Genomic DNA, 114,293 nt, shown 5'->3' on the forward strand with positions numbered 1-114,293 from the left:
TCAAAGGAATCCGTCACCAACACCGAAGTGCTGTCATGACGGGGTCATGCATGATTTCATGCACTGGCTTTTAGCACACTGTTGAGTTCTCAAGAAACGGACGCGACCACCATCACCCAGAACCCGTTACCAGGCCCTGCACTCCGGGGCGTTTCGCTTCGTTCTGCCTCTATTCTGGCGAGTCCGGTTATTCGTGTCAAATCAACTCGATTTGCTTCGAATTCCGTTTTTCGCCAAGAATTTCGGCTACCCCGTTTCCGGGGCAACCCCTCGAACTTACCTGATCCCCGACACCTCGTCGAATCGAGACGAGACATCCGAGATCGGATCAGAGGGAGGGAGTGACCGAGAGCCTAACAACCGGAACCCCTTGGGGTGTTCCGACTCGCCGGACCCTCAGCGCGAGAGAAAGACTAGCACCGGTTGGGAGGTGCTGGAGACAACTTAGGCAACTTCACTGTCCTGCCCCGTCTCCAGCACTCCCAAACCTCATCTGGCACACCTATGCCGGCAGGGCGGCGAGCTGGGCCTCGAGACGAGAGATGTCCTCGGCGGCCTGCTCGGCACGCCGGCGTACCTTCGCCACGACGTCCTCGGGGGCCTTGGCCATGAACTGCTCGTTGCCGAGCTTCGCCGTGACCTGCGCCTGCTCCTTGCGCGCCACGGCCAGGTCCTTCTCCAGCCGCTTCCGCTCGGCGACGACGTCGATGGCGCCGGCCGTGTCGATCTCCACGAGCACCGTGCCGACGGTGAGCCGGGCTGTCGGATCGAAGGTGTCCGCCGGCTCGTCCAGGCGCAGCAGGACCCGGATCGCGTCCTCATGGGCCGCGAGAGCCGTACCGGACAGGGACAGTCGCGCGGCAACGCGCTGGCCGGGCTTCAGCCCCTGGTCGGATCGGAACCTGCGCACCTCCGTCACGAGGTTCTGCAGCGACACGATCTCCTGCTCGGCCGCGGAGTCGAGCAGGTCTGGCGACACCGATGGCCAGGGAGCGACGACGATCGACTCCCTGCCGGTCAGGGCACGCCACAGTTCTTCGGTCACGAACGGCACGAGCGGGTGAAGCAGCCGCAGCAGCGCGTCGAGGACGTGCCCCAGCACGCGCTTGGTGTTCTCGGCCACCGCACCGCCCTCGGCGAACTGCACCTTGGCCAGTTCGACGTACCAGTCGAAGACCTCGTCCCAGGCGAAGTGGTAGAGGGCGTCCGAGGCCTTCGCGAACTCGAACTCCTCGAAGGCCGCGTCGACACTCGCGACGACCTCCTGCAGCCGGGACAGGATCCACCGGTCGGCCGCGGTGAGGTCATCGGGCAGGCCGTCGGAGACGGCCCCGTTCATCAAGGCGAACCGGGTGGCGTTCCAGATCTTGTTGCAGAAGTTGCGGGATCCGGCCGCCCAGTCCTCGCTGATCGCCACGTCGGAGCCGGGGTTGGCACCGCGGAGCAGCGTGAAGCGTGTGGCGTCCGCGCCGTATCGCTCGATCCAGTCGAGCGGGTCGACGACGTTGCCGAACGACTTCGACATCTTCTTGCCGAACTGGTCGCGCACCATGCCGTGCAGCGCCACAGTACGGAACGGCGGCTGGCCGTCCATCGCGTACAACCCGAACATCATCATCCGGGCCACCCAGAAGAACAGGATGTCGTAGCCGGTGACCAGGACGGTCGTCGGATAGAAGCGGGCCAGCTCGGGCGTGGCGTCGGGCCAGCCCAGCGTGGAGAACGGCCACAGTCCCGAGGAGAACCACGTGTCGAGGACGTCCTGGTCCTGCTCGTAACCGGCCGGCGGCTCCTCGTCGGGACCCACGCAGACCATGTCGCCGTCCGGGCCGTACCAGACGGGGATCCGGTGGCCCCACCACAGCTGGCGGGAGATGCACCAGTCGTGCATGTCGTCGACCCAGTCGAAGTAGCGCTTGGCCAGCTCCGGCGGATGGATGCGGGTGCGGCCGTCGCGCACCGCGTCGCCGGCGGCCTTGGCCAGCGGTGTGACGTTCACGAACCACTGCAGCGAGAGCCGCGGCTCGACCACGGTCTTGCATCGGGAGCAGTGGCCGACCGAGTGCACGTACGGGCGCTTCTCGGCGACGATGCGACCCTGCTCGCGCAGCGCGGCCACGACGGCGGGCCGTGCCTCGAACCTGTCGAGGCCCTGGAAGGGCCCATGGGCGGTGATGATGCCGCGCTCGTCCATGATGACGAGCGACTCCAGCGAGTGGCGACGCCCGATCTCGAAGTCGTTCGGGTCGTGCGCGGGGGTGACCTTGACCGCGCCGGTGCCGAACGAGGGATCCACGTGCTCGTCCGCGACGATCGGGATGCGCCGCCCGGTGAGCGGGACCTCGACGTACTTGCCGACCAGGTGCGCGTAGCGCTCGTCGGCGGGGTGAACGGCGACCGCGGTGTCGCCGAGCATGGTCTCCGCACGGGTCGTGGCGACGACGATCTCCTCGTCATCCGAGCCGTATCGGATCGAGACGAGCTCGCCGTCGTCGTCGCTGTGCTCGACCTCGATGTCGGACAGAGCGGTCAGGCAGCGGGGGCACCAGTTGATGATCCGCTCGGCGCGGTAGATGAGCCCGTCGTCGAACAGCTTCTTGAAGATCGTCTGGACGGCCCGGGAGAGCCCCTCGTCCATCGTGAAGCGCTCGCGGGACCAGTCCACGCCGTCGCCGAGCTTCTTCATCTGGCCGAGGATCCGGCCGCCGGACTCCTCCTTCCACTGCCAGACGCGCTCGACGAACGCCTCGCGACCGAAGTCGTGGCGGGACAGGCCGTCCTTGGCGATCTCGCGCTCCACGACGTTCTGGGTGGCGATGCCGGCGTGGTCCATGCCGGGCAGCCACAGCGTCTCCATCCCCCGCATCCGGGCCCGCCGGGTGAGCGCGTCCTGGATCGAGTGGTCGAGCGCGTGGCCCACGTGGAGCGACCCGGTCACGTTGGGCGGAGGAAGCACGATGCTGTACGGCTCGCGCCCGCTGCCCGGGTCCGCGGTGAAGTAGCCCGCCGATACCCAGCGCTCGTAGCTCCGGGTCTCGACATCGGCGGGGGCGTACTGGGTGGGCAGCTCAGACGTAGTCACGCTGCCCAATTCTAGGGACGTCCGGACGCCACCCGAGCCGTCGCCGCACACCCTGTGGACAACAACACGGCCGGAGAGTGGCCTGTCAGGCCGACTTCTCCCTCGGAGTCCGCTGCTGCTTGGCCTGCAGCTGGTCGCGCGGCACGAGGGTCGGGTTCACGTGCTCCAGCACGGCCTCGCGGGTGATGACGACGCGGGCCACGTCCTGGCGGGAGGGCACCTCGTACATCACGGACTGGAGGACTTCCTCCATGATGGCGCGCAGGCCGCGGGCGCCGGTGCCGCGCAGGATGGCCTGGTCGGCGATGGCCTCCAGCGCGTCGTCGGTGAACTCCAGCTCGACGTTGTCCAGCTCGAGCAGGCGCCGGTACTGCTTGACGAGCGCGTTGCGCGGCTCGGTGAGGATCTGGATCAGCGCACTCCTGTCGAGGTTGTGCACCGACGTGATCACCGGCAGCCGGCCGACGAACTCGGGGATCATGCCGAACTTGAGCAGGTCTTCCGGCATGACGTCCGAGAAGATGTCGGAGGAGTCCATCTCCTCCTTGGAGTGGATGATCGCGTTGAAACCGATGCCCTTCCTACCGACCCGGGATTCGATGATCTTCTCGAGGCCGGCGAAGGCGCCGCCGCAGATGAACAGCACGTTCGTGGTGTCGATCTGGATGAACTCCTGATGGGGGTGCTTGCGCCCGCCCTGCGGCGGCACGCTCGCCGTGGTCCCTTCCAGGATCTTGAGCAGGGCCTGCTGCACACCCTCGCCCGACACGTCCCGCGTGATCGACGGGTTCTCGCTCTTGCGGGCGATCTTGTCGACCTCGTCGATGTAGATGATGCCGGTCTCGGCCTTCTTGACGTCGTAGTCGGCGGCCTGGATCAGCTTGAGGAGGATGTTCTCCACGTCCTCGCCGACGTAGCCCGCCTCGGTCAGCGCGGTCGCGTCCGCGATGGCGAACGGCACGTTGAGCATCTTGGCGAGCGTCTGCGCGAGCAGGGTCTTGCCCGACCCGGTGGGGCCGAGCAGCAGAATGTTGGACTTGGCCAGCTCCAGGCCGTCGTCGCGGCCCCGTTCACCGGACTGGACGCGCTTGTAGTGGTTGTAGACAGCCACCGACAAGGCCTTCTTCGCCTTGTCCTGCCCGATGACGTACGCGTCCAGGAACTCGTAGATCTCACGGGGCTTGGGAAGGTTGTCCCACTTGAGCTCGGAGGACTCGGACAGCTCCTCCTCGATGATCTCGTTGCAGAGATCGATGCACTCATCGCAGATGTAGACGCCTGGTCCGGCGATGAGCTTCTTGACCTGCTTTTGGCTCTTGCCGCAGAACGAGCACTTCAGCAGGTCTCCCCCGTCGCCGATGCGTGCCACCCCAGATACTCCTTTGCGTGGGACCGCCTGCCGCCGCGGTCGCTTCCGTCCGCACCCTCTGCGCGATCCGCTGATCGCGATCCGGTGCGAAAACGTCATCCCGCTCAGGTTTCGACGTTACCGTCTCTCGGGCCCTCAGTGAGCCCCCTGGCGGTGAGTCGCACCGGAACGTGCCCAAATGGGCACCGTTCCGGTGCGGCAACCTCATCAGGAAGCGGCGACCGCCGCCGCACGCTTCTTCCGCGACGGGATGATGTCGTCCACCAACCCGTACGCCTTCGCCTCCTCGGCGCTGAGGATCTTGTCGCGCTCGATGTCCTTGCGAACTTCGTCGGGCGACTTGCCCGAGTGCTTCGCCACGAGGTCCTCCAGGAGCGACCTCATCCGCAGGATCTCACGAGCCTGGATCTCGATGTCGCTGCCCTGTCCGCCGCCCTCGGTGTAGGGCTGGTGGATCAGCACGCGGGCGTTCGGCAGCGCGAACCGCTTGCCCGGCGTGCCGCCGGCCAGCAGGATCGCGGCGGCCGAGGCCGCCTGCCCCAGGCAGACCGTCTGGATCTCGGGCCGGACGAACTGCATGGTGTCGTAGATCGCGGTCATCGCGGTGAACGAGCCGCCCGGCGAGTTGATGTACATGCTGATGTCGCGGTCCGGGTCGAGCGACTCCAACGTGAGCAGCTGCGCCATCACGTCGTTCGCCGAAGCGTCGTCGATCTGGACGCCGAGGAAGATGATGCGGTCCTCGAACAGCTTGTTGTAGGGGTTCATCTCCTTGACGCCGTACGACGTGCGCTCGACGAAGGAGGGAAGGACGTAGCGGCCGTTGATGTCACCCGGCCGGATCAGCTCACTCATCTGGGAAGCTCCAGTCACGAGACGGCGCCCTCGGAGGGCACCTGGCGGGCGCTGCGCACCACGTGGTCGATGAAGCCGTAGTCCTTGGCCTCCTCGGCCGTGAACCAGCGGTCCCGGTCGGAGTCGCGCTCGATCTGCTCGAGCGGCTGGCCGGTGTGGTAGGCGATCCGCTCCGCGAGCGTCTTCTTCACGTAGAGCATCTGCTCGGCCTGGATCGCGATGTCGGCCGCGGTGCCGCCGATGCCGCCGGACGGCTGGTGCATCATGATCCGGGCGTGCGGAAGCGCGTACCGCTTGCCGCGGGCGCCGGCGCAGAGCAGGAACTGCCCCATGGAGGCGGCCAGACCCATGGCGACCGTGCAGACGTTGTTCGGCACGTACTCCATCATGTCGTAAATCGCCATGCCGGCGGTTACCGAGCCACCAGGGGAGTTGATGTACATCCAGATGTCACGGTCGGGGTCATCGGCGGCGAGGAGCAGGAGCTCAGCGCACAGCCGGTTGGCCACCTCGTCGTTCACCTGGGTGCCGAGCACCACGATCCGCTCACGCAGCAGGCGCTGGTAGAGCTGGTCCTCGAGGCGGGAGGGGCCACCCTCCGGGCTCCGGGCCTCGAAGCCGGAACCACCGGTCGGGAAGAAGGTCGGCGGGCTGGTCACAGCGTCACCTTCCGATGCTCGTAATCGATTGGCTTTGCTTGTGACCTTAACGCGCGGCGCAGACAGGTCATGCCCGTGCGCCGTACTGTTCGCTGTCGGCGCATGCCCGGCCCGCGACGGGCATCCACGCCGCTTCGCTCGTGTTTCCCGCCAGTGGCCGGACCGCCGAGACACATGTGTCACGGCCGTACGCTTGCTCCCCGACCACGGTAATAAACAAATTTTCAGGGATTTGCCCGCATATAACCGGAAACCCCCGGCGCACCCGAGTGCGACGGGGGTTCCATCGTTGCCGCCACACCGGCCCGCCCTATGGCAGGCCGGCGGCGGATGTCAGGCGAGAGCCTCGGAGATCAGCTTTCCTTGGTCTCGTCGGCGGGCTCCTCGCCCGCCTCGTCCACGCCCACGGCCTCCTGCTCGGGGTTGAGCTCGGCGTAGATGGCCTGGATGTCCACCTCGTTGCCCGCGGTGTCGGTCACCTTGGCCGCGTCCCCGATGACGGTCTTGGCCTTCTCGCGCACGATCTCCATCATCGCCAGCGGGAGCTGGTTGTTGTCGGCGAGGTGCTGGGCCAGCGTGTTCGGCGCGACACCCATCTGCATGGCGCGGCGCACCACGAAGTCGGTCAGCTCCTGCTCGCTGACGCCGATCTCCTCCGCCTTGACGATCTTGTCGAGCACGAAGCCCGACTTCAGCGCCTTGGCCGCGTTCGCCTCGTACTCGGCGAACAGCTCCTCCTCGGTGGTCTGCTGGAGACGGAGGTACGCCTCACGGCTCAGCCCGCTCTCGGCGACCTGGTGCTCGAGGTTGTGCTTGCGCGCGTCGATCTCCGTCTGGAGCGCGCTCTCGGGCAGCGGAATGTCGATCCTGTCCAGCAGCGCGTCGAGGGCCTTCTCGCGGCTCTGCACGACCTGGTCCACCAGCTTGTTGCGGCGAACCTGCTCACGGATGCTGTCCTTGAGCTCGTCGAGCGTGTCGAACTCGCTGGCGAGCTGCGCGAACTCGTCGTCCAGCTCGGGCAGCACCTTCTCCTTGACCGACTTGACGTTGATGATCACGTCGGCCTCCTCGCCGGCGTTCTCACCACCGACGAGCGTGGTGCGGAAGGTCTTCTCGTCGCCCGCGGCCATGCCCTGCAGCGCCTCGTCCAGGCCCTGCAGGACCGAGCCCGCGCCGACCTCGTAGGACACGTCGGCGGCCTGCTGCTCCTCGAGGTTGCGGCCGTCGATCTCGGCGCGCAGGTCCATCACGACGAAGTCGCCGTTCTGAGCCGGCCGCTCGACACCGGTCAGCGTCGCGAAGCGCTGGCGCAGGGCCTCGAGCTGGGCGGTGATGTCCTCGTCGGTCACCTCGGCGGCGTCGACCACGATCTCGGCGCCCTGATAGTCCGGGACGTCGAAGGCGGGGCGGATGTCCACCTCGGCGGTGAACTCGACCTGCTCGCCGTCCTCGATCTTGGTGACCTCGATCTCCGGCTGACTGACCGGGAAGACCTCGGTCTCGTCAACGGCCTGGCCGTACAGCTTGGGCAGGGCGTCGTTCAGGGTCTCCTCGAGAACCACCGCGCGGCCGAAGCGCTGCTCGATGATCCGGGCCGGCACCTTGCCAGGACGGAAGCCGGGCACGCGCACCTGCTGCGCGACCTTCTTGTACGCGGCCTGCAGGCTCGGCTCGAGCTCCTTGAACGGCACCTCGACGGTGAGCTTGACCCGGGTAGGGCTGAGCTCCTCGACAGCGGTCTTCACGGGGTGGTCTCCTTGATCCAGCATCTGGTGATCGCGGGCACGTCGTGCACGGCAACCGCGGCACAGTAACGCGCGCCGCGCCCACGTGAAAGGCGCAGGATCACCGTCTCGCCTGCACGCGACCTGTCCGGGCATGCTCGACTGTGGCGGGTGTCCAACGCCAAGGGCAGTCTAGAGCAGATGAGGCCCGGTAGCGACTGATCAGAGGTCGGCCATGATCTGCCGTAGCAGGTCCACCGTCTCCGTGGGGGTGGTGCTGACCGCGCAGAGGCGTTCCATGACCTCGCTGTAGCGGTCGACCTCTTCCCGTTTGTCCAGGTAAAGCGCGCTGGCGAGCTGCTCGACGTACACGATGTCGGGCAGGTCCGGGTCGGCGAACCGCAGGATGCTGAAGGCGCCGCCTTCGGCGGCGTGTCCTCCGTAGCTGAACGGGATGACCTGAATCGTCACGTTGGGCTGGTTCATCAGGTCGATGAGGTGCTGGATCTGGCCCCGCATGACGTCGACACCGCCGATCGGGCGGCGCAGCGCGGCCTCGTCGATCACGGCCCAGAACTTGGGGCTGTTCCCGCCGTCGAGGATGCGCTGACGTTCCAGCCGCAGGTCCACCCGCCTGGCGATCTCCTCCGGCGCCGCGCCGACCGCGCCGGCCATGATGACGGCGCGCGCGTACTCCTTGGTCTGCAGCAGACCGGGAACGAACTGCACCTCGTAGGTGCGGATGCGCTCGGCCGCCTCCTCCAGGCCGACGTACGCCTGGAACCACGAGGGCAGGAGGTCGTTGAACCTGTGCCACCAGCCGGGCTCGTTGGCCCTTTCGACCAGGTTCATCACGACATCGCGCGTCTCCTCGTCCTCCACTCCGTAGAGGGCGAGAAGGTCGGCGACATCGCGTTCCTTGAACCCGACCCGGCCCAGCTCCATCCGGCTGATCTTCGACTCGGACGCCCGGATGCACTGGCCGGCCTCGTCACGGCTGATGCCCTTGCTCTCACGAAGCTTGCGGAGCTGGGAACCGAGAAGGATGCGCAGAGCCGTCGGACCCGATCCAGCCTGGATCTGTATCACGGCGCCTCCCTCTCACCTCGGCCCTGTGTGCCGCCAAGGGACGACCCGTACGACACCCCCAGCCCACACAGTGTCACCACTCCGGGCTCCGATGACAAGGTCTGATCTACGTGTCCCTGACAGTCAGCACTTCCGCCATGTGCGTCTGCACATGACAACTGCACGTGCATTTGGGTCTTGCAGCAGCAGGAGCCGCTGATCCATCATGTCTTAGGTGCATATTGGGCTAAATGTGCACCAGTCATCGATTCAGGCCAGCGGGAGGTACGGGCAACCATGTCGGACGAGCCCAAATCCGGCGGCCAGCTGACCCGCGACGTGGGATTCGGCTGGTTCCGGAGGGCGGCAGGTCCGTCCGATACCACGATGTGCCCCCTGGCCCCGCAGGCCGATTCGGTCAAGACCGCACGTGACGTCACCCGGACGACCCTACGAGAGTGGGGGCTGTCGGAACTGAGCGACGACGCGGCACTCGTGGTGAGCGAACTGGTGACGAACGCTGTTCGTTACGCTCTGTGTCCGGCGGACCGCAGCGGTGACCCGCCGATAACGCTGACGCTCGTGCGCATCGCGCCGCACGTGCTGCTCGCCGTCTCGGACCCGAGTGACCAGGCACCGTCGCCGGCGCAGCCCGACTTCGTCTCGGAGCACGGACGAGGCCTGTACATCGTCGAGACCTACAGCCAGGCCTGGGGCTGGGACGCGCTGGACGAGGGCGGCAAGGCCGTCTGGGCCCTCTTCCGCACCGGGGACTGACGTTCTCCAGCGGCCCCGCAGCCGCCGGGCGCCATGTTTTTGTGATGTCCGTGCCAGACACAGGACAACCGGGGAGATTCTCCCGCCGTGACCGGGTATGCCGGATTTCGACCCCCCTCTCACCTGGCTCTACTCATGGTCGCGAGGACATGCCCGTCGGGGGGTCGCATGGGAACCTCAGGTCTCGGCTGGTGCAAAGCCGGTCTCACTGCTGCCGGCACCGTCACGCTTCTCGCCTTGGGAGCCGCGAGCGCCTCGGCGGCGCCCGCTCCGCACGGGGACGACGTCGATCAGTCGACACGTACCAACGTCACGAACGCGATGAAGGGCGAGGCACTGGCGCACGTCACATACCGCGCGTACGCGAAGCAGGCGGACAGGGAGAATCTGCCGGAAGCGGCGGCGCTGTACCGGCGCACCGCGCACACGGAATTACGCGAGCACCTCACCGAGCAGGCGAAACTCATCGGCCTGGTCGGCGACAACGCCACGAACCTCGGCGACAGCATGAGTGGCGAGTCCTACGAGGCGACGAAGATGTACAAGAACTTCGCCAAGCAGGCAAGGGCCGACGGCGACCGGCAGGCGGCCCGACTCTTCTCCGAGATAGCCAAGGACGAGGCCGCGCACCATGCGAAGTTCGTCAAGGCGGCGAAGGCCATCACCGATCCGTCGTCCGGCACGGTCATCCCAACGGACGTACGAGCCAAGCCGGTCGAGATACGGGCGGGCAAGCCCAGGGTCTCGTCGGACCGGACGCTGGAGAACCTGCGTACGGCGATGAAGGGCGAAGCCTTCGCCTACGCGAAGTACACCCTCTATGGGGACAAGGCCCGGGAGACCGGTCAGCCGAGGCTCGCCAAGCTGTTCCACCGCACCGCCGCCGTCGAGCGCACCGAGCACTTCGCCGAGGAGGCGAATCTGGCCGGCGCGGTCCGGGACACCGCGGCCAACCTGTGCGCGACGATCAAGGGGGAGACGCACGAAGGCACGCAGATGTACCCCGATTACGCGCGCCAGGCCTCGGCCGCCGGAGACACCGCGGCGGCGCGCGTGTTGAAGGACACGGCGAAAGACGAACTCAAGCACGCGAAGGCCTTCTCCGGTCAGCTGTCCAAGCTCGGCGGCCGATGCCCCACGTCGAGCTGACCGATCCGGCACGGTCGTGCCGGGGGCACGCGACGGGAACGGCGAGAAATCGGAGGCCGTGAAAGACCGAGGCCCAGAGCCGGGACTCACTCCCCCGGACCTGGGCCTTTGTGGTCAGAGCGGACGACGGGAATCGAACCCGCGTAGCCAGTTTGGAAGACTGGGGCTCTACCATTGAGCTACGTCCGCGCGCGCCCGGTGTCCATCTGGTCTAGACTTCATCCGGTCGTCAGGGCGTAAGCGTACCGGAGTCTCGGAGCGCACGCGTACCCGACGAGACGGGGCGTGGCGCAGCTTGGTAGCGCGCTTGCTTTGGGAGCAAGAAGTCGCAGGTTCAAATCCTGTCGCCCCGACCATGTGATGTCGCAAGACATCGGAAACCCTCGAACCTACGGGTTCGGGGGTTTCTTTGTGTACTGGGGTTGGTAGTCGCGGGTGGGGTCGGTGATCAGCTCGCGGAGGAGCTCTCCGGTGGTGGCGTTGACCACGCGGATGTGGAGATCGTCGACGAGCAGGATGACGTGGGTTCGGGCGTGGGTTCGTCCGATGCCGATGTGGTGGAGCCGGTCGCCGATCCGCAGGGTGACGACGCCGGTGTGGTCGACGCGGTCGTGTCGGACCCGGGTGTGGGTGTCGCCGTCGCGGCTGCCGGCCGGTTGGGCCTTGGGCCGGGTGTTGTAGGCCGCGGCGGGCGTGGCGCGGTGGGGCAACGACCGGTGGGGGCGGTGGTGGTTGTAGGCGTCGACGAAGCGGTCGAGGAGAGTCTGTAAGTCGCTGATGGTGGCGGGCTGGTCGGGCTGGGCGCGCAGCCACCTCTTCATCGTCTGCTGGAAGCGTTCGACTTTTCCGCAGGTGGTGGGGTGGTTGGGGGTGGAGTTCTTCTGGGTGACGTGCAGGCGGCGCAGTTCGTGTTCGAAGGCGTTGCGGCCGCTGCGGCCGCCGGCCAGGCGGGTGGTGAACACCATGCCGTTGTCGGTGAGGGTGGAGGCGGGCACGCCGTGGGCGGCCACCGCGTGCCGGAAGGTGTCGCGCACGATCGGGCCGGTGACACGGGGGTGGGCGGTCACCGACAGGGCGTAGCGGGAGTGGTCGTCCAGCCAGGTGAGGATCTCGGCGTCGGTGCCGTCGGCCAGGCGGTAGTGGGTGAAGTCGGCCTGCCAGGTCTCGTTCGGCTGCTCGGCTTGGAAGCGGATGTAGGACGATCGTGGTCGCTTGTTCGGCTCGGGGGTGACCAGCCCGGCGCGGGTCAGGTAGCGGCTGATCGTCGCCCGGGACACGGTGACCTGGTGATGCTGGTGCAGGTGCCAGGCGATCGTGTCCGGCCCGGCGTCCAGGCCCTGGCCGGACAGGTCCTTGCGCAGGCGGACGATCAGTTCGACGGTGGCGGCGTCGATCGCCGTCGGTGAGGTCTTGGGTCGTCTGGATCGGGGCTCGAAGGCGTCCTCGCCCTGCTGCCGGTAGCGGGCAACGAGCTTGGACACCCAGCCTTTGGAGACGCCGTAGGAGCGGGCGACCTCTGCCTGTGAGCGGCCCTCGACGACGACCGCCGTGATGATGAGTCTGGCCTTCGACACGGGCCGACTGTCGACCGCCCGCAGGTCCTAGCTCTCCGTGTTTCCTATCTCCGGAGACACGCTCCGCCGGAGTTTCCTATGTCTCGAGACACCCGTTTCCTATGTCCTGAACCAGAACACTGTCGCCCCGACCAGCTCTCACGCATTTCTCACGCCGCTTCCGGCAGGCGGGAGCGGCCTCGTCCGCTCCCGCGCACCCGCAGGATCGAGGCGACGACACCCCGCCGCCGACCGCACCAGCCGGGCTCCGGGCCTCCTGCGCGTTTCTATAACCTGTTCTCGCCGTACCCCCGGGACCCTGAGGAGCACCATGGGCGACCTGGTCCTCGTCGACCGGCCTGCCGAGGCCGTCGCGGTCGTGACGCTGAACCGTCCGCGCAAGTACAACGCGCTCTCCAAGGCGCTGCTGGAGGAGTTCCGCGACACGCTGGAGCGGCTCGCGGCCGAGCCTGACCTGCGCGCGATGGTCCTCACCGGGGCCGGCCCCGCTTTCTGCGCCGGCCTGGACCTCGGTGAGCTGGAAGCGGGGGTGAGGATCGGCCGTCCCGACTCGATCCTCCCGCTGCGGAACTTCCCCGTGCCCGTGATCGGGGCGGTCAACGGCGTCGCGGTGACCGGCGGCCTGGAGTTCGCGCTCGCGTGCGACTTCAGGATCGCCAGCGAACGGGCGCGGTTCGCCGACACCCACACCCGCGTCGGAATCGTGCCCTCCTGGGGCATGACCGCCCGGCTGAGCCAGGCGGTCGGGCAGGCGTGGGCCCGGCAGATGACGTTCACCGGGGACTTCGTCGACGCTCCCCTCGCGCTGCGCATCGGACTGGTGAACGAGGTCGTCGCGCACGACCGGCTGCTGCCCCGGGCCGTGGAGCTCGCGCGGAGCATCGCGACGACGACGCCGCAGACGCTGGGCAGGATCCGGGAGATCTACGACCTCCTGCGGGACGGCACCGGCGCCGACGGCCTGCGGGCCGAACTGGAGACCGGCCGGGACGGGCTCACCATCGCCGCCCCCGAGGACTTCGCCGCCCGCAGGCGCGCCGTGCTCGACCGGGGCCGGACCCAGAGCCGGTGAGAGTCACTCCTCCTCCACGTACGGGTGGGTGAGGAACTCGATGGCATGGCCGTCGGGGTCGTCCACGTACACCCCGCGGCCGTGATGGCGGTGGTTGACCTGCTGCGGCTCCTGGTGGTGCGGCCCGCCCCAGTACGGCAGGCCCCGCTCGGCGATGCGGGCGCAGATCTCGTCGAACTCGTCCTCGGAGACGAGGAACGCCAGGTGCTGCATGACGATCCGGTCCCGGCCGACGATCGAGTCGGCGTAGTCGATCGTCACGCCGTTGGCGACCCGGACCGTGGCGAACGGCCCGAACGCGCCGGGCTCCGGCTCGCCGAGCAACCCGGTCAGGAACCGGGCGGACTCGAAGCGGTCACTGCTGTGCACGATCGTGTGGTCCAGTTGAGCGGTCACGGCGCCCTCCAGGTTTTCCGCGGTCCTCATCAACCCAATACCGTGGACAGGTGATCGACAAGCACATCTCCCGCGTGCTCGGGCTGCTCGGACAGGACGACACGCTTCGCGTCCTCGCCGGACTGGTCCTGCGTCCCGGCGAGCCGCTCGACAAGGTCACCGGGCTGACCCCGGAGGCGGCGGCCAAGGCTCTGGACCGGCTGGCCAGGGGCGGCCTCGCCGTACGGGAGGAGGACGGCTGGCGGGCGCGACCCGAGACCTTCCGCGACCTGCTGCGCACGGTCCCCTCCACGCCGGCCGACCCGATGGACGCGTTCCTGGTCGACGGGCGGCTCGTCTCCATACCGGTGAAGCGGGCCAAACGGCTGATGGTGCTCGACTACATCGCGCAGGTGTTCGAGGTGGGCGTGCGCTACCAGGAGAAGGAGATCGACGTGGCGCTGCGGGCGTTCCACGACGACCACGCCGCGCTGCGCCGCTACCTGGTGGACGAGGGGTTCCTCACCCGGGAGGCGGGCGTCTACTGGCGCTCGGGGGGAACGGTCTGACGCAGCCGTCTGACCGGGTCCGGCCACATGGGCCGACGCCCTTTCCCGATGGCCCCGGGGCGCGGACACTGGAAGACATGGGCGAGCCGACCAGGGTCCTTCTCGACGAGTCCCGGATCCCCCGGAACTGGTACAACCTCATCCCAGACCTGCCCACGCCGCCCCCGCCGGTGCTCCATCCGGCGACGCTGCAGCCGGTCGGCCCCGACGACCTCGCCCCGCTCTTCCCGGAGGCACTGATCGGGCAGGAGGTGTCGGGCGAGCGGTTCGTCCCGATCCCTGACGGCGTCCTCGACGTCTACCGCCTCTGGCGGCCGACGCCGCTCATCCGCGCACGCCGCCTGGAGCGCGCCCTCGGCACGCCCGCGCGTATCTACTACAAGTACGAGGGCGGCAGCCCGTCGGGCTCGCACAAGCCCAACACGGCGGTTCCTCAGGCGTACTACAACGCGCGGGAGGGCGTGCGCAGGCTGACCACCGAGACCGGCGCGGGCCAGTGGGGCTCCGCGCTGGCGTTCGCCTCCGCCCAGTACGGCCTGGCCTGCGAGATCTGGATGGTCCGGGCGTCGTACGACCAGAAGCCGTACCGGCGCACGCTGATGAAGGTCTACGGCGCCACCCTGCACGCCAGCCCGTCGGCGGTGACCACGGCGGGCAGCAGGATCCTGGCGGAGGACCCGCACTGCACGGGGTCGCTGGGCATCGCGATCAGCGAGGCCGTCGAGGTGGCCGGGCAGCACGACGACACGCGGTACGCCCTGGGCTCGGTGCTCAACCACGTCCTGCTGCACCAGACCGTCATCGGCGAGGAGGCGCTGGAGCAGCTCGCCACCCTCGGCGAGACCCCCGACCTGGTGATCGGCTGCACCGGCGGCGGCTCCAACTTCGCCGGGCTGGCCTTCCCCTTCCTGCGCGAGAAGCTGGCGGGACGGATGAACCCGGTGCTGCGCGCCGTGGAGCCCGCCGCCTGCCCGTCGCTGACCCGGGGCACGTACACCTACGACTTCGGCGACGCCGCGGGGTTCACGCCGCTGATGAAGATGCACACGCTGGGGCACACGTTCGTGCCCGACCCGATCCACGCCGGCGGGCTGCGCTACCACGGCATGTCGCCGCTGCTCTCACACGTGTACGCGCAGGGCCTGGTGGAGGCCGTGGCCGTCACGCAGACCGAGTGCTTCGACGCGGGGATCCGCTTCGCCAGGGCCGAGGGGGTCGTGCCTGCCCCCGAACCCGCCCACGCGGTGGCCGCGACGATCGCGGAGGCGCTGCGGTGCGCGGAGTCGGGCGAGGAGAAGGTCATCGTGATGTCCCTGTGCGGACACGGCCATTTCGACCTGCCCGCCTACGAGAGCCGTCTCGCCGGTCGGCTGGAGGATTTCACGCTCCCGCAGGAGCGGATCGACGAGGCCCTCGCGCACCTGCCCGCCGTCTGATGTGACGCATGCTCACCGATATCCCGTTTCGTCCCTTGAGCGGCGGGTACGGCTGCGCCATCGTGCCGTAATACCTGTCGGAGCACTCATGTCAAACGGCTGAAATGCGCGGTATCAGCTCCATACGATTCTGGAACACCATCCGCTCTCTCCGGAGAATTCGTTGAACCGGAACTGCGTTATCAAGGACCCCGCCCCGGGGAACCGGGCGCAGTGGCGCCGCAGCAGCGCCGCGTCCGCCAACGAGCGGCTGGCTTTCCTGAACGAGGCGAGCCGGCGCATCGGCAGCACGCTCGATCTGGCCGAAACGAGCCGGGAGCTCGTGGACGTGTCGGTCCCCCGCTTCGCCGACGCGGCGGCCGTGATGGTGCAGGACCGCCTCATGTCGGAAGGCGAATTATCGCCCCGGCCGGTGGACGGGACGACCCTCGTACGCCGGGTGGCCCTGGGTGTGGCCGGCGCCGATCCGGAGGCCTGGATGAAGGCCTTCCCGGTCGACGAGGCGACGGTCTACCCGGCGATCCTCCCGCAGGCCCAGTGCATGGCGGGCGGGAAGCCGCTGATGTACCCGTCGCTGGACAAGGAGAGCGCCCGGCTGATCGGCGCCAGCCTGGACCGGGAGGAGGCGGTCGCCTCGCTCCTGACCGACTGCTCGTTCCTCGCGGTGCCCCTGCGTGCGCGGGGACGGGTCCTCGGCTGCGTGGTCTTCACCCGGCGCCCCGGCAGCCTGCCGTTCGAGGAGCAGGACGTGGTGGTGGCCGAGGACCTGGCCGCCCGCGCCGCCCTGTGCATCGACAACGCGCGGCTGTACACCACGGAGCGCAAAACCGCGCTGACCCTGCAGAGCAGCCTGCTGCCCGTCGAACTTCCACAGGCGCTCGGGATGGACATCGCCTCGCGTTATCTGCCGGCCAGCGACCTGATGGGCGTCGGTGGCGACTGGTATGACGTGATCGCCCTGCCCGGCTGCCGTACGGCCCTGGTGGTGGGCGACGTCATGGGGCACGGGACCAGGGCCGCGGCGACCATGGGCCAGCTGCGCACGGCCGCGCGTACGCTGGCGAGCCTCGACCTGCCGCCCGACGAGGTGCTGTTCCGGCTCAACCTCATGAGCCAGGACCTCGACCCGAGCCAGATCGCGACGTGCATCTACGCCGTCTACGACCCGGTGACGCGCAATTGCGCGCTCGCCCGTGCGGGGCACGTGCCCCCGATCCTGCTGCACCCCGACCGCTCGACCGAGATCATCGAGCTGCCGTCGGGCCTGCCGCTGGGCATCGGCAGCGACCCACTGGAGTCGTGCGAGCTGGTCCTGCCGTCCGGGAGCGTGCTCGCCTTCTACACCGACGGCCTGGTGGAGAGCCGCGAGCGGGACCTGGACGCCGGGATCATGGGGCTGCGGCGCCTGCTCGCCGGTCCGGTCGACGACCTGGAGGACATGTGCGATGTGATCATCAGCAGCCAACGGTCGAGCCACGAGCGTGACGACATCGCCCTGCTGGTGGCCGAAGTGCGCGATCTCGATCCGGACGAGATCGCGACCTGCCCGCTGCCGGCCGACCCGCGGTTCGTCTCGCACGCGCGCCGCTTCGTCCGCGGCACCCTGCAGAGGTGGGGCCTGGGCGGCCTGGTGGACGCCACCCAGCTCATCGTGAGCGAGCTGGTCACCAACGCGCTCAAGCACGGCTGGCCGCCGATAGAGCTGCGGCTGCTGCGCGGGCGGACGCTGGTGGTCGAGGTCGCCGACGGCTCGCCCGCCGCTCCCGCCCCGCGCACGGCCACCCCTGACGAGGACACCGGCCGCGGTCTCCAGCTGATCAAGCGGTTCGCCTACCGCTGGGGCACCCGGCCCACTCCGTACGGGAAGATCGTCTGGGTCGAGCAGCACCTCCCTTGACCCGGGTGTTCCTCCCCGGCGAGCGTGTATTACTGATCGTTGAGAAGAGTTACGTTCGAACGGGGAGTTCGTGGCGAGGAGGGGACATGATCGATATCCGTGACGCGTACCGCAGGGCGCTGGACGGTTTCGGGGACCGCCTCCATCTCGTCCGCCGCGGACAGTGGGAGTTGCCCACTCCCTGCGTCGACTGGGACGTCCGCGGGCTGGTCAACCACGTCGTGTCCGAGAACCTGTGGGCCCCCGAGCTGCTGTCCGGCCGCAGGGTCGCGGAGGTGGGAGACGCCTTCGAGGGCGACGTGCTCGGCGACGACCCGGTCAAGGCGTTCGAGGCGTCCGCGCAGGGCGCCGTGCAGGCCGTGTACGCCGAGGGCGCCCTGACCACCGTCGCCCACCTGTCCTTCGGCGACGTGCCGGGCGAGGAGTACATCACCGAACTGTTCGCGGACGCGCTGATCCACACCTGGGATCTGGCACGTGCCATCGGGGGGCCGGAAAGGCTCGACCCCGAGCTCGTCGCCTCCTGCTCGGAATGGTTCGAGAAGGCGCGGGAGGACTACCGCGAGGCGGGAGTGATCGGGGACGAGCGAGACGTCCCGGCCGGCGCCGACCAGCAGACTCACCTGCTCGCCGCCTGGGGCAGGAACCCCTAGGCCGGGCCTCTACCGGCCCGTGGGCCGCCTGCCGTGGTTGGCCTTCTTCTTCTTGCGTGCCTTCGACTTGCGCGCGCGTCTGCCCATGAAGACCGCCTTCCGTCGAGTACGGCTTTCGCTCACTGTCCTCCCCTGCACCGCGACCGGCAAGTACCCGGACCCCAACTCAACATGTCCCCACGTGCGTGGGGCATAATTTGTTTGAATCTGTTGACAGGAGTGGTGGATGCTGGCCCAGCAACGGCAGCAGGCGATCCTGGAGAGGGTACGCAGAACCGGCGGGGTGCGCGTCGCGCAGCTCGTACGCGACCTCGGGGTCTCGGACATGACGATCCGCCGCGACCTGGAGGTCCTCGCGGAACGCGGCCTGATCGTCAAAGTGCACGGCGGGGCGACCGCCACCGGCACCGGCTCGACGGAGGAGCCGGGCTTCGCCGCCAAGTCGGTGCGGCAGCAGGCCGAGAAGGAGGCCATCGCCCGCCGGGCGGCCATGCTCGTACGGCCGGGCAGCTCCGTCGCCCTGTCGGCCGGGACCACGACCTGGACGCTCGCCCACCACCTGGTGGACGTGCCCGAGCTGACAGTGATCACCAACTCGGTGCAGGTGGCCGACGTCTTCCACCGGGCGGGGCGGCCCGACCAGACCGTGGTGCTGGTGGGAGGTGTGCGCACGCCCTCCGACGCCCTGGTCGGCCCGGTGGCCGTGGCGGCCGTCCGCTCCCTGAACGTCGACACCCTCATGCTCGGCGTCCACGGTATGAGCGTCAGGGCGGGATACACCACGCCCAACCTGCTGGAGGCGGAGACCGACCGCGCCCTCATCACGGCCGCCCAGCAGCTCGTGGTCCTGGCCGACCACACCAAGTGGGGGACGATCGGCATCAGCACGATCGCCGCCCTCGGCGAGGCCGACGTGGTCGTGAGCGACGTCGGCCTGCCGGAGGAGGCGCGCGCCGCGCTGTCGGAGCACGCCGGCGAACTTCTCCTCGCCGATCCGTCCGGGGAATCCGCGCTGGAGACCGCACTGTGACGCCGAACACCGCACGCTGAAAGTTGGAGACCGCTCTGTGAAGCGCACCATCACCCATCTCGCCGACGGCCGCGAACTGATCTACTTCGACCGGCGCGACGACGCCGACCACGGCGCCACCGACCCCAGGGACCTGCCGCCGCGCCCGCTCGCCTCCGAGCTGCGCTACGACCCCCTGATGGACGAGTGGGTGGCCGTCGCCAGGCATCGTCAGACGCGCACCCACCTGCCGTCCGCCGAGGAGTGCCCGCTCTGCCCGGCCCATCCCGGCTCGGAGATCCCCTCGCTGTACGAGGTGGCGGTGTTCGAGAACCGGTTCCCGTCGTTCAGCTTCAACACCGGGGCGTACGAGCAGGTGGGCGGCCTGAGCGAGGTGCGGCCGGGGATCGGGCGCTGTGAGGTCGTCTGCTTCACCTCCGACCACGACGCGTCGTTCAGCTCCCTCAGCGACGAGCAGGCCGAGCTGGTCGTCGAGGCGTGGGCCGACCGTACGGCCGAGCTGTCCGCACTGCCCGGAGTGGAGCAGGTCTTCTGCTTCGAGAACCGCGGCGCCGAGATCGGCATCACGCTGCCGCACCCCCATGGGCAGATCTACGCCTATCCGTACGTCACGCCGCGTACGCGCCAGATGCTGGACGCCGCCGCCCGTCACCGGGGCGGCAACCTGTTCGCGGAAGTCCTGGCCACCGAGCGGAGGGGCCCCCGGGTGGTGGCCGCCAACGAGCACTGGACGGCCTTCGTCCCGGCCGCCGCGCGGTACCCGTTCGAGGTGCACGTCTACCCGCACCGCCGGGTGCCCGACATCCCCGCGTTGTCGCCCGAGGAACGGGCCGCCTTCGCGCCGCTCTACATCGAGGTGCTGCGCCGCCTCGACGGGCTGTTCGGCGTCGTCATGCCGTACGTCGCGGCCTGGCACCAGGCCCCGGTCACCTACCGGCGCGACCTGGCCCATCTCCACCTCCAGCTCTTCACGATCCGGCGTGCGCCGAACAAGCTGAAGTACCTCGCCGGCTCGGAGTCGGCGATGGGCGCGTTCGTCAACGACGTGCTCCCGGAGGAGGCCGCCCGGATGCTCCGCGAGGTGGTCACGGCTTGATCACCGAACGGTTGCGACTTGGGTGGCACCTGGAGTTTCTTTACCAGTAGTATCCCTCGCACCGGTTGTCACAGCCGGTACGCCTAATCCCGGGCGCCTCGCCCGGGAGCCGGGGACCCAACCACGCATCTGGGGTCAAGGCAGCCGCCTGCCCGGGCTCCTCCAGCCCGCACCCGTCAGCTAACCCGGCAGGCACGTGGAGAGGAGTGGGCTCTGCCCCGCGCGTTCCCCCTGGCCGTCGGTGTGCTCGCCTCCGCCGCCCTCCTGTTCGGCGCGGCCGCCCCGGGCGCCGCCGACCCCAAGCCGACGGAGAAGCAGCTCAAGCAGGAGCTGTCGGACCTGCGGAAGAGGATCGACCGGCTGATCGCCGACTACAACGCCAAACGGGTCGCGCTCGCCGACGCCCGGGTCGAGGAGAAGGCCGCGCGCGGGCGGCTGGCCAAGGCGGAGGCCGATTACGAGGCCGCCAGGGACGCCGTACGGCAGATGGCCGGGCTGCGCTACCAGACCGACAGCTCGATGGCGCTGCCCGACATGAACACCGCCGCGCTGAACTACCAGCTCAAGGAGGAGCAGGCCGCCAGGCTCGAGCACTTCGAGCAGGTCCGCGCCGAACGGCAACGCGCCGCGGACGCCGCCAAGACGCTCACCGGACAGCTCAAGACGCAGGCCGCCGAGGTCGCCGCACAGCGCGAGGACGCCGAGGACCTCATCGACGAGATCAAGGACAAGCTCGACGCCCTCATCCCGATCGCCCCGGGCAGACGGGCCGGCGGTTCGTGGGCGCCGGAGCTGCCCGCCGGCTCCGACAACATCACCCCCCGCATGCGGCTCATGCGCACCGAGGTCGGCAAGACCTTCGACCTGCGGTTTCCAGTGGGCTGCTACCGCGCGGAGAACAGCGGCGAGCACCCCCTCGGGCGTGCCTGCGACTTCATGATGAGCTCGGGCGGCGCCATGCCCTCCCCCGAGATGAAGGCGCTCGGCGACAGCCTGGCCGCCTGGGCCATCAAGAACGGGCCGAAGCTGGGCGTGATGTACGTGATCTGGCAGCAGCGCATCTACAACCTCGGCCACCCTGGCTGGCGGACGATGTCCGACCGCGGCGGAGTCACCGCCAACCACTACGACCACGTCCACATCTCGATGTACTAGAGGCCCGCAAGCCGTCTACCTGCATGTTCGATCCCGGCAGGACGGGTCAGGGCACATCGAGGGCACTGGAGCCGTCTGCCGCCCCACGATCCCTTCTTGGTCGTCGCGTGTGCACCGCTGATGACCACCCTGACGCTGGCGGGGCAGTCGATGACCGTCGCGCAGGCGGCCGGGCGTCCCGACGAACAACCCCCGGCCGACCCCGGCGTGATCCCGTTGACCGTTTCGGCGATCAAGACACTGTTCAACGCCGTCACCGCCCGGCCCGTGTCGCTGGAACACACCGTGCACTGGTTGGCCTGGCGCCGCCGTCATCAAGCCCGCGCCCGCTGGTTCCACCATCGAGCCCGCCTATCCACCGCATACACCCAGCTCAGCTAGCAAATGGCGGCTGCCGCACTAGGGAAAATCATCATCATAAATCCATGAATGTCCTAAAAGTGAGTATTAGTCAATGGATGAGTTGACTCATGGTTGATGAGAACTGAACCACATGGTTCGAGGGTGACTGTCTGTTCTTGGTCGTAGGCATGGTGCTACGGTGTCTGCCTGTTCACGCCCTGCTGTGAAACGGCACCGCATGGCCGTCCCGCCTACCAGGGAGAACAGCAGGTTCGACGCGGCCTTGTCATGCTCTGCCGCCACCCCGAGGACGCCGATGTCAGTAGATGTACCCCACCGGGCGCGGAGAAGGTTTTCACCGAGGGAACTGGCGACCCTCGCCTCTCTCGGCGCCATGATCATTACGGCCTGCGCGTGGTTGTGGGCGATATCCGCCGCCCCTTATGAGGCCAGAGAGCTGATGGCGCTCGTCGGCGGGGTCTCGGCCGCACTCCTGTCCGGCGCCGTCGCGGCCATTGTCCACTACTCCGGCACCGGTCGCCGGCTGCGTGAGCAGGCCGAGTGGGCCGGCGCGCGGTTCACCTGGCTGGAGCGGGAAACACTGCGAATGGCCGAGGAGTCGCTGCCCTCGCTGGGACGTCAGGTGCGGGACGGCGCCTCGGTCGCCGACGCGCTCTCCCAGATACCGCAGCCTCCGGACGGCCCGCTGCGGCACCTGCTCAGAGCGGCCGGGCACGAGCTCGAACTGCTCGAACGCGAGCGCGCCGTCACCCAGGCGTCCCGCGATGCGACCGAGGGCGAGATCTCCCGGCTGATCGGCGACACGCTGCCGGAGTTGTTCCGGCGGATCCAGACGGACCGGATGTCGGTGAGCGCCGCGTTGGCCGAGATACGCCAGCCGGAGCAGGACCCGCTACGCGACCTGCTGCGCGAGACGGCGCGGCAGCTCTCCGAGAGCGAGCGCAGGGGCACCGCCGTGATGGCGGCGTGCGCCGGGGCCGCGGCCCGGGTGCAGGCACAGGCCACCAGCCTGCTCGCCCGGCTGCGCGAACTGGAGGAGCAGTACGGCGAGCACGAGGTGTTCGCCGACCTGCTGGACCTGGACCACCGCGTCTCCCAGATGAGCCGGCTGGCGGACAACATCGCGCTGCTGAGCGGCGGCCGTTCCGGGCGGCGATGGACCCGGCCGATCGTCATGGAGAGCGTCCTGCGCGGCGCGATGGGCCGCATCAGCGCCTACCGGCGCATCCGGCTGCACTCCACCAGCACCGTCGCCGTCGCGGGGTACGCGGCCGAGGGCGTGATGCACGCGCTGGCCGAGTTGATGGACAACGCCGCCACGTTCTCGGCGCACGGCACCGAGGTCCACGTGTACGTGGACGAGGAGGACGCCGGCGTCGTGATCACGATCGAGGACAGTGGCCTGGGGATGCGCCCGCGCGAGCGGCAGCACGCCACCAATCTCGTGTCCGAGCCGCTCGACCTGCGGACGCTGTCCGGTACCCGGCTGGGCCTGGCGGTCGTGGGACGCCTGGTCGACAAGTACGGCCTGACCGTCAGCTTCCGGTCGTCCGCCCGCGGTGGCACGGGTGTCGTGATGCTGATCCCGCGCCTGCTGATCACGCAGCCCCTCTCGGCCACCGTGCCGCCCGACGCCGAGGCGTCGGTCCGCCGCCCCGTGCAGGCCGCCGTGCGGGCACCGGCCGTACCCGCGCAGGAGGGGCCGGCCGACGAGTCCGAAGATCTGCTGCCAAGGCGGCGCCGGGGGCAGACGCTGGCCGAGGCGACCAGGGCGCGGCAGGCATCGCCGGTCAAGCCCGCGCGCGAGGGGCCTGACTCGGCTGCGAGGTTCGCCGCGTTCCGCCAAGCCGGCGGCCGCGGGCGTACTTCCTCTTCAGCCCCTCCCCCGGCCCCGGGCGACTCTTGACACGCGTCCGCCGACCACCGGACATTTTTGGATTCACAGATGAGGAGGCAGGGGGCGTCCCTCCCGCGCCGCAGGGGCACCCCGTCGTTTCTATGAGCACAACCGACGCTTCGCACACCACCGATCGTGACTTCGACTGGCTACTGGAGAACCTCAAGGAGAAGACCCCGGGGATCAGGCATGTGCTGGTGCTGACCAGGGACGGCCTGAAGATGTGCTTCACCGCCGGCCTCGGCCTGGACGGGGCCGACCAGCTCTCCGCTCTGGCCGCCGGGATCCAGAGCCTCTCGCTGAGCGCCTCCGCCGAGTTCGGGGACGGCATCGGAGCGGGGCAGGCGATGGTGGAGTTCGCCGGCGGACTGCTGCTCATCGTGCCGGCCGGGGACGGCGCCCACCTGGCCGTGGTGGCCGAGGAGGACGGCGAGGTGGGGCTTATCGCGCACAACATGAACGAACTGGTGGAGCAGATCGGGGTGTACCTCACCGCGGCACCGCGGCAAACGGAGAACAGCGACGACCGCGGATGACACGGCGAGCCATCGACCAAGAAGACCCTGACCGGCTCTACACCGTCACCGGTGGGCGTACCAGCGCCGATGAGAAAACCTTCGACTCGGTCTCCCTCATCGTCAGCGAGTGCGCCCCCACCCCCGGTATGCAGTCCGAGCACATCAAGATCCTGCGGATGGCCCAGCGGCCGACGGCGGTGGTGGAGATCTCAGCGGAACTGCGACTGCCGGTCAGCGTGGTGAAGATCCTGCTGTGCGACCTGCTGGACACCGGTCGCATCACCGTCCGTCATCCGTCGATCGCCGCACAGGCCGGACGACCGGATCCCGAAATCCTGAGGCAGGTGCTCGTTGCGCTCCACAACCTCTGACCAGATGGCGGCCACCATGCGAACGCCGCTACGCACGACCGCCGCGGACGCCCTGAAAATCGTGATCGTCGGCGGGTTCGGGGCGGGAAAGACGACCATGGTCGGCTCGGTGAGCGAGATCCGCCCGCTGAGCACCGAGGAGGTCATGACCCAGGCGAGCGTGGGCATCGACGACGCCAGCCGGGTACGGACCAAGTCGACCACCACGGTGGCCTTCGACTTCGGCCGGATCACGCTGAACGCGAGCAAGGTGCTTTACCTGTTCGGCGCGCCCGGTCAGCAGCGGTTCTGGTTCGTGTGGGACCAGTTGTTCGCCGGCAGCCTGGGCGCGGTCGTCCTGGTGGACGCCCGCCGCCTGGAGGATTCCTGGTACTCCATCGACCGGCTGGAGCACCACCGGACCCCGTTCGTCGTCGCGGTCAACCGCTTCACCGACGGGCCCACCCTGGATTCGGTGCGCGAGGCGCTGGCGCTGTCGCCCGAGGTCCCGCTCGTCGACTGCGACGCGAGAGAGCGGTCCTCGTCCAAGCACGTGCTGATCACGCTCATCGAGCACCTCACCCGCACCCACGACCAGTTGCCCGCCCGAGAGAGCATGCCGTGACGAACTCCCCTCCCCTGCCCGACTCCACAGACCCGTCCGCCGCCTCGCCCGCATCGCAGAATCCCGAGCGGAGACGGGAGCCGCTGGAGGGATACGCCGACCACGCCGATGCCGTACCGCTGTCGGGGTCACTGATCGGCGACGACCCGACCGCGATGTTCCAGGAGATGCGCCGCGAGCACGGACCCGTCGTCCCCGTTCTCCTCGACGGCATCCCCGTCTGGTACGTGATCGGTTATCGCGAGCTGCACCATGTCACCAGCCAGCCGCAGTTGTTCGGCCGCGACCCCAGGCGCTGGAACATGCGGGATCACCTCCCCCCGGACTGGCCGTCGCTCCCGTACGTGACATGGCAGCCGTCCGTGATGCACTGCGAGGGGGCCGAGCACCAGCGGCGGATCGGCGCCGTCAGCGACGCGCTGGACACCGCCGACCGCACCGAGCTGGCCCTGATCTGCGAGCAGATCGCCGACCTCGCGATCGACGAGTTCTCCGGAGACGGCCAGACCGACCTGATCTCCCAGTACGCCTACCGGATTCCGGCTCAGGTCATCACCCGGCTGTTCGGGCTGGCGGAGGCCGACCTGCCGGAGCTGGTCGAGGACGTCAACTACGTGTTGGGCGGGGGTGAGGAGGCCCCCTCGGCGATTACCCGAATTCTGGACAAGATAAGCCGGCTCATCGCCGACAAGCGCACCCAGCCGGGCCACGACATCACCTCGCACATGCTGGCACACCTAGCGCGACTCTCCGACGAGGAGATCGTCATGGACCTGATCGTGGTGATAATCGCCTCCCACGACAGCAGCGCCAACTGGATCGGCAGCGCCCTGCGGCTGATGCTGGTGGACGACCACTTCTCGATGAGCCTGCAGGGCGGCCGCAGCAGCGTCGGCGAGGCGCTGAACGATGTGCTGTGGAAGGACCCGCCCTCGCCGAGCCTGCACCCACGCTGGGCCGTGCAGGACTGCGAGCTGGCCGGGCGGCGCATCCGCCGGGGCGACATGCTGGTGCTCGGCGTCGCCGCGGCCAACGCCGATCCGCAGGTGCAACCGGCCGCCCATGCCGACTCCGGCGCCAACCGGGCGCACATGTCCTTCGGCCACGGCGAGTACGGTTGTCCCTTCCCCGCGCCCGAGCTCGCCGAGATCATCGCCAAGACGGCCGTGGAGGTCCTCCTCGACCGGCTGCCCGACGTCTACCTCGCCGTGAAACCTGACGCGCTGCGTTGGCGCCCTTCGCTGTGGGTTCGCACCCTGGAGGCCCTGCCCGTACGGTTCAGCCCGACCGTGCCGACCGGCCAGGGCCCGTCGAACACCTGGAGCGCCTCCAGGTGAGGTCAGGCCGGAACGGAGTCCGGCGACGCGCCGTATGCGGCTCACGACCAGCGGGCCGAATTCTCAGGCGTAGCCTTCCAGCCCGTCCACCGAGGTCAAAGTGTCCGACGTGAAGCTCACCGGCTTCCTCGTCGACGCGGGTCCCCATCCGACGTGCTCACCGAAGTCGGCCCTCAGGGGGCGAGCGCGGCCGGACGATCTTCCTCCAGCCCATCGGGGACCCAGAGTTGCCCCAGGTCACGATCAAGGGCTGATCAGATCTCGATGTACTGAGCTGCCAGGCTTGTGACCGGTTCATCCGCCGCCCGGCCCGCCTGCTCCGGAACGGCCGCGGTTCTCATCGGTGCGCCCGATCAACGCGGCCTCCCGGCCTCCTGCCGAACCTGAGACGGAGAGAGTGGTGGGGCCCCTTGAGCGGGCGGGGCCGGCCACCTCGCCGAGCGGGGCGGCCGGCCCCTTCCGGGTCAGGCCGTGATCTGCTTCTCGTTCCAGGTGTAGTAGAGGTAGGTGCTGCCGGGCCCGGTCATCGTGCCGTAGACCTGCCAGAAGGTGTTGGCGCCGGGCGAGAAGCGGAAGATCTTGTCCCCGGGCCGGTCGTCCACGATCACGCGCTGTGACCCGGTGGCCCCGATCCGGACCTCGACCGTGAGTGTCGAGGTGTCCGGGATGTCGAGGCAGATCTCGTACGTGTACGCCGTCGGACCGCTGATGTTGTAGATGCGACCGTCCAACGCCGACCACTCCATGTTGGTGAGGATGTAGCTGTTCAGAGCCCGCGTGTACCCGCCTGCGGAGCAGTCGACCGCGGGCGCGTCCGCGGATGCGGGGCCGATGCCGGTGAGCGTGGTGCCGAGGGCGCCGGCGACGACGGCGAGAACGGAGATGGTGCGCTTCATGCCTCTCCTCATCCGTGCAGTTACCCCTCCAACCCCAAATAGTTGAAGGCTTAACCGATTTTGACTTGCTTGCCATTTTTGGACAAGGTCGTACAGAAAAGTGTCTAATTTTGAGTCAAGCGTCACGTTCAGCCACCCCTCCCGCCCCAAGCTAACTTCGTCCTCGACGTTGACGATGTTTCATCGATGGCATAACTTTGTCCACGATAGAGACGGTGTTGGCGCGCTCGCCACGCGTACCGGAAAAGCCGCCACGACGGCCCGGGTGGCGCCTGGCTCATCGGCACCTGCGACGCCGGCTCCTCCCCGCACACCACGATCGTTCGGAAGGCGATGACGCATGCCCGCAATCGGCGGCGAGACCGCACCTGGATTCGAAGCAGTACGTGAGGCGTTCGCGGCGAATCTGTCCGGCGGGCAGGAGGTGGGGGCCGCGGTCGCCGTCTACCTGCACGGCCGGAAGGTCGTCGACCTGTGGGGCGGGATCGCCGACCCCGGGACGGGCCGCCCCTGGGAACGCGACACCCTGGCGGTCGTGTTCTCCACCACCAAGGGCGTCACCGCCGCCTGCGCGCACCTGCTGGCCCAGCGGGGCGAACTGGACCTGGACGCACCGGTCGCCCGCTACTGGCCGGAGTTCGCGGCGAACGGCAAGGACCGGATCCCGGTGCGCTGGCTGCTCACCCACCAGGCCGGGCTGCCCGCGATCGACAACCCGATCACCCCGGCGCAGGCGATCGCCTGGGACCCGATGGTGACCGCGCTGGCCGCCCAGCGGCCGTTCTGGGAGCCGGGCACCGAGCACGGCTACCACGCGCACACGTACGGCTGGCTGGTCGGCGAGGTGATCCGCCGGGTGACCGGCCGCAGCCTCGGCGCCTTCCTCGCCGAAGAGATCGCCGCACCGCTCGGCCTCGACCTGTGGATCGGGCTGCCGGAGTCCGAGCAGCACCGGGTCAGCCGGATCGTCACCACCCCGATCGACCTCGGCGCGCTGACCGGGATCGACCTGGACGCCCTTCCCGAGTCCGCGCGCGAGGTGATGCGCGCCTACGCCGATCCCACGTCGCTGACCATGCGGGCGATGACCGTCGTCACGCCCCTGCTGAACCACGACGACCCCGCCGAGCAGTTCGCCGAGATGCCCTCGACCAACGGCATCTGCACCGCCCGCGCGCTGGCCCGCTTCTACGCCGCGCTGATCGGCGAGGTCGACGGGCATCGCATCCTGTCGCCCGGCACTTTGGCGGCGGCGATCGCGCAACAGGCCGGCGGCGTGGACCGCGTCCTGCGCGTGCCCGTCCGGATCGCCACCGGTTTCGGCCTGCCCACCCCCGACGCCTTCTGGTACGGCCCGGCCGCCTTCGGGTTCCCCGGCTACGGCGGATCGCTCGGCTTCGCCGACCCGGCGTCCGGCCTGGCCTTCGGCTACGTCATGAACCGCATTCAGGAGGGCGTGCCGGACAGCAGAGCCGCCACGCTCCTCGACGCGGTCCGCGGCGCGACCTGAGGCGGCGTCGACGGAGTACCGCCGCGCCGGGCGGCGATTGGAGTGACTCCCCCGCACGAAGCCGGGCAGGATGCTGGGATGACTGACACACGTATCGATCCCCCTGTCGCCGCGGACGAGCGCACGATGCTGCGCGCCTGGCTGGACTGGCACCGTGAGACCCTCGCGGTGAAGTGCGAGGGCCTCACGGAAGAGCAGCTGCGGCTGCGCTCGGTGCAGCCCTCCAGCATGTCGCTGCTCGGCCTCGTACGGCACATGGCCGACGTCGAGCGATCCTGGTTCCGGCGGCGGCTGAACGGCGAGGACCTGAACGGCATCTACTACGGCGATGACGACCCGGACGGCGAGTTCGACAACGTGGACACCGCGTCCGCCGAGGAGGCCTTCGCGACGTGGCGCGCGGAGATCGAGCACGCGCGGGCGGCCGAGGAGGCCTGCGCCGACCTGGACGCCATGACGAAGACGGCCCGTGACGGCGTCCACTACTCGCTGCGCTGGATCATGTGCCACATGATCGAGGAGTACGCCCGCCACAACGGCCACGCCGATCTGCTGCGCGAGCGCATCGACGGCGTGACGGGCGAGTAGCCCGCCCGGCGGGCTCAGCCGGACAGGCGGACCGGGTTGACGAGGTCGGCGTAGATGAGAAGGCCGCCCATGACGACCAGCAGGGCCGCCATGACGTACGTCAGCGGGAGCGCCTTGGCCACGTCCACGTAACCGGGGGCGGGCCGGCGGCGCACCCGCGCGAGGGCCCGCTTGAGGCCCTCCCAGAGCCCGCCGGCGATGTGCCCGCCGTCGAGCGGCAGCAGCGGGATCAGGTTGAACATGCCCACCGCGAGGTTCAGCGCGGCCAGCAGGTTGATGAAGATTTCGATCTTGCTTTCGACCGAGAGGTCCGAGGCGGCGATCTCACCGCCGATCCGGCCCGCCCCCACGATGCCGATCGGCCCGTTCGGGTCGCGCTTGTCTCCGGAGAACGCGGCGTTCCACACGCCGACCATCTTCTTGGGGATGTTGACCATCGCGACGGCGGTGCGCTCGGTCAGGTCCCACATCTGCCCGACGACGTAGCCGGGGCCCTTCTTCTCGACGACGGTGGTCGGGCTCACGCCCAGGAAGCCGACGTTCTTCTCGACCTTGTCGGGGTCGGTCAGCGAGGGCATGTCCTGCGCGATCAGGTCGACCCGCACGTCGGTCCGTTGCCCGCCCCGCTCGATGCCGAGCGTCGTCACCCCCGCGCCGTGCTCCCGGATCAGCCGCTGCGCCGTCGACCAGTCGGTGACCGCCGTGCCGCCGATGGCGACGATGTGGTCGCCGGGCCGCAGGCCGGCCTTGGCGGCGGGCGTCAGCGGATCGCTGTCCCGGCAGTCGCGGTGCTGCGCCTCGGCGGCCGGGATGGCGCACTTGGACACCGAGGACACGACCGGGGTCTGCTCGCGCACGCCGAACCCCATGATCACGACCGCGAACAGCACGAACGCCAGCACGAAGTTCATCGCCGGGCCGCCGGCCATGATGATGACCTTCTGCCACCAGGGCTTGCGGTAGAAGACCCGGTTCTCGTCCCCCGGCCGGATCTCCTCCGAGGCGACGGCCCGCGCGTTCTCGATGAGCCCCTGCCAGGGGCCCGTGGAGACGCTGCGCAGCTTGCCCGGCTCGTCCGAGGGGCGCGGCGGGAGCATGCCGATCATGCGGATGTAGCCGCCGAGCGGGATCCACTTCACGCCGTACTCGGTCTCGCCCCGCCTGCGCGACCACATCGTGGGCCCGAAACCTACCATGTATTGGGTCACGCGGACACCGAAGAGCTTGGCGGGCACGAGGTGCCCGATCTCATGAAGCGCGATCGAGAGCAGCAGGCCCACGAAGACGATCACGAATCCGGCCACGATGAGCCAGCTCATCAGCGCGTACCCCCGAGGTGGAGAAGGTGCCCTGGCAGACGAAGCACCTTTCGAGCGTAGCCCACCGGCGCGAGAGCGAAGACTTTTCCGGCCCGGGTTCGGCTTGCCCACCCGTGACCGATTAGGGACACTTCGTTGACAGTACGCAATTGGTCGATCACCCTTTGAGAGACGTGCAGAGGGGAGCATCTTGATCCGGATCCTGGTGGCCGAGCATCTTCCGTTGGTACGGCGTGGCCTGGTCGCGTCCCTCGACGGGGAGGACGACCTGCGGGTGGTCGCGGACGTCGGGTCGGGCGAGGACATCGTGCCCGCGGCGCTGGACGTGCGACCGGACGCCGCCGTCATCGACGCGGACCTGCCCGGCGTGGACGGGCTCAGCGCGGCGGCACGGCTCGGCGAGAAGGTGCCGCGCTGCCGGGTGATGCTGCTGTCGGCGCAGCCGAGCCCGGGTCACGTGAAGCGGGCCTTCGCGACGGGCGTCCTGGGCTACCTGAGCATCGAGGTGGGCCCTGAGCAGCTCGCCGACGGCATCCGCCGGATCACCGCCGGGCGCCGGGTCGTCGACTCCGAGCTGGCGGTCGCCGCGCTGGAGGCCGCCGACTGCCCGCTGACGCCGCGGGAGCACGAGGTGCTGCGGCTCGCGGCAGGGGGCGCGCGCCCGAAGGAGATCGCCGCGGAGCTGGCCCTGTCCGTCGGCACCGTGCGCAATCACCTGTCGCGCATCCTCGTCAAGACCGGGGCGCGCAGCCGCGTCGACGCCGTCCGCATCGCCACCGACTCCGGCTGGCTGTGAGCTAAGGGCGCCAGATCAGGACGAGCGCGCAGTCGTCGTTGTGGCCGGAGGACATCGACTGGACGAGCTGCCGGGCCTTGTCCCGGAATCCGGACGGCAGCAGCCGCTCCGCCTCTCCCAGCAACCGGTCGAGCCCGGCGTCGATGTCCCGGCCGGGCTGCTCGATCAGCCCGTCGGTGAACAGCATGAGCGCGTCGCCTCTGCGCAGCACCCCGCTGTCGGTCTCGCACGCCAGGTCCGGAACCACGCCGAGCACGACGCCCTTCGCCGTGGACACCCGCCACGTGCCCGACCCGGCGTCGAACCGCACCACCGGCGGGTGTCCGGCCGAGGTGATGGTGTACGCCCCCGTGGACAGGTCGAGGTCGAGGTGGACGGCGGTGACGAACCCCTCGTCGCCGAGCTGGCGGTGCAGGTAGGAGTTGCACGCGACGAGGAAGTCGTCCACCGAGCCGAGCAGCCCGCCGAAGGTGCCCGACAGCATGAGTGCGCGGGTGCCCGCGTCCACGCCCTTGCCGGACACGTCGACGACCGCGACCTGGACCCGGTCGCCCTCCCGCATCGAGACGACGAAGTCGCCGCCGAACGACGATCCCCCGGCCTGCTTGAGCACCACCTTGCCACCCCAGTCCTTGGGCAGCGACGGCAGCTCGCTCTGCCGCTTGAGCCGGTCGCGCAGCTCCAGCAGCATCGCGTCGCCGCGCAGGCCCTGGACGCCGAGCTTGCCCCGGGTCCGGGCCATCGTCCACGCCAGCGCGGCGGTGAAGCCCATCGTGATCAGAAGGCCGGGCCCGACGCTGGGCACCCCCGTGATCGGTCCCATGTATGTCAGGGACGCCACGACCACGCACAGCAGGATCGCGAGGCTGCGCAGCCGGAGCTGGAGGCCGCCGATCAGGGTGAAGAGGATCAGCAGCGAGGGCGAGAACCAGTACGCCGACACCTCCGCGTCGAGCACGCCGACCACGATGGTGAGCACGGCGAGAGCGATGAGCAGGTACCGGTCCCTCGACCAGACTTTCCTGACGAAACGAACCAACGGCACCAGGAGCGGTACGCGCGCCAGGAGCGCGCGCAGCCGAGGAGGGATCAGCGGCGCCGGACGGGAAGTCATGATGGCCTCGACTGTATCCGGACATCCCAGCTGGCGGCACCTGCTTGACCAAGGTCTAGATCATCCGGCACGGATATTGGCTCGCCCCGCACGGCGGTCCGCTTCTACGGTGATTCGATGAGCATCGCCGTCCGCCCCATCGAGGAAGCCGAGTGGCCGGCTTTCGTGGCCGTCGCCTACGAGGCGTTCAGCTCCACCTATCCCCTGGAGATCGCCGACCGCTGGCGCGAGATCATGGAGATCGACCGCCTGGTGTCCGCCTTCGACGGCGACCTGCCGGTCGGCTGCGCCGGCGCGCTGTCCTTCCGGATGACGGTCCCCGGCGGGTCCATCCCCGTCGCCGGGGTCACGTCGGTGGGCGTGCTCCCCTCACACCGCCGGCGGGGCGTGCTGACCGCGCTGATGACCCATCAGCTGCACGACCTGCACGACAGCGGGGGTGAGGCCGTCGCCGCGCTCTACGCCAGCGAGGCCGGCATCTACGGCCGCTTCGGGTACGGCAGGGCCGCCGACGCCCTCAACTTCCGCATCCCCACCCACGGCTCGGCCTTCACCCGCTCGGCCCCCGCCGATCCCGCGCTACGCCTCCGGGGGGCGTGGCCGGCCGACGAGCTCGCCGGGCTCCGCCGGGTCTACGACGCCGTACAGCCCGGCCGTCCCGGCCTGTACGGGCGCTCGGAGGCGTACTGGCGGGCCGAGATCCTCCCGGACACCGACCACGACCGGGGCGGGATGGGCCCGCTGCGCTGCCTGATCGCGGAGGACCCGGCGGGGCCCCGCGGCTACGCGCTGTTCCGGGCGAAGTCCGGCTGGAACGAGCACAACGTGCCGGACGGGGAGGTCCGGCTCCTGGAGTTGCATGCCTCCGACCCCGCGGCGTACGCGCTGGTCTGGCGCGGCGTCCTCGACCGCGACCTGTGCGCGGTCGTCCACGCCGAGCGGCGCCCGATGGACGACCCGATCACGCACCTGCTGGCCGAGCCCCGCCAGCTCAACGCGGTCTGGGTCGACGACCTGTGGGTCCGTCTCGTGGACGTGGACCGGGCCCTGGCCGCCCGCGCCTACGCCGCCCCCGCCGACCTTGTCGTCGAGGTGGAGGACGAGGTCTGCCCGTGGAACGCCGGACGCCGGCGGCTGAAGGCGGCCGGCGGGGAGGGGTCGTGCGAGCGGAGCGAGGCGCCCGCGGACCTCACGCTGCCGGTCGGCGTGCTGGGCGCGGCGTACCTCGGCGGGCGGCCTCTGATCGCGGCGGCGGAGGCCGGACTGGTGCGGGAGCACCGGGCGGGCGCCCTGCGCGAGCTGTCGGCCGCGATGGCGTGGGACCCCGCACCGTGGGGCTGCCGGGTGTTCTGAGCCGCGCCGCGGACAGCCGGGGCGTAGGCTTCGGGCATGGCGCTGCAGAGTTTGCAGATCACCGCGATCACGGCCATGCGGGCCCGCGACGTGTCCCGGCCGACGCCGGAGCAGCTGGAGGCCGCCGACCAGCGGCCGCTGCGCGACGAGACGCCCCGGCGGGAGCCCCGCCGGGGCCGGGACAGGGACGCGCGCTAGAGCTACTCAGGCGGGCAGCGGCGGCAGTTCGCCGGTGGTCTCGTAGTCGGCGAGCTGGCGGATCCGCCGGGCGTGCCGCTCGGCCCCGGAGAACGGCGTGGCCAGGAAGAGCCCGACGAACCGGACGGCCTCCTCCGGCGTGTGCTGCCGGGCGCCCAGGCTGATCACGTTGGCGTCGTTGTGCTCGCGGGCCAGCTTCGCCGTGTCCTCGTTCCAGGCGAGGGCCGCGCGCACCCCCCGCACCTTGTTGGCGGCGATCTGCTCGCCGTTCCCCGAGCCGCCGATCACCACCCCGAGACTGCCCGCGTCGCCGGCCACGCCCTGGGCGGCGCGCAGCACGAACGGCGGATAGTCGTCCTCGGCGTCGTAGACGTGGGGCCCGCAGTCCTCCACGTCGTGGCCCTGCTCCTTCAGCCAGGAGACCAGGTGATTCTTCAGCTCGTAGCCGGCATGGTCGGCACCGATGTAGACACGCACGACACAAGTTTCCCAGAAGGCCTCTGGCGGAGACGACCCCGGGCTCCACTAAAGTAATAGCCAAGACGGCATCCGTCCCTTACACCTCCGGCCTGACAGGAGTGTCATGCGCGAGCTGCGTTACGTCGGCGACCCGGTCCTCCGCACCCCCGCAGAACCGGTGACGGACTTCGACCGCGAGCTGCGCCGGCTGATCGAGGAGATGTTCGCCGTCATGTACCAGGCCGACGGCGTGGGGCTGGCCGGGCCGCAGATCGGCGTGGGCCGCCGGCTGTTCGTCTACGACATCAGCAACCGCAAGGGCCACGTGATCAACCCGGAGCTCACGATCGACGACCCCGAGCAGGTCGTCGAGGAGGAGGGCTGCCTGTCGGTGCCCGGCAAGGAGACCGGCAAGCCGTTGTACGCCCCGACCGCCCGCGCCGCCGGGGTCACCCTGCGCGGGGTCGACAAGCTCGGCAGGCCCGTCGCCGTCAAGGCCCGGGGCATGCTCGCCCGGTGCTTCCAGCACGAGTTCGACCACCTCGAAGGCACGCTGTACGTCGACCGGCTGGGCAAGGACGAGCGCCGCAAGATCCTCCTGCAGACGCCCTGACTCAGAGCTGGATGGCCTTGACCTCCAGGAACTCCTCCAGGCCGAACTCGCCGAGCTCGCGGCCGATCCCGGAGTGCTTGTAGCCGCCGAACGGCGCCATCGTGTTGAACCGGCCGCCGTTGACGGCCACCTGCCCGGTGCGCAGGCGGCGCGCGACCGCGAGCGCCCTGTCCTCGGTGCCCGCCCACACCGCCCCCGACAGCCCGTACGGCGTGCCGTTGGCGATCTCGACGGCCTCGTTCTCCGACGAGAACGGGATGATCGACAGCACCGGGCCGAAGATCTCCTCCTGCTCGACGGACATGCCGGGCGAGACGCCCGCGAAGATCGTGGGCTCGACGTAGTAGCCGCGTTCCATGGGGTTGTCGGTCCCGCCGAGCACGAGGCGGGCGCCCTCCTCCTGGCCGCGGTTGATGTACCTGACGACCCGGTCGCGCTGGGCGGCGGACACCAGCGGTCCCAGACGCGTGCCCTCGGCGAACGGATCTCCGGGAGCGTAGGCGCCGGCCGCCTCGACGGCGAGCCGTACCGCGTCGTCGTACTGGTCCCAGTGGACCAGCATCCGGCTCAGCGCCGAGCAGGTCTGGCCGGAGTTGAGGTACGCCCCGGCGACCCCGTTCTTCACCGCCTTCTCCAGGTCGGCGTCGGGCAGGATGATGTTCGCCGACTTGCCGCCGAGCTCCAGGGCCACCCGCTTGACCGTCTCGGCCGCGAGGGCCGCGACCCGGCGGCCGGCCCTGGTGGAACCGGTGAACGACACCATGTCGACGTCCGGATGGGCCGCGATGGCCTCGCCGACCACCGGCCCGTGACCGCTGACCATGTTGAACACGCCGGGCGGCAGGCCGACCTCGTGGAGGATGTCGGCCAGCGCGTACGCGGCGAGCGGCGCGACCTCGCTCGGCTTGAGCACCACCGTGCAGCCTGCGGCCAAAGCCGGGGCCACCTTGCACACGACCTGGTGGAGCGGGTAGTTCCACGGCGTGATCGCGCCCACCACGCCGACGGGCTCGCGCACGATCAGCGAGTTGCCCACACGGCCGGCGTCGAACTCGTACCTCTTGGCGAGGTCGGCGTAGAAGGCCAGCACCTCGGCGGGCATCAGCGTCTGCACCTTCAGCGCGAGCGTGAGCGGAGCCCCCATATCGGTGGCGATCGTCGCCGCGATCTCCTGGGCGCGTTCCTTGAGCAGCCCGGCCGCCGCCCCCAGGAACGCGGCGCGTTCGGCCGGATCCAGGGCCGACCAGGAGGGGAAGGCGGCACGGGCGGCGGCGACGGCGGACTCGACGTCGGCGGGCGACCCCGCGGGCACCCGGTCCACGACCTCCTCGGTCGCGGGGTTGACGACGTCGACGGCCTCGCGGGAGGAGGACGGGACCCAGGCTCCGTTCACGTAGAGGTGACGCATGTCACTCATCCTTGCGCCTCGACTGTCAGATGGCGAGTCTTCCGGCCGAAACCTTTCCGATCGATTCGCGCGCCGGTGAAGGAGCCTGTAAGTCTCAGGTGAAGATCGGGTCTCGGGTCCGGGACCGCTTCAGCTCGAAGAAGCCGTCGGTGCCGGCGACGAGCAGGACGCCGTCCCACAGCCGGGCGGCGGCCTCGCCCCTCGGGATCGGCGACACGACGGGGCCGAAGAACGCCGTGCCCTGGACGGCGACGACGGGCGTGCCGACCTCCTGACCGACCAGGTCGATGCCCTCGCCGTGCGAGCGCCGGATCGCCTCGTCGTACTCGTCCGAGTCGTGCGCGGCGACCAGCGCGGAGTCGAGCCCGGCGGCGGTGAGGGCCTCGGCGAGCGTGGCCCGGTCGCGCTCGCGCCCCTCGTCGTGGAAGCGCCTTCCGATCTCGGTGTAGAGGTCGCCGAGGACCTCCTCGCCGTACTTGTCCGCCGCGGCGGCGAGCACCCGTACGGCGCCGAGCGTCTGCTCGACCCGCTCGCGGTAGTCGGCGGGGATGTCCTTGTCCTCGTTGAGCACCGCCAGGCTCATGATGTGCCAGCGCACATCGATGGGCCGCAGCGCGGCCACCTCGTGGATCCAGCGCGAGGTGATCCACGCCCAGGGGCAGGCGGGGTCGAACCAGAAATCGACAAGCTTTCGGTCGGACACTGTGACACCCTCTCGAACGGACTATGGTTCCCTCGGTCGTCAACCCGGGCAGGAAATCTCCTATTCCAGGTAGGAGCGATCTCGAATCCGCGATGTCCCCCGCGGCGTGGCAGGATTCATGCATTCCCTGACGCGACGGGGCGGCGGGGATCCGGGGGCTCGATCATGTGATGAGGAGCGGGTGTGGCAGGGAATCTGACACGGGACGAGGCTCGGGAGCGCGCTCGGCTGCTCTCCGTCCAGTCCTACCAGGTCGAACTCGACCTGACGGAGGGCGAGGAGCGGTACGAGAGCATCACGACGGTCCACTTCACCTCGGACCGCGAGGGGGCGGACACCTTCATCGACCTGCACGGCGCGCACGTGCGGAAGGTCGTACTCAACGGCAGGGAGCTGGACGTCAGCACCTACGACGCCGAGAAGGGGCGCATTCCGCTGCCGGGGCTGGCCGGGCACAACGAGCTGCGTGTGGACGCCGACTGCTCCTACATGCGCACCGGTGAGGGCCTGCACCGCTTCGTCGACCCCGTGGACCAGCAGGTCTACCTGCACAGCCAGTTCGAGACGGCCGACGCCCACCGGATGTACGCCTGCTTCGACCAGCCGGACCTCAAGGCGACCTTCGAGCTGACCGTCCTCGCCCCCGCCGACTGGGAGGTGGTGTCCAACGCCGCCCCCGACGCGGTCGACCAGCTGGAGGAGCACCACGGGCGGCACGGCACGCTGCAGGCCGCCAAGCGTTGGCACTTCCCGCCGACCCCTGTCATGTCGACGTACATCACGGCCCTCATCGCCGGGCCGTACGCCGTCGTGCGGGACGAGCACGACGGCATCCCGCTCGGCGTCTACGTGCGGCGCTCGCTCGCGCAGTACCTCGACGCCGGGAACATCTTCGAGGTCACCAAGCAGGGCTTCGACTTCTTCCACCGCGTCTTCGGCCTGCGCTACCCCTTCGGCAAGTACGACCAGCTGTTCGTGCCCGAGTTCAACGCCGGCGCCATGGAGAACGCCGGGGCGGTGACGTTCCTGGAGGACTACGTCTTCCGCTCGCGCGTGACCGACGCGGTCATCGAGCGCCGCGCCGAGACGATCCTGCACGAGATGGCGCACATGTGGTTCGGCGACCTCGTCACCATGCGCTGGTGGGACGACCTGTGGCTGAACGAGTCGTTCGCCACCTACATGTCCGTGCTGTGCCAGGCCGAGGCCACCCGGTGGGGCCAGGGCGCGTGGACGACGTTCGCCAACGTCGAGAAGGCCTGGGCCTACCGGCAGGACCAGCTGCCCTCCACCCACCCCATCGCCGCCGACATCCCGGACATGCAGGCCGTCGAGGTCAACTTCGACGGCATCACGTACGCCAAGGGCGCCTCGGTGCTCAAGCAGCTCGTCGCGTACGTGGGGCTCGACAACTTCCTCGCCGGGGTGCGCGACTACTTCAACGAGCACGCCTGGAAGAACACCACCCTGCAGGACCTGCTGTCGGCGCTGGAGCGTACCTCCGGGCGCGACCTGTCGTCCTGGTCCAAGGAGTGGCTGGAGACCTCGGGCGTCAACACGCTGCGGCCGTCGTTCACCACGGACGACGAGGGCCGGTTCCTGAGCTTCGACGTGCTGCAGGAGGCCACGCAGGAGCACCCGACGCTGCGCTCGCACCGGGTGGCCATCGGCCTGTACTCCCTGCGGGACGGCGTGCTGACCAGGACCAAGCGGGTCGAGCTCGACGTGGTCGGGGCGCGGACGGCCGTGCCCGAGCTGGTCGGCGAGGCCCGGCCCGACCTCGTGCTGGTGAACGACGACGACCTCACCTACGCCAAGATCCGGCTCGACGAGCGGTCGCTGCAGACTCTCGTGAACGGCGGGATCACCGCGTTCAACGAGTCGCTGCCCCGCGCGCTGTGCTGGTCGGCCGCCTGGGACATGACGCGGGACGCCGAGATGGCCACCCGCGACTACGTCAAGCTGGTCGTCTCCGGCATCGACTCGGTGCGCGACATGACCGTCCTGCAGACCGTGCTGCGCCAGGCCCGCCAGGCCGTGCAGCAGTACGCCGACCCGGCGTGGCGGGACACCGGCCTCGCCGAGCTGGCCGGCGCGCTGCGCCGCCTGATCGCGGCGGCGGAGCCGGGCTCGGACCACCAGCTCGCCTACGTCAACGCCTTCGCCGCGACCGCCACCTCGCCCGACGACCTGGCGTTCCTCAAGGGCGTCCTCGACGGCACCGAGGTGCCCGGGGGCCTGGCCGTCGACACCGACCTGCGCTGGACGCTCATCCACGCGCTCGTGTCCGGCGGCGTGCTCGGCGCCGGGGACATCGACGCGGAGCTGGCGCGGGACGCCACCGCGACCGGCGAGCGCTCGGCCGCCACCAGCCGGGCGGCGATCCCGACCCCGGAGGCCAAGGCCGAGACCTGGGCGGCGCTCGTGGGAGGCGAGCTCAGCGGCGCGCTGCTGCGCTCCACGATCCTCGGCTTCGTGGACCCGCACCACCCCGAGCTGCTGGAGCCGTACGGCGACCGGTACTTCGAGGAGGTCGGGCGGATCTGGAGCGAGTGGACCTCCGACATGGCGCAGAACTTCGCCGTCGGCTGCTACCCCGCGCTGCTGATCCGTCCGGAGACCGTGGCCCGCACGCAGGACCACATCAGCGCGAAGCAGCCGCCGCACGCGCTGCGGCGCCTGCTGCTCGAGGGCGCCGACGGCGTCAGCCGGGCGCTGCGCGCCCGTGCCCGCGACGCCTCAGCCTGACGCGTCTCACCTGATTCCGCGAACCCCCGAGGGCCCCGGCGAAGCACCGCCGGGGCCCTCGGGCGTGCCGGGGGCCTTCAGCGGGGCTGATGAAAGCGCGGCGCAAGCCCCGTGCAAGGCACCGGCGGTGCCATGGGCGCACCGGGCCGTCCGCCAGGCCGTTTACAGGGGGGACGGACCGGGACTACCGTCCGTGCAGGAGGCCTCCATGATCCCCTTGATCGTCGCCCTCGCCGTCGTGGCCGTCCTCGTCGCGGCGTTCGTCTCCGTCTACAACCGTCTCGTACGCGCCCGCAACAACGCCGACAACGCCTGGGCGCAGATCGACGTGCAGCTCAAGCGCCGCTACGACCTGATCCCCAACCTCGTGGAGACCGTCAAGGGCTACGCCGCCCACGAGCGGGCCACGCTGGAGGCCGTCGTCGCGGCGCGCTCCCGGGCGATCGGCGCCCGGGGCCCGGCCGAGCAGGCGGCCGCCGAGAACATGCTGTCGGACGCGCTGAAGAGCCTGATCGCGGTGGCCGAGGCCCACCCCGATCTCAAGGCGAGCACCAACTTCGCCGAGCTCCAGGAGGAGCTGGCCGCCACCGAGAACCGGATCGCCTACTCCCGGCAGTACTACAACGACGCCGTCCTGACCTACAACAACGCCGTCCAGGCGGTTCCCGCGAACATCGTGGCCGGGATGACCGGTTTCGCACCCCGCGAGTACTTCCAGGCGCCCGGCGAGGAGCGCGGCCCCGTGCGGGTCAGGTTCTGACCATGCCCGCCTGGGTGGCCGCCGCGGCGGCGACCGGCCTGTGGCTGCTGCTCCTGCTCGCGCTCGCCGTGGCGACGAGGAACCCGGACGTCGAGCCGGGACCGGCCACCGGGGAGCTCGCCGGGCACTCCCCCGCGGTGGTCGACCTGATCACCGGAAACTGGCGGCTGTGCGACGAGGCGGTCTCGGCCACCCTGCTCGACCTGGCCGCCAGGGGAGTCCTGGCCGTCGAGGAGATCGGCCCCGAGCTGTCCCTCGTACGGCTGCGCAAGGAGCCGGGCGGCCTGCGGCCGTACGAGCGGCTCGTCTACGACCACGTGCGCTCGCTGGCGGTCGACGGCGTGGTCGCGACGGGTGCGCTGGCCGAGGGGTCGCGCGACCTCGGCCGGTGGTGGAAGAGCTTCCGCAAGAAGGTGATCGTCGAAGCGCGGGAGCAGGGCCTGTCCCGGCCGCGCTGGAGCCGGGCGCACGCGCTGCTCCTCAGCCTGGCCGCGAGCGTCCCCGCCGTGGCGATCGGCATCGCGGTCTCCATTGACGACACCCGTACGCACCGCGACGGCGGAGTCGGTGCGGCGATCGTGTCCTTCGCCCTACTCCTGGCGTTGATGGGCAGGCTGAACGGGGAGCGCGGCACGGCCGAGGGGGCCGGGGCCGCCGCGCACTGGCTCGGCGTCCGCGAGCACCTGCGGGCGACCGGGCGGTTCGCCGAGCAGCCCGCCGCCTCGGTCACGATCTGGGGCCGCCACCTCGCGTACGCCGCCGCGCTCGGGCTCGCGCCGCGGGCCGTCAGGAGCCTTCCGGTCAGCACCCCGGCCGACGACAACCGGGCCTGGTCCGACTACGGCGGGATGTGGCACGTCGTGGACGTCCGCTACCCCTCGCGCCTGCTGTGGGGCCGGCCGCCGGGACGGACGATCGGCCGGGGTTTCATAGCCGGCTGGTTCGCCGGGTTCTTCAGCTGGATCCTCCTGGTGCTCGCCGCCGCCTTCGGCGTGTGGCCGGACGGGCTCGTCCTGCCCGCCGCCCTCGCCGTCGGGCTGGCGGTCGCCGGTTTGCCGATCATGTACGCGATCTCCGACCTCGGCGGCGCCGCGACGGTCGAGGGCCAGATCGTCCGGCTGCGCCGCTTCCAGGACGGCGGAAAGGCGAACGACGACCCCAAGTGGACGTACTGGTGCGCGATCGACGAAGGAGCCTCGCGCGAGGTCAGGGCCATGTGCCTGAGCGAGGAGATGTGGCACCCGCTGCGGGAGGGCGACAAGGTGCGCGCCGTGGTGGGGCGCAGGCTCGGCTGGATCAGGCGGATCGACGTGATCGAGGACTCGCGTCCACGAGACGCCCCCTCCTACGACGACACCGGTGAGCACCTGGTGGACGCGCCGGAGAACCTGGGCGAGGTGCGGATACTGCCCGAGCCCCTGGCCCGTGGGACGACGGCGAACGGCGTGCACCCGGCCGACCTCGTCACCCCCGCCGACCTCAAGCGCGCCCTCGGGATCGACGTCGGGGCCCCTGTGGCGTGCGACGGCCCGCCCGCGCCGTCCTGGCTCCACGTCGACTCCTGCCGGTACGAGACCGGCACGGGCGTGACGGTGGACGTCCACGCCGCCACCGGCCTGCGCTCCCGCTACCTCATGGTGGTCGGGCACACGCTGACCCGGGTTCAGGGCCGGCCGGTCGAGGGGGTCGGGGACGGCGCCATGCTCTACCCCGGCCTGGTGTCGGCGGCCACCCGCCGGGGCACGTTCGCGATCGCCGTGTCGTCCCCGCAGGGCCCGCCGCCGCCCGGCCCGCTGATCGAGCTCGCCCGTACGGCCGCCGCCCGCCTCAGTCAGTAAGGTCGTCGGGTGCACTCAGCCCGAGACCTGTTGATCGCCCTGGCTCGTAGGCATTCGTTCGGCGACGTCGGCGCGCTGGCGCCCGACGTGCTCGGAGAGGGCGGGCAGGCGGCCCTGGTGGCGTCGGTCTGCGAGTTCGGCCAGCGGCTGCTCACCCTCGACGCGGAGGACTTCGCCACCGAGATCGACGCTCAGACGGTGCCCGCCGACCTGCGCAGGCGCGCCCGCGCGTGCCACATGCCGCAGACGCCGAGGGAGCAGCCGCGCGGCGCGCTCGACTCGCTGCGACCGGCCTACGCACTGCTCCTGGAGGTGATCGAGGCCCGCTGGCGGCGGCGCGAGCTCAGCGCGATGATCGCGGCCGTCCACATCTGCAGCGAGTATCTGCCCCTGCTCGCCTTCGAGCCCGCGCTCGGCCACGCGGGCGACCCGGTCCGCTGGCCGGAGGGCCTGCGCGCCCCCGGCAGCCGGTTCGGGACCATGCCCGTCAGGGAGTGCGACCACACCAGGGCCGAGCGGTCGGCGGCCGAGCGGACGCTGCGCGTGGCCGTGGAGCCGCCGCCGGGCTGGCGGGCCTACTTCGACCGGCAGCACAGTCAGGTGGCGGGGGCCCTGGCCACCTGCGCCGGCCGGTGCCGCACCCCCTGCCGGGCACTCGCCTGGGTGCCGGACCTCGACGACCTGTCCGCCCGCTGCCGGATCGCGCTGGCGTTCGCCGACACCCCGCTCGTACGGCTGCGCCACGCGGCCCCGGTGGGCCACGGCTTCGGCGTGCCGTCGCCGGAGGAGGTGCTGGAGGCGTGGGAGCGCAGCCGGGCCGCGCTGGCCAAGCACGACGCGGCCCGCGAGGTCACCGAGGACGACGACTTCCCGCTGCCGGGTCTGCCCGCCCTGTTCTCCGCCGTGGCGGCGGCGCCGGTGCGACCGGCCACGCTGCTCGCCGACGTCGCCGCCCACGTGGTGGGACTGCTCCGGTAGCCGTTACCAGACCGGCGGCCTGCGGTCACCCCAGAAGCCGCCGACCGACGCCTCCACCTGGGACGACAGCGAGATGAGCGTTCCCTCGTCGCCGTACCTGCCCGCCAGCATGACGCCGATCGGCAGGCCCTCGGGCGTCCAGTGGATCGGGAGGTTCACCGCGGGCTGCCCGCTCACGTTGTAGACGGCGGCGAAGGGCGCGAAGCGCATCATCCGCTCGAACGTCTCCTCGGGCGAGTCGACGTCCTCGAACCAGCCCACCGGCACGGGCGGCTGGGTGACGGTCGGCGAGAGCACCGCGTCGTAGGTGTCGGTCACCAGCAGCGCGAACCGCGTGGCGAGCTGGAGCGTCCCCTGCGCCTGGAGGAACTCGGGGGCCGAGACGGCGCGGCCGCGCTCGCGCAGCCACGCGGTGAGCGGGCGCAGCTTCGGCTCCAGTTCCTCGGCGACCGGGTGCATGCAGGAGAAGGCGAACCACATCTTGACGAACTCGGGCACCACGTCCGGCCCGAACGGCGGGGCGATCTCCTCCACCTCGTGGCCGAGCGACTCCAGCACCGCCGAGGCGCTCTCGTACGCCGCGAGCACCTCGGGGTGGACCTCCGCGCCGGGCACGGCGGGCGTGGCGAACCGGGCGATCCGCAGCCGGCCCGGCTCGCGTCCCACGTACGCCGAGAACGACCCGAGCGCGGGCGGCGGGGCGTGGTAGAGGTCCCCGGGGTTGTTGTGGGCCATGACGTCCAGCAGCGCCGCGGCGTCGGCGACGTCGCGGGCCAGCGGCCCGTTGGTCGACAGCCCCGCGAGGTCGGGCACGATGGGGGCCGCGGAGATGCGGCCGCGGCTGGGCTTGATGCCGTACAGGCCGCAGACGGAGGAGGGGATGCGGATCGAGCCGGCGCCGTCGCTGCCCTGCGCCACGGGCGCGAGACCGGCCGCGACCGCGGCCCCCGCTCCCCCGCTCGACCCTCCGGCCGACCGCGTGGTGTCCCAGGGTGTGCGGGCCGGCTCGCCCAGGTAGGTCTCCGTGTAGCAGGGCATGCCGAACTCGGGAGTGCTCGTCTTGCCCAGCATGATCGTGCCCGCGTCCCGCAGGCGCTCGACCACGCTGTCGTCCGCGGGCGCGACGAACCCCTCATACGTGGCCGAGCCGAAGTAGACCGGGACGTCCTTGACGAAGTTGAGGTCCTTGATCGGAACGGGTACGCCGAGCAGCGGGGGCAGGTCCTCCGAGTCGCCCGCGGCGATCCGGGCCTCCTGCTCGCGCGCCTGGCCGAGGGCTCGCTCGGCGGTCACCGTGACGAACGCCCCCAGGCCGGGGTCGAGCCGCTCGATGCGCTCCAGGTAGTGCTCGGTGATTTCCACGGGGGAAAGTTCACCCGTACGTACAGCTGCCGCCTGCTCGAGGGCGGTAAGATCGTGAATGTGCGCCACGCTACCGAACGGTAGGCCTCCGGGCCGCGGATATCTAGAGAAGATACCCGCACTTCCGCGCAACGAATCGGCTCAAGCAGGCCACAAAAGTATGAACCATCCAACACTAGGCAAGCCGCTGACGGCTCAACTACCGTGAGTGATGTGGATACCGGTCTAGCGCCAGAAGACGGTCACGATACGTCACCCATCTGGGTCGGTGACCAAACGTCGGAGCAGGCGGAACGCCCTCCGGCGCCACCCGAGGCGCCGGCGTCCCCCACGTACGCTCCGGTCCAGCGCACGTCGCTGAGCAGCCTGTGGCAGGACACGCGATATCGCCATCTTCGCCGCCGTGCCCTGATCGCGGTCGCGGCGGCCGTGGTGTTCGGCGTGCTCTTCGGCAGCTGGCGGCTCGGGCTCACCGCGGCCATCCTCGCGTGTGTCGCCGACGCCGTCTTCCATGCGAGGACCGTCTCCACCATCCCCGCGTGGCGGCGCGCCTCCGCGGCCGAGCGCCAGACGGAGGCCCAGCTCAAGAAGCTGGAGCGGAACGGCTACAAGACGCTGCACGCCAGGGCCATCCCCGGCAGCGAGGCCCAGATCGACCACCTGGTGGTCGGGCCCACCGGGGTGTACGCGGTGGACTCGGAGAAGTGGGACAAGCGGCTGCCCGTACGGGTCCAGTCGCACCGCAAGCTCTTCCACGGCCCGTTCAACCAGAAGCCGCGGCTCGACGAGGCCCGGTGGGAGGCGGCGCAGGCCAGCGACCTGATCAGCAAGGCGCTCGGCCGGGAGATCACCGTGGTGCCGTCCCTGGCCATCTACGGCCCGCCGATCCCCTGGCGCATCCTCAACATCCGCGAGGTCGACGTCTTCTCCGGCGGGCTCGTACGCAAGTGGATCACCAAGCGGGAGAGATCGCTCACCACGGCCGAGATCGAGGCGATCTACCGGGCCGCCGAGCGCGTGCTGCCCGCGCGGTACCCCGAATAGAGGACGACGCGTCGTCCCGAGACGTGGACAGCAGGTCTCGGCAGCCGGGCACTGGTCGTACCATTTGAAGACTCAGTAGTCTCCGGATTGGGGTCCCTCGATGCCCGCTCTCAGGTCCCGCACTGTCACCCACGGCAGGAACATGGCCGGCGCCCGCGCGCTGCTTCGGGCCACGGGCGTAGCGGGCAGCGACCTCGGCAAGCCGATCGTCGCGATCGCCAACAGCTTCACCCAGTTCGTGCCCGGCCACGTGCACCTGCGCGAGGTCGCCGAGGTGGTGGCCGGTGCGGTCAGCGAGGCGGGGGCCGTCCCGCGCGAGTTCAACACGATCGCCGTGGACGACGGCATCGCGATGGGCCACGGCGGCATGCTCTACTCGCTGCCGTCCCGCGAGCTGATCGCCGACGCGGTCGAGTACATGGTCAACGCCCACTGCGCCGACGCGCTGGTCTGCGTGTCCAACTGCGACAAGATCACGCCGGGGATGCTGCTCGCCGCCTTCCGGCTCAACATCCCCACGATCTTCGTGTCGGGCGGTCCGATGGAGGCCGGCAAGATCCCCGGCCGCAAGCTCGACCTGATCGACCCGATGATCGCCTCCGCCGACACGAGCGTGTCGGACGCCGACCTCCTGGCGATGGAGGAGAACGCCTGCCCGACCTGCGGGTCCTGCAGCGGCATGTTCACCGCCAACTCCATGAACTGCCTCGCCGAGGCGATCGGCCTGGCCCTGCCCGGCAACGGCACCACGCTGGCGACCCACAAGGCCCGCAAGGCCCTGTTCGAGAACGCGGGACGGCAGATCGTCGGCCTCGCCCGGCGCTACTACGAGGAGGACGACGAGTCGGTCCTGCCGCGGAGCATCGCCACCCGCGAGGCGTTCGAGAACGCGATGGCGCTCGACGTCGCCATGGGCGGATCGACCAACACGATCCTCCACATCCTGGCCGCCGCGCGTGAGGCGGGCGTCGACTTCGGGCTCAAGGAGATCAACGAGCTGTCGCTGCGGGTGCCGTGCCTGTGCAAGGTCGCCCCCGCGACGGCCAAGTACCACGTCGAGGACGTGCACCGGGCGGGCGGCATCCCCGGCATCCTCGGCGAGCTGGACCGGGCCGGCCTGCTCCACCGCGACCTGCCGACCGTGTCCTCCTCCTCCATGGCCGAGTACATCGCCAAGTGGGACCCGAAGTCTCCGGAGGTCACCGAGGAGGCCATGGAGCTGTGGCACGCGGCGCCCGGCAACGTGCGGACGGTCAAGGCCTACTCGCAGGACGCCCGCTGGGACTCCCTCGACCTCGACCGCGCCGAGGGCTGCATCCGCGACCTCGACCACGCCTACACCCGGGACGGCGGCCTCGCCGTGCTGTACGGCAACCTCGCCCAGGACGGCTGCGTGGTCAAGACGGCCGGCGTGGACGAGTCCATCTGGCGATTCTCCGGCCCCGCCGTCGTGTTCGAGTCGCAGGAGGACGCCGTCGAGGGCATCCTCGGCAACCGGGTCAAGCCCGGCGACGTCGTGGTCATCCGCTACGAAGGCCCCAAGGGCGGCCCCGGGATGCAGGAGATGCTCTACCCGACGAGCTTCCTCAAGGGCCGCGGCCTGGGCAAGGCGTGCGCGCTGGTCACCGACGGCCGCTTCTCCGGCGGCACCTCGGGCCTGTCCATCGGCCACGCCTCCCCCGAGGCGGCCGAGGGCGGCACGATGGCCCTGGTCGAGGACGGCGACATCATCGAGATCGACATCCCGGGCCGTTCGATCGAGCTCAAGGTGGCCGAGGACGTGCTGGCCGCCCGCCGCGAGCGGCTGCTGGCCGACCTCGGCGGCTACCGGCCGCGCGACCGGCACCGCCCGGTGTCGGCCGCCCTGCAGGCGTACGCCGCGCTGACCACCTCCGCCTCGACCGGCGCCTCGCGGGACCTGTCCCAGCTTTCGCGTTGATCGGCGCGTGACGGCTGCTCCCCCATACCGGGGTGGCAGCCGTCAGGCGTTGTCCTTCGGGAGACGCGCGGCGCGGGTCACCGCCCGTTCGCGGCGCCCGCGAAGCCGTCCAGCGCCGCCAGGATCTCCCGGCTCATGGCGTCGCCGCCGGTGTGGCCCGCGTCGTCCACGACGACCAGGCGCGCGTCCGGCCACGCCTGGGCGAGCTGCCAGGCGGTCTCCAGCGGTCCGCCCAGGTCGAGGCGGCCGTGGACGAGCACGCCGGGGATGCCCGCCAGCCGGTACGCGTCGCGGAGCAGCACGCCCTCCTCCAGCCACGCGGCGTTCGAGAAGTAGTGCGTGCAGATGCGGACGAACGCCTGCAGCGCCGGGGTGGGCCGGTCGCTGTAGGCGTCCGGTTTGCCGTTGACCTCGTGGGAGATCACCGCGTCCTCCCACGTCACCCAGTCGTGAACCGCCCTGGCCCTTACGCCGGGGTCGGGGTCGGACATCAGCCGCGCGTAGGCGGCGACCAGGTCGCCGTCGCGCCGGTCTTCGGGGACTCCCGAGCGGAAGCGCTGCCATTGCTCCGGGAGGAACCGGCGGACTCCCCGGTAGAGCCAGTCGATCTCGGAGCGGCGGGTCATCGTGACGCCCGCGATGACGATCTCCGACACCCGCTCGGGGTGGGCTTCGGCGTAGGCGAGGATGAGCGTGGATCCCCAGGACCCGCCGTGGAGCAGCCACCGCTCGACCCCGAGACGCTCACGCAGCCGTTCCATGTCCGCGACCAGGTGATGGGTGGTGTTGGTCGTCAGGTCGGCCGCCGGGTCGCTCGCGTGGGGCAGGCTCCGGCCGCAGTTGCGCTGGTCGAACAGGATGACGCGGTAGCGTGCGGGGTCGAAGGCCCGGCGCCGGCCCGGTGTGCAGCCCGAGCCGGGGCCGCCGTGGACGACGAGTGCGGGCTTGCCCTCGGGGTTTCCGCAGACCTCCCAGTAGACGAGATGGCCGTCGCCGGTGTCCAGATAGCCGTGGTCGTACGGCTCTATGGGGGGATGCACGCCGGAGAAACTACAGTGATCGCCATGGGCGGGGAAGCGGTTTTCCCCGGCGGCGGACGGGCCGTCGCCCGCTCACCCCGGTGCCGGCGTCCCCGCCCCGCACGGCCCGCCGGAGCGGCCCGCGTTCACGCGCTCGGTGCCCCGGGAGCGATCAGCTGTACGAGACCGACTGCACGCTGCAGTTGGTCATCCACGGGCCGGGATAGACCGGAGCAGTGCTGCAGCTCCAGGTGGCCGTCACCGTGGTGACGCCCGCGGGGATGCTGATACTGGCGGTCGAGCCCAAGAAGTCGTACTGGTGGCCTTCGCTGCACCTGCCGGAGGCGCCGACGGACGTCGTCCCGCTGGGCAGTGTGTGCGTGATCTGCCACGCGTGCGTGGCCGGGACCGCGACCACGGTGCCGGCCCCTCCTGTCCCGTACGGCGAGGCGCTGACGCTGGGGCCGATGGGATACCAGTCCCTGGTGTCCCCGAAACTGTTGTAGTTGGAGCAGTCGATCGTCGCCTGTAGCGTGATGGTGGACGCCATGGCCGGGGTGGGCGCGAGCGCCACGCTCAGCACGCCGGTCGTCACGAGCGCCGCACCGAGCGCGAGCACCCTCCTGGCCGAATTCACCGCGAACATCAAATGCCCTCTCCCGTCTCCGACAACAGCCACAGCGAATGCACCACCTCCCCTGGGCGCCGTCAATGACCGGCGTTTTCGGCGGGGCCGGAAGGCCTGGTCGTCCCGAACGCGAAAACCGCACGTCGCCGAGGACCGGAAAAGCGGTACCGGTCAGGTCCGGCCGTCATGACTCGGTATGCAGCGGGAATCGGGGAATTCGTGCCGGTGGCCCGCCGGAATTCCGCGACCGCGGAGATCGATGGGATTTCTGAACAGAGCCGGTTCGGTGAAAGATTCACAGCCGCGGACGGTCCGCGGGCGTGAGTGGCACACCCGCGGACCCGCCCGCCGGAGCGGACCGTGTCTAGCGGCCCTTGTGCTCCGCCTTCCGTGCCTCGGCGAGGAGCGCGATGAGCGCCTCGGTCACACGCAGCACTCCGGCCCTCGCCGCGTCGTCCTCGACATGCCTGTCCGCACGCTCGGCGAGTTGCCGCAGGTGGGCGATGGCAGGGGGCGCGTCACCGGCGAGACCGGCCCGCTCGGCGTGCCGGAGACGGTCCTCCAGGGAGGACGCGACAGGCCCGGCGATACGACCGGCGGCGGCGTACTCGCCGATCAGGTCGCGGATGTCGGAGTACCACGCGGGATCGCGGGTGAACGACCGGGGGATGTACCCGGCCTCGACGTCGGCGAGCGTCGTCCCGACGACCTCGTCGGCGTACGACCGCACGGTCGGGTAGAGCTCCGCGAGGCGCGCGTCGGCCAGTGGCACCGAGCTGCCGTCGAGGAAGCAGAAGCCCGGGCCGGTGTTGCTGCCGCTGTTGACGCGCAGCGGCGCCTCCTGCTGGGCCAGCCGGATGCCGCCGAGCGCGACGCCGAGGCCGTCACGCGCGACCGCCGGCGGAGTCGTGTTCGTCATCTGGATCTTGGGAGCCGCCGGGGGCCGCACGCCGTGGGCGACCCAGGCGACGGTGTGGTCGTAGACCGCGTTCTGCACCATGTGCTGCGGAATGCGGGACAACGAGGGCAGCGTGCACGTCTGCGGCTCGCCCGGGTAACCGCCGGGGTACGTGCCGATGTCACGCTTGCGCAGCGGTCCGTAGTCTCTGATGAGTTTCCAGTCGCCGTGCGACGCGCCGGCCACCTCCCAGCTGGTCAGGACCGCCGAGTCGGCCTGAGCGCGGGCCGCCGCCGACAGGATGCCGCTGCTCACGTCGCCCTCGGAGTTGATCCGGAACACCGGCGTCGCGAGGTCGGTGCGCAGCGGGCCACCGCCGCCGTGCAGGACGACCGCGTCGAGGACGTTCGCGAGCGGCTGGACGCCGTTGTAGTAGTTCGCGAGGCGACCGGCCGACTGCGAGTGGCCGGTGGCGATCACGTACCGGGGCGGGGGCAGCTCGCCGAGCGGGTCGGCGCCCGCCGGACTGCGGACGGCCTTCACCGCCTGACTGAAGATGTCGTAGGAGAGGCTGTCGTCGTTGATCGTCCCGCCCGCGGTCACGTCGAGGGCTCCGTAGCGGGCCGGGCTCCACGCCTTGAGTCCGGTCGCGGAGTGCACTCCGGCGCGCTGGGCGGAGACGCCGACCCAGGCGTACCCCTCCCGGAGTAGATGCTCGTGCGACTGGAACCAGTCGACCTCCTGGTCCCACTGATTGCTGACGTTGTACCACTCGGCGATCACGACCCCGTTGAACGTCCGGGCCTTGACCGGGCGGCGTACGACGATGCGCGTGCTGTACGGGTTGCCCATGCTGACGGCGGTCGCGGTGCCCGTGCCGGGGGTCGCGTAGCCCGTCGCCGTGCCGGAGACGAAGAACTCCTGCTCGACGTAGCCCGCCGCCTTCAGGTCGACGTCGGTGGCGAGGAACGGGTAGCCGTGCGCGGGATCCCCGACGGGGGTGGTGCGGGCGATCGGTCCCGTGAGCACGGGGTTCGCGACGCTGTCGCCGGTCGCGGTGGACGGGCGGGGCGCGGCCTCGCTCCGGGCGGGCCCGGACGCGCTCGCGGGAGCGGCGAGTCCGAGGGGAACGGTCAGCGCGCCGGCGAGGCCGAGCGCGGCGAGTCGTCGGTGAACGGTCCGGAGATTGGGAAGAAGAGCAGGCAAAACTTCACCTCGCTGCGAGAGGCCGGGTGGGGGGATCGTCCGGATCAGCGCGCTGTCTCTGGCGCAGAGACTAACTGTCAGATCGGACGAAAGATAGTCTTGCAGCTATCAAACTTTTTGCGAAAACAACGAAAGACGGTGGCGCTGCTTGCCAAACGCGCCAAACCCCGGCTCGGGCGCGGGCGACCAACCCCGACCGCCGTACAGGGAAGTAATGGCTGGCACGGCGGCGACATGATGCTGACCATCCGATAAGACGTTCGGAAAAATGTCAGTCCTCGTCGTTATTGTCGAGATATGGCCAACGTCATTCGGCACTCGCTGACCGCCGAGGAACTCGCCGCCCTCGCCCTGTCGCTCGCTCACCTCGGTGCCGGCCCCCAGTCGGTCACCGCCCGGCGCGGCCTGCGCCACGTCTTCGAGCACCTCGATCTGGACGACGACGTCATCGCCACGACCCTGACCACTCTGACCACCCCGCTGCCCACCGACGTCGCCCGCCGGGCACGGGCGGTGGCCAACGCGATCACCGCGCGCCTGGTGATCCGCATCCAGTATCACGACGCCGCCGGCCGGATGACCGTCCGCGACGTCGAGCCGGTGACCTGCCTGGTCCACGGAGAGTTCTGGTACCTGGTCGGCTGGTGCCGCATGCGCCGCTCGATCAGGGCCTTCCGCTTCGACCGGATCCTGGCGGTCGAGCCGACCGACCTGCCGGCCCGTCCCCACCTGCCGCAGCGCTACCTGCCGTTCCAGCGACGCGCGCGGGTCAGGCGCCCGTCCGCGGCCTGACCCCTGCCCTCACACGGCATGCCTCGGCCGGCAGGACCGGCCGAGGCATGCCGTGCGGCCCGGGGCGTGACGCCCCGGGCCGCACTGCCGTACGCGCGTCAGCCGCAGCAGCCACCGCCGCAGCAGCCGCCACCGCCTCCCGCCGGCCGGGCGGCGGAGGTCCCGGACGCCCTGCCCGTGACGGCCACGGTGGACAGCAGCTTCACGGTGTCGTCGTGGCCGGAGGGGCACACCGCCCGGTCACCGGCCTCGGCCATGGGACGGTTGAGCTCGAACGTCGATCCGCACGCGCGGCAACGGTAGTCATAGCGAGGCATGCGTCCAGATTACGACCCGCGACCGCCGTACGGCATCGGGCGGCGCCCGAATCACCCGAACTGGATGCTCGCGAAGTCCGTGACGGGCCGGAAACCGAGCCGCTGGTAGATGGAGTTCGACGTCGGGTTGCTCAGATCGGTGAACAGCAGCACCTCGGTCGCGCCGTCGTCGAGCGCCTTCCTGCTGGCCGCGTGGGTGACGGCGCTGCCGTATCCGCGCCCGCGCAGATCGGGCGGCGTGTAGACGGGCCCGATCCGGGACATCCCGGCGATCGGCGCGGAGGCCCCCGCGATGGACACTGGCCGGTCGTCGTCCTCCCACCAGACCAGTTCCTCGCGGTTGATACGCGCGGCGACGACCGGGCTGGGATCGGCCGTACTGTCCACGTGCGCCTCCCCCTGGAATTCCCGGAAGAAGCGCACGGCCATCGCCAGGTCGTCGGGGCCGGCGACACGGGGCTTCCCCGCCGCGGAGGGTGCCCGGAGCGCGCCGAGCCGGTAGAGGCGCTCGGACCGCCGGTGCGTCTCCGGCCGCCACCAGGCATCCGCGAACGCCTCCGCGGCGGCCACCGGACCGCCGACCTCGGACACGTCCTCATCCATCTCGATCAGCTCGCGCGCCAGCAGGGGAAGCGCCGTGAGCGGGACGTCGCCGAGCGCGAGCGGGTACGGCGGCGTCCGGCAGGCCGCCCCCGCCACCGTGCCGTCGTCCTCCTCCAGCCAGGCCAGCAGGCAGTCGCCGGCGAACTGGCCGCTGCGGATTCCGCGCAACGCGGTCAGCATGACCGTGTTGCGGACGGGATCGCGCAGCAGCCAGGGCTCGGCCGCCGCGGCATACTCCTCCACCTCATCGGTGATCGTCCAGCGCATGCCCGTCAGGCCGCCGTCTCCGACAGGTAGGGCGCCCACTGCGGATCGCCGTCGAGTTGCGCGCCGATGAGCCGCCAGTGCGCGCCGTGCGGCACCACGGGGGCGACGGGCAACGCCCACCCCAGCTCCTCCAGCAGCCTGTCGGCCTTCCGGTGGTTGCACGGCGTGCACGAAGCGACGCAGTTCTCCCAGGTGTGGGGGCCTCCCCGGGAACGCGGGATGACGTGGTCGATGGTCTCGGCCCGCTGGCCGCAGTAGGCGCAGCGGAAGTTGTCCCGGCGCATGAGCGCCGCGCGGGTGAGCGGGATCCGCGTCCGGTAGGGAATGCGGACGTAGCGCCGGAGCCGGATCACCGACGGGACGTCGAGCGTGCGGGTGGCCGAGCGCAGAACCGCGCCCCGGCCGTCGCGGTGCACGACGTCCGCCTTCTCTCTGAGCACCAGGATGACGGCCCGGTGCAGGGAGAGCGTGGTCAGCGGCTCGTATGTGGCATTGAGGAGCAGGACTTGGCGCATCAGCCGGCCTCCACAGCGATCTCGGCTGTGCGCCTGGGTTGTGGCCCCGCCTGTTGGGACCCGGGTGCTTCCGTCACAGGGACCTCCGCCGGACGGCCCAGCGGATCGTCACCACGGCACCGCCCTTCACCAAAGTGTGGCCTTTTCGGCGACCCCTTCGCCACCCATAAAAGGGTCTGCGAGGTGAACGACTGGGACGCCTGCTGCTTCTATGCCCAGCCGATCACCCCTTTATTCCCGTCTTGGCCGGGTACGGACGATGTACCGTCGCAGTCGCCCGGCTGATTTAAAGTGCCAGCATGAGCCGACCGCCGTACCCGCCAGCCCACCGTGACGACATCGTCGACGATCTCCACGGAACGCCCGTCCCCGACCCGTACCGGTGGCTGGAGGATCCGGACGATCCGGCGACGAAGGAGTGGCTCGACGCGCAGGAGATCCTGTTCCGGTCCGCCGAACTGGAAGGGCGCGACCACTTCCGCGAGCGCGTCGCCGAACTGCTGCGCTCCGGGTCGGTGGGGACGCCGTCCTGGCGCGGGGAGCGCCGCTTCTTCACCCGCCGGGCTCCCGACCAGGAGCACCCGGTCCTGTACGTCGGGGAGGGAGACGGCGAGCGCGTGCTGCTCGACCCCACCGCCCTCGATCCCTCGGGCCTGACCACGCTCGACTCCTACCAGCCGGACAAGGAGGGCAACCGGCTGGCGTACCAGATCTCCGTCGGCGGCGACGAGGAGTCGCGCCTGTACGTCGTCGACGTGGCGACGGGAGAGGTCGTCGAGGGACCGATCGACCGCTGCCGCTACTCCCCCGTGGCCTGGCTGCCCGGCGGCGAGGCGTTCTACTACGTACGCAGGCTGGCGCCATCGCTGGTCCCGGCCGGCGAGGAGCAGTACCACCGCCGCGTCTACCTGCACCGCGTCGGCACCTCCCCCGACGACGACGTGCTGGTCTTCGGAGAGGGCCTGGAGAAGACCAACTACTACGGGGTGTCGGTCTCCCTCGACGGCAGGTGGCTGTCGATCTCCGCCTCGCGGGGGACGGCCCCGCGCAACGACCTGTGGGTGGCCGACCTGGTCGCCTCGTCGCCCGAGGCGCCGGAACTGGTCACCGTGCAGCAGGACGTCGACGCCCAGACCGGGCTCCACTTCGGCCGCGACGGGCGGCTCTACGTCTTCACCGACCGGGACGCCCCGCGCGGGCGCGTCTGCGTCACCTCGCCCCAGACCCCCGGTCCGGAGCACTGGCGCGACCTGATCCCCGAGGACGCCGAGGCGGTGCTGTCCGACTTCGCGATCCTCGACGGCATGGCCGAGCCGGTCCTGCTCGTCGGCTGGACCCGGCACGCGATCGGCGAGATCTCCGTGCACGCGCTGGAGAGCGGCGAGCGGACCGGCGAGGTCCCGCTGCCGGGGCTCGGCTCGATCGGCGGGATCGTCGAGCGGCCGGAGGGCGGGCACGAGGCCTGGTTCAGCTACACCGACGAGATCACCCCGACCGCGGTGTACCGCTACGACGCGCTGACCGGCGAGACCACGCTCTGGGAGGCGCCGCCCGGCGCGGTGGAGGTGCCCGAGGCGACCACCGAGCAGGTGGTCTACCGGTCGAAGGACGGCACCGAGGTGCGCATGCTGGTCACCTCGCGCCCCGGCTCGGGGCCCCGCCCCACCATCCTGTACGGCTACGGCGGCTTCGGGATCTCAATGAACCCGGGCTTCTCCGCCACCACGCTGGCGTGGGTCGAGGCGGGCGGCGTCTACGCCGTCGCCCAGCTCCGCGGCGGCGGCGAGGAGGGCGAGCAGTGGCACCGGGCCGGCATGCTCGGCAACAAGCAGAACGTCTTCGACGACCTGCACGCCGCGGCCGAGCACCTCGTCGCCACCGGTGTCACCAGCCCCGACCGGCTGGCCATCTCCGGCGGCTCCAACGGCGGCCTGCTCGTCGGCGCGGCGCTCACGCAGCGCCCCGACCTGTACGCGGCCGTCGTCTGCTCTGCCCCGCTGCTCGACATGGTGCGCTACGAGAAGTTCGGTCTCGGGGCGACCTGGAACGTCGAGTACGGCTCCGCCGAGGCGCCGGAGGAGTTCGCCTGGCTGTGGGGCTACTCGCCGTACCACCATGTCCGCGAGGGGGTGTCCTACCCGGCCACGCTGTTCGCCGTGTTCGCCTCGGACACCCGCGTCCATCCCCTGCACGCGTGGAAGATGGCGGCGGCCCTGCAGCACGCGCAGGAGGGCGACCGCCCGATCCTGCTGCGCAACGAGACCGAGGTGGGTCACGGCGCCCGGGCCGTGAGCCGGTCGGTCGAGCTCTCGGCCGACCAGCTCGCCTTCCTGGCCCGGCACACCGGCCTGAAGGTGGGCTGATCTCAGCGGGGGAAGATGACGGTCTTGTGGCCGTCCAGCAGCACGCGGTGCTCCGCGTGCCAGCGGACGGCCCGGCCCAGCGCCTGGCATTCGAGGTCGCGGCCGATCGCGGCGAGGTCCTCCGCCGAGTGGGTGTGGTTCACCCGCGCGACCTCCTGCTCGATGATCGGCCCTTCGTCCAGGTCGGGCGTCACGTAGTGCGCCGTGGCGCCGATCAGCTTCACACCCCGGGAGTACGCCTGGTGGTACGGCTTGGCGCCCTTGAACGACGGCAGGAACGAGTGGTGGATGTTGATCATGCGCCCGGCGAGCTTGGCGCACATGTCCTCCGACAGGACCTGCATGTAGCGGGCCAGCACCACCAGGTCGGCCTGGTAGTGGTCGACCAGGGTGAGGATCTCCGCCTCCTGCCGCGGCTTGGTCTCCGGGGTGACCGGCAGGTGGTGGTAGTCCACGCCGGACGACTGGGTGAGCGGGCGCAGGTCGGGATGGTTGGACGCCACACCCACGATCTCGATCGGCAGCAGCCCCGAGCGCACGCGGTAGAGCAGGTCGTTGAGGCAGTGGTCGAACCGGCTGACGAGCACCAGCACCCGGGTCCGCACCGCGAGATCGAAGAGCTGGAACTCCATGGCGAACTCCGGCGCGAGCGAGGCGAACTCGGCCCGCAGCTCGTCGACGGCGAACCCGCTGGAGAACTGCACCCGCATGAAGAACCGCTCCTCGACCGGGTCGCCGAACTGCTGGCTCTCGATGATGTTGCAGCCCTTCCGGGCCAGCAGCCCGGAGACGGCCGCGACCACTCCGGGCCGGTCCGGGCAGGACAGGGTCAGCACGTATTCAGCGCTCATGCTCAGATCCTCGACAGGGGTGACGTATCGGGTTCAAGGGTAGGGCCAGCGACCCGGGAGGTGCGGGCAGGCGGGGACGGGACGACCGGCCGGCCTCGCGGATGCCGTCGAGCGGCTCCTCGGCACCTCGGCGTGACCGTCGTCCCCGGCCCCGTCACCCCTCCTTCTCGTGCCGCTCCAGCGCCGCGCGTACGTCGGGGTCGTCGGGGGCCAGGGCCAGCGCCCGGCGCAGGTCGGCCAGTGCCTCCCTGCCCCGGCCGAGCGCGTCGAGGGCGGTGGACCGGTTGAAGTACAGTGCCGCGTCCTCGCCCAGCTCGATCGCCCGGGTCAGGTCGTCGACCGCGCCCGGCGCGTCGCCGGTCTCGAACCGCAGGGTCGCGCGGTTCGCCCAGGCCGAGGCCAGCCGGGTGTCGGCGGCCAGCGCCGCGTCGAAGGCCAGGGCGGCCTCCGCGTAGCGACCTGCCTCGGTCTCCAGCTGCCCCAGCACCCCGTGCAGGTGCGCGTTGCCGGGGTCGAGGGCGAGCCCCGCCTCGACGTCGCGCCTGGCGGCCTCGTGCTCGCCGAGCATCTCCAGCACGCCGGCCCGGTTGACGTAGGCGTCGAGGTAGCCCGGATCGAGTTCGAGCACGTGGTCGAGGTCGGCCCGGGCGCCGTCCAGATCCCCGCCGGCCAGGCGCAGCTCGGCCCGGTTGTAGTACGCCTCGGGCAGCGGCGGGCTCACCCGGATCGCGGTCTCGTAGTCGGCCAGCGCCTCGCCGGTACGTCCCATCTCGAACAACAGGTTGCCCCGGTCGAGATAGTGGTCGGGGAAGCCCGGATCGATCGCGACGGCCCGGTCGAAGTCGGCCAGCGCCTCCCGCGTGCGGCCCAGGCGCGCGAGAAGCTGCGCACGGTTGGCGAACAGCACCATCCGGTGCACGGGATGGGCGCCCGGCGGCAGATCGCGCTCGGCCAGGTCGATGGCCGACTGCACCAGGCCGAGCGCATCGTCGGCCCGCCCCTCCCGCAGCTCGATCAGCGCGCGGGCGTTCTGGTCGAACCCGAGCTTGAAGGCCCGCGTCCGCCGGTCGGGCAGCAGCGTGGAGATCGCTATCGCCTCGTTGATCCAGGCCCTGGCCCTGACCAGGTCCCGCCGTGCCGGATCGCGTTCGCGCGCGTCGAGCATCGCCGTGCCGTACGCGGCGGCCGCGTGCACGGCGGGATCGACGCTGACCCGCCGGGCGTGGTCGTACAACTCCTGCGCGTGCGCGCGCCGGCCCAGCCCCGCCAGGGCGGTCGCGGTGCGCTGGGTGAAGCGCCACCACAGGTCCGAACCCGGCTCCACCAGCCGCAGGCCGCGCGAGCCCAACTCCGCGACCGCGTGCAGGAACCCCTCGGTGACGCAGTGGTCCACCGCCGCCCACAGCGCCTGCGCCGCGGCGTCCGTGTCGCCGCCGTGCTCCAGGTGGTACGGCACCGCGCCCAGGGCGTACTCCGCCGCGGCGGCGCCGGCCCTCAGCTCGGCGGCGCGCCGGTCGTGCCGGCGCGCGCGTTCCTCCGGCGGCAGCGACAGGTACGCCCGGTAGGCCCGGGGGTCGTCGGAGGTGCCGTCCGAGGCGACGTAGTCGTCGGGCGGCCCGCCCTGGGCCCGCGCCTCCACCGGCCGCATGCCCTCCCACGGCGGCTCGGCCGAGCCCACGGCCAGCGTCAGGCCGGGCACCCGGCGCGCGAGGACGCGCAGCAGTTCGCGGTCGGCCGGATCCGCCTCGTGCAGGTTGTCCACCAGCAGCGTCCGCGGTTCCTCCAGGCAGTCGCGGACGAACTCGGCGACGCCGTTGGCGATCCGCAGCGTGCGACGTGGCGCGGGCACGAGGATCCGCTCGTCTTCGGTCAGGCCGTCCTCGATGAGCCGGCGTCGCGCCGGCACCAGAGGGCGCAGGCCGGGTGCGACGGCGCGGATCTCGATGTCGTGTTCCGCCACCAGGCCCGGGGAACGCTCCAAGGCGACCGGGACGAGGGCGCGCAGCAGCGCGCCACCGATCGTGTACGGACCGCGTAGCCGACGGTGCCCGTTGACGACGGGCACCACTGGGGGCGGCACCTCCAAGGCGTGATTCCCCAGCGCTCGGAGGGCCGCTACGCGGTCGCGGGAGAGGTCTCCCCGGACCCAGATGTGGCTCGGGAGGTCCCTCACCCCTTGTGGATCACACTCGAGGTGCCGCTCAGCTTGGTCGTCCCCGGCTTACGGATAATGATCTTCTTCATCACGCCTCTTTCCCCACTCTTGCGGACAAGGCACAAGTATTCGCAGGGATCAGCTATCCGCCAAGGGATGGAAGCATTATCTATCGGGAGAAAAGCGGGGAGACCACGCCATTCAGCTGCTTCTCGATATAAATCACCACGTTGTCACCGCATACCTCGCGCCGCAACTCCCGCCAGCCGGATTTGCGGTAGAGCTCCAGCGCGGCGACCTGACGCAGGGTGGTGTCACCACGCAACGTCGAGTATCCGAGCCGCCGTGCCCGCTCCTCGAGCTCCTGCGTGATCCGCGCGCCGTAGCCGCGCCGCTGGTGTTCGGGGTGGACGCGCAGCCGGCACATCTCGGCCGTGTCGGCGTCGATGCGCCGCAGGCCGCCCATCGCGACGAGCCCCGCCCCGGGCACCTCTCCGACGAGGAAGTCACCCCCGGCCGCCAGGTAGATCTCGGTGATCCGGGGGAAGTCGTCGTCGTAGTAGACGCCGTCACCCGGCACCACACCCACCTGGGCCAGGCCGATCTGATGGAGGGACCACACCGCGTCGAGATCCGACCAGCGGTACCGCCGGATCCTCAGCGGCGCGATCCCGCTCTCCCCGCCTCTCACGGGATCTCCCGGCTCGAGATCACCCGCCAGCGCGTCTCCTGCCACACGTCCTCCTTGCTATCCACGTCACCCGACGTCCCGGATCAGCTCCGGCGGGATCGTGACGCGGCTCTGCTTGATCACCTCGCAGAATTCCTGCAACCGGGCGGAGTCGCCGTGCTTGGCCCTGATCGCCTTCGCCAGGTCGTACGCCGGTTTGAGCAGCAGGTCGGTCCGGTAGTCCTTGTCGACCAGGTCGATGGCCTCCTGACCCAGCTTGAGCGCTGCCTCGACGTCGCCGTCGATGAGCCGGCACATCGCCCGGTCGAACCGGATCAGGGTCTGGTCGAGCAGGTCCTCGTCCGTGTACTTGTCGAGCGCCTGCTGCAGGATCACGTCGGCCTCCACGGTCTGCCCCAGCTTCACCAGGACGTCGCCCTGGTAGAAGTAGAGCTGCCGCTCGGTGTAGCCGAAGGCCGGGTCCTCCCGGTCGCTGTCGCTCATCTGCTGGAAGGCCGCCCGGGCGCGGTGCAGGGCCCGCTTGGCCTGTTCGACCACCTCGTGCCGCGAGCCGTTGACGCCGGCGATCTTCGCCAGCGCCCTCGCTTCGACGACCGGCGCCATGGTCCGGGCGGCGCACGGGGTGTGGCCGGCCAGGTCGCGGCTCTTCTTCGCCAGCGTGAGCGCCTCCCGCGGGTCGCCGTAGTAGAGCGGCACCAGCGCCTCGCGGGCGGTGACCCAGGCACGCAGGGCGCGGTCTCCGGTCTCGTCCGCCGCCATCCTGCCGGTGCGGAAGAACGAGCGGGCCAACCGCTGGTCCCCCAGGTCGATCATGATCATCCCGGAGAGCCCGGCGAGCTGGGCGGCCATCCGGCACAGCCGCTCCTGCACGTCGATGGGCTGGCGGCGGTCCAGGGCCTTGCGCACCGCGGTGAACTCCAGCATGACGTCGCAGAGCAGCCGTACGGGCGGGGTGTTCATGTACTGCCGCCCGAAACCGGAAGTGGCCTGCTCCCACTGGTCGAGCATCGCCGGCGAGACGGTGGCCGTGACCATGGTTTCGTCCATACGCCGTCGGAGGTTCTCCACCGCGCCGAGCACCTCTTCGTTGAGCTCTTGGAGGCCAGCCGCCCCCACGGCGCCGCCGGCGAGGAGCCTCAATAGCGTCCTCCGTAGCACGTTCTCGTCCTCCTCGCCCCCGTTCATCGCGGGGGTTCCGCCGCCCGACGGGGCCGGCGCAACCCACGGAGCGGGTGAAGTGTCAGGTGTGTCCTCTTCTGGGGCTCCACTACTTAATTCGGCGAGGTGTCCGTGGCCGCAGATGCACGGGCTTTCGAACCCGAGGGCCAGCGGTTCCACCCGATAGACCGAGCACAGGTAGTGGAGATACTCCGGGCCGGGCCGCTTCATGCCCGACTCGTACGCGGACAGTAGCGTCTCTCCGATGCCTGGGACGCCTTTTCCGTCCCTCTCGAAGAGAGCGCGCACCTGCTCGATCACGTCGGCGAGCGCCACACCGTGCGAGAGGCGATGTGCCTTGATCCGGGTCGTGCCGAACTGTGGCCCGCAGTCGTTGTGGATCTCCTCGGCGATCTCGGCCAGGCTGCGCCCGGTGGCCAGGCCCCGCGCCCGGATCCGGCGCGCGATCTCCGTCTCCCTGTGTTGCCTGCCGGACATTCCGGCCCCTCTCTCGTGGCCGGCCGCGCTAGCAGCCCGTGGTCTCGAGCGGTCCTCACCTTGTGACGGAGAGTGACGCTGCCGTCGCACTCCGCCCACAACATAATGATGGACCATAGTTGGCGCAGCCAAGCCCCCAACCTGAACGTGCCGACTAAGGATCGTCTCCCGATAGGGGTTTTCTTTCAACCAACATGGGTTTTCCTTCACCTCGGCCGCTTGCCGCCCTCGTTGACCCGAGCACTTCTGTGAGCCATCTTTGGCGCACCAGAGTGAACAGACGGGAACGCAAAGTACACATTCCGCCCGCGAACGGAAATGAAGGAGGACCTACGGTGGGGGAGGACGATTTCCGGCGCCTGGAGCATCTGGTGGCCGAACTCGACGCCCGGGGCCTGCTCGCGCGAGTCGTGCGCACCCCGTCGGGCCGCGCCTACGTGCGCGTGATCAACCCCGACGCGACAAGCCTCACGGAGAACGTCGTCTGCCAGGCGGCCGACTACTGGTGGTCCTGGGGTGAGCGAATGCACCGGGCGGACGACCCCGCCGGAGCGGCCACGAAGGTGGCCCGTGTGCTCGCCGCGGTGAGCGAATAGGGGAAGGCGGCGGCCCAAGGTGAAAGCACGGTGAGAACGCAGTCGCCGTGGGCCGCCGCATCCACCGCGGCCTCGGGGGGCGGGCAGGACGCCCGGTGCGGAGCGTGGCCGTCGCGCCGCCCCGGCGCGACGGCGACGCTGCGGCGTCCCGCCCGCCCCGACCCGTCCGCATTCCGGCACGACCGGCGGGCCCACCGGCCCGCCGGCACCATGGACCGCCGTCCGGCCCCGTCGAGCAGGTGGGGCCGGGCGGTGATCGGGGGGGATCCCCCACTTGGAGAACGGCGACGGGCACGCTTCCGGGTGCGCGCCCGCGTCCTGCCACACCGTCACTGGAGCGTGTCCGGTCCGCCCTCCGCGGCCCCGGACGGGACGCGCTTCCGTCTTCCCCGGCGATGTGACGGAGGCCGGATCAGTCGGCAGTATTGGCTACGTTCATGACCTGCCGTTGAACCGATCCAGAGGGGGATCCACCTCGTGTTGCCGCTGTCACCCGCGACGCCAGATCCTGAGCCGACCGTTCTGGACCCCACGGAGATGGGGCAGCAGGTGATGAAGGCGTGTGAGAACAACGACGGCATCTTCTGCACCGTCTTGAACAGCGCCTTCCCGAAGAGGGACTTTCCGGCCTGGATGCAGCTCGTGGCGGGCATCGTGGACGTGCTGCTGCTGATCGCCCTGATCCTGGCCGGAGCGATGATCATCCGGAAGGTCGTGCACCGGCTGATCACCCGGCTCACCATGCGGGCCAGCGTCGGCGTGCTGCCGGAGCGGCTGCGCGGCAAGGCCGTGCTGACCAGCACGGAGGCCGCGGCGGCGATCATGACCGAGCGCCGCAGGGCACGCGCCGAGACGATGGGCTCGGTGCTGCGGAGCCTCGCGTCCGTCGTGATCCTCGGCACCGCGGCGTTGATGGTCTTCGCGAAGCTCGGGGTCGAACTGGCGCCGCTGCTCACGAGTGTCGGAATCATCGGCGTGGCGGTCGGCTTCGGCGCCCAGGAGCTGGTCAAGGACTTCATCGCCGGCATGTTCATGCTGCTGGAGGATCAGTACGGCGTGGGCGACGTGATCGACACCGGCGTGGCCGTCGGCACGGTGGAGGCCGTCACGCTCCGCATCACCCGCCTGCGCGACGCGGACGGCAAGGTCTGGTACGTGCGCAACGGCACGATCACCCGAATCGGCAACGAGTCGCAGGGCTGGTCGAGGGCCCTGGTGGACGTCCCGGTCCCGTACGACAGCGACGTGGCGACGGTCCGCGACCTGCTGACGGACATCGCCCACGACATGTGGGAGGACCCGGAGTACCGGGACACGGTCATCGTCGAGGAGCCGCAGGTCTTCGGCCTGGAGTCGGTGTCAGGCTCGTCCGTCATCTTCCGCGTCAGCGCGAGGACCGTGCCGGCGCGACACCTGGAGGTCGCCCGTGAGCTGCGCCTGCGGGTGAAGCGCGCCTTCGACGACAAGAGCCTCACCTTCGCCGCCTGACATTACCGATCGGTAGCTGGCCTAGGCTGAAATCGTGACCAGCGAGCAGACCCTGTCCTTCTATGAGGCAGTCGGCGGCGAGGAAACCTTTCAGCGGCTCGTCCACCGGTTCTACCAGGGCGTCGCGGAGGACCCCCTGCTGCGCCCGATGTACCCCGAGGAGGACCTCACCGGCGCGGAGGAGCGGCTGCGCCTGTTCCTCATGCAGTACTGGGGCGGCCCGAGGACCTACAGCGAGCAGCGCGGCCACCCCCGGCTGCGGATGCGGCATGTGCCGTTCGTCGTCGACGACGCGGCCCGCGACGCCTGGCTCAGGCACATGGGCGACGCCGTGCGCTCCCTCGAGCTGCCGGCCGAGCTGGACAAGCAGCTGTGGGACTACCTCGTCTACGCCGCCCACAGCATGGTCAACGCTTAAGCAACGGAAGCAGCGGGCAGCCAAAGACACATGGAAAAAACCCCCTGGTGGCGTGATGCCGTTGTCTATGAGATCTATGTCCGCAGCTTCGCCGACGCCTCCGGCGACGGTACGGGCGACCTGGCGGGAATCAGGGACCGCCTGCCGTACCTCGCCGAGCTCGGCGTCGACGCTGTCTGGCTGACCCCCTTCTACCCCTCCCCCATGGCCGACGGCGGCTACGACGTCGCCGACTACCGCGACGTGGACCCGTTGTTCGGATCGCTGGCCGATTTCGACGACCTGGTCGCCGACGCGCACGCGCACGGCCTGCGGCTGATGGTGGACATCGTGCCGAACCACAGCTCGTCGGCCCACCCCTGGTTCCAGAAGGCCCTGGCGTCCCCCAGGGGCTCCCAGGAGCGCGAGCGGTACATGTTCCGGGACGGCGGCCCCGAGGGCGGCGGAAGCGGCCACGGAGAGCCGAACAACTGGCTGTCCACCTTCGGGGGCCCGGCGTGGACCCAGGCGCCCGACGGCCAGTGGTACCTCCACCTGTTCGCGCCCGAGCAGCCCGACTTCAACTGGCGCAACCCGGAGGTGCGGGAGGAGTTCCTCGACATCCTCCGGTTCTGGCTCGACCGGGGAGTGGACGGCTTCCGGATCGACGTCGCGATGGGCCTGATCAAGGAGGAGGGGCTGCCCGACACGGACCCGGGCTTCGGGGCGAGGTCGCCCATCTGGAGCCGGCCGGAGGTGCACGACATCTACCGCGAGTGGCGGCGGGTGCTCGACGCCTACCCCGGCACCCGCGTCGCCATCGGCGAGGTCTGGACCGACTCGGCCGAGGACCTGGCGTTGTACGTGCGGCCGGACGAGCTGCACCAGAGCTTCAACTTCGCCTGGCTGGAGGCCCCCTGGTCGGCCACGGCCTTCCGCAAGGTCATCGACGACACGCTCAAGGCCGTCACCTCGCCGACCTGGGTGCTGTCCAACCACGACGTCGTACGGCACGTGACCCGCTACGGCGAGGGGTCGCTCGACCCGGGGGCCGGTCTGGCACGGGCTCGCGCGGCGCTGCTCGTCATGCTCGCCCTGCCCGGGTCGGCCTACCTCTACCAGGGTGAGGAACTCGGGCTGCCCGAGGTCATCGACCTGCCGCCGCAGGCGCGGCAGGACCCGATCTTCGCACGGTCGAACGGCGAGGTGCCGGGCCGCGACGGCTGCCGGGTACCGCTGCCCTGGTCGGGCACCGAGCCGCCGTACGGATTCGGGCCGGGCGGCTCGTGGCTGCCGCAGCCGGCGGACTGGGCCGACCTCACGGCCGAACGGCAGGCGGCCGACCCGGCCTCGACGCTGTGGTTCTACCGCCGGGCGCTGCAGACGCGCCGGGAACTGCGCGGCACCCTGCCCGACGCCATCACATGGCTGGAGTCGCCGGAGGAGACGCTGTTGTTCCGGCGAGGCCGCCTGATCTGCGTGATCAACTGCGGTGAGGGCGCGGTCGCACTGCCGCCCCACGACCAGGTGCTGATCACCAGCGGTCCGCTCGACGGCACCTCCCTGCCCGCCGACACCGCGGCCTGGCTGCTCGCGGGCTGACTCAGCCACGTCCCGGGGCCGGCCGCGGGCGCTCGCCGTCGCGGCCGGTCACGGCGCGGCGGAGAACCGCCTGAGGTAGGTGAGTTCGTCCTCGTCGAGCCGGCGGGGACGGGCGGCCGCGGCGTCGTAGGCGACCATGATCGTGCGCGCCTCGACGTAGAGCGTCTCGTCGTCGCGGATCTCGTATGCCAGCGTGAAGCGGACCCTGGAGATCTCGGGCACCCATACCTCGACACGTACGGGGTCGGTGCGGAAGGTCAGGGGCCGCCGGTAGTCGATCTCGTGCCGGGCCACCACGAGGTCCTGACGGCGGCCGGCGACCTCGCGCGGCCGGTCCCACAGCATGGACACCCGCGCGTCCTCGAGGTAGTCGAAGAAGCGGACGTTGTTGACGTGTCCCAAGCTGTCGACGTCGGCGAAGCGCACCTTGCGCTCGAAAACGTAGCGAGTCACCTGATCCGGGAGATTACGCAGCTCGGTCACCGGTCAAACCTAACCGGCGCCCGTCCCCCGCCCGGCGGCGGGGGACACAGGCGGTGAGTCCGGTCAGTCGCGGGTGAGCTTGCGGTAGGTGACGCGGTGCGGGCGGGCGGCGTCCGCTCCCAGCCGCTCGACCTTGTTCTTCTCGTAGTCGGCGTAGTTGCCCTCGAACCAGAACCAGTTCGAGCCCTCTTCCCACGCCAGGATGTGGGTGGCGATGCGGTCGAGGAACCACCGGTCGTGCGAGGTGATCACAGCGCAGCCCGGGAAGTCGAGCAGCGCGTTCTCGAGGCTGGACAACGTCTCGGTGTCGAGGTCGTTGGTGGGCTCGTCCAGGAGCAGCACGTTGCCGCCCTGCTTGAGGGTGAGCGCGAGGTTGAGCCGGTTGCGCTCGCCGCCGGACAGGATGCCCGCGAGCTTCTGCTGGTCGGGGCCCTTGAAGCCGAACGCCGCGACGTACGCCCGCGAGGGCATCTCGACGTTGCCGACCTTGATGTGGTCGAGCCCGTCGGAGACGACCTGCCAGACGTTCTTGTTCGGGTCGATGCCGGCCCTGCCCTGGTCCACGTACGAGATCTTGACGGTCTCGCCTACCGTGATGGATCCGGTGTCCGGGGTCTCGGACCCGGTGACCATCCGGAACAGCGTGGTCTTGCCGACGCCGTTCGGGCCGATGATGCCGACGATGCCGTTGCGCGGGAGGTCGAAGGACAGCTCGTCCATGAGCAGCCGGTCGCCGAAGCCCTTGCTCAGCTTCTCGGCCCGGATGACCGTCGTGCCCAGGCGCGGGCCCGGCGGGATCTGGATCTCCTCGAAGTCGAGCTTGCGATACTTGTCGGCCTCGGCGGCCATCTCCTCGTAGCGCTGGAGACGGGCACGGCTCTTGGTCTGGCGGGCGCGCGCGTTGGAGCGCACCCACTGCAGCTCCTCCTCCAGGCGCTTCTTGCGCTTGATGTCCTTCTGGCCTTCGACCTTCAGACGCGCGGCCTTGGCCTCAAGGTAGGTGGAGTAGTTGCCCTCGTAGGGGTAGCACCGGCCGCGGTCCAGCTCCAGGATCCAGTTCGCGACGTTGTCCAGGAAGTAGCGGTCGTGGGTGACGGCCAGGACGGTGCCGGGGTACTTCTCCAGGTGCTGCTCCAGCCACTGCACGCTTTCGGCGTCGAGGTGGTTGGTGGGCTCGTCGAGCAGCAGCAGGTCGGGCTGCTCCAGCAGCAGCTTGCACAGCGCGACCCGGCGCCGCTCGCCACCGCTGAGCTTGCTCACCTCGGCGTCGGGCGGCGGGCAGCGCAGCGCGTCCATGGCCTGTTCGAGCTGGCTGTCGAGGTCCCACGCGTTGCGGTGGTCGAGCGCGTCCTGCAGGCGGCCCATCTCCTCCAGCAGCTCGTCGCTGTAGTCGGTGGCCATCTGCTCGGCGATCTCGTTGAACCGGTCGAGCATCGCCTTGGTCTCGGCGACGCCCTCCTCGACGTTCCCGAGCACGGTCTTCGACTCGTTGAGCGATGGCTCCTGCAGCAGGATGCCGACCGTGAAGCCGGGCATCAGCCGGGCCTCGCCGTTGGACGGCTGCTCCAGCCCCGCCATCATCTTGAGCAGCGTCGACTTGCCCGTGCCGTTCGGGCCCAGGACACCGATCTTGGCCCCCGGCAGGAACGACAGCGTGACGTCGTCGAGGACCACCTTGTCACCGTGCGCCTTGCGCACGCGCTGCAACGTGTAGATGTACTCCGGCATGCCTTCAAGCCTAGGGGATAGCACCGGCAGCGCCGTCCGCGCTGCGAGGAGGCGGGGCCACGGGGGCGGCGGGGAGGCAGACCCTGTCCCTGCCGAGCTCCTTGGCGCGGTAGAGGGCGAGGTCGGCGGCGGCCAGCAACTCGATGAGATCCTCACCGTGCACCTTCATGATGGCCACCCCGGCGGAGACCGTGACCGTGACCGTCGCCTGCTCGGCGGGGACCACCATCCGGCCCACCCGGGCGCGCAGCCGCTCGGCCACCCGCCGCGCCTCGTGCACGTCGGCGCCGGGCAGCAGCACGACGAACTCCTCGCCGCCGAACCGCCCGACCACGTCGTACTCGCGCAGCTGGGTGCGGAGGGTGGCCGCCACCTGGGCGAGGACCTGGTCGCCGACCAGGTGGCCGTAGGTGTCGTTGACCTTCTTGAAGTGGTCGATGTCCACCAAGACCAGCGCGAGGGTGTCCCCGGTCCGCTGGGCTCTGACGATCTCCGTGTCCGCCTCCCGCTGCCAGGCGGCCGCGTTCAGCAGGCCCGTCTTCGGGTCCGTGCGGGCCGCGGCCTGCAGCTGGGCGTGCAGCAGGCTCCGCTGGAGCAGCACGACGGGCGGCAGCACGAGCAGCAGCAGCGCCAGGTTGAGTCCGCAGACGGCCGCGACGAGCACGCCGAGGCAGAGCTCGACCGCGTCGAGGAGGACGCGTTCGCGGTCCCACAGGACCTCGCCCCAGCGGCCCTCGGGGTCCGACGCGTGCGCCGCGACCGCGATCAGCGCGGTGTTGAGCACCGTGAACAGCACCGCGCAGGCCGCCGCGACCGCGATCGGCCCGCCCTCCCCCGACGACAGGTGCGCGGGAACGGGGATCGAGCGATGGAAGACGGCCGAGGCGGAGGCCGCCGCGAGCCCGATCGCCGCAGCGCTGAACACACGGCGGTACAGCACGGTCGCCCGGACCCTGAGCTGCAGCAGGATCTGCATCGGTATGGGCGCGAGCAGGGCGTAGACCGGCGGAAGCAGGAAAGCCACCGGCAACCACCAGGCGGACAGCAGGTCGCGGGACACACCGGCCGGCATGCCGAGACGGCGGGTCGCCTCGATGCACACGGCACCGCACGCGGTGAGCGCCGCGAACATGACCAGGTGAGGAGCGTGGAACGCGGTGGACCTCGCCAGCACGGCGATCAGGACCGCGTCGAACGCCACGATCGCGCACACGTAGGACACGAGGGCGGGCGGCTGGGCCAGCAGGGGCCAGCGACTTCGCGAGCAGATCGCGCTTCGCGGCCTGGCCGAGGTCTGACCGGTCGCCGTCATCCCGCCTCCCAGTAGCCGAACCAGTAGCCGAAGCTCCATCTCACGATGAGTAACACAATAGTTGCGGAGTGTGCGAAGCGCGACGGGAACCGCTACCTTGGCACGGTGGCCATCTGCTTCTGATGGGCTAAGGGAGCGTCTGCGGCGGTTTGCCCGCGGACTCCCGGCCCCGGGCGGACGGACATATCGGGTGCGGGGGGAAGCGAACGAAAGCGGGCCACCGCCGGAAGGAGCAGCCATGCCGCGAGGCGTCATCTGGACCTGATCGGTCCCCTGCGGAGCCAGCCCACGTGCGCCCCACGTGCTCTCCCACGCGCCCTCCCACGACCGCGCATGCACGGACAGCGGGTACCGCGCGCCCTCGGCAGCCGGCATGGCCCCCTCCGCCGCCGCTGCCACCGGTACCCACCCGCGGCACGACGCCGCCCCGCCGCTCGCCCCGCTCCGTCGCTCGCCCCGCTCCGGCCGCTCCTCCGGGCCGGCGCGCGGCCGACGTTCGGCGGCGGGACACCCGGTCAAGCCCGATCGATTGAGGCAGGGCGGAGGCGCCGCGCCCGACGTGGCGGGCCTCTCCGAGGCGGGGCGACGGCGTGATCAGGCGGCGAGAGCGCGTGGGAGCCAGGCGTCCTCGCCGCCCTGAGGGTCGCTCTCCGCTGTCTCCGGATCAGACGCCTCGCCCGGATCAGACGCGTCGCCCGAGCCGGTCGCGGCGGCCGCCGCCTCCGGTGCGTCTCCCGCGTCGGTCTCCTCCGGCCTGGCGGTCCGTCCCGGGTCGCCGGCCCGCCAGGCGTCGCGGGCGCCGGCGGTCTCCCCTGCTCCGCCTGCCCGCAGGGCCTCGTCGGCCGTGCCTCGTCCGCCGACGAGGGCGTCGAAGGCCTCGTCACCGCCTCCGTCGGCGGCGACTCCCCCGCCCAGGGCGGCGATGCCGGTGAGCTCCCACTCCCGCGTCGCGTCCTCCATCGCCTGGCGCTCGCCGTCGCTCGGCGCGCCCGCCGAGTAGGCCCGGATCGGCTTCTCGAACGTGGCGATGCCCCACTTCAGGTCATGGCCCACGGAGCTGGCCTCGATCTCCGCCCAGAACCGCTGCTCGCCGTCGCGCTCGAACTGCTTGATGCGCAGCTTGCCGTACACCACGACCGGGTGGCCCTTGCGGATCGACTGCTGGACGTTGTCCGCCAGTCCCCGGTAACAGCGCACGGTGTAGTAGGTGGTGTCCCTGGTCTGCCAGGTGTTGGTCTTCTGGTCGAGGACGCGCCTGTTGACGGCCATCCGCATCGAGGTCACGCGAGAGCCGTCGCGGAACTGGTACTGCCGGGGGTCGTCGGTGACGTTCCCGCTCAGCGTGACGTAGATGTCGTTCATCGATGTGCCTCCCCGGCCCGGTCACTCGCCGGGCTCGGGTGACCACACTGGCCGGGAACATCACCGCCCCGCCGGCCAGAACCGCGTTCTGTGGATGACACGGTGCCTGTGGACGACAGCCTGTTGGGCGCCAGCCTGTTGACGCCAACCTGTGAGCGACATCCCCCGGCTGACGGCCGCCTTCGCGGCCCCGCCGCGCGTCAGCGCCGGGTGGCCGCCATCGCGCCGAAGAACTCGTTGTACCGGTCCAGCTCGCGCTCGACCGGCCCGACGACCATGTCCTGTGCCAGGACGCCCACCCGGCGTCTCATGTCGCGCTCCAGCCGGTCGCGTTCCTTGCCCGCCGCGAGGACCACGAAGTTCCTGCTCGCCATGGCCGAGAACAGCCCGAGCCCGAGGACGCTGATCATCATCAGCCCCACCCAGGGCAGCACGCCCACGTCCCCGAGGACCTCGGCAGGCGGGCGGCCCGCCTTGAACACGCCGTACGCGAGGATCGCGCCCGCCCAGGCGAGGCTCGCGGCGAACATGACCACCAGGAGGTGCTGCCAGATCTTCAGCAGCCACCACCAGGCGGGCACCCGGTCGAGCGGCGGAGCCACCTCCGCCAGATCGTTCGACAGCGCCTCGGGAAGCTCGTCCACCCGCGAGCGGGCGGCCTCGCGCACGCCGTCGCGCCACACCTCGGGCATGCCGGCCGTCAGCCCGTCGGCGAGCGCCTGCACCGCGTTGTCCACCTCGGCGGGCTGGGCGGTCACCGAACTCGCGACCAGGCCGCGGATGTCGTCCTTCACCGCCCCGAGACGCAGGCTCTTGAGCGGGTCGGGCCGCATCCCGGCCGTCCAGCGCGCGTACGGCCAGCCGACCCAGTCGGCCGAGCGGACGGCGTGCACGTTCTCGAGGGCCTCGCCCAGGGCGGAGACGCCGATCGCGTCGCACAACGCGTCGACCAGCCCGGCACGCCGCGCTCCGTCCACCGTGGGCTCCACCCGCAGCAGCTCCGGCATGTCCTTCACCAGCCGCTGCACCAGCCGGTCGAGATCGGCTTCGAGGCGCTGGTAGGCCGCGCGCCGGGCGGCCACGGACTCGGCCAGGACGGCCTTCAGACTGTCCACGCCCTTGCCGGTGGTGGCGGACGTCGCGACCACCCGGGGATGGGCCACGCCCTCACGCCGGAGAAGGTCCTCCAGGTCGGCCACGCACTCCGCCTGCTCCTCCGGGGTGAGCCGGTCGGACTGGTTCAGCACGAAGACCGTCACCGCGTCGTGCCCGGTCAGCTCGGTCACGTAGCGCCGGTGCACCGAGGCGTCGGCGTACTTCTGCGGGTCGAGCACCCAGACGATGAGGTCGGCCACCTGGATCAGCCGGTGGGCCTCGTGGTCGGTGAGCGCGCGGATCGAGTCGTGGTCGGGCAGGTCGAGCAGGATCAGCCCGTGCAGCTGGCTCTCGCCCTTGTCGAGGGCGCTGGCGCGGGCGAACCGGTGCCGCCACTGGATCTGCAGCCAGTCGAGCAGCGGGCCCGCGCCGTCGATGCCCCACACGCAGGCGTGGGTGCGCGCGGTGGTCGGCCGGCGTACGCCGATGGGCGAGAGCTCCAGCCCGGAGACGGCGTTGAACAGGGACGACTTCCCGCTGCCCGTGCCGCCCGCGAGCGCGACGACCGTGTGGTCGGACGACAGTTTGAGCCGGTCGCCCGCGCGCAGCAGGAGCTGGGCCGCCTCCGTGACCAGCGCCGGGTCGAGCCGCCCCTGTCCCAGCTCGACGATCTTGGCCAGGGCGGCGAGCCTGGAGCCGAGCCCGTGCTGCGTTTCGGCGGTGCTGACAGCCGTCATGGATTCCTCACCGTGGTGCCGGAGGCGTACTCGGGTGTGAGCTGCCGGATCGGCTCCGTCATCGTGCGACCTCGAGGTTGTACGTTGCCTGGTACAGCCGCGTCGCCGCGGCCTCGTCCGGGATGCCGGCGCTGTCGAGCGCGTCGACGTACCGGAGGGTTTCCTCGTCGAAGAGCAGGCCGACGCGGGCGCGCAGGTCGCTGCGGGCCTTGGCGCTGATGTTGCGCAGCGACTCCGCGCCGAGCAGGCCGCGCAGCAGGCGCTGGGGCAGCGCGACGGCGCCCGCGCCCGCCGGGGCGTCCGTGGCGCCGTAGCCGAGCAGGCCGATCATGAAGATCAGCGAGAGCGACTCCACGTCGAACGAGATCAGCTTGGCCACCGACCGCTTGGTCACGCCCTCGGTGCGGATCAGTTCGGTGACGTGGTCCTGCCAGGCGGTGATCGTCCTGGTGGTCCTGCGTCCGATCTCCTCCGACGGGCGCCCGAGCCCCGGGGTCGCGGCCAGCCGGTCGCCCGCGCCCGCCCGCTGCCGCCAGCGCGTCACGACCTCCTCGGCGGCCTGCTGTACGGCCGAGTTGACCAGCGCTTCGAGGCCGGTCCGCAGGGCGGTCCTCAGCCCGCGCACGCGCTCCGGGCCCTGCTGGTGGCCCTTGCCTCCGCGCCGCAACTGCAGCGTGCGCATGAGGTCGCCGGAGCCGGCGAAGTCCTGCCATCGCGCGAGCACCTCCCCGCGCAGCAGCGAGCCGTCCCTGGTCGCCTCGTCGATCCCCGCCAGGGCCCCCATGTACGCCCCGTCGACGTCGGAGCGCAGATCGGCGCGCAGGGCGACCTGGGTCTCCAGGTGCCGGGCGAGGGCGGGCAGCCGGGTGCGGAAGCTGTTCAGCACGCCGTTCAGCGTCGTCTTGACCGCCGCCTCCCGCCGCTCGTCGTCGACGGACAGCGCGGACAGCCACATGCGCAGGTCGGCGATCTCGATCTCGGGCAGCCGCCCCTCCCGTACGGCCGTCTCGTTGATGACGAAGCACTCGACCTCGCCCAGGCCGTACTCCTTCAGCATGCGGCCGAAGTGCTTGACGACGACGTCGCGGGACTTCGGCGGCACGCGGGACAGCACGATGACCAGGCGCGCCCCGCGTTCCTTGGCCCGGCGCAGCAGGCCCCAGGACGGCGCGTCGGCGTACCGGGACGCCGTGGTGACGAACACCCACAGGTCGGCGGCGTCCAGCATGCGATGCGCGATCTCGTGGTGCTCCTCCACGACGGAGTCGATGTCGGGTGTGTCGAGCAGCGCGAGTCCCCGGGGCAGGGACGGGCTCGACGTCAGCACCACGCTGCCAGGCGGGGCGTCCCGCGTGGGTTCGTCGAGCCTGTTCAGTTCGCCGAGGAGGTCGCCCCGCGCGTACCACTCGTGGTCGTCGGGGTGGCAGGCGAGCACCGGCGTCGCCGTCGTCGGGCGGCGCACTCCCGTGGCCGAGACCTTGCGCCCGGCGAGCGAGTTGACGATGGTGGACTTGCCCGCCCCCGTCGAACCGGCCACGACGATCAGCGCGGGTGCGGTGCTCATGTGGACGCGCGGGATGACGTAGTCGTCGAGCTGCGCCAGGACCGCCGCCTGCGCCTTGCGCGCCTCCTCGGAGCCCGGCACGTCGAGACCGAAGTGCAGGCCCTTCACCGCGGTACGGAGGTTGTTGAGCGCCTCGGTCAGCGCCGCGGAGACCGGCTCCGGCATCGGGAACGAGCGGACCCGGTCGTCGTCGGACGCGTCCTCCTCCGCGGTCTCCGCGTCCGTGACGTCCGCGGCGTCCTGTTCGCCGTCGCCGCTCTCCGGCCGTCCGGCCTCCTCCCCGCCGACGCCCGCGGAGGGTTCTTCGGGTGCGTCCCGCAGGGAGCCGTCCCCGGAATCGTCGTCGGCCGTGTCGTTCACAACGGTGCCGTCCGGAGCCGCGTCACCCGGGGCCGCGTCGGGCTCGGCGGGCCGTACGAGGCCGTCGTCCGCCTCGGGGGACGCCGCGTCCCCCGAGGCCGCAACGGTCTCCTGCGCGGTCTCCACGGCGGGCGCGGAAGAGGCGGGCGCGGAAGAGGCGGGCGCGGAAGAGGCGGGCGCGGACGGGGCGGGCAGCGGCCCGCGCGAGCCCGAGGGACGCGATGCGGGCTCCGGGTCGGGCTCGTCGTCGCGGATCGGGCGGAACGCGACGGTCCGCTCCCCCGGTGACTCCGGGTGCTCCTCGATGTCCGGCTCCTCGGTCACGGCGTCGCCGGAACCCGCACCGGTCCCGTGGTCGGGCGTGTTCCTGGCTGCCGATCTCACGGGACCCGCTCCGCTCGCACCATCTCGATCTCCTGGCCGACCTTGACGACCTCACCGACGATCACGATCGCCGGAGGCCGCACTCCGGCCGCGGTCACCCGCTCCGCCACGGTCGACAACGTGGCGGCAACGGCTCGCTGGGTCGGAAGAGTACCGTCCTGTACCACCATCACGGGAGTTTCCGGTGAACGTCCGTCTCGAACCAGCGTTTCGGCGATCTCCTTGATCCGTTCGACCGCCATGAGAAGTATCAGGGTTCCGGTCGATCGCGCCAATCCGGGCCAGTCGACCGTGGACCTGGGGTCGCCGGGCGGGACGTGCACGGAGATGACGTGGAACTCCTGGCTGACCCCGCGGTGGGTGACCGGGACCCCGGCGGCCCCGGGGACCGCGACCGAGCTGGTGATCCCGGGCACCACGGTCACCGGGATGCCCGCCCGGGCACAGGCGATCATCTCCTCGCCACCGCGGCCGAAGACGAACGGGTCGCCGCCCTTCAGCCGCACGACGAACCTGCCCGCGCGGGCATGCTCGACGAGCAGCTCGTTGATCTTCTCCTGGGACAGCGACCGGCCGTACGGCACCTTCGCCGCGTCGATCAGCTCGACGTCGGGCGACAGCTCGTCCAGGAGCGCGCGCGGCGCGAGGCGGTCGGCCACGACCACGTCGGCCTGGGCCAGGAGCTGGCGTCCCCGCACGGTGATCAGGCCGGGGTCGCCGGGGCCGCCGCCCACCAGCGCGACGCCGACCGGCTTGGTGCGGTGCCGCCTGGCGTCCACTGTGCCGTCGCGCAGCGCGCCGACGATCGCGTCGCGGATGCCGGCCGCGCGGCGGGGGTCGCCGCCCGCGGTGACCGCCACGCCGACCTCGTCCACCCGCCCGCTGGCGGGGGTCCAGGCCGCGGAGGCGTCCTTGTCGTCGGCCCGCACGCACCAGATGCGCTTGGCCTCGGCCTCGGCGGCGACCGCGGTGTTGACGTCGCGGTGGTCGGTGCAGGCGTGCACGAGCCAGGCGCCGTCGCAGTCGCCGACCTGGTACGGCCGGCGTTCCCAGATCACCCGCCCGGTGGCGATGAGGTCGTCCAGCGCCGGGGTGACGGTGGGCGAGATCAGGGTGACGGAGGCTCCGGCGTCGAGCAGCGCGGGGATCCGCCGCTGTGCGACGCGTCCGCCGCCGACCACGAGAACACGCCGCCCGTCGAGGCGGAGGCCGAGCAGGTAGGGCGCCATGACCCCAGTCTCCCTATCGCGTCAAGCGTGCATTGTTAGGAGGCAAACCTACCCGCTGGGCTCGGGCGACATTCACCGGTTGAGACTTGTGAGTCCACAGGTCGGTCGCCCCGCGGGCCCTCGGGGACTCACTCGCCCTTGTCCGCCACGCCCGCGGAGTCGAAGGTGGCGACCTCGTGCATGACCCGCGCCGCCGCGCTGACCAGAGGGTGGGCGAGCAGCCCGCCGGTTCCCTCGCCGAGGCGCAGCCGCAGGTCGACGAGCGGGTCGAGGCCCAGGTGGGCCAGCGCCGCCGCGTGGCCGGGCTCGGCCGACCGGTGCCCGGCCAGGCAGTAGCCGATCGCGTCGGGCGCGATCGCGCCGGCCACCAGGGCCGCTGCTCCGGCGATCACCCCGTCCAGGATGACGGGCACCCGGGCCGCGGCGGCGCCGAGCACGAAACCGGCGATCGCCGCGTGCTCCAGGCCACCGACCGCCGCGAGCACGCGCAGCGCCGCGTCCGGCCCGTCCGGTACGGCTCCCGCCTCGGTGATCCCGTTGGCCCGCAGGCCCCGCCGTACGATCTCGATCTTGTGCTCGAAGGTGGCGTCGTCGACGCCGGTCCCCCGCCCGGTGACCCCGGCGGCCGGCCTGCCGGTGAACGCGCAGATCAGTGCGGCCGACGCGGTGGTGTTCGCGATGCCCATGTCACCCGAGACCAGGCAGCGCGCGCCCGCGCCCACCAGGTCGCGGGCGACCTCGACGCCGACGACCAGGGCGGCCCCGGCCTGCTCCGGCGTCATCGCGGGTCCCTGCGACAGGTCGGCCGTGCCGTACGCGACCTTGCGGGCGAGCAGCCGGGGCGCGGGCGGCAGGTCGGCCGCGACTCCCACGTCCACCACCGTCACCGACGCGCCCACCTCGGCGGCGAAGGTGTTGGCGACGGCTCCTCCCGCGGTGAAGTTGGCCACCATCTGCGCGGTGACCTCCTGCGGCCAGGGGCTCACCCCCTGCGCGTGCACGCCGTGGTCGGCGGCGAAGATCGCCAGGGCGGCCGGGGACGGGAGCGGCGGCGGGCAGGTCCCGGCGATGCCCGCGAGCCGCACCGCGACGTCCTCGAGGACCCCGAGCGAGCCGCTCGGCTTGGTGAGCCTGTCCTGGTGGGCCCTGGCCTCCGCCATGGGGCCGGGCTCGACCGGGCGGATGGCGCCGATCGTCTCGCCGAGGGACGTCATGCTTTCTCCTTCTGTCGCCACCTGGTCCGGCCGCGGCGCCCCGATGCCGGCCCTCTGCTCACCGGCTCCGGCCGGGCGGCTGCCGGAACCCGGACCGGCGGGCGCGTCAGACGGCGCTGGCGACTCCGGGCTGGGCGAGGGGCTCGTCCGGCGCGTCGTCGCGGGGCTCCTCCCCCGCCTCGCCACGGCCGGCCATGCCGATCATGCTATCCGTCCCGATCTCGCCCTCCGCTTCCGGTTCGGGCATCTCGGCCTCGAGCGTCTCCAAGTCGAGGACGTCCGCGTCGAGCTGTTCCAGATCCAGCGGCTCGGGATCGGGGTCCCGGGCCATGGTCAGGCGCGCGGCGATGGCGGTCACGAGGCCGGCGTCGGCCTCGGCGTCCGGGCTCGCGCCCGGCTCCGCGCGCCTCGTGGGGAACGGCCGGGTCAGCGGCGGTATCGTGGACGGGCGGCTCGCGGCCGGCGACGAGGACTGCCCGCCCCCGGCGAGCGCCTCCTCGTACCTCTCGATCACCACGTCGGCGAGGCCCTCGCAGTCGCCGATCACCTCGGCACAGCGGATGTCGAGGCCCTCGTGGTTGGCGCCGTACGCCAGCGCCTGCGCCAAGATGCGTTCGAGGACCGCGCCGGCGAACAGGACGTACGGCAGGACGATCACGCGCTTGGCGCCGAGCCTGCGGCAGCGCTCCAGGCCGCCGGGCACGCCCGGGCGGGTGTGCGAGACGTAGGCCGTCTCCACGGTCAGCAGGTCGGCGGCGTGGGTCTCCCAGAACAGCCGCGAGACCCGGTGGACCTCGGCGTTGACGGCGGGGTCGGTGGAGCCGTGCCCGACCAGGACGACCGCGGTCTCGCCGGGCGCGATCTCGGCGGGCGGCTCGTCGGTGACGAATCGCGGCATCTCCGCGCGCGCGTCGGCGAGCCGCTCCGCGAGCAGCTTGAGCACGCGCGGGTCGGCCCCGAGCGGCCGGCCGAGGTCGTATTCGAGCGTCGGGTGCCGCTCCTGCTCGAGGGCCATGGTGCCGGGGATGTCCCCGAGCGCGCGCCGGTCGGCGGTCAGGCTGAGCGGCACCGCGATCAGGTGGTGGTGCCCCCGGGCCACGAGAGAGGCGATGGAGTCGCCGAGCGGGGGGCGGGCGTTCGTGATGAAGCCGCCGCTCACTTCGGCGGGGAGCCCGTCGAGGCGGCAGCGGAGGCGGTGAACGAACCTGCCGAACTCGGCGACGCCGGTCTCATCGTGAGTGCCGTGGCCGATGAGCAGCAGCGGCGGTTTCATCTGGTCGATCTCCCCTGCAGTTGACCTGCGTCCGTTCACAATCCCCGCTCGCCGTCCGGGCCGGTTTCGCCCGAGCGCGCCGGGCCGGGGTCTCCCGCGTCGGGACGCGCGCTCGCCGGCCGGCGGGAGGCTCGGCTGGCGAGGATAGCCTTCCGGCCCTCAATCATGGTGGCCGCTTGACCCAGCGGCCCAGTGACTAGGGCGATTCTTTACCTATTGCCATGAAATTTCCCCGTTGAGCATGCCGAACAGTACGGCGTCGGCCCAGCCACCCGGGACCGGCAGCGCCTGCCGCATGATGCCCTCCTCGATGAACCCGGCCTTCCTCGCGACCGCCTGGCTGGCGCGGTTTCCCGTCGCGACCAGCAGATGGACTCGGTGGAATCCGAGGTCGAACAGGTGGGCCGTGGCCAGCTGGGTGGCCTCCACCGCGTACCCCCTGCGGCGGGCCCACGGAGCGATCCAGTATCCCAGCTCGGCGTCCCCGCGCTCGTGGTCCTCGCGCTGCACGCCGACGGCTCCGGCGAGCCGTTCCCCGTCCTTCGGCTGTATCGCGAAGTTGCCACCATAGCCGGGGCCGTTCGCGTGCGCGAGCCGGGTGCACCACTCCAGCGCGCGCTCCAGCGTGTAGCCCTCGGCCCACGTCATCCAGCGGGCGATCTCGGGATCGCCCTTGACCGCGTCGACGACGTCGAAGGCGTCGTGCCGGGAGAACGGCCGCAGGACCAGCCGCTCGCTCTCGATCCTGCGGCGCGGGACGGCCCGTTCGTCGCCGCGCAGCCGGCCGAAGACCACGAGGTCGTGCGGGCCGTCGTCCTCGAATCCGGCGCCGCGCAGCAGTCCCTCACGGGTGAAGCCCGCCTTCTCGGCGACCCTGATCGACGCGAGGTTGCCGGCGTCGGCCCGCAGTTCGATCCGGCGCAGCGGGCCCTCCGAGAGCAGGCGGCCGACGAGCCCGCGGACCGCCTCGGTCGCGTATCCCCGGCGGCGGTGAGCGGGATGCACGCCGTATCCCACCTCCGCGGTGCCCGCGCCCCACTGGGTCTTGAAGACGCTGATCGACCCGACCACGCCCTCCCGCGCGTGCATCGCGAGGTGGACGCCCTGACCCGAGCGCCACAGCTCGTGCACGCCGTACGACAGCCACTGCGCGATGCCCGAGGCGTGCCCGGGCGCGCCCGGCGGCAGCGCGGTGAGGTGCGCGCCGTCCTGGATGATCGCCCGCACCTGGCCCGCGTCTCCGGGACCGAACGGCCGCAGGATCAGCCGTTCGGTGTTGACCGTAAGCCGCTCGTCGAACAATGCGTCACTCCATCACATGAGCGGATTTTTCGCCCGCCGCAGATTATGTGGGACACGGCCTCACCGCTCCCGATGTTTGGGGCAGGCGGTCCGGGTACGAGGCACGACAGTGACCCTAATCGGGAGGTGAGGTCATGAGTATCCAGCGCGGCAGCGACAAACACGGCCGCCGGCTCGACGAGGAGCAGAAGCACGAGACACAAGGCCTCGTGCAGGGCGCCGGACGCACCCGGGTCGAGGAGTGGCGCGAGCCCGAGCCGACGCAGCAGCCCGAGGAGGACATGTCGCCGCCTCGCCGGCATCCGCCCGGCCGCGAGCCCGGGACGCCGCTCGGCATCACCCCCGCCGACGTGGAACGCCGCAGCCACCTCGCCACCTGGCTCAGCGACGCCGGCTTCCCCGCCGACCCGGCCAAGCTGCTCGCCCACGCCGAGCACAAGAACGCTCCCGACGCGGTGATCGACGCCGTACGGCGGCTGCCCGAGATGACGTTCCACAACATCGCGGAGGTGGCGGAGGCGCTCGGACTCGGAGTGGAACGTCAGCGCTGGTAGGGAGGGCCCGTGAGACTGGACTTCATCCGCGGGCTGTACGAGCGGAGCGGCCCGTACGCCTCGGTATACGTGGACACCGACCGGTCGTCCGAGGGCCCGGCCAACGTGATCCAGCGCCGCTGGGCCCAGCTCAGGGACCGGCTCGCCGAGGAGGGCGCGCCGGCCTCGGCCCTCGAGCCCATCGGCGAGCTGATGCTCGATCCGGGGTGGGTCGCGCCGGGGCGCGCGGCCTTCGCCAGGGAGGGCGAGGTCGTGCTCACCGAGGCGCTCGCCCACCGGCCGCGCCGCCAGACCGCGCGCTGGTCGCCGCTCCCCCACGTGGTGCCGTTGCTCGCGCAGCGCGGCGAGCACGTGCCGCACATCGAGGTGCTGGCCGACCGCGCAGGCGGCGAGGTGGTCGTCGTGGCCGACGGGCGGCGGCGGGAGCTGACCGTGGAGGTGGCGGACCCGGACCGGTCGCTCCAGAAGACCGGCCAGGGCGGCTGGTCGCAGGCCAACTTCGACCGGGAGGTCGAGGAGGGCTGGCGCCGCAACGCCGTGGCCCTCGCCGAGGTGGTGGAGAAGGAGGCGCACGGCATCGGCGCGGAGGTGGTGGTGCTGGCCGGCGATCCCAAGGCCCGCGCGCTCGTGACCGACTACCTCGCCAAGGACGTCGTACGGCGGCTGACGGTGGCCGAGCACGGCAGCCGCGCCCCGGGCGCCGACCTGGACCACTTCCGGCGGGAGGTCGAAGGGGCCTGCCGGGCCTGGACCGAGCGGCGTTGTGAGGATCTGCTGAACACGTACGCGGCGGGCAACGCCGTGACGGGCCTCACGGAGACGGCACGGGCGCTGCGCGACCGGCGGGTGGGGGCGGTGCTGATGCACGACGACCCGTCCTCCACGGCCATGATGTGGATCGGGCCCGAGCCCACGCAGCTGTCCACCGACCCCACGGAGCTGACCGCCTGGGGGGTCGAACGGCCCGTGCGGGAGCGCGCGGACGCCGCCCTCGCGCGGGCGGTGGCCGCGACCGACGCCGAGCTGTGGTTCGTCCCGCGCATCGAGTCGCCGGACGGCATCGGGGCGTTGCTGCGCTTCTGACCCGGGCTTCTGATCCGGGCTTCTGATCCGGGCGGGCCTCAGGTCACGATCAGCACTTCGAGCGTGCGGGGGCCGTGGACGCCCTCGACCCGGTTCAGCTCGATGTCGCTGGTCGCCGAGGGGCCGCTGATCCAGGTCAGGGGCCGCGCGGGGTCGAGCCGGGCGACGGCGTCCGGCACCGCCGCGACGATCTGCGCGGCGCGCACCACGCACAGGTGGTAGTCGGGCACCAGCGTGAGCGCCCGCCGGCCCTGGCCCGGCCCGGCGTCGAGGACGATCGTGCCGGTCTCGGCGATCGCGACCGCGCAGGTCGTGAGCACACCGTCCACCGCGTCGAGGTCGGCGGCGCTCAGAGGCGGGTCGTCGGCGACCGCTTCCGCACCCTCGGCGGCCAACCACCGCGGGGGGAACCCTCCGGGCACGACGACCCTGCGCGCCCCGCGCCCGGCGAGGGACCGCGCGACCTGCCCGGCCGTGCCCGCCTCGTCCACCACGTGGACCACGGCGCGGTAGTCGCGGACCCGCTCCTCGAACAGGCGGATATCGCCCGGGGCCGGGGAGGGCCCGCGGTAGGCGCGGGTGATCTCGACGTCGGGCACGCCCGCCAGGGCGCGGCGGACCCGGGCGAGGATCAGGTCGCGGGAGCTCATCGGCGGCCTCCGTCCGTGCGGTCCCACCATTCGCGGAACGACTCGCGGGGCACCTCCGGGAGGTCCCTGGTGTCGGTCCACCCGGCGAGCGGCCCCGGCAGTCTGCGGGGCACGAGCCGGCGCAGCCGTCCCCCGGCCCGCTGCAGGCCCGCCAGCCGTCCCGGCCGCTCGAACACCCATCCGGCCGCCGCCATCCCGGCGCGCTCCGGCCAGGGGTGGCGGGCCCGGGCCCGCAGGTCCACCAGTACGGACGGGATGTCGATGGCCACCGGGCAGACGTCGTAGCAGGCGCCGCACAGCGAGGAGGCGTACGGCAGCGAGCGGTCCAGCTCCGAGCCCATGCCGCGCAGCTGCGGCGTCAGGATGGCCCCGATCGGCCCGGGATAGACCGAGCCGTACGCGTGGCCGCCGGTCCGTTCGTACACCGGGCAGACGTTGAGGCAGGCCGAGCAGCGGATGCAGCGCAGCGCCTGCCGTCCCACCTCGTCGGCGAGGACGCGGGTGCGGCCGTTGTCGAGCAGCACGAGGTGGAACTCCTGGCCCTCGGCCGCCCCGGTCCACATGGAGGTGTAGGGGTTCATCCGCTCCCCGGTGGAGCTGCGCGGCAGGAGCTGGAGGAAGACCTCCAGGTCACGCCAGGACGGCAGCACCTTCTCGATGCCGACCACGCTGATCAGCGTGCGCGGCAGCGTGAGGCACATGCGGCCGTTGCCCTCGGACTCCAGCACGACCATGGTGCCGGTCTCGGCGATCGCGAAGTTGGCCCCGGAGATCGCCACCTTGGTCTTCAGGAAGCGCTCGCGCAGGTGGAGCCGGGCCGCCTCGGCCAGCGCCTCCGGGTCGTCGGTCAGGTCGCCGGGGGCGGGCCGGCCCCAGCCGGACATGTGCTCGGCGAAGATCTCCCGGATCTCCGCGCGGTTGCGGTGGATCGCCGGGACGAGGATGTGCGAGGGCCGGTCGTCTCCCAGCTGCACGATCAGCTCGGCGAGGTCGGTCTCGTACGCGGTGACGCCGTGCTCCAGCAGCGCCTCGTTGAGGCCGATCTCCTGGGTGGCCATCGACTTGACCTTGACGACCTCGGTCTCGCCCGTGGCCTTCACCAGGTCGGCGACGATCCGGTTCGCCTCCGCCGCGTCCGCGGCCCAGTGGACGTGGCCTCCGGCCGCCGTGACGGCCTCCTCCAGCTGCATCAGATATCTGTCGAGGTTGCGGAGCGTGTGCTCCTTGATCGCCCGGCCGGCCTCGCGCAGCCCGGCCCAGTCGGGCGCCTCCGCCACGACGCTCGCCCGCCTGGCCCTGATGGTCCTGGTCGCCTTGCGCAGGTTGAACCGCAGTTGCGAGTCCCGTACGGCTCTCGCGGCGTTGCGGGGGAAGGGGCGGTCCGCCGGCATGCCGAGGAAGGTGACGCTCATCGCACTCCCGCCGTCTCGGTCGAGCAGAGGATCTCGGCCAGGTGCATCACCCGTACGCCGGACTTCTGCCGGCCGAGCATGCCGCCGATGTGCATCAGGCACGAGTTGTCGGCCGCGCACAGCACCTCGGCGCCGGTGTCGAGGACGGCGCGCACCTTGTCGGCGCACATCGCCGCCGACACGTCGGCGTTCTTCAGCGCGAAGGTGCCGCCGAAGCCGCAGCACTCCTCCGCTCCCGGCAGCGGCACCAGTTCCAGCCCCTTGACCTGGCGTAACAGCGTCAGCGGGCGGTCGCCCAAGTGGAGGCCGCGCAGTGAGTGGCACGTCGGGTGGTAGGTGACCCGGTGGGGAAAGTACGCCCCCACGTCGGTCACCCCCAGCACGTCGACCAGGAACTCGGTCAGCTCGTAGGTCCTGGGCACGACCCGCGCCACCGCGTCGGCGAAGGGACCCCGCGTTCCGGCCAGCTTCGGATACTGCTCGCGGATCATGGCCGCGCACGAGCCCGAGGGGACGACGACCGCGTCGTAGCCGCGCAGCGCCGCCACGCCGCGCCGGGCCAGCCGTACGGCCTCGTCCCGGTAGCCGGTGTTGGCGTGCATCTGCCCGCAGCAGGTCTGGGCGCGGGGGAAGTCGGCCTCCACGCCGAGACGGCGCAGCAGGCGCACGACCGCCCGCCCGGTGTCCGGGAAGAGCGTGTCGTTGACGCAGGTGACGAACAGGGCTACCCGCACATGCCCTCCCGGCGTGTATGGTCAGACCAAATATGGTCAGACCATACATCCTGGTTCGCCTCCGGCGACACCGGCGTCGTGAGGAGCCGCGGTGACCACCGAAGAACGCCGGCGTACGGACGCCCGCCCGCGCGCCTTCGAGGAGGTGCTCGCCCGCATCGAGGAGCGGATCGCGGCCGACGGCCTGACCGTCGGCGACCGGCTGCCGGGCGAACGCCAGCTCGCCGAGCAGCTCGGCGTCGGCCGGTCGTCGGTCCGCGAGGCGCTGCGCGTGCTGGAGACCCTCGGCGTGGTCACGCCGCAGGCCGGCCGGGGCCCGGACGCCGGGGCGGTGCTCACCTCCCGCCCGGGAAGCGCGCTCACCGACCTGCTCCGGCTGCATCTCGGGCTCGCCACGCTCTCGATGCGCGAGGTGATCGACACCCGGCTGATGATCGAGCAGTGGGCCGCGGCCCGGGCGGCGACTCCCCCGCCCGCGGTTTCCACGGGCACGGTCTCCACGCCCACTGCCACTGCCACGGCCACGGCCACGGCCACGGCGCGGATGGCGGAGGCGATCGCGGCCATGGACGCGGCCCGCGACCCCGCCGAGTTCGTCGAGCACGACATCGCGTTCCACCTGGCCCTCGCCGAGGCGTCGGGCAACCGGCTGATCGTGGCGGTCATGCGGGCGCTGCGCGACGCCGTGCGCCGCTACGCCGTGGACGCCGTCGTACGGCTCGGCGACACCGGCGGGCTGCAGGACGACCACCGGCGCATCCACCGGGCGATCGAGGACGGCGACGCCGGCGCCGCGGCGGCCGCGGTCGCCGGGCACCTTGCCCGCGCCTATCCGGAGTCTGGCCCGGATTCATAGAACATGTTCTAATCACGCGTGTGGCCGATGATCTGAGACTCGGGCTGAACCTCGGGTACTGGCAGCGGAACGCCGACGACGCGACCGAGGTGGTGCTGGCCGCCGAGCGCCTCGGCTACGAGTCGGTGTGGACCGCCGAGGCGTACGGCAGCGACGCGTTCACCCCCCTGGCCTGGTACGGCGCCAGGACCAGCCGCATCAAGCTCGGCACCAGCGTGGCCCAGCTGTCCGCCCGTCCCCCGGTGACCACGGCCATGACCGCGATGACGCTCGACCACCTCACCGGCGGGCGGCTGCTGCTCGGCGTCGGCGCGTCCGGCCCGCAGGTCGTGGAGGGCTGGTACGGCCGGCCGTTCGCCGCGCCGCTCGCCCGCACCCGCGAGTACGTCGAGATCATGCGGAAGGTGTGGCGGCGGGAGGAGCCGGTGACCAGCCCCGGCCCGCACTATCCGCTGCCGCTGCCCGGCGGCCTCGGCAAGCCGCTCAAGCTGATCACCCACCCGCTGCGGCCCGACATCCCTGTCTACCTGGGCGCCGAGGGCCCGAAGAACGTCGCGCTCGCGGCCGAGATCGGTCAGGGCTGGCTGCCGCTGTTCGCCTTCCCCGAGAAGATCGAGGCGATGTACGGCGACGCGCTGGCCGGCGCGAAACCGGGGTTCGACGTCGCCGCCATGGTCATGGTGGTCGTCACCGGCGACCTGCGGGCCGCGCTCGACGGCGTGAAGATGATGCTGACCCTCTACATCGGCGGCATGGGGGCCAAGACCCGCAACTTCCACGCCGACATCATCGGCAGGATGGGCTACGCCGAGGAGGCCGGCCGCATCCAGGAGCTGTACCTGGCCGGCCGCCGCGACGAGGCGTTCGCCGCCATCCCCGACGAGCTGGCCGACGGCATCGCGCTCCTCGGCCCGCTCGGCCGCATCCGGGAGCGGCTGGAGCTGTGGCGCCGCAGCCCGGTCACGACGCTGCTCGTCATGGGTCCCCGCGACGAGCCCACGCTCAGAGCCGTACGGGATCTGGTCCTCGGGTGAGCGCCGCCCGGTCGGCCACCGCGGCGGCGAAGGCCCGCACCAGCGGGTGCGGCTGCCGTTCGGCCAGCTCGGGCTGGAACAGCGTGACCAGATAGAAGGGGTGGCCGGGCAGCTCGGCCACCCGCGTCTCCCCCTCCTCGTCGTGGCCGGTGAAGCGCAGGCCGTGGGCCTCCAGGGTCTCCAGATAGGCGGGATCGGGGCCGTACGAGCAGAAGTAGCGCTCCACGGTGCGGTCGGCACCGACGATCCGCTCGGCCAGCGAGCCGGGGACGAGCCGCACCGCCGCCTCGTGCCCGGCGAGGGAGCAGGCGAGCTGCCTGATCAGCGGGTTCGGGGCGTCCGGGTCGTTCTCGGCGTGGCTGACGGTCAGCCCGCACACGTGGCGGGCGTACTCAAGCAGCGCGTGCTGGAAACCGGCGCAGGTGCCCAGCAGCGGGATCGCGTGCTCACGGGCGGTCCGGGCGGCCGTGATCGCCCCCTGCTCGCTGCGGTACGGGCTGCCGGGCAGGATCCAGACACCGTCGAACCCGCCGAGATCGGCGACCTCGTCGGTCCTGATCCAGTAGGCGTCGAGGTCCAGCCCTTCGCGCTCGCGCAGCGCGCCGAGTATGAGCGGGACGCGGGTGTGGGAGCGGACGGTGGGCGACCGGTCGCCCACCAGCGCGATGCGGGGTCTCATGACGTCCATGCTGACGACGTGCGAACTTAATGACAAATGATGATTTGTGGGGTTGCCATAAGGGATGCTGATGCCCGTGGATCCTCATCTGCTGCGCACGTTCGTGACCGTGGTCGCCGAGGGGTCGTTCTCGGCGGCGGCCGACCGGCTCGGCTACACCCAGCCCGCGGTCTCCCAGCAGATCGCGGCGCTGGAGGCCGACCTCGGGGTGCCGCTGCTCGGCCGCCGTCCCGTACGGCCGACCCGGGCGGGCGAACGCCTGCTGGAGCACGCCGGGCCGCTGCTGCTGCGGCTGCGGGCCGCGCGGGCGGACGTGGCGCGGCTGTCCGCCGAGCCGCGGACGCTGACCCTCGCCGCCGGCCCGCTCGCCCTCACGGCGGGCACGGCGGCGGCGCTGGCCGGGGTGACGACGGTGCGCGTCGCGGGCGCGGCGGCGGCCGTGGCGCTGGTGGCCTCGGGCGAGGCCGATCTCGCGCTCGTCGACGGGCCGGCGGCGCCCTCCGACCCGCTGAGCCTTCCCGACGCGGGGCCGCTCACCACTGTGGGCGTGCGGGAGGAGGAGCTGGTCGTCGTGCTGCCGGAGGGGCATCCGCTGGCGGGCCGCGCCGGCCTGCGGCTGGACGACCTGGCGGACGCCGTGTGGGTGGACGCCGCCGAGGTGATGCCGCTCGACCGGCTGCGCGCCGTGGCGCGGCTCGACGGGCTGCGGCCCGGCATCCGCTACGAGGGCCACGACCCGGCCGTCGCGGCGCGCCTGGCCGCGGCCGGGCACGGCCTGACCCTGCTGCCCGCGTCCACCGCGCCGTGCGGGGTGCGGGTGCCGCTGGTCGCGCCGCGGATCGTGCACCGGGTCGAGCTGGTGCACGCGGCCCTCCCGCCCGGCCCCGCCGCCGAGGTCGTCCGCGCGCTCACGTCCTGAGCGCCACCCATCGGAGCTCAGTGCGCAAGCGGGCACGAGCTCCCGCAGGTCAGGCTTCCCTCCTCGCCGCCGACCGACAGGACGGGCGGTCAATCGCCGTGCGAGCCGCCCGCGGCGATAGTCGCCAACTTCTGCGGGAAATCGGCCGGATAACGGCCTTTGTTGCGGATGGCGTACAAGATGCCCTCGCGGAACGCCTCGCTGAATTTGGTGTAGTGCGGTGTGATCGGGCGGGGACGCGCTTCCATCACGGCGTTCTCGAGTTCCGTACGGAATGGACGTGTGGCGTACCTGTACGCGTAGTCGCGGGTCGGGGCGAAACCCCCGACCTCGAACAGGATCAGTTCGCTGGACGGGCTCGTGAGAAACTCGATCAGCGCCTGGGCCGCCCTCGGCTTGTCGGTCCACTTCGACATCGCCAGATTCTGCCCGCCGAGCACGCTCGCGTGCGGAAGCCGCGTGACCTCGAGCGAGTTGAGGCTCGCAGGGGGCTTGGCCAGCTTGTCGTACGCCACGGGCCAGTTGCGCATGACGCCGGTTTTGCCGTTCGCGAACTCCCGGAGGGCGGCCGCCTCGGCGTCGACCGAATCCTCCGGATCCTTCCCTCGGTAGACGTCCGCCAGGTCCTTCAACGCGTCGCGGACATTCTCGTCGAAGTCGACGGCGCTGTTGTCGGGCGTCAGCACGAGCCGTCCGTCCTGGTTCACCACGTCGCCCTCGTGGGCCCAGATCGCCTCCAGCGCGGTGACCGTCAGGTTCTCCGAGCCGACCAGATGGGCGGCGTTGGCGGAGCCGGGAAAATAGTCGGCCCAGCTCGCCGGACCACGTGCGCCCGAATGCCGGTAGAGCAGTCCCACGTCGGTGTTCCAGGGGAGGGCCCATAATCCCTCGTGGGTCCCGCTCATGTCCCTGCACGTGTTCAGGACGTTGTCGAGGAAGTCGTCGCCCGCTCCCTCCTGGGATCGCCCGGACTCGTCGATCGGCCGAAGGTAGCCGTTGCTGATGAACTCCGGCATATAGACGACGTCGAGGACGTACACGTCCGCCTGATGGGCTTTTCTCGCGTCCTGAACCATGCGCGCGTGCTGCTTGTCGGGCTCCGTGTCCGGGCCGCCGATGAACTCCACCGGGTTGCCCGGGTGGGCCTGGTTCCACTGCTGCACGAGGATCCGCCGGGCGTTGGCCGGCCCGCTTTCGTCCTTGGCGCTCATGATGTACAGCGTGCCCGGCTCCAGCCCGTTGTTCGGGAGCAGCCACGCGATCGGAGCGATGAGCGCGAGCGCGGCCAGGGTGGCGATCACCCTGCTCGGCCTCCCGAGGGTCCTTCCCAGCCGGTTCAGCGATTCGAGGAAGCGGAGCTCGTCCTCGTTCTCTGGCCGCCTCAGCAGCACCCTGATCATCCACCCGAGGATGTTCAGAGCGAAGGCCGCGAACACGAGCAGGGCCGCCCCGAGGCACAGTCTCCCCCATCCCCAGGCATCGTCGGGAAGACCCTGTGTCGCGTTCACCAGCCCGGATCCGACCGCCGTGGAGAGGACAACCGGAACGACCGCGGCCGCGACCAGCAGGATGCGATAGGGCAATTTCAGCGGGGTGTTCCGGTCGCTCAACACCGTCTCCTTCTCCGGTGGCCGTTCCGTGCTGCCGCACCGCCGGGATACCGGTGATGCGGCCCCCGGCTTCCGTTCTACCTAAACAGGGCAGACCAGTCTCACAGACCGCGCTTCTTGATCACGATGATTTGTTATTTCGAGTAATGATACATCTGGGGCACTCAGGCCACACTTCGCGCGATAACGGACGCATTTGGGAGATGGAGGAACTCGACTTTCAGCCGGATGCATACGCGCATCACGCCCCACGAGCCGGGCCGGCGCTCGGCGAGTTCACACCCGGCCCGATTTCAGGAATTCCGGTTGGCGGAATGGCGGCATGCGAGCAAAGCGTGGGACGCGCTCGAGTCGCACATCCGGCGCGAGCGCGAGATTCGCGGGTTCGGCGACAGATACGCCGCCATGTACGAGGACCTGGTGGTCCGAGCCCGCAGCCGTATACCCCGGAGCGCCAAGCATGGACTCCGCCGCAAATCCCTCCCGAGAACCCCATATCAGCATCAAAGCGAGAAAAGGCCCCAAAAGCCCTAAATCCCCCTTCCCTGACAGCTGCTCCGGAGGCGGATTAGCGACGGCGCGGGCGGGATAAGAGTGAGGCAGGTCACGCCACCGGTGCCGGGGGGAGAACAGATGCGGTCCACGTCGTCAGCGGTGAGCCGGGCGGCGGCCGGCGTGTACGCGGCCCTCGCCGCCCAGGTCGTCTCGGTGGCCGCGCTGGCCGTGTTCGAGGAGTCCCGGGGCAGCCGGCTGGCCTCGCAGATCGCGGCCTTCGGCGGGGATCCCGCCTCTCCGGCCGCGCGGGCCGTCAGCGGCGCGGCGACGACGTTCGCCGTGCTGCTCCTCGCCCTCCTCACCGCCACCGTGACCGCCGCGCTCGCCTACCTGTCCTGGCTTCGGCAGGTGCGCCCGGCCACGCCGCCCGTCGCGCTCGCGGCGGCGTGCCTCGTGCCCGGGGTGAACCTGGTGGTCCCCCTGTTCCTGACGGACCTCGCCTGGCGTGAGGCCCCCGCGCCACGGCACGGCCGCCCGGCGGATCGTGCGCGACAGGCGGACGGCTCCGGAAGCACGGGCGGCACCCGGACCACGGATGGCACCGGGACAACGGGTGGCGCCCGGACCGGGAGTGGCCTCGGCGGAGGCACCGGCGGGCCCGCGGAGCGCACCCGGTGGCTGGTCGTCCTCGCCTGCTGGTGGGTGAGCTGGCTGGCCGCGCTCGGCCTGGTGTTCGCCGGCCCGGCGCGGGAGGGACTGACCGGCCTCGGCACGCCGCAGGCCGCCGCGGTCGCCGTCGCGGCGCTCCTGTGCGCCTCGGCCGTCCGCGAGGTCACCGCCCGGCACACGGGTGCGGGGCACGGTCGCGCGGCGCGGCCCGCGACCCGGCCGCAGGTCCGCCTCAATCCTGCCCATAACCCTGTCCTCAACCCTGCCCATAACCCTGCCGAACGGCCGTCCGGCAGGCCCGTCGCCGCGGCACCGGCCGTCCGTGCGGCACACGCGGGAGGCACGGACGGCGGGGAGGATCATCAGCCGGGCGACGGCCCCGAGCTGCCGGAGCTGGCGTGCCAGAGCCGCCGCTGGGGCTCCCCCGGGTGGCCGAGGAACCGCCCCTCCCGCGCGGCCGGCGGAGCGCCGTTGTCGGAGTAGGGCGACACCCGGAAGCCGTTGCCGTACTCGATGGGCCGTCCGCCCACCCCGGCGCCGGGTGCGGGCACCTCGCTGATCACGGCGCGTACGGCGTCGAGCCCCTCGGTGCGCCACACGCGGTCGAGGTCGGCGAGGTTCCAGCAGTGCACGGCGCGCAGCGAGACCGCCCGGCCCCCGGTGCGCCGCACCACCCCCCTGGCGGCCAGCAGCCACGACCCGAACACGGTCGCGGCCGTGTGCGCCTGCACCGACTCGAAGAACGTCAGGTCGATCGGGCCGGTGGAGTCGTCGACGGTGGTGAAGATCACCCGTTGTCCCGACCGCACGGCGGGCGTCTGGGTGGCGACCTTGACCCCCGCGACCAGGATCTCCGCGCCGTTGCGCTGCCGGAGCAGATCCCTGGCCCGCGTCACGCCGAGCGCGTCGAGCAGGTCGCGGTAGAAGTCCATGACGTGGCGGCTCACGTCCATGCCGAGGATCTCCAGCTCGGCCTCGACGGCCTCGGCCTCGGTCATCTCCGGCAGCTCTCCGGGCGCGACATGTTCGGTGAACCCCATCGGGAGCTGTCCCTCCGCACCCGCCGGAGAGCCGCGGTCGAGCGCGCCGACCTGGGCGATCAGGTCACGCCTGGTCAGCCGTCCGGGCCGCCAGCGCGGCTCCCCCGGTCGCAGGCCGTGCAGCGCGTCGAACCCGCCGACCTCCACGATCCGCTCGGCGACCGGGCGCGAGGGCCTGGCCCGCTCCCAGAAGTCGGCCAGCGAGGTGTACGGCCGGCCGGCGACCATGCGGTCCACCTCGGCCTCGCTCACCCCCCGGACGGCCGAGAACGGCACCCGCAGGCCGTACCCGCGGCCGTACCCGCCGGGGTTCTCCTCCGCCGGTTCCGTACGCTCCACCAGCCAGGTCTTCCCCGAGCGGTTGACGTCGAGGGGCAGGACGTCCACCCCGCACCGGCGGGCCTCGTCGAGGATGACCCGGCTCGGGTACATGCCGGGATCGTGGGTGAGCACGCCCGCGAGGAACGCGGCGGTGTGGTGCCGCTTCAGCCAGGCCGACTGGTAGGTGGGCAGCGCGAACGCCGCCGCGTGGGCCTTGCAGAACCCGAACCCGCCGAACGCGTCGAGCACCTTCCACGCCTGGTCCACGACGTCGGGCGCGTAGCCGTTCTCCCTGGCGAGCGGCACGAACCAGGCGCGTACGGCGGCACGGCCCTCCGGCGTCCCGAGCGCGCGGCGGGCCCGGTCGGCCTCCGACAGTCCCGACCCGGTCATGACGTCGATGACCTTCATGACCTGCTCGTGGAAGACGACCACCCCGTTGGTCTCCGTGAGCGCCTCGCGCAGCGACTCGTGCGGGTAGCGCGGCTCGCGGAAGCCGTGCCTGGTCTCCAGGTAGGGCGTGACCATGTCGGAGTTGACCGGTCCCGGGCGGAACAGCGAGATGTCCACGATCAGGTCGTGCATCGTGCGCGGCTCCAGCTTGGCGACCAGCTCGCGCTGTCCCGGCGACTCGATCTGGAAGCAGCCGATCGTGCGGCTGAGCCGGATCATGTCGTAGGTGTCGGTGTCATCGCGTGGCACGGCGTCCAGGTCGATCTTCCGGTTTTCGACCCGTTCGACCTCCTGGATGGCGTAGGCGAGCGCCGACTGCATGCGCACCCCGAGCACGTCGAGCTTGAGCAGGCCCGCCTCCTCGACGTCGTCCTTGTCGAACTGCGACATCGGGAACTCCAGCAGGCTGCGCTCGACCGGCGTGCGGTCGCGCAGCGTGGAGTTGCCGATCAGCACGCCGCAGGGGTGCAGCGCGATGTGCCGGGGCAGCCCGTCGAGCCGCTCGGCCAGGCGGAACACGGTCTCCAGCGACCGGTCGTTCAGCCCGCTGTCGCGCAGCTCCGGCAGGTCGGACAGCGCGGCCCTGATCTGCCTGGCCCGCACCTGCGGGAACGCCTTGGCGATGACGTCGATCTCGTGCGGCGGCAGGCCCATGGCGGCGCCGACGTCCCTGATCGCGCTGCGGGCGCGGTAGGTCTCCATCATCGACACACAGGCCACCCGGTCCTCGCCGTACCGGTCGAGGATGGCGCGGTAGCAGTCGAGGCGGCGGGCCGACTCCACGTCGATGTCGATGTCGGGCAGGCCCTTGCGGCCCTCCGACAGGAAGCGCTCCATCAGCAGGCCGTGTTCGAGCGGGTTCACCTCGCCGATGCCGATCAGGTAGTTGACCAGGCTGCCCGCCCCCGAGCCGCGGATCGCGCACCGCACGCCCATCGCCCGGATCATGTCGGTGATGCCGACGACCGCGGTGAAGTATCCCGACAGCCGCTTCCGCTCGATGATCCCGAGCTCGGCCGCCAGGCGGTCGCGGGCCTCCGCCGAGCGGTCCAGGCCCCGCCGGGCCAGCCCCTCCTCGCACCGGCGGCGCAGCAGGGGGACCGGGTCCTCGCCGACCTCCGGCAGGTGCAGCCGGGGCCGTTCGGGTTCGAGCAGGGGCACGATCTCGACGGGGTCGAGCACGCACCGGTCGGCCACGCGGCGCGTCTCGGCCAGCAGCCGCCCGGCCCTGCCGGGATCGCCGCCGCAGATCCGCGCGGCCACCCGCGCCATCTCGGCGCCGTCCTTCAGGTACGCGTGGGCCGTGGGGTCGTCCAGATGCCGCCCGTCGAGGGGCACCAGCTTGCGCGCCGCGTCGAGCACGTTGCCGACCTGGTGGTCGGCGGCGTCCAGGTAGCGGACCGCGTTGGTCAGCACGACCGGCACGCCCATCGAGTCGGCCAGCCCGATCATGCGGGCGGCGGTGTTCGCGTCGCGGTAGCCGTACAGGTCGGACACCTCGACGACCAGGTCGGGGACCACCGCGCGCCAGGCGGCCAGCAGGGCGCGGGCCTGGTCGTCGCGCCGCTCGGCCACCGCGCGGCCGACCCCGGAGCGGGGTCCGAGCAGCACGGTCAGCCGCGGCTCCCCGTCCGGGCCGGTCGCGTGCTCGGCCACCATCCCCGGCGTGACGCGCGGCTCGCCGCGCTCCCCCGCGTGGTGGGCGGCGGTGACCAGGCGGCACAGCGCGGCCCAGCCGTGCGAGCGCGCGAGCACGACGACCCGCGCCGGCTCGGCCGCCGTCCCCCGGCCGTGTCCCGCGCGGTGGCCGTGTCCGGTGCGGTGGCCGGACGGCAGGCCGCCGCCGAACAGGTCGTCCGGCACGGAGCTCTCGCCGAGGGCCAGGTCGACGCCGGCGACCGGGCGGACACCCCGCTCGTGGCACGCGATGACGTGCTTGATCGCGCCGTAGAGGCCGTCGCGGTCGGTCAGCGCCAGCGTGTCCATGCCGTGCTCGGCGGCCCGCCGGACGAGGGCGGCGGGGAACGCGGTGCCGTACCGCAGCGAGAAGGCGGACGCCACGTGCAGGTGGGCGAAGGCTCGCGTCACGGGCGCGCCCCCGTCCGTCCCCCGGTCCGTCCTCCAGCGGCCCGTCCCCCGGTCGTCGTGGGTGGCTGGAGCGTTCCCATCAGTCCCAGGCCCTCAGCAGGAGCCATCCGCCGCTGGCGGTGTCGAAGCGCAGTTCATAGGTCCCGACCTCCTTGCCGGCCGCGGCCCCCACTCGCCAGAAGCGCCGCTCGCCGGGATCGGCGTCCGAGGTCTTCCACCACTCCCTGGCGACCACCCAGTGGTCCTGGATCTCGCGGACGGTGTAGAGCCGGTCACGCCAGACGAACTGAGCAGGGTGCCCGTCCCGGACCCACACCTCGATCGGATCGCCGTAAAGTCTGCTCAAGACTCCTTCTCCCTGTGGCTTTCTGGCCACCCGGGGGAAGACGGGCGGATGATTCGGACGGAATCGCCGCTACTTCGAACATACGTTCCCAGGAGGGGGAACGCAAGTCGGCCCGACCCGTTCGCGGGAGCGAAAGCCCAGGAAGCGCGTCCGGCGGATCACTCGCCGAGCCAGATCCCACCGCCTCGGTAGGGCGGTTCCTCTCGTTCGGTCGAGTCCGTCACCGTCGCCCAGAGGCGCGCCGTCCCCGGCTCCCTGACGACGGCCGTCAGCTGGGTGTGCCCGAGCGGGCCCGCGGGAAACGTCCCGTGCGTCCACTGGCCGCCCGACAGGTGACCGACCGTCATGTTCCACTCGTTCTTCGAGTAGAACAGCCAGAACCCGCCCCGGCCGTCGGCCTCCAGCCGCAGGTGAGGATCGAGCGCGGGCTCGCCCGGCAGGCTGTAGCTCCACCGTCCGTTCTCCCGCCGCAGCAACAGCGTGCTGCCGCAGTAGGTCACGTCCTCCTCCTCGGTGCCGCAGACCCAGGCGACCCAGCCGACGGCCGCCACCCGGCCCGACTCGTCCATCGCGAGGTCGACGAGCTCGGAGAGCTGGTTCCGGTGCAGGGCGGGGACCGCGGGAAGCGGGACCGTGCTCCAGGACCAGCCGTTCCACCGGGCCACGGCGGCCCGGCCGCGGCTGGAACCGGCCGCCCAGACCTCGCCGCCGGGCAGGCCGTCCACGTCCTTGGCGACCAGCGGCGGCCGCGCCTCGCGCCAGGCCCTGCCGTCCCAGCGCCGCAGGTCCGCCCGGGAGCCCCAGGCGCCCTCGGCTCCCCCGGCCCCGTCCAGGAAGTTCGCGTTCACGATCGCCCAGACGTCGCCGGGAGCCGCCGCGTGCACCCGCTTCAGGTCAGCGCCCGGGCCGGGCGCCGCGGTCCATTCCCGCCCGTTCCAGTGCGCGGCGTTCTCCCCGCCGAACAGCCACACGTCGCGGTCGGAGTACGCGGCCACGGCTCTCGGCTCGGGCACCGTCGGCGGGGCCGCGACCTCGTGCCACCGCCCGCCGTCCCCGCGCAGCAGCAGCGGCGCCTTCGTCTCGGACCCGCAGGGGTGGGACACCCGCGTGCCGGCCGCCCACACGGTCCCCTCGCGGGTCACGGCCAGGCCCCCAAGGCGGTCGCGGTAGTCGTAGTACGCGGTCCGCCACCCGCCGCTCCGCCCGCCTTCCCCTCCCGGCTCCGGCGTCGGCGACCCCGTCAGGCAGGAGGGCGACGGGCGCTCCGGCGCGGCGAGCGCGCTCACGGCGTCGGACTCGTTCCAGGTCTCGAGATCGCGGGGCGTGGTCGACGCGCACGCCGCCGGCAGAACCATCGCGGCCAGCGCCGCCGTCACCCGCAGAATCCGCGTCCGCATATCCATAGGACGTGGCGGCCGGTCATCCGGTTCTGCCGGAACTCCAGGCCCAGGCCGGCGGGCTCAACCGGCGTGTTCCGCGTAGGCGGCCGGGCGGCGGCCCGTATCCAGGCGCTTACCATCTATCTCGGCCGGAACTCCCTGAGCGGGATCAGCGCACTCTGGAGCTGACACATGTACATCGACCTCAACTCCGACCTGGGCGAGGGGTTCGGCCAGTGGAGGCTCGGCGACGACGAGGCGCTGCTGTCGATCGTCACGAGCGCCAACATCGCCTGCGGATTCCACGCGGGCGACCCCGTGATCATGCGGCGTACGTGCGAGACCGCGGCCGCGCGCGGCGTGGTGATCGGCGCGCAGGTCGGCTACCGCGACCTGGCGGGCTTCGGGCGGCGGTTCGTCGACGTGCCGCCCGCCGAACTCGCCGACGACGTCATCTACCAGATCGGGGCGCTGGACGCCTTCGCGCGGGTGGCCGGCACCAGGGTCAGGTACGTCAAGCCGCACGGCGCGCTCTACAACGCGATCGTGCACCACGAGGCGCAGGCCGCCGCGGTGGTCGCGGCCGTGCGCGCCTACGATCCCGGCCTGCCCGTGCTCGGCCTGCCCGGCTCGGTGTGGCTGCGGCAGGCCGGCCGGGCCGGGCTCACCACGGTCTCCGAGTGCTTCGCGGACCGCGCCTACACCCCCGAGGGCACGCTGGTGCCGCGCGACGTGCCCGGCGCCGTCCTGCACGACCCCGCCCTGGTCGCCGAGCGCTGCGTGCGTATGGCCATGGGCGAGCCGGTCGAGGCCGTCGACGGGACACCGCTCACCGTCACGGCCGACTCGATCTGCGTTCACGGCGACAGCCCCGGCGCCGTCGCCATGGCCCTGGAGGTTCGTGACGCGCTCAAGGCGAGCGGCATCGGCCTGGCGCCGTTCGTCGAGGAGGACCTGTGAACGCACGACTGCACCGTTGCGGCGAGCACGCGGTCCTGGTCGAGCTCGACCGTCTCGAGGAGGTCGTCGCGCTCTACGACGCCCTCGTGGCCGACTCCCCGCCGGGAGTCGTCGACATCGTCCCCGCGGCGCGGACGGTGCTCGTCCGGTTCGAGCCGCCGGCGCGCCACGCCGTGGTGGAGTCCGCCGTCCTGGCCGTACGGCCCGCGGGAGGCCGCCGTACGACGACCGAGGAGGTGGTGATCCCGGTGGTGTACGACGGCGACGACCTCGCCGACGTGGCCACGCTGACCGGGCTGACCGAACGCGAGGTCGTGGCGGTGCACACCGGGACACCCTGGACCGTCGCCTTCTGCGGGTTCGCCCCCGGCTTCGGATACCTGATCGGCGGCGACCCCCGGCTCGCCGTGCCGCGGCGGCCGGAGGCGCGTGTGCGCGTGCCCACCGGAGCCGTGGGGCTCGCCGGTGAGTTCAGCGGGGTCTACCCGCGCGAGTCGCCGGGCGGGTGGCAGCTGATCGGGCGCACCGAGACCGTGGTGTGGGACATCGCGGCCGACCCGCCCGCCCTGCTGCGCCCGGGGGTCCGGGTACGGTTCACGGAGGCCCTGTGAGTACGGAGGCCCTGTGAGTGAGGCGACTGTGAGCGCCGGTGGGAGCGAACCTCGGCGGGCGCTGGTGGTGCTGGCTCCCGGTCCCCTCACCACCGTGCAGGACCTCGGGCGGCGCCGGCACAGCCATCTCGGCGTCGGGCGTTCCGGCGCCGCCGACCGCGGCGCGCTGCGGCTGGCCAACCGCCTGCTGGCCAATCCCGAGGACGCGGCCTGCCTGGAGGTCACGCTGGGCGGGCTGAAGGTGCGTGCCACCGGCGATCTGCTCGTGGCGCTCACCGGCGCGCCCTGCCCCGCCACCGTCACCGACGCCGAGGGGCGCACCCGCGGCATCGGGCACGCGTCGGTCGAGCGCCTCCCGGACGGGGCCACGCTCCGTCTCGGCGTGCCGTCCCGCGGGCTGCGGACCTATCTCGCGGTCCGCGGCGGCGTCGACGTCCCTGAGGTGCTGGGGTCGCGGGCCACCGATCTGCTCTCGGGGCTCGGCCCGGAACGTCCCGCCCCAGGGTCGGTGCTGCCGGTCGGGCCCGCGCCGGCGGAGTTCCCCGTGGCCGATCTCGCGCCGGTGCCCGGGCCCGGGTCCGGCGTGCTCACGCTGGGCGTGATGCCGGGGCCACGCCACGACTGGTTCAGGCCCGGGGCGCTGGCGGCCCTGTGCGCCGAGCCGTACGAGGTCACCGCGCACAGCGACCGCGTCGGCATGCGGCTGCGCGGGCCTCGCCTGGAACGCACGCGCGAAGGGGAGCTGCCGAGCGAGGGGATGGTCCCCGGCGCACTGCAGGTGCCGCCGTCCGGCCAGCCGACGCTCTTCCTCGCCGATCACCCCGTCACCGGCGGATATCCCGTCATAGCGGTGCTGCACGACGCCGACGTTGACCGGGCGGCGCAGGCCCGCCCCGGGCAGCGCGTCCGTTTCCGGGTGACGGGCGCCGGACGGCCCACCGGCCCGGGGAGGCCCTGATGGAACTCGATCCCGCACGTCTGACCCCCCGCGAGGCGCGGGAGCTGTTCCGGGGAGGGCTGGTCACGCCCACCTCCGGCTGGGCCGCGGGGTGGACGCAGGCCAACCTGATCGCGCTGCCGAGGGACAGGGCGTACGACTTCCTGCTGTTCGCGCAGCGCAATCCGCGCCCCTGCCCCGTTCTCGCCGTGACCGAGCCGGGCGAGCCGTTCGCGTCGATCTTCGACGGCGACCTGCGCACCGATCTGCCCGCCTACCGCGTCTACCGGGACGGCGAGCAGGTCGCCGAGGTCACCGATGTGACGTCCTACTGGCGCGACGACCTGGTGGGTTTCCTGATCGGCTGCAGTTTCACGTTCGAGGCCGCGTTGCTGGAGGCCGGCGTCCCGGTCCGCCACATCGAGGCGGGGACGAACGTGCCGATGTACCTGACCGACCGGCCGTGCGTCCCGGCGGGCGAGCTTTCCGGGCCGCTCGTGGTGTCGATGCGCCCGATCCCCGCCGAGCTGGTGCCGGCCGCGGTCCGGGTCACCTCGCGCTATCCGGCCGTGCACGGCGCACCGGTGCACGTCGGCGACCCCACCGCGCTGGGCATCGCCGACCTCGGCGAGCCGGACTTCGGCGACCCGGTCGAGGTGCGCGCCGGCGAACTGCCGGTCTTCTGGGCCTGCGGGGTGACGCCGCAGGCCGCGGTGATGCGGTCGCGTCCGCCGTTCGCGATCGGCCACGCGCCCGGCCACATGGCGATCACCGACGCCCGCGACAGCGCCTACCTGGTGCCCTGAGACAGCGCTTACCCGGTCTGGCGGGATCAGTCGCCGGCGCGGCGGACGAGGGGGTTGGCGGCGGTGGAGTTGCGGATGCTGAAGGTCACGCTGCCGGCGCGGTAGCGGTCGTCGGAGGACTCGACGGGCCGGCCCTCCTGGGTGGTGGTGACGCGGCGCTGGCGCAGCAGAGGGCTGCCCCGCCGCACGCCGAGCAGCCGGGCGTCCTCGCTGCCGGCCGCCACCGCGTCGATCAGGTGCTCGCCGTACGCGAAGACCAGGCCGACCGACTCGTAGAGCTCCTGGGTCACCGACTCGCAGTCGGGATCGAGCCGCTCGACGGCGGGGGCGATCCAGCCGGCGTAGACGGTGCGCTCGACCAGCACCGGCTCGCCGTCGAGCCGCCGCAGCCGCAGCACGGCGAGCACCTCCTCCCCCGGCTCGAGCGACAGCCGTACGGCCTCGGAGGGCGAGCACGGGCGGCGCCCGGAGGACAGCACGGTCCCGCTGGCGCGGTAGCCCATCGAGCGGGCCCACTGCGCGAAGCTGTGCAACTCGGCGAAGCTCTGGCTGCGCTCGCTGCCGAGCACGATGCGCCGGGCGCCCTGCCGGGACCCGACCAGCCCCTCGGCGGCGAGCAGGGCGACGGCCTGACGGACGGTCCCGCGCGCGGCGGCGTACCGTAAGGCCAGCTCAGCCTCGGAGGGAAGCTGAGCGCCTATCGGATAGTCCCCCCTGACGATGGCGTCCCGCAGGTCACTCGCGATCTGTTCGTAGCGCGCCATCGTGCTGAGCCCTTCCGTTCACGCGACCGACATCGATATGCGACTTACTTACTCTGGCTTGTTTGTACAAGTTCGCCTAAGTTCGATCCACGCACCATAGTGGGAGGGACCCTTGTCCACACGTACCGCCGGCCTCGTGGCCGCGCTCACGATAACCACCTCAGTGATCGCGGCGTGCGGCGCCGCCCCGACGACCGCCGGCGGCGGCTCGGGATCGGGCGACTCCAAGGCCGCCTCCGCGACCTCCGCCCAGGACTTCGGCGGCCTGGACAAGCTGGTGGAGGCCGCCAAGAAGGAAGGGCAGCTCAACACCATCGCGCTCCCGCCGGACTGGGCCAACTACGGCGAGGTCATCAAGGCGTTCGAGGCCAAGTACGGCATCAAGATCACCAATGACAACCCCGACGGCTCCAGCCAGGACGAGATCAACGCGGTCAAGACTCTCAAGGGGCAGGGCCGCGCCCCCGACGTGCTCGACCTCGGCAGCGCCTTCGCGCTCAGCGGCGCCCAGGAGGGCCTGTTCGCGCCGTACAAGGTGCAGAGCTGGGACAAGATCCCCGACGGGCAGAAGGACGCGAGCGGCGCCTGGTACTACGACTACGGCGGCTACATCTCCATCGGCTGCGACGCCAAGCGGGTCAAGACCTGCCCGCAGACGTTCGCCGACCTGCTCAAGCCCGAGTACAAGGGCATGGTCGCGCTGAACGGCGACCCGACCAAGGCGGGCGCCGCCTTCGCCGGCGTGTACGCCGCCTCGCTCGCCAACCAGGGCTCGTTCGACGACATCCAGCCCGGCATCGACTTCTTCAAGAAGCTCAAGGAGAACGGCAACTTCAACCCCGTGGAGGCCACCCCCGCCACGGTCGAGAAGGGCGAGACCCCGATCACCCTCGACTGGGACTACCTGCAGGCGAGCTACGCCAAGGAGTTCGCGTCCAAGGGCGTGGACTGGAAGATCGCGATTCCCTCGGACGGCGAGTACGCCAACTTCTACGCCCAGGCGATCAACAAGTGGGCGCCGCACCCCGCCGCCGCCCGCCTGTGGCAGGAGTTCCTCTACAGCTCCGAGGGCCAGAACCTGTGGCTGAAGGGCTACGCCCGCCCGGTGCTGCTGCCGTCCATGCAGGAGGACGGCAGCGCGGACGCCGCCATGGTCGACCAGCTCCCCAAGGTCGAGGGCACCCCCTCCTTCCCCACCCCGGACCAGGTCAACAAGGCCAAGGAGGCCCTGGCGAGCGGGTGGGGCGCGGCGGTCTCGGGCTGAGACCGTGCGCGACAGCCGTACGCGATCGAAGGGCCGGTGGGCGGCCGCGCCGCTGCTGGTCTTCGCCGTCATCGTCTTCGGCGTGCCGATGCTGGTCCTCCTCGGTGGCACGTTCACCAAGGAGGGCACGCTCAGCACCGCCAACCTCACCGAGTCGCTCCAGGGCGCGTACCTGACCGCGCTGGTCGGGAGCGTCAAGATCTCGGCGCTCGTGGCGGTGCTGGGCGGGGTGCTCGGCACCTTCCTCGCCCAGGCCGTGGTGACCTCCAGGTTCCGGGCGCTGCGCGAGGCGGTGCTGACCGCCTCCGGCGTACTGGCCAACTTCGGCGGCGTGCCGCTGGCCTTCGCCTGGATCGCCACGCTCGGCAACTCGGGCGTCGTCACCACCACGCTCGGCCTCGGCCAGCACGGGTGGAACCTGTACAACTTCTGGGGTCTCACCCTGGTCTACCTGTACTTCTCCATCCCCCTCCAGGTGCTCACGGTCGTGCCCGCGCTGGACGGGCTGCGCCCGCAGTGGCGTGAGGCCGCGCAGAACAACGGCGCGAGCACCTGGCAGTTCTGGCGGTACGTCGGGATCCCGGTGCTGACCCCGGCGCTGCTCGGCGGGGTCGTGCTGCTGTTCGGCGGCGCGTTCTCGGCCTACGCCACGGCGCAGGCCATGGTCGGGTCCACCGTCCCGCTGGTCACGCTGAAGATCGCCGACGCGCTCACCGGCAACGTCCTGATCGGCCACGAGAACGTCGCGCTGGCCCTCAGCCTCGACATGATCGTGGTCGCGGGCCTGGTCATGGCCGTCTACCTCCCGCTGCAGCGAAGGAGCGCCCGATGGCTTCGCTGACCCCACAGGTTTCCACACAGGTCACCACACAGGTGACCCCCGGGACGGTGCCCGCGCGCGGCGGCGGCCGGCCCCGGCGTCCCCGGGTGTGGCGCGGGGTGGTCCTCCTGCTCGCCGCCGTCTACTTCCTCGTCCCGCTGATCGCGTCGTTCGTCTTCACGGTGAAAGCGCCGGGCCGGGGCTTCTCGCTCGACGCGTACGGCCAGATCTTCTCGGCCGAGGGCTTCGGCGGCAGCCTCCTGCTGTCGCTCGGGCTCGGGCTCGCCACGATCGCGCTGGTGCTGCTGCTGACGCTGCCCGCCGTGGTGGCCGTACGGCTCGGCGCGCCGCGGCTGCGGCCGGTGCTGGAGGTGGTCTGCACGCTGCCGCTGGTCGTGCCCCCGATCACGTTCGTGGCCGGGATCAGCACGGTGCTGCGGTGGGGGCCGGACTACCTGGCGAGCACGCCCTTCTACCAGACGATCATCGCGCTGCAGAACCCCGGCTTCCCGGTGGTGCTCGTGCTCGCCTACGTCGTGCTGGCACTGCCGTTCGCCTACCGCTCGCTCGACGCGGGCCTGGGCGCGATCGACGTGCGCACGCTTACGGAGGCGGCCAGGAACCTCGGGGCGTCGTGGCCCCACGTGCTGCTGCGGGTGATCATCCCGAACATGCGGTCGGCGATGGCCAGCGCGTCGTTCCTCACGCTGGCGCTGGTGCTCGGGGAGTTCACCATCGCCCGGCTGCTCAGCTTCGAGACCTTCCCCAACTGGATCTACCGGATCTCCGGCTCACAGGCACAGGTGTCGGTGGCCGTCTCGGTGTTCAGCCTGCTGATCACCTGGCTGCTGCTGCTCGCCCTGTCGTCCGCCGGCGCGAGGCAAAGGAGTGGATCATGAACGGCGCCCGGGTCGAGTTCCGCGGCCTGCGGCGGCGGTTCGGCAGCACGGTCGCGCTGGACGGGCTCGACCTCACGGTGGAGCCGGGCGAGCTGATCGCGCTGCTCGGCCCGTCGGGGTGCGGCAAGACGACCGCGCTGCGCTGCCTGGCCGGCTTCGAGCAGCCCGACGAGGGCGAGGTCCTGGTGGACGGCGCCGACATCACGCGCGTGCCGGCCAACCGGCGCGACGCCGGCATGGTCTTCCAGTCCTACAGCCTCTTCCCCAACCTCAACGCGCGGGACAACGTGGGCTTCGGCTTGCGGGTGCGCAAGGCGCCCGCCGCCAAGAGGCACGCCCGCGCGCAGGAACTGCTGGAGCTGGTCGGCCTGCCCTCGGTCGGCGACCGTTACCCCCATCAGCTGTCCGGCGGTCAGCAGCAGCGCGTGGCGCTGGCCCGCGCGCTCGCCCTGGAGCCCAGGGTGCTGCTGCTGGACGAGCCGCTGTCGGCGCTCGACGCCAAGGTGCGGGTCACGCTGCGCGAGGAGATCCGCCGCCTGCAGCTGTCCCTCGGCATCACGACGATCTTCGTGACGCACGACCAGGAGGAGGCGCTGTCGATGGCCGACCGGGTCGCCGTGCTGCGCGAGGGCCGCCTGGAGCAGGTCGCCGACCCCGCCACGTTGTACGACCGGCCGGCCACCCCGTTCGTCGCCGAGTTCGTCGGGGCGATGAACCACCTGCCCGGCCTGGTGTCGGGCGACCGGGTCACGGTCCTCGGCCAGACGCTGCCGGTGGAGGGGCCGTCCCCGGACGCCGCGCGGGTGGACGTGCTCGTACGGCCCGAGGCCGTGCTGGTCACCCCCGACGGCGAGGGCGACGGGATCGTCATGGTGTCGTCGTTCCGCGGCTCCACCGCCCGCCTACGGGTCCGCCTGGGCGACGGCAACGAGGTGCTGGCCGACGTGCCCGGGCACGACTCCGCGCGCTTCGCGCCCGGCACCGCCGTACGCGTCGGGCTGGTCGAGCGGCCCGTGCTCGTGTCGGCCCGTCCGGAGGCCGGAGCCGCGGCGGCGGTCCCCGAACCCGATGTCGTCTAGAGAGCGCCCGGCGGCGGTGCTGTTCGACATGGACGGCACGCTGGTGGACACCGAAGGCCTGTGGTGGGACGCCTGCGTGGAGGTCGCGGACGGCCTGGGCTCCCCTCTCGGGGAGGCCGACCGGGAGGAGTTGTACGGCCTGTCGGTCGAGGACGCCGCCCTGCACATCACAGCCGCCCTGGACACCACCGGGGGTCCCGGGGCGCTAGCCGTCGAGGCCATGCTGACGGACGCGTTCACCGTCCGGCTCGAAAGCGGGGTGACCACGCTCCCCGGCGCGGTCGCGCTGCTGGAGGCCCTGCGCGCGGCCGGGATCCCGGCCGGGCTGGTCAGCGCGTCCCCCCGGCCGGTCGTGGACCTGGTGCTGGAGACCGTCGGCGGGCACCGCTTCCGGCTGTCGGTGGCCGCCGGGGACAGCGCCAGGAACAAGCCGGCGCCCGACCCGTACCTGGCCGCCGCGGCGCGGCTCGGCGTCGACCCCGCCGCGTGCGTGGCGATCGAGGACAGCCCGACGGGCGTCGCCTCGGCCCGGGCCGCCGGGTGCGCCGTCATCGCGGTCGGCCTCCTGGGCGGCAGCGGCGTGACGGCCGTGCCGACGCTGGAAAGCGTCGACCTGCCGCTGCTGCGCCGGTTGGTCTCCCCTCCGGGGTCGATCACTCCAGGGCCATAAGTACCTTTTGGATATCTTCGCACTGTGAAGACCGTTTGCGATGATCCCAAGGACGTCTACTCCGCCGCCTGCCCGTGCCGCGACATGCTCGACCTGCTGGCCAACAAGTGGAGCGCGCTGGCCCTGGGCGCCATAGAGGACGGGCCGCAGCGTTTCGGCGCGCTGCGCGCCCGCCTCCAGGGCGTCAGCCCCAAAGTGCTCACCCAGACCCTGCGCCGCCTGGAAGACCACGGCCTCGTCCACCGCGAGGTGTATCCGGAGGTGCCGCTGCGCGTGGAATACAGCCTCACCCCGCTCGGCAGGGACGCCAACGTCCCGCTCGCCCTCCTGCGGACGTGGGTGGAGCGCAACATCGACCGCTTCCCCGGCTCCGACTAGTCCCCTCACCTCGACGGTTCCCATCGGGTACTCGTGTCCCTTGCGGGTAACCACGCTCCGGCGGGTACCGTCCCACAGTCACCGCGCCGCCGTGCGATCCGCGCCGGCCGCCTCTGTGTGTGGGAGGACCCTCATGAGTGAGTACCCGAGCTCGTCGTGCAGCTCGCGCGCGCCCTGACCGGGCTGACCGTGATCGGCACGGCCTCCCGGCCGGAGACCGTGGAGTTCGCCCGCCGGATGGGCGCCCACCACGTGGTGGACCACCGCGCCCCGCTGGCCAAGCAGCTGGCCGAGGTCGCGCCGGGCGGCGTGGACTTCGTCTTCAGCACGACCGGGACCGACCGCAACCTCGCGGCCTACGCCGAGGCGCTCACCCCCTTCGGCCGGATCGTCGCCATCGACGACCACGACTCCCTCGACATCGGCGTGCTCAAGTCGAAGAGCATCGCCTTCCACTGGGAGCTCATGTTCACCCACTCGCTGTTCGGGACCCCGAACCAGGTGAACCAGCACCGCATCCTCGACCGGGTCGCGCGGCTCGTCGACGCCGGGGTCGTCACGACCACCGCCAACCTGGACCTCGGCCCGGTCAACGCCGCCAACCTGCGCGAGGCCCACCGCATCCTCGAGTCGGGCACCGCGATCGGCAAGATCACCCTGACCGGTTTCTGAGGCCCGCCGTACCGGGCCCGGGAACAACCTCCGGGGAGCGGCCGGTTAGTGGCATTCAGAAGAGACCAGACAGGAGCCGCGCATGCATGCCATCGTCGTCCCCGCGTACGGTGATTCCTCGGTGCTGGAGTACACCGAGCGGCCCGACCCCGAGCCCGGCCCCGGTGAGGTGCTGGTCGAGGTCGCGGCGACGGGCGTCAACTTCATCGACGTCTACCACCGCGAGGGCCGTTATCCCCTGCCGCTGCCGCTGATCCCGGGCTCGGAGGCGGCCGGGACCGTCACGGCCGTCGGGCCGGGGGTGACCGACGTCGTGCCCGGCGACCGCGTCGTCTCCGCGAGCGCGGCCGGTGCGTACGCGACCAAGGCCGTGGTTCCGGCGGACAAGGCGATCCGGCTGCCCGACGGGTTGTCGCCGGACCTGGCGGCGGCGGTGCTGCTCCAGGGGCTGACCGCGCACTACCTGACCCACTCCACGTACGCGATCCGGGCGGGTGACGACGTGCTCGTGCACGCGGCGGCCGGCGGCGTGGGCCTGCTGCTCGTCCAGATGGCCAAGCTGCGCGGCGCCCGCGTCATCGGCACGGTCTCCAGCGCCGAGAAGGAGAAGCTCGCCCGGCAGGCGGGCGCCGACGAGGTCGTCGGCTACGAAGGCTTCCCCGAGGCCGTGCAGGAGATCACCGACGGCGCCGGGGTGCACGTCGTCTACGACGGGGTCGGCGCCGCCACGTTCGACGGGTCGCTCGCGTCGCTGCGGCCGCGCGGCATGATGGCGTTGTACGGCGCGGCCAGCGGGCCCGTCCCACCGTTCGACCCGCAGCGGCTCAACGCGGGCGGCTCGCTGTTCCTGACCCGGCCCACGCTCGCGCACTACACGGCCACCCGCGAGGAGCTGCTGTCGCGGGCGGACGACCTGCTCGGCTGGGTCGCCTCCGGCGCGCTGAAGGTGCACGTCTCCCAGCGCTACCCGCTCGCCGAGGCCCGGCGCGCCCACGACGACCTGGAAGGCAGGCGGACGACCGGCAAGCTGCTGCTCATGCCCTGAACGTCCGCTCGGCGGCCATGACGGCCAGGCGTCGCGCCGCGGCTTCGGCGCCGTCGGTGCGCACCTCGCCCGCGACGGTTCCGGCGCGGGCGGCCACATCGGGGTGGAGGACCCGGCCGAGAGCCGCGGTCAGCGACTCGGCGGTCGGCGCGGCGGCCGGGTGCGCGATCCCGATCCCGAGATCGGCGACCCGCCCCGCCCAGTAGTGCTGGTCGTAGTGCTGCGGCAGGACGACCTGGGGTGCCCCGGCCAGCGCGGCGGCGGTCGTGGTGCCCGCGCCGCCGTGGTGGACGACGGCGGCGACCCGAGGGAAGAGCGCCTGCTGGTCGGCCTCGTCGATCGACAGGCAGTCGGGTCCGCCGTCCGCCGGGGACAGGCCGGCCCAGCCGCGGAGCACGATGACGCGGCGTCCGAGCGCGCGGGCCGCCTCGGCCGTCGCCCGCGCGATGTCCCGGGGAGCGCGGACGCTGCCGAAGCCGACGCAGACGGGCGGTTCGCCGTCGTCGAGGAACCTCTCCAGCTCCGGCGGCAGCGGGCGCCGGTCCGGCAGGATCCAGGCGCCCGTCCGCACGACGCCGATGTCGGCGGGCTCGGGCCAGGGCGCGAGCGTCGGGTCGGCGGCCAGCCACGGCCGGTCGGTGAACATGTGACCACGCGTGTCCGCCACCGCGGCCAGGCCGGCCGAGGCCCGGTGGACGTTGAGCGCGGCGCCGACGGTGTCGTTCCAGCGCCGCGCGTCCTCGGCCCAGAGCGCGCGGTTACCCGCCGTCGCGCCGGCCGTCGCCTGCCCCCAGACGGGCACGGGCGCGTGGTGCGGTGACGGCAGGGTGACCGGGCAGTAGCTCACGTACACGTAGCCGATCCCCAGCTGCTCCGCCACCGAATGCGCGGCCATCGACATGGCTCCGCCACCCACGATGACGTCGCAGCCCTCGGCCGCCGCGGGGATCGTGGCGAACTGGACGGCGACCGTGCCTTCGATCATCCGCCGGCGCTGCTCGGGCGTGGGCGGGGCCTGCGCCCGTGGGGCGGCCGACGCGGTCCGGCGCAGCTCGGGCCCGATGGGCACGACGGGGAATCCCAGGCCCTCGATCCAGCCGCGGAAGTCGGGGGGCACGCACAGGCGGGCCTCATGCCCGAGTTCCCGCAACGCCATGGCCAGCGCCACCATCGGCTGGACCTCCCCCCGCGTTCCGATCGTGGACAGAAGCACGCGCATGTGCACTCCCCTGTGACGGCATGGCGAACGTGAACCCGCCCGCGGCCGAAGTCCCGCACCGGGGCGGTCCGGCTGACGGCCTCCGATTCTGCGGCGTCACCGGGGCCTTGCCACAAGTCCCCCCGCCGTCTATACGTTGAAAGTGGCGGGGACTTCCTCGGGGTTCGATCACGTCAGCGGGTGGGCCGGCCACTCCAGGAGGCGGGCCCCGAGCACGGCCGTCTCCAGCGTGAACCGCTGCGTGGGGTCGCTCGGCGAGAAACCGGTCAGCCTCCGGATCCGCTCCAGCCGGTAGGTGATCGCCCGGGTGCTGACGCCGAGCCTGCGCGCCGCCGCCGTGTGGTTGCCCTGGGAGGCGAAGACGGCCTCCAGCGTCTCCAGCAGCGCCTCGGGCCCCCCGCGGGCGGAGGTCAGCGGTCCGAGCACGGTGGAGACGAGGTCCACGATCGCCTCCCTGTCCCGCAGCAGCACCGGGAAGACCAGCAGGTCGGCCGCCTTCAGCACCTGGGCCCGCAGGCCGAGCCGCTCGCCGAGGTCGATCGCGTTGACCGCTTCCCGGTAGGAGGTGACGATGCCGCCGGGGCCCTGGTGGGGGCGGCCCACCCCGGCCCGCCAGTCCGTGAGCGCGGAGCGTACGTGGTGGGTGAACTCGCCGCTCGCGGCGGTCAGCGCGCCCGGGGCCACGCACACCAGCAGGCCGTCGCGGACGGCGACCAGGATGTTGTGCGAGCCGAACCTCGCCACCAGCGCCTGCTCGACCCGCCCCGCCAGCGGGTCGCCCGGCGCCACCGGAGCGCCCGGCCTCACCACGGTCACGACGTACGCCCCGGCGAGCCGCAGGCCGAAGTGCTCGGCCCGTTCGGCGTCCGCCCTGCCCTGCAGCAGGTCGTCGACGAACAGGCGGCGGGCCTCCTCCTCCTGCCGGAGGGCGGCGCGCTGGGCCTCCTCGTACCCCTCGATGTAGGCGGCCATGCCGCGGCGTACGGCGCCGAAGGCCCCGCCGGCGGTGATCTCGGCGGCGTGCAGGCAGGCGTCGGCGAGCACCCGCAGCGGGATGCCGCGCTCGGCGGCGAGGGCGCCGCACTCGCGCAGGCCGTCCATGTCGGCGCGGCCGGGCAGCCTGCCGGTGGCGGCCGACGCGGCCAGAACCGACAGGAACCCGCCGAGTAAGTCGGCGGGCACCCCGGTCGCCTCGCTCACGCGAGCGAGAACGCTGTCCATCAGACTCCTACGTCACGCCGTTCGAAGGCGAGCAGCGCCGTCATGAGGAGGACGGCCGTCGCACCCAGCAGCACAAGGTAGTCACCGTACGGCCAGCCCTGATAGAGCGGCCTGCCGTCGAGGTAGTAGTGGAGGGGCGAGATCCAGCGCAGCCAGGAGATCGCGTCGATGCTCCTGCCCATGGTCTCCACGATGTACCCGGCGACGCCCCAGACGCCGACCACGGCGAGCGCGATCTGCTTGCGCCCGAACGCCGCGCCCACGCACAGCGTCAGCGTCCCGAAGAACAGCACGAGCAGGAACAGCCCGGTGTGCGCGGCGAGGATGCTGCCGAACGGCACGTCCATGTGAGCGGCGGACGAGGCCCCTGCGGCGACGGCCAGCGTCACCAGCGCGACGGCGAGCAGGCCGAGCGCCAGCGCGGCCCAGCGCTCCAGCAGCAGCCGCCTGCGGTCGATCGGCAGCGTCAGCGTGAGCTCCAGCGTCTTGGCCTCCTCCGGGCCGGCGATGGCCCGGTTGCCGAGGATCGCGGCGCACATGGTGAACAGCAGCGGGCCGAGGAGCTGGTAGGCGACCGCCTGCAGATAGCCGCGCCCGGTCGCGATGTCGGACATGCCGCCCATCAGGTCCCTGAACGCGCCGGGATACTTGGCGATGGCCTGCTTGCTGAACGTCTCGGGGTCGTTCATCATGCTCGCGAAGATCGAGATGTACATCCCGAGGAACGCGCACAGCCCGACCGTCCACCCGATGAGGGCGCGGCGGTACTCTCCGAGGCTCTTACGCACCAGCGTGGGCATGGCGGCCCTCCTCCTCGCTGTAGTAGGTCAGGAAGATCTCCTCGAGGTCCGGCTCCGCGCTGACCATGTGGACCACGGTGTAGCGGGCCGCCGCCTTGATCAGCGCGTCGGGCCTGCCGTCGATCGTGCAGCGCAGGCTCGCGCCCTGGACGACCACGTCGCGTACGCCCGGGAGCCCCTCGAACGACTCCTTCGGGACCGGCGCGTCGAAGTGGAGTTCCACGTGCCGTACGGCCCGCTCGCGCAGCGCGGCGATGTCCTCGACCGCGACGAGGCGGCCCGCGCGCACGATGCCCACCCGGTCGGCCACGTGCTCCACCTCGGCGAGCACGTGCGACGACATCAGGATCGTGTGGCCGGCCGTGCGCGCCTCCCGGACCATGGCCAGGAACTCCTGCTGCACCAGCGGGTCGAGCCCGCTCGTCGGCTCGTCCAGGATGAGCAGTTCGGGCTCGTGCATGAACGCCTGAATGAGGCCGACCTTCTGCTTGTTGCCCTTCGACAACTCCCCCATCCTGACGGACAGGTCGGCGTCGAGCCGCTCGGCCAGTTCGTCGATCTTCCCGCGGCTCACCCCGCCGCGTACGTCGGCGAGGAACTGCAGGTAGTCACGGGCCCGCTCCCTGCCCTCCAGGGCCAGCTCGCCCGGGAGGTAGCCGATCCGGGCGCGTACGCGCGGATCACGGGTGCCGGCGCCGAGGACGGTCGCCCGGCCGGAGGTCGGCCGGATCACGTCGAGGAGCAGCCGGATCGTCGTCGTCTTGCCGGCGCCGTTGGGGCCCAGGTAACCGAAGACCTCGCCCGGCCGGATTTCGAGGGTGAGATCCTCGAGACCCCGTCTCGTACCGTAGAACTTGGTCAGTCCTTCGGTCTCCACCACTGCTGTCATGCCGCAATGGTGGCGCTCCCGTCAGGCGCGGGGTATGCCCGCTTCCGGACACTTGCCGGTCTTCTTCGTTCCCACCTTCGGCAAAGCGGAGGTCAGGACGTGCCGCAGGTGGTGGAGCCGGGCAGGAGGTGGCGGTAGCGGGAGACCAGCCGGTAGCCCGCCTCGGCGAGCCAGCTCACCGGCGGCGTCAGCATCACCCGGCCGGCCGCGCGCCAGGCCACGACCGGCTGCAGGGCGAGGATCAGCGCGACGGCGCGCGCACCGTGGGCCCGCAGCCCGTCCGGGCCGAGGAGCTGCACGGACGTCATGACCTCCTCGCGCGTCAGGCCCGCCGCGCCGAGGTCGAGGCCCTGCCAGGCCCGTACGGCGGGCATGTACGGCAGGAACCGGTGCCCCGCGTTCACGCACGTCTGACAGAAGGCGCAGTCGCCGTCGAAGACCAGCAGAACCCGGTTTTCTTCGCTTTCTCGGCCCATGCCGTCGAACCTACCAATCCTGGGACGGATCATTCCGGTCTCGTGGCGGCGGCGCGGGCCGTCGCGACGCGCGCACCGCCAGCACGACGATCAGGATCACCGCGACCGTGAGACTGAAGACGACCGCGAGGACCAGCAGCAGAACGAGGGCAGTCATCATCGATCCCTTCGGCGGTTCCGGGTGAGGGCGAGCCGGGCGGCGACGGCCAGGCCGACCGACGCGTACGACACCGCGCGCGCCAGCCGTACGGACCTGGGGATGTCGGAGACGGCGGGGCGGGGGCCGTCGCCCAACTCCGGGCGGTGCTCCACCCTGCCGCCGTAGTCGTTCGCCCCGCCGAGACGTACGCCGAGGGCGCCGGCGAACGCCGCCTCGCAGCGTCCGGAGTTGGGGCTCGGATGGCGGTGCCCGTCCCGTGCGAGAAAGGCCGCGGCGCGGCGCGGGGAACCGCCGACCAGACCGGCGAGGCCCGCCGTGAGCAGGGCGGTCAGCCGGGCCGGCAGGTAGTTGGCCACGTCGTCCAGCCGGGCGGAGGCCCAGCCGAACCTCGCGTAGCGCGGCGACCGGTGGCCCACCATCGCGTCGAGCGTGTTGACCGCGCGGTAGCCGAGCAGGCCGGGCACCCCGAAGACCGCGCCCCACACGAGCGGGGCGACGACGGCGTCCGAGGTGTTCTCCGCGATGGACTCGACCGTGCCCCGCGCGAGCTCCGCCGCGTCCAGCCCGGACGGGTCACGCCCGCACAGATGCGGGAGACGTGCGCGGGCGGCGGCCAGGTCGCCCTCCTTCAGCGATTGGGCCATCAGCGCGCCCTCCCTGCCCAGCGTCGTGCCGCCGAGCACCGCCCAGGTGGCGGCGGCGGTGACCACGGCCCGCGCGAGCGGGCTCGACCGGGTCAACCGCTCCGCGATGACCCCGGTGGCCGTGGCGGCGCCCACGCAGACGGCTGTGTAGGCCACGCCCGCTAACCGCGAATCCCGATATATGCGCTTTTCGAGGGCGGCGGCCCGGCTTCCGAACACCGCCACGGGATGACCCCGCCGGGGGTCGCCCACCGCGGCGTCGATCGCGGCCCCGGCGAGCAGCCCCGCCGCCGTGGCACCGTCCATGATCCGGGTCACCCACGCATTCTGCCGTACGCCGCCGGGGCTCAAGGGGCGGGGGCGAGGAGGCGGCTCTGGATCGCGTCCTCGTTGGCGTCGAGCCAGGCGGCGGCACGCCTGATCCGCCCGCCCGCGCCACCGGCCCACATGCGCGCCCAGCCTCCGCCGAGCGTCCGGGCCCGGTCCCGCATGAGCGTGTAGGAGCGGCCGAACCGGATCCTGGCCGTCTCCACCAGCATGAGCCGGTCTCGCGCGGACAGGCCGTACGCGTCGCAGAACAGCCGGACGCGGGCCGCCGCGTCCAGGGACCGCTGCAGCGGGTCGCGGTCCACCGGGTCGGCGAGCGGGGCCCAGTGCCGCACCGTGGTGACCACGTCGAACAGTCGCGTCGTCGGTCTGGCCAGGTCGAAGTCGATCAGTGCGTACGGCAGGAGTCCCCGCGCCGTCCGCCGGAAGACGACGTTGGCCGGCGTGACGTCGCAGTGGCCCACGAGCTCGATGGGGCCCTCGGCCCCCGAGCCGTCATCCCAGATCGCGCCGGGAGGCGGGAGGAACGACGCCGCCGCGTCGTGGAAGCTCCGCAGCAGCCGGGCCACCGCCGTCAGCGCCTCGTCGCTCACCGCGTACGCCGGCAGGGGGTGCGCGGGCACCACGCCCTCGACGTACGTGAGGATCGCCCTGCCCCGCTCGTCGGTCCCGAGGAACCGGGGCGCACCGTCGAACCCCACGGCCTCCAGATGCCGCAGCAGCGCGTGGACGGCAGGCGACGAGGGCCGCATCGGCCGCCGTACGGTCGCCCCCACCCGCACGACCCCCTCGGAGACGTCTCCGATGAGTGGGATCTCGCGTACGGACATGGCGCTGGATTTTAGTCCCGTAGGCGATCAAATTTCCGCCCGAAAGCATGAAGTACGGGAAAACGTCTCGCCACCCGGACAACCGTCCATCCAGCGAGAAACTCCCTATACTTCTGCAACCTTCCCTATTAATGTCTTGCAGGGAATTTTAGGGAGG

The 114,293-nt window shown here is 71.4% G+C and carries 101 protein-coding genes, 2 tRNA genes, 2 pseudogenes and 1 riboswitch; of the genes and pseudogenes, 52 read left to right on the forward strand and 53 right to left on the reverse strand.

Features of this window, described 5'->3' with window-relative positions; translation table 11 throughout:
- Nucleotides 1-502: 502 nt before the first annotated feature.
- The 6 genes from HHX41_RS29935 to HHX41_RS29960 all read right to left on the reverse strand — a co-directional run bounded on the left by HHX41_RS29935 (nt 503) and on the right by HHX41_RS29960 (nt 8,778).
- Entirely contained in the window at nt 503-3,091 is a 2,589-nt protein-coding gene (locus HHX41_RS29935) for a valine--tRNA ligase (protein WP_182908639.1), read from the reverse strand.
- A 76-nt stretch (nt 3,092-3,167) separates the two neighbouring features.
- Nucleotides 3,168-4,451 carry an ATP-dependent Clp protease ATP-binding subunit ClpX gene (gene clpX / locus HHX41_RS29940; RefSeq protein WP_169952773.1) on the reverse strand — a complete coding sequence of 428 codons (1,284 nt, stop codon included), beginning with the start codon at nt 4,449-4,451 and terminating at the stop codon, nt 3,168-3,170.
- Nucleotides 4,452-4,658: 207 nt separating this feature from the next.
- Complete coding sequence (locus HHX41_RS29945) at nt 4,659-5,306, reverse strand: ATP-dependent Clp protease proteolytic subunit (protein ID WP_169987687.1); 648 nt, start codon at nt 5,304-5,306, stop codon at nt 4,659-4,661.
- Between the two features lie 14 nt (nt 5,307-5,320).
- Complete coding sequence (locus tag HHX41_RS29950) at nt 5,321-5,965, reverse strand: ClpP family protease (RefSeq protein ID WP_169987685.1); 645 nt, start codon at nt 5,963-5,965, stop codon at nt 5,321-5,323.
- Between the two features lie 353 nt (nt 5,966-6,318).
- Nucleotides 6,319-7,710, reverse strand: coding sequence for a trigger factor (tig, locus tag HHX41_RS29955; protein WP_169987683.1), 1,392 nt, complete (start codon nt 7,708-7,710; stop codon nt 6,319-6,321).
- A 201-nt stretch (nt 7,711-7,911) separates the two neighbouring features.
- Nucleotides 7,912-8,778 (reverse strand): helix-turn-helix transcriptional regulator, encoded by an 867-nt coding sequence (locus HHX41_RS29960; protein WP_169987681.1) that lies wholly within the window; start codon nt 8,776-8,778, stop codon nt 7,912-7,914.
- Nucleotides 8,779-9,054: 276 nt separating this feature from the next.
- On the opposite strand from HHX41_RS29960, the gene HHX41_RS29965 reads away from it, so the two are divergent.
- Nucleotides 9,055-9,534 carry an ATP-binding protein gene (locus tag HHX41_RS29965; RefSeq protein WP_182908640.1) on the forward strand — a complete coding sequence of 160 codons (480 nt, stop codon included), beginning with the start codon at nt 9,055-9,057 and terminating at the stop codon, nt 9,532-9,534.
- Between the two features lie 87 nt (nt 9,535-9,621).
- A complete protein-coding gene (locus HHX41_RS29970) occupies nt 9,622-10,683 on the forward strand; it encodes a ferritin family protein (protein ID WP_220504552.1) in 1,062 nt (353 codons plus the stop codon).
- Between the two features lie 118 nt (nt 10,684-10,801).
- On the opposite strand, the gene HHX41_RS29975 is transcribed toward HHX41_RS29970, so the two are convergent.
- Nucleotides 10,802-10,872 (reverse strand) — tRNA-Gly (locus tag HHX41_RS29975).
- A 90-nt stretch (nt 10,873-10,962) separates the two neighbouring features.
- Here HHX41_RS29975 and HHX41_RS29980 point away from each other — a divergent pair.
- A tRNA-Pro gene (locus HHX41_RS29980) sits at nt 10,963-11,039 on the forward strand.
- A 33-nt stretch (nt 11,040-11,072) separates the two neighbouring features.
- On the opposite strand, the gene HHX41_RS29985 is transcribed toward HHX41_RS29980, so the two are convergent.
- A complete protein-coding gene (locus tag HHX41_RS29985; protein WP_182908641.1) occupies nt 11,073-12,257 on the reverse strand; it encodes an IS481 family transposase in 1,185 nt (394 codons plus the stop codon).
- A 310-nt stretch (nt 12,258-12,567) separates the two neighbouring features.
- On the opposite strand from HHX41_RS29985, the gene HHX41_RS29990 reads away from it, so the two are divergent.
- A complete protein-coding gene (locus tag HHX41_RS29990) occupies nt 12,568-13,329 on the forward strand; it encodes an enoyl-CoA hydratase (protein WP_182908642.1) in 762 nt (253 codons plus the stop codon).
- A 3-nt stretch (nt 13,330-13,332) separates the two neighbouring features.
- Here the strand turns inward: HHX41_RS29990 and HHX41_RS29995 are convergent, their stop codons facing one another.
- Entirely contained in the window at nt 13,333-13,755 is a 423-nt protein-coding gene (locus HHX41_RS29995) for a VOC family protein (protein ID WP_220504553.1), read from the reverse strand.
- Nucleotides 13,756-13,775: 20 nt separating this feature from the next.
- Between HHX41_RS29995 and HHX41_RS30000 the strand changes: the two genes are divergently transcribed.
- The 13 genes from HHX41_RS30000 (at nt 13,776) to HHX41_RS30060 (ending at nt 26,630) form a co-directional block, all read left to right on the forward strand.
- Nucleotides 13,776-14,273, forward strand: coding sequence for a DUF2087 domain-containing protein (locus tag HHX41_RS30000; protein WP_182908643.1), 498 nt, complete (start codon nt 13,776-13,778; stop codon nt 14,271-14,273).
- Nucleotides 14,274-14,350: 77 nt separating this feature from the next.
- Nucleotides 14,351-15,709 carry a TrpB-like pyridoxal phosphate-dependent enzyme gene (locus HHX41_RS30005; RefSeq protein ID WP_182908644.1) on the forward strand — a complete coding sequence of 453 codons (1,359 nt, stop codon included), beginning with the start codon at nt 14,351-14,353 and terminating at the stop codon, nt 15,707-15,709.
- 163 nt (nt 15,710-15,872) lie between these two features.
- Nucleotides 15,873-17,606, forward strand: a complete 1,734-nt coding sequence (locus tag HHX41_RS30010) for a SpoIIE family protein phosphatase (RefSeq protein WP_169987669.1) — start codon at nt 15,873-15,875, stop codon at nt 17,604-17,606.
- An 86-nt stretch (nt 17,607-17,692) separates the two neighbouring features.
- On the forward strand, nt 17,693-18,259 hold the full coding sequence (locus HHX41_RS30015) for a TIGR03086 family metal-binding protein (RefSeq protein ID WP_182908645.1): 567 nt from the start codon (nt 17,693-17,695) through the stop codon (nt 18,257-18,259).
- Nucleotides 18,260-18,485: 226 nt separating this feature from the next.
- Nucleotides 18,486-19,289, forward strand: a complete 804-nt coding sequence (locus HHX41_RS30020) for a DeoR/GlpR family DNA-binding transcription regulator (protein ID WP_169987665.1) — start codon at nt 18,486-18,488, stop codon at nt 19,287-19,289.
- A gap of 37 nt (nt 19,290-19,326) precedes the next feature.
- The gene (galT, locus tag HHX41_RS30025) at nt 19,327-20,385 is read left to right on the forward strand and encodes a galactose-1-phosphate uridylyltransferase (RefSeq protein WP_182908646.1); all 1,059 of its coding nucleotides are present in this window, start codon (nt 19,327-19,329) and stop codon (nt 20,383-20,385) included.
- Between the two features lie 70 nt (nt 20,386-20,455).
- A riboswitch (cyclic di-AMP (ydaO/yuaA leader) is annotated at nt 20,456-20,594 on the forward strand.
- A gap of 34 nt (nt 20,595-20,628) precedes the next feature.
- Nucleotides 20,629-21,540: a hypothetical protein gene (locus HHX41_RS30030; protein WP_310742255.1), complete on the forward strand. Its 912-nt coding sequence runs from the start codon at nt 20,629-20,631 to the stop codon at nt 21,538-21,540.
- 120 nt (nt 21,541-21,660) lie between these two features.
- Nucleotides 21,661-21,921 carry a hypothetical protein gene (locus HHX41_RS30035; RefSeq protein ID WP_182908759.1) on the forward strand — a complete coding sequence of 87 codons (261 nt, stop codon included), beginning with the start codon at nt 21,661-21,663 and terminating at the stop codon, nt 21,919-21,921.
- A 355-nt stretch (nt 21,922-22,276) separates the two neighbouring features.
- Nucleotides 22,277-23,809, forward strand: a complete 1,533-nt coding sequence (locus HHX41_RS30040; protein ID WP_220504554.1) for a sensor histidine kinase KdpD — start codon at nt 22,277-22,279, stop codon at nt 23,807-23,809.
- A gap of 92 nt (nt 23,810-23,901) precedes the next feature.
- Nucleotides 23,902-24,336 (forward strand): roadblock/LC7 domain-containing protein, encoded by a 435-nt coding sequence (locus HHX41_RS30045; protein ID WP_169987660.1) that lies wholly within the window; start codon nt 23,902-23,904, stop codon nt 24,334-24,336.
- Entirely contained in the window at nt 24,333-24,689 is a 357-nt protein-coding gene (locus HHX41_RS30050; RefSeq protein ID WP_117409594.1) for a DUF742 domain-containing protein, read from the forward strand. The genes HHX41_RS30045 and HHX41_RS30050 overlap by 4 nt, the downstream gene beginning before the upstream one ends.
- A 16-nt stretch (nt 24,690-24,705) precedes the next feature.
- Nucleotides 24,706-25,293, forward strand: a complete 588-nt coding sequence (locus HHX41_RS30055) for an ATP/GTP-binding protein (protein WP_310742256.1) — start codon at nt 24,706-24,708, stop codon at nt 25,291-25,293.
- Entirely contained in the window at nt 25,290-26,630 is a 1,341-nt protein-coding gene (locus HHX41_RS30060; RefSeq protein ID WP_310742257.1) for a cytochrome P450, read from the forward strand. Before HHX41_RS30055 ends, HHX41_RS30060 begins: the two co-directional genes overlap by 4 nt.
- A gap of 464 nt (nt 26,631-27,094) precedes the next feature.
- Here the strand turns inward: HHX41_RS30060 and HHX41_RS30065 are convergent, their stop codons facing one another.
- On the reverse strand, nt 27,095-27,526 hold the full coding sequence (locus HHX41_RS30065) for a hypothetical protein (protein WP_182908648.1): 432 nt from the start codon (nt 27,524-27,526) through the stop codon (nt 27,095-27,097).
- Between the two features lie 340 nt (nt 27,527-27,866).
- Between HHX41_RS30065 and HHX41_RS30070 the strand changes: the two genes are divergently transcribed.
- Nucleotides 27,867-29,036, forward strand: coding sequence for a serine hydrolase domain-containing protein (locus HHX41_RS30070; RefSeq protein ID WP_182908649.1), 1,170 nt, complete (start codon nt 27,867-27,869; stop codon nt 29,034-29,036).
- Between the two features lie 78 nt (nt 29,037-29,114).
- A complete protein-coding gene (locus tag HHX41_RS30075) occupies nt 29,115-29,624 on the forward strand; it encodes a DinB family protein (protein ID WP_169987652.1) in 510 nt (169 codons plus the stop codon).
- A 14-nt stretch (nt 29,625-29,638) separates the two neighbouring features.
- Here HHX41_RS30075 and HHX41_RS30080 read toward each other — a convergent pair whose 3' ends face one another.
- Nucleotides 29,639-30,943 (reverse strand): RIP metalloprotease, encoded by a 1,305-nt coding sequence (locus HHX41_RS30080; protein WP_182908650.1) that lies wholly within the window; start codon nt 30,941-30,943, stop codon nt 29,639-29,641.
- A gap of 190 nt (nt 30,944-31,133) precedes the next feature.
- Between HHX41_RS30080 and HHX41_RS30085 the strand changes: the two genes are divergently transcribed.
- Nucleotides 31,134-31,739 (forward strand): response regulator transcription factor, encoded by a 606-nt coding sequence (locus HHX41_RS30085; RefSeq protein WP_169987648.1) that lies wholly within the window; start codon nt 31,134-31,136, stop codon nt 31,737-31,739.
- Nucleotide 31,740: 1 nt separating this feature from the next.
- Here the strand turns inward: HHX41_RS30085 and HHX41_RS30090 are convergent, their stop codons facing one another.
- Nucleotides 31,741-32,853, reverse strand: a complete 1,113-nt coding sequence (locus HHX41_RS30090) for a PP2C family protein-serine/threonine phosphatase (protein ID WP_182908651.1) — start codon at nt 32,851-32,853, stop codon at nt 31,741-31,743.
- Between the two features lie 117 nt (nt 32,854-32,970).
- Here HHX41_RS30090 and HHX41_RS30095 point away from each other — a divergent pair, with 117 nt between their 5' ends.
- Together HHX41_RS30095 and HHX41_RS30100 are read left to right on the forward strand one after the other, a co-directional pair.
- The gene (locus HHX41_RS30095) at nt 32,971-34,206 is read left to right on the forward strand and encodes a GNAT family N-acetyltransferase (RefSeq protein WP_182908652.1); all 1,236 of its coding nucleotides are present in this window, start codon (nt 32,971-32,973) and stop codon (nt 34,204-34,206) included.
- Between the two features lie 36 nt (nt 34,207-34,242).
- Nucleotides 34,243-34,404, forward strand: coding sequence for a hypothetical protein (locus tag HHX41_RS30100; protein ID WP_169987642.1), 162 nt, complete (start codon nt 34,243-34,245; stop codon nt 34,402-34,404).
- A 6-nt stretch (nt 34,405-34,410) separates the two neighbouring features.
- On the opposite strand, the gene HHX41_RS30105 is transcribed toward HHX41_RS30100, so the two are convergent.
- On the reverse strand, nt 34,411-34,881 hold the full coding sequence (locus HHX41_RS30105) for a ribose-5-phosphate isomerase (protein ID WP_169987640.1): 471 nt from the start codon (nt 34,879-34,881) through the stop codon (nt 34,411-34,413).
- A 106-nt stretch (nt 34,882-34,987) separates the two neighbouring features.
- Between HHX41_RS30105 and def the strand changes: the two genes are divergently transcribed.
- Nucleotides 34,988-35,476 carry a peptide deformylase gene (gene def / locus HHX41_RS30110; protein WP_169987638.1) on the forward strand — a complete coding sequence of 163 codons (489 nt, stop codon included), beginning with the start codon at nt 34,988-34,990 and terminating at the stop codon, nt 35,474-35,476.
- A 1-nt stretch (nt 35,477) separates the two neighbouring features.
- On the opposite strand, the gene HHX41_RS30115 is transcribed toward def, so the two are convergent.
- Complete coding sequence (locus HHX41_RS30115) at nt 35,478-36,884, reverse strand: aldehyde dehydrogenase family protein (protein WP_169987710.1); 1,407 nt, start codon at nt 36,882-36,884, stop codon at nt 35,478-35,480.
- A 94-nt stretch (nt 36,885-36,978) separates the two neighbouring features.
- Nucleotides 36,979-37,587 (reverse strand): DsbA family protein, encoded by a 609-nt coding sequence (locus HHX41_RS30120; protein WP_182908653.1) that lies wholly within the window; start codon nt 37,585-37,587, stop codon nt 36,979-36,981.
- Nucleotides 37,588-37,770: 183 nt separating this feature from the next.
- Here HHX41_RS30120 and pepN point away from each other — a divergent pair, with 183 nt between their 5' ends.
- The 4 genes from pepN (at nt 37,771) to HHX41_RS30140 (ending at nt 43,911) form a co-directional block, all read left to right on the forward strand.
- The gene (gene pepN / locus HHX41_RS30125; RefSeq protein ID WP_182908654.1) at nt 37,771-40,335 is read left to right on the forward strand and encodes an aminopeptidase N; all 2,565 of its coding nucleotides are present in this window, start codon (nt 37,771-37,773) and stop codon (nt 40,333-40,335) included.
- Between the two features lie 208 nt (nt 40,336-40,543).
- Nucleotides 40,544-41,095, forward strand: coding sequence for a LemA family protein (locus HHX41_RS30130; protein ID WP_182908655.1), 552 nt, complete (start codon nt 40,544-40,546; stop codon nt 41,093-41,095).
- 2 nt (nt 41,096-41,097) lie between these two features.
- Nucleotides 41,098-42,933, forward strand: coding sequence for a DUF2207 family protein (locus HHX41_RS30135; RefSeq protein WP_182908656.1), 1,836 nt, complete (start codon nt 41,098-41,100; stop codon nt 42,931-42,933).
- A 9-nt stretch (nt 42,934-42,942) separates the two neighbouring features.
- Nucleotides 42,943-43,911 carry a hypothetical protein gene (locus tag HHX41_RS30140; protein ID WP_182908657.1) on the forward strand — a complete coding sequence of 323 codons (969 nt, stop codon included), beginning with the start codon at nt 42,943-42,945 and terminating at the stop codon, nt 43,909-43,911.
- 3 nt (nt 43,912-43,914) lie between these two features.
- On the opposite strand, the gene HHX41_RS30145 is transcribed toward HHX41_RS30140, so the two are convergent.
- Complete coding sequence (locus HHX41_RS30145) at nt 43,915-45,342, reverse strand: amidase (protein WP_182908658.1); 1,428 nt, start codon at nt 45,340-45,342, stop codon at nt 43,915-43,917.
- A 372-nt stretch (nt 45,343-45,714) separates the two neighbouring features.
- On the opposite strand from HHX41_RS30145, the gene HHX41_RS30150 reads away from it, so the two are divergent.
- Both HHX41_RS30150 and ilvD read left to right on the forward strand, forming a co-directional pair.
- The gene (locus tag HHX41_RS30150; RefSeq protein ID WP_310742258.1) at nt 45,715-46,317 is read left to right on the forward strand and encodes a nuclease-related domain-containing protein; all 603 of its coding nucleotides are present in this window, start codon (nt 45,715-45,717) and stop codon (nt 46,315-46,317) included.
- 100 nt (nt 46,318-46,417) lie between these two features.
- Complete coding sequence (ilvD, locus tag HHX41_RS30155) at nt 46,418-48,256, forward strand: dihydroxy-acid dehydratase (RefSeq protein WP_182908659.1); 1,839 nt, start codon at nt 46,418-46,420, stop codon at nt 48,254-48,256.
- A 77-nt stretch (nt 48,257-48,333) separates the two neighbouring features.
- Here ilvD and pip read toward each other — a convergent pair whose 3' ends face one another.
- The 3 genes from pip to HHX41_RS30170 all read right to left on the reverse strand — a co-directional run bounded on the left by pip (nt 48,334) and on the right by HHX41_RS30170 (nt 52,007).
- On the reverse strand, nt 48,334-49,296 hold the full coding sequence (gene pip, locus HHX41_RS30160) for a prolyl aminopeptidase (RefSeq protein ID WP_182908660.1): 963 nt from the start codon (nt 49,294-49,296) through the stop codon (nt 48,334-48,336).
- 151 nt (nt 49,297-49,447) lie between these two features.
- Entirely contained in the window at nt 49,448-49,921 is a 474-nt protein-coding gene (locus HHX41_RS30165) for a hypothetical protein (protein WP_182908661.1), read from the reverse strand.
- A 346-nt stretch (nt 49,922-50,267) separates the two neighbouring features.
- Nucleotides 50,268-52,007 carry an alpha/beta hydrolase domain-containing protein gene (locus HHX41_RS30170; protein ID WP_182908662.1) on the reverse strand — a complete coding sequence of 580 codons (1,740 nt, stop codon included), beginning with the start codon at nt 52,005-52,007 and terminating at the stop codon, nt 50,268-50,270.
- A gap of 297 nt (nt 52,008-52,304) precedes the next feature.
- Here HHX41_RS30170 and HHX41_RS30175 point away from each other — a divergent pair, with 297 nt between their 5' ends.
- Nucleotides 52,305-52,799, forward strand: a complete 495-nt coding sequence (locus tag HHX41_RS30175; RefSeq protein WP_169987615.1) for a YafY family protein — start codon at nt 52,305-52,307, stop codon at nt 52,797-52,799.
- A gap of 98 nt (nt 52,800-52,897) precedes the next feature.
- On the opposite strand, the gene HHX41_RS30180 is transcribed toward HHX41_RS30175, so the two are convergent.
- The 3 genes from HHX41_RS30180 to HHX41_RS30190 are packed head-to-tail and all read right to left on the reverse strand — an operon-like array spanning nt 52,898 to nt 54,501.
- Nucleotides 52,898-53,116, reverse strand: a complete 219-nt coding sequence (locus HHX41_RS30180) for a zinc ribbon domain-containing protein (RefSeq protein ID WP_182908663.1) — start codon at nt 53,114-53,116, stop codon at nt 52,898-52,900.
- A gap of 51 nt (nt 53,117-53,167) precedes the next feature.
- Entirely contained in the window at nt 53,168-53,986 is an 819-nt protein-coding gene (locus HHX41_RS30185; RefSeq protein WP_182908664.1) for a GNAT family N-acetyltransferase, read from the reverse strand.
- A 5-nt stretch (nt 53,987-53,991) separates the two neighbouring features.
- Nucleotides 53,992-54,501 (reverse strand): HNH endonuclease, encoded by a 510-nt coding sequence (locus tag HHX41_RS30190; protein WP_169987607.1) that lies wholly within the window; start codon nt 54,499-54,501, stop codon nt 53,992-53,994.
- A 299-nt stretch (nt 54,502-54,800) separates the two neighbouring features.
- Here HHX41_RS30190 and HHX41_RS30195 point away from each other — a divergent pair, with 299 nt between their 5' ends.
- Nucleotides 54,801-56,864: a prolyl oligopeptidase family protein gene (locus HHX41_RS30195; RefSeq protein WP_182908665.1), complete on the forward strand. Its 2,064-nt coding sequence runs from the start codon at nt 54,801-54,803 to the stop codon at nt 56,862-56,864.
- 2 nt (nt 56,865-56,866) lie between these two features.
- On the opposite strand, the gene purU is transcribed toward HHX41_RS30195, so the two are convergent.
- The 4 genes from purU to HHX41_RS30215 form a co-directional block, all read right to left on the reverse strand.
- Entirely contained in the window at nt 56,867-57,715 is an 849-nt protein-coding gene (gene purU, locus HHX41_RS30200; protein WP_169987603.1) for a formyltetrahydrofolate deformylase, read from the reverse strand.
- A gap of 154 nt (nt 57,716-57,869) precedes the next feature.
- Nucleotides 57,870-59,783, reverse strand: coding sequence for a tetratricopeptide repeat protein (locus HHX41_RS30205; RefSeq protein ID WP_310742259.1), 1,914 nt, complete (start codon nt 59,781-59,783; stop codon nt 57,870-57,872).
- A gap of 256 nt (nt 59,784-60,039) precedes the next feature.
- The gene (locus HHX41_RS30210; protein WP_310742260.1) at nt 60,040-60,606 is read right to left on the reverse strand and encodes a GNAT family N-acetyltransferase; all 567 of its coding nucleotides are present in this window, start codon (nt 60,604-60,606) and stop codon (nt 60,040-60,042) included.
- A gap of 21 nt (nt 60,607-60,627) precedes the next feature.
- Nucleotides 60,628-62,217, reverse strand: coding sequence for a M48 family metallopeptidase (locus tag HHX41_RS30215; RefSeq protein WP_182908668.1), 1,590 nt, complete (start codon nt 62,215-62,217; stop codon nt 60,628-60,630).
- Between the two features lie 335 nt (nt 62,218-62,552).
- Here HHX41_RS30215 and HHX41_RS30220 point away from each other — a divergent pair, with 335 nt between their 5' ends.
- The 4 genes and pseudogenes from HHX41_RS30220 to HHX41_RS30235 all read left to right on the forward strand — a co-directional run.
- On the forward strand, nt 62,553-62,813 hold the full coding sequence (locus HHX41_RS30220) for a hypothetical protein (protein ID WP_030509616.1): 261 nt from the start codon (nt 62,553-62,555) through the stop codon (nt 62,811-62,813).
- Nucleotides 62,814-63,350: 537 nt separating this feature from the next.
- Nucleotides 63,351-64,301, forward strand: a complete 951-nt coding sequence (locus HHX41_RS30225; RefSeq protein WP_169987597.1) for a mechanosensitive ion channel family protein — start codon at nt 63,351-63,353, stop codon at nt 64,299-64,301.
- A 52-nt stretch (nt 64,302-64,353) separates the two neighbouring features.
- Nucleotides 64,354-64,713 (forward strand): annotated as a pseudogene (locus HHX41_RS30230) (globin); the annotation flags it as partial.
- A gap of 36 nt (nt 64,714-64,749) precedes the next feature.
- Nucleotides 64,750-65,832: pseudogene (locus tag HHX41_RS30235) on the forward strand (alpha-amylase family glycosyl hydrolase); the annotation flags it as partial.
- Between the two features lie 516 nt (nt 65,833-66,348).
- Here the strand turns inward: HHX41_RS30235 and HHX41_RS30240 are convergent.
- From HHX41_RS30240 to HHX41_RS30285, 10 genes are all read right to left on the reverse strand, one after another.
- Nucleotides 66,349-66,753, reverse strand: coding sequence for a thioesterase family protein (locus HHX41_RS30240; RefSeq protein WP_310742261.1), 405 nt, complete (start codon nt 66,751-66,753; stop codon nt 66,349-66,351).
- Between the two features lie 93 nt (nt 66,754-66,846).
- Nucleotides 66,847-68,511 carry an energy-dependent translational throttle protein EttA gene (gene ettA, locus HHX41_RS30245; RefSeq protein ID WP_169987591.1) on the reverse strand — a complete coding sequence of 555 codons (1,665 nt, stop codon included), beginning with the start codon at nt 68,509-68,511 and terminating at the stop codon, nt 66,847-66,849.
- Between the two features lie 10 nt (nt 68,512-68,521).
- Nucleotides 68,522-69,823 carry a GGDEF domain-containing protein gene (locus tag HHX41_RS30250; protein WP_182908670.1) on the reverse strand — a complete coding sequence of 434 codons (1,302 nt, stop codon included), beginning with the start codon at nt 69,821-69,823 and terminating at the stop codon, nt 68,522-68,524.
- Between the two features lie 594 nt (nt 69,824-70,417).
- On the reverse strand, nt 70,418-71,185 hold the full coding sequence (locus HHX41_RS30255; RefSeq protein WP_182908671.1) for a single-stranded DNA-binding protein: 768 nt from the start codon (nt 71,183-71,185) through the stop codon (nt 70,418-70,420).
- A 200-nt stretch (nt 71,186-71,385) separates the two neighbouring features.
- Nucleotides 71,386-73,017, reverse strand: coding sequence for a GTPase (locus tag HHX41_RS30260; RefSeq protein ID WP_182908672.1), 1,632 nt, complete (start codon nt 73,015-73,017; stop codon nt 71,386-71,388).
- Nucleotides 73,018-73,075: 58 nt separating this feature from the next.
- The gene (locus HHX41_RS30265; protein ID WP_310742262.1) at nt 73,076-75,325 is read right to left on the reverse strand and encodes a dynamin family protein; all 2,250 of its coding nucleotides are present in this window, start codon (nt 75,323-75,325) and stop codon (nt 73,076-73,078) included.
- On the reverse strand, nt 75,322-76,554 hold the full coding sequence (gene cobA, locus HHX41_RS30270) for a uroporphyrinogen-III C-methyltransferase (protein WP_169987583.1): 1,233 nt from the start codon (nt 76,552-76,554) through the stop codon (nt 75,322-75,324). Before cobA ends, HHX41_RS30265 begins: the two co-directional genes overlap by 4 nt.
- 128 nt (nt 76,555-76,682) lie before the next feature.
- Nucleotides 76,683-77,768: a nicotinate-nucleotide--dimethylbenzimidazole phosphoribosyltransferase gene (gene cobT, locus HHX41_RS30275; protein ID WP_182908673.1), complete on the reverse strand. Its 1,086-nt coding sequence runs from the start codon at nt 77,766-77,768 to the stop codon at nt 76,683-76,685.
- A gap of 106 nt (nt 77,769-77,874) precedes the next feature.
- Entirely contained in the window at nt 77,875-79,041 is a 1,167-nt protein-coding gene (locus HHX41_RS30280; protein ID WP_259401420.1) for a sirohydrochlorin chelatase, read from the reverse strand.
- Between the two features lie 213 nt (nt 79,042-79,254).
- Nucleotides 79,255-80,343: a GNAT family N-acetyltransferase gene (locus tag HHX41_RS30285; RefSeq protein WP_182908674.1), complete on the reverse strand. Its 1,089-nt coding sequence runs from the start codon at nt 80,341-80,343 to the stop codon at nt 79,255-79,257.
- A gap of 134 nt (nt 80,344-80,477) precedes the next feature.
- Between HHX41_RS30285 and HHX41_RS30290 the strand changes: the two genes are divergently transcribed.
- The gene (locus HHX41_RS30290) at nt 80,478-80,897 is read left to right on the forward strand and encodes a DUF2795 domain-containing protein (protein ID WP_076435018.1); all 420 of its coding nucleotides are present in this window, start codon (nt 80,478-80,480) and stop codon (nt 80,895-80,897) included.
- Nucleotides 80,898-80,906: 9 nt separating this feature from the next.
- Nucleotides 80,907-81,980: a Vms1/Ankzf1 family peptidyl-tRNA hydrolase gene (locus HHX41_RS30295; protein WP_182908675.1), complete on the forward strand. Its 1,074-nt coding sequence runs from the start codon at nt 80,907-80,909 to the stop codon at nt 81,978-81,980.
- A 38-nt stretch (nt 81,981-82,018) separates the two neighbouring features.
- Here the strand turns inward: HHX41_RS30295 and HHX41_RS30300 are convergent, their stop codons facing one another.
- From HHX41_RS30300 to HHX41_RS30310, 3 genes are read right to left on the reverse strand one after another with little or no spacing between them, the layout of a single operon-like run.
- Nucleotides 82,019-82,630 (reverse strand): lactate utilization protein C, encoded by a 612-nt coding sequence (locus tag HHX41_RS30300; RefSeq protein ID WP_182908676.1) that lies wholly within the window; start codon nt 82,628-82,630, stop codon nt 82,019-82,021.
- Nucleotides 82,627-84,042 (reverse strand): lactate utilization protein B, encoded by a 1,416-nt coding sequence (locus HHX41_RS30305; RefSeq protein ID WP_182908677.1) that lies wholly within the window; start codon nt 84,040-84,042, stop codon nt 82,627-82,629. Before HHX41_RS30305 ends, HHX41_RS30300 begins: the two co-directional genes overlap by 4 nt.
- Nucleotides 84,039-84,776: a (Fe-S)-binding protein gene (locus HHX41_RS30310; RefSeq protein WP_182908678.1), complete on the reverse strand. Its 738-nt coding sequence runs from the start codon at nt 84,774-84,776 to the stop codon at nt 84,039-84,041. The genes HHX41_RS30305 and HHX41_RS30310 overlap by 4 nt, the downstream gene beginning before the upstream one ends.
- Nucleotides 84,777-84,867: 91 nt before the next feature.
- On the opposite strand from HHX41_RS30310, the gene HHX41_RS42040 reads away from it, so the two are divergent.
- Both HHX41_RS42040 and HHX41_RS30320 read left to right on the forward strand, forming a co-directional pair.
- On the forward strand, nt 84,868-85,632 hold the full coding sequence (locus HHX41_RS42040) for an FCD domain-containing protein (RefSeq protein WP_182908679.1): 765 nt from the start codon (nt 84,868-84,870) through the stop codon (nt 85,630-85,632).
- Between the two features lie 20 nt (nt 85,633-85,652).
- Nucleotides 85,653-86,666: an LLM class F420-dependent oxidoreductase gene (locus HHX41_RS30320; protein ID WP_182908680.1), complete on the forward strand. Its 1,014-nt coding sequence runs from the start codon at nt 85,653-85,655 to the stop codon at nt 86,664-86,666.
- Here HHX41_RS30320 and HHX41_RS30325 read toward each other — a convergent pair.
- Nucleotides 86,635-87,345: a glutamine amidotransferase-related protein gene (locus HHX41_RS30325; RefSeq protein WP_249350751.1), complete on the reverse strand. Its 711-nt coding sequence runs from the start codon at nt 87,343-87,345 to the stop codon at nt 86,635-86,637. The genes HHX41_RS30320 and HHX41_RS30325 overlap by 32 nt on opposite strands.
- A 76-nt stretch (nt 87,346-87,421) precedes the next feature.
- Here HHX41_RS30325 and HHX41_RS30330 point away from each other — a divergent pair, with 76 nt between their 5' ends.
- On the forward strand, nt 87,422-88,264 hold the full coding sequence (locus HHX41_RS30330) for a LysR family transcriptional regulator (RefSeq protein WP_182908681.1): 843 nt from the start codon (nt 87,422-87,424) through the stop codon (nt 88,262-88,264).
- An 89-nt stretch (nt 88,265-88,353) separates the two neighbouring features.
- Here the strand turns inward: HHX41_RS30330 and HHX41_RS30335 are convergent, their stop codons facing one another.
- From HHX41_RS30335 to HHX41_RS30350, 4 genes are all read right to left on the reverse strand, one after another.
- Nucleotides 88,354-89,874: an extracellular solute-binding protein gene (locus HHX41_RS30335; RefSeq protein ID WP_182908682.1), complete on the reverse strand. Its 1,521-nt coding sequence runs from the start codon at nt 89,872-89,874 to the stop codon at nt 88,354-88,356.
- A 1,526-nt stretch (nt 89,875-91,400) separates the two neighbouring features.
- Nucleotides 91,401-94,940, reverse strand: a complete 3,540-nt coding sequence (locus HHX41_RS30340) for a DNA polymerase III subunit alpha (RefSeq protein WP_182908683.1) — start codon at nt 94,938-94,940, stop codon at nt 91,401-91,403.
- A 79-nt stretch (nt 94,941-95,019) separates the two neighbouring features.
- Complete coding sequence (locus HHX41_RS30345) at nt 95,020-95,286, reverse strand: DUF6504 family protein (protein ID WP_030509646.1); 267 nt, start codon at nt 95,284-95,286, stop codon at nt 95,020-95,022.
- A gap of 158 nt (nt 95,287-95,444) precedes the next feature.
- A complete protein-coding gene (locus HHX41_RS30350) occupies nt 95,445-96,683 on the reverse strand; it encodes a hypothetical protein (RefSeq protein WP_182908684.1) in 1,239 nt (412 codons plus the stop codon).
- Nucleotides 96,684-96,857: 174 nt separating this feature from the next.
- Between HHX41_RS30350 and HHX41_RS30355 the strand changes: the two genes are divergently transcribed.
- Genes HHX41_RS30355 through HHX41_RS30370 form a run of 4 tightly spaced genes read left to right on the forward strand, consistent with a single transcriptional unit; the run spans nt 96,858 to nt 99,979 of the window.
- The gene (locus HHX41_RS30355) at nt 96,858-97,625 is read left to right on the forward strand and encodes a LamB/YcsF family protein (RefSeq protein ID WP_182908685.1); all 768 of its coding nucleotides are present in this window, start codon (nt 96,858-96,860) and stop codon (nt 97,623-97,625) included.
- On the forward strand, nt 97,622-98,236 hold the full coding sequence (locus tag HHX41_RS30360) for an allophanate hydrolase subunit 1 (RefSeq protein ID WP_182908686.1): 615 nt from the start codon (nt 97,622-97,624) through the stop codon (nt 98,234-98,236). The genes HHX41_RS30355 and HHX41_RS30360 overlap by 4 nt, the downstream gene beginning before the upstream one ends.
- A 13-nt stretch (nt 98,237-98,249) precedes the next feature.
- Nucleotides 98,250-99,194 carry a biotin-dependent carboxyltransferase family protein gene (locus tag HHX41_RS30365; protein ID WP_182908687.1) on the forward strand — a complete coding sequence of 315 codons (945 nt, stop codon included), beginning with the start codon at nt 98,250-98,252 and terminating at the stop codon, nt 99,192-99,194.
- The gene (locus HHX41_RS30370; RefSeq protein ID WP_220504557.1) at nt 99,194-99,979 is read left to right on the forward strand and encodes a putative hydro-lyase; all 786 of its coding nucleotides are present in this window, start codon (nt 99,194-99,196) and stop codon (nt 99,977-99,979) included. Before HHX41_RS30365 ends, HHX41_RS30370 begins: the two co-directional genes overlap by 1 nt.
- 26 nt (nt 99,980-100,005) lie before the next feature.
- On the opposite strand, the gene HHX41_RS30375 is transcribed toward HHX41_RS30370, so the two are convergent.
- Nucleotides 100,006-100,743: a GntR family transcriptional regulator gene (locus HHX41_RS30375; RefSeq protein ID WP_182908688.1), complete on the reverse strand. Its 738-nt coding sequence runs from the start codon at nt 100,741-100,743 to the stop codon at nt 100,006-100,008.
- 112 nt (nt 100,744-100,855) lie between these two features.
- On the opposite strand from HHX41_RS30375, the gene HHX41_RS30380 reads away from it, so the two are divergent.
- The 8 genes from HHX41_RS30380 (at nt 100,856) to HHX41_RS30415 (ending at nt 107,570) form a co-directional block, all read left to right on the forward strand.
- The gene (locus HHX41_RS30380; protein WP_182908689.1) at nt 100,856-102,007 is read left to right on the forward strand and encodes an ABC transporter substrate-binding protein; all 1,152 of its coding nucleotides are present in this window, start codon (nt 100,856-100,858) and stop codon (nt 102,005-102,007) included.
- Between the two features lie 4 nt (nt 102,008-102,011).
- Nucleotides 102,012-102,848 (forward strand): ABC transporter permease subunit, encoded by an 837-nt coding sequence (locus HHX41_RS30385; protein ID WP_310742263.1) that lies wholly within the window; start codon nt 102,012-102,014, stop codon nt 102,846-102,848.
- Nucleotides 102,836-103,726, forward strand: a complete 891-nt coding sequence (locus HHX41_RS30390; protein WP_169987544.1) for an ABC transporter permease — start codon at nt 102,836-102,838, stop codon at nt 103,724-103,726. Before HHX41_RS30385 ends, HHX41_RS30390 begins: the two co-directional genes overlap by 13 nt.
- Nucleotides 103,723-104,805 (forward strand): ABC transporter ATP-binding protein, encoded by a 1,083-nt coding sequence (locus HHX41_RS30395; RefSeq protein ID WP_182908690.1) that lies wholly within the window; start codon nt 103,723-103,725, stop codon nt 104,803-104,805. The genes HHX41_RS30390 and HHX41_RS30395 overlap by 4 nt, the downstream gene beginning before the upstream one ends.
- Complete coding sequence (locus HHX41_RS30400) at nt 104,795-105,475, forward strand: HAD family phosphatase (protein ID WP_182908691.1); 681 nt, start codon at nt 104,795-104,797, stop codon at nt 105,473-105,475. The genes HHX41_RS30395 and HHX41_RS30400 overlap by 11 nt, the downstream gene beginning before the upstream one ends.
- A 24-nt stretch (nt 105,476-105,499) precedes the next feature.
- Nucleotides 105,500-105,853: a helix-turn-helix domain-containing protein gene (locus HHX41_RS30405; protein ID WP_310742264.1), complete on the forward strand. Its 354-nt coding sequence runs from the start codon at nt 105,500-105,502 to the stop codon at nt 105,851-105,853.
- 156 nt (nt 105,854-106,009) lie between these two features.
- Nucleotides 106,010-106,525, forward strand: coding sequence for a zinc-binding dehydrogenase (locus HHX41_RS30410; RefSeq protein ID WP_182908692.1), 516 nt, complete (start codon nt 106,010-106,012; stop codon nt 106,523-106,525).
- An 82-nt stretch (nt 106,526-106,607) separates the two neighbouring features.
- Complete coding sequence (locus tag HHX41_RS30415; RefSeq protein ID WP_182908693.1) at nt 106,608-107,570, forward strand: quinone oxidoreductase; 963 nt, start codon at nt 106,608-106,610, stop codon at nt 107,568-107,570.
- Here HHX41_RS30415 and HHX41_RS30420 read toward each other — a convergent pair.
- From HHX41_RS30420 to HHX41_RS30455, 8 genes are all read right to left on the reverse strand, one after another.
- A complete protein-coding gene (locus HHX41_RS30420) occupies nt 107,560-108,789 on the reverse strand; it encodes a glycosyltransferase (protein ID WP_182908694.1) in 1,230 nt (409 codons plus the stop codon). The two genes, HHX41_RS30415 and HHX41_RS30420, sit on opposite strands and share 11 nt — an antisense overlap.
- 168 nt (nt 108,790-108,957) lie before the next feature.
- Complete coding sequence (locus HHX41_RS30425) at nt 108,958-110,010, reverse strand: CdaR family transcriptional regulator (protein WP_182908695.1); 1,053 nt, start codon at nt 110,008-110,010, stop codon at nt 108,958-108,960.
- Entirely contained in the window at nt 110,010-110,810 is an 801-nt protein-coding gene (locus HHX41_RS30430; protein ID WP_169987532.1) for an ABC transporter permease subunit, read from the reverse strand. Before HHX41_RS30430 ends, HHX41_RS30425 begins: the two co-directional genes overlap by 1 nt.
- Nucleotides 110,791-111,699 carry an ABC transporter ATP-binding protein gene (locus HHX41_RS30435; RefSeq protein ID WP_182908696.1) on the reverse strand — a complete coding sequence of 303 codons (909 nt, stop codon included), beginning with the start codon at nt 111,697-111,699 and terminating at the stop codon, nt 110,791-110,793. Before HHX41_RS30435 ends, HHX41_RS30430 begins: the two co-directional genes overlap by 20 nt.
- 92 nt (nt 111,700-111,791) lie before the next feature.
- Complete coding sequence (locus tag HHX41_RS30440; RefSeq protein WP_182908697.1) at nt 111,792-112,175, reverse strand: thiol-disulfide oxidoreductase DCC family protein; 384 nt, start codon at nt 112,173-112,175, stop codon at nt 111,792-111,794.
- 10 nt (nt 112,176-112,185) lie between these two features.
- Nucleotides 112,186-112,332, reverse strand: coding sequence for a hypothetical protein (locus HHX41_RS30445; protein ID WP_182908698.1), 147 nt, complete (start codon nt 112,330-112,332; stop codon nt 112,186-112,188).
- Nucleotides 112,332-113,285 (reverse strand): cobalamin biosynthesis protein, encoded by a 954-nt coding sequence (locus tag HHX41_RS30450; protein ID WP_182908752.1) that lies wholly within the window; start codon nt 113,283-113,285, stop codon nt 112,332-112,334. Before HHX41_RS30450 ends, HHX41_RS30445 begins: the two co-directional genes overlap by 1 nt.
- A 41-nt stretch (nt 113,286-113,326) precedes the next feature.
- Nucleotides 113,327-114,136, reverse strand: a complete 810-nt coding sequence (locus HHX41_RS30455; RefSeq protein ID WP_182908699.1) for a phosphotransferase — start codon at nt 114,134-114,136, stop codon at nt 113,327-113,329.
- Between the last annotated feature and the right edge of the window lie 157 nt (nt 114,137-114,293).

It is taken from the genome of Microbispora sp. H13382 (assembly GCF_014161445.1).
Lineage (GTDB): Bacteria > Actinomycetota > Actinomycetes > Streptosporangiales > Streptosporangiaceae > Microbispora.

Bases quoted from the DNA above. Each gene is read 5' to 3' on its own strand.
- HHX41_RS29945 (WP_169987687.1), bottom strand. From the start codon at position 5,306: ATGAGTGAGCTGATCCGGCCGGGTGACATCAACGGCCGCTACGTCCTT.
- HHX41_RS29965 (WP_182908640.1), top strand. From the start codon at position 9,055: ATGTCGGACGAGCCCAAATCCGGCGGCCAGCTGACCCGCGACGTGGGA.
- HHX41_RS29990 (WP_182908642.1), top strand. From the start codon at position 12,568: ATGGGCGACCTGGTCCTCGTCGACCGGCCTGCCGAGGCCGTCGCGGTC.
- HHX41_RS29995 (WP_220504553.1), bottom strand. From the start codon at position 13,755: ATGAGGACCGCGGAAAACCTGGAGGGCGCCGTGACCGCTCAACTGGAC.
- HHX41_RS30005 (WP_182908644.1), top strand. From the start codon at position 14,351: ATGGGCGAGCCGACCAGGGTCCTTCTCGACGAGTCCCGGATCCCCCGG.
- HHX41_RS30015 (WP_182908645.1), top strand. From the start codon at position 17,693: ATGATCGATATCCGTGACGCGTACCGCAGGGCGCTGGACGGTTTCGGG.
- HHX41_RS30020 (WP_169987665.1), top strand. From the start codon at position 18,486: ATGCTGGCCCAGCAACGGCAGCAGGCGATCCTGGAGAGGGTACGCAGA.
- HHX41_RS30035 (WP_182908759.1), top strand. From the start codon at position 21,661: ATGACCACCCTGACGCTGGCGGGGCAGTCGATGACCGTCGCGCAGGCG.
- HHX41_RS30040 (WP_220504554.1), top strand. From the start codon at position 22,277: ATGATCATTACGGCCTGCGCGTGGTTGTGGGCGATATCCGCCGCCCCT.
- HHX41_RS30045 (WP_169987660.1), top strand. From the start codon at position 23,902: ATGAGCACAACCGACGCTTCGCACACCACCGATCGTGACTTCGACTGG.
- HHX41_RS30050 (WP_117409594.1), top strand. From the start codon at position 24,333: ATGACACGGCGAGCCATCGACCAAGAAGACCCTGACCGGCTCTACACC.
- HHX41_RS30055 (WP_310742256.1), top strand. From the start codon at position 24,706: ATGCGAACGCCGCTACGCACGACCGCCGCGGACGCCCTGAAAATCGTG.
- HHX41_RS30065 (WP_182908648.1), bottom strand. From the start codon at position 27,526: ATGAAGCGCACCATCTCCGTTCTCGCCGTCGTCGCCGGCGCCCTCGGC.
- HHX41_RS30070 (WP_182908649.1), top strand. From the start codon at position 27,867: ATGCCCGCAATCGGCGGCGAGACCGCACCTGGATTCGAAGCAGTACGT.
- HHX41_RS30075 (WP_169987652.1), top strand. From the start codon at position 29,115: ATGACTGACACACGTATCGATCCCCCTGTCGCCGCGGACGAGCGCACG.
- HHX41_RS30080 (WP_182908650.1), bottom strand. From the start codon at position 30,943: ATGAGCTGGCTCATCGTGGCCGGATTCGTGATCGTCTTCGTGGGCCTG.
- HHX41_RS30090 (WP_182908651.1), bottom strand. From the start codon at position 32,853: ATGACTTCCCGTCCGGCGCCGCTGATCCCTCCTCGGCTGCGCGCGCTC.
- HHX41_RS30095 (WP_182908652.1), top strand. From the start codon at position 32,971: ATGAGCATCGCCGTCCGCCCCATCGAGGAAGCCGAGTGGCCGGCTTTC.
- HHX41_RS30100 (WP_169987642.1), top strand. From the start codon at position 34,243: ATGGCGCTGCAGAGTTTGCAGATCACCGCGATCACGGCCATGCGGGCC.
- def (WP_169987638.1), top strand. From the start codon at position 34,988: ATGCGCGAGCTGCGTTACGTCGGCGACCCGGTCCTCCGCACCCCCGCA.
- HHX41_RS30115 (WP_169987710.1), bottom strand. From the start codon at position 36,884: ATGCGTCACCTCTACGTGAACGGAGCCTGGGTCCCGTCCTCCTCCCGC.
- HHX41_RS30130 (WP_182908655.1), top strand. From the start codon at position 40,544: ATGATCCCCTTGATCGTCGCCCTCGCCGTCGTGGCCGTCCTCGTCGCG.
- HHX41_RS30135 (WP_182908656.1), top strand. From the start codon at position 41,098: ATGCCCGCCTGGGTGGCCGCCGCGGCGGCGACCGGCCTGTGGCTGCTG.
- ilvD (WP_182908659.1), top strand. From the start codon at position 46,418: ATGCCCGCTCTCAGGTCCCGCACTGTCACCCACGGCAGGAACATGGCC.
- HHX41_RS30165 (WP_182908661.1), bottom strand. From the start codon at position 49,921: ATGTTCGCGGTGAATTCGGCCAGGAGGGTGCTCGCGCTCGGTGCGGCG.
- HHX41_RS30175 (WP_169987615.1), top strand. From the start codon at position 52,305: ATGGCCAACGTCATTCGGCACTCGCTGACCGCCGAGGAACTCGCCGCC.
- HHX41_RS30180 (WP_182908663.1), bottom strand. From the start codon at position 53,116: ATGCCTCGCTATGACTACCGTTGCCGCGCGTGCGGATCGACGTTCGAG.
- HHX41_RS30185 (WP_182908664.1), bottom strand. From the start codon at position 53,986: ATGCGCTGGACGATCACCGATGAGGTGGAGGAGTATGCCGCGGCGGCC.
- HHX41_RS30190 (WP_169987607.1), bottom strand. From the start codon at position 54,501: ATGCGCCAAGTCCTGCTCCTCAATGCCACATACGAGCCGCTGACCACG.
- HHX41_RS30195 (WP_182908665.1), top strand. From the start codon at position 54,801: ATGAGCCGACCGCCGTACCCGCCAGCCCACCGTGACGACATCGTCGAC.
- purU (WP_169987603.1), bottom strand. From the start codon at position 57,715: ATGAGCGCTGAATACGTGCTGACCCTGTCCTGCCCGGACCGGCCCGGA.
- HHX41_RS30215 (WP_182908668.1), bottom strand. From the start codon at position 62,217: ATGTCCGGCAGGCAACACAGGGAGACGGAGATCGCGCGCCGGATCCGG.
- HHX41_RS30225 (WP_169987597.1), top strand. From the start codon at position 63,351: ATGGGGCAGCAGGTGATGAAGGCGTGTGAGAACAACGACGGCATCTTC.
- ettA (WP_169987591.1), bottom strand. From the start codon at position 68,511: ATGCCGGAGTACATCTACACGTTGCAGCGCGTGCGCAAGGCGCACGGT.
- HHX41_RS30250 (WP_182908670.1), bottom strand. From the start codon at position 69,823: ATGACGGCGACCGGTCAGACCTCGGCCAGGCCGCGAAGCGCGATCTGC.
- HHX41_RS30255 (WP_182908671.1), bottom strand. From the start codon at position 71,185: ATGAACGACATCTACGTCACGCTGAGCGGGAACGTCACCGACGACCCC.
- HHX41_RS30260 (WP_182908672.1), bottom strand. From the start codon at position 73,017: ATGACGGCTGTCAGCACCGCCGAAACGCAGCACGGGCTCGGCTCCAGG.
- cobA (WP_169987583.1), bottom strand. From the start codon at position 76,554: ATGGCGCCCTACCTGCTCGGCCTCCGCCTCGACGGGCGGCGTGTTCTC.
- cobT (WP_182908673.1), bottom strand. From the start codon at position 77,768: ATGACGTCCCTCGGCGAGACGATCGGCGCCATCCGCCCGGTCGAGCCC.
- HHX41_RS30280 (WP_259401420.1), bottom strand. From the start codon at position 79,041: ATGAAACCGCCGCTGCTGCTCATCGGCCACGGCACTCACGATGAGACC.
- HHX41_RS30290 (WP_076435018.1), top strand. From the start codon at position 80,478: ATGAGTATCCAGCGCGGCAGCGACAAACACGGCCGCCGGCTCGACGAG.
- HHX41_RS30300 (WP_182908676.1), bottom strand. From the start codon at position 82,630: ATGAGCTCCCGCGACCTGATCCTCGCCCGGGTCCGCCGCGCCCTGGCG.
- HHX41_RS30305 (WP_182908677.1), bottom strand. From the start codon at position 84,042: ATGAGCGTCACCTTCCTCGGCATGCCGGCGGACCGCCCCTTCCCCCGC.
- HHX41_RS30325 (WP_249350751.1), bottom strand. From the start codon at position 87,345: ATGAGACCCCGCATCGCGCTGGTGGGCGACCGGTCGCCCACCGTCCGC.
- HHX41_RS30350 (WP_182908684.1), bottom strand. From the start codon at position 96,683: ATGCGGACGCGGATTCTGCGGGTGACGGCGGCGCTGGCCGCGATGGTT.
- HHX41_RS30355 (WP_182908685.1), top strand. From the start codon at position 96,858: ATGTACATCGACCTCAACTCCGACCTGGGCGAGGGGTTCGGCCAGTGG.
- HHX41_RS30370 (WP_220504557.1), top strand. From the start codon at position 99,194: ATGGAACTCGATCCCGCACGTCTGACCCCCCGCGAGGCGCGGGAGCTG.
- HHX41_RS30375 (WP_182908688.1), bottom strand. From the start codon at position 100,743: ATGGCGCGCTACGAACAGATCGCGAGTGACCTGCGGGACGCCATCGTC.
- HHX41_RS30390 (WP_169987544.1), top strand. From the start codon at position 102,836: ATGGCTTCGCTGACCCCACAGGTTTCCACACAGGTCACCACACAGGTG.
- HHX41_RS30395 (WP_182908690.1), top strand. From the start codon at position 103,723: ATGAACGGCGCCCGGGTCGAGTTCCGCGGCCTGCGGCGGCGGTTCGGC.
- HHX41_RS30400 (WP_182908691.1), top strand. From the start codon at position 104,795: ATGTCGTCTAGAGAGCGCCCGGCGGCGGTGCTGTTCGACATGGACGGC.
- HHX41_RS30415 (WP_182908693.1), top strand. From the start codon at position 106,608: ATGCATGCCATCGTCGTCCCCGCGTACGGTGATTCCTCGGTGCTGGAG.
- HHX41_RS30420 (WP_182908694.1), bottom strand. From the start codon at position 108,789: ATGCGCGTGCTTCTGTCCACGATCGGAACGCGGGGGGAGGTCCAGCCG.
- HHX41_RS30425 (WP_182908695.1), bottom strand. From the start codon at position 110,010: ATGGACAGCGTTCTCGCTCGCGTGAGCGAGGCGACCGGGGTGCCCGCC.
- HHX41_RS30430 (WP_169987532.1), bottom strand. From the start codon at position 110,810: ATGCCCACGCTGGTGCGTAAGAGCCTCGGAGAGTACCGCCGCGCCCTC.
- HHX41_RS30435 (WP_182908696.1), bottom strand. From the start codon at position 111,699: ATGACAGCAGTGGTGGAGACCGAAGGACTGACCAAGTTCTACGGTACG.
- HHX41_RS30440 (WP_182908697.1), bottom strand. From the start codon at position 112,175: ATGGGCCGAGAAAGCGAAGAAAACCGGGTTCTGCTGGTCTTCGACGGC.
- HHX41_RS30445 (WP_182908698.1), bottom strand. From the start codon at position 112,332: ATGACTGCCCTCGTTCTGCTGCTGGTCCTCGCGGTCGTCTTCAGTCTC.
- HHX41_RS30450 (WP_182908752.1), bottom strand. From the start codon at position 113,285: ATGGACGGTGCCACGGCGGCGGGGCTGCTCGCCGGGGCCGCGATCGAC.
- HHX41_RS30455 (WP_182908699.1), bottom strand. From the start codon at position 114,136: ATGTCCGTACGCGAGATCCCACTCATCGGAGACGTCTCCGAGGGGGTC.